Genomic DNA, 109,860 nt, shown 5'->3' with positions numbered 1-109,860 from the left:
ATACGCATACCCTATCGATTCTCATCGGTGAATGGGACGGGCCCCTCCGTGACAGCCGCCGTCTACATCGGCTCATCCAGATCACTGATTCTGTGAAAAGTCTTTACAATTACTTTGAATCGGTATGAGATCCCGCATCGCCCTCGTCGCCCTCCTCCTGGGCAGCACCGTCGCCGCCGCCTCCACACCAGCTCAGGCTGCCCCTGCTCCCGTCACCGCCGGGGCCGCTGCCGCGGCCGCCGGGTACGTCAAGGTCGGCTACTTCGTCCAGTGGGGCATCTACCGCCGCAACTTCCTGGTGAAGAACCTGCACACCTCCGGGATGGCCGCGAAACTGACGCACATCAACTACGCGTTCGCCAACGTCGGCGCCGACGGCCGCTGCCTCGAGGCGAACGAGGCCGGCGTCGGCGACGCCTGGGCCGACTACCAGAAGCGCTTCAAGTCGGGCGAGTCCGTCGACGGCGTCGGCGACGTGGTGAGCCAGCCACTGGCCGGCAACTTCCACCAGCTGCGCAAACTCAAGGCGATGTACCCGCACCTGAAGATCCAGCTGTCACTCGGGGGCTGGACCTGGTCGAAGTACTTCTCCGACGCCGCGCTCACCCCGGCCTCGCGCCAGGCCATGGTCGCCAGCTGCATCGACATGTTCATCAAGGGCAACCTGCCCTTCATCGGCACCTCGCCGCACGGCGGCGCGGGCAGCGCGGCCGGCGTGTTCGACGGCTTCGACCTGGACTGGGAGTGGCCCGCCTCCGAGGGCAACACCGGCAACGTGGTGCGGCCCGAGGACAGGCACAACTACACGTTGCTGGCCGCCGAGTTCCGCAGCCAGCTCGACGCGTACGGCGCGCAGGTCGGCCGGACCTACTCGCTCAGCGCGTTCCTGCCCGCGGACCCCGCGAAGATCAACGCCGGGATCGAGACGGCGTCGCTGTTCTCCCACCTCGACTTCGCCACCGTCCAGGGATACGACCTGGTCGGCGCGTGGGACCCGGTAACCGGGCACCAGGCGAACCTCTACTCCACGCCGTCGTCGCCGTTCAGCGTGGACCTGGCCGTGGACACCTACCGCGCCCAGGGCGCACCGGCGAACAAGATCGTGGTCGGCATCCCGTACTACGGCCGCGGCTGGACCGGTGTCGGCACCGCGAACAACGGCCTCTACCAGCCGGCGAGCGGCCCGGCCCGGGGCGCCTACGAGGACGGCGTCGAGGACTACAAGAAGGTCATCGCCAAGCAGGGCCCCGTCTTCTACGACCCGGTCGCGGGCGCGTCCTGGAAGTACGGCGGCGGCGCCCTCTGGTCCTACGACACCCCGCAGGTCATCGCCCAGAAGACGGCGTACGTCAAGGCCAACGGCCTGGGCGGCACCATGGCCTGGTCCCTCGACGGCGACACCCCCACCGGCGAGCTGACCACCGCCATCCACAACGGTCTGAACTGACCCCCGGGCGGCAACGGTGATCGGCGCTTGTGCTCAGGATCTGCGGCGCAGCCGCGCTTCCTGACCGCAAGCGCCGATCACCACCGGCGCGCGCCCCGCCGAACACCACCGGCCCGCGCGCCGAGGGACGCCGCGCAAGTCAGCGGGGCGTGCCGCTGTGCGGCGTGAACGGGGCGCCGTGGCCCGGGACCACCAGGTCGGCCACCGCCAGCACCCGCTCCCGGCTCGCGCGAAGCTGGTCGCGGTCCGGCGCGACGGGGTCGTCGGCCGGCCCGTCGGCCCGCCACCACAGGTCGCCGGCGAGCGCCACGACGCCCTCCGGCGTACCGGCGAGCAGCGTGATGTCCTCGTGGCTGTGACCCGGCGTGCTGAGCAGCCGTACGGAGTCGGAGAAGGCGTAGCCCTCGGCATCCCGGTCGGTCCAGCCGTGGCCCTCGTAGATCGCCTTGTGGTCGTGCATCCGCGCCCCGGCGAACAGCCCGGCGTTCATGACGTTGTCCGGGTGGTGGTGGCTGAGCACGACGTCGGTGACGTCGTGCGCCGCGAGCCCGAGCGCGGCGAGCGCGTCGAGGATGACCGAGGGGTGCGCGACCATCCCCGGGTCGAACACGATGCGCAGGTCGCCGTCGCGCACCAGCGAGACGGTCGCGGCCACGCCGGGCCCGGTCGAGCTGGTGTATCCGGTGGCCAGAACGTCGAAGGCGGCGGTACGACCGCGGGGTGCGTCACTCATGCCGTTCATCCTGCGGGCGGCCGACGATCATGACGAGTGGCATGGTTGCCACCGATCGCCGAAATCGTGCCATCGTCGCCGGTGCGCTCCCAGCCCGGGAGACGCGCCCCGCCGCCCGCAGACAAGCTGGCGGCGAGGTCAGCTCAACGGACGTCCCAGACGGGCTCGGGGGTCTCCACCACTTCGCCGTCGCTCTGGAACAGCAGGAAGCGGTCGAAACTCCGGGTGAACCAGCGGTCGTGGGTGACCGCCACGACGGTGCCCTCGAAGCCGAGCAGGCCCTGCTCCAAGGCCTCCGCACTGGCCAGGTCCAGGTTGTCGGTGGGCTCGTCGAGCAGGAGCAGGGTGACGCCGCTCAGCTCCAGCAGCAGCACCAGGAACCGGGCCTGCTGCCCGCCGGACAGCGTGCCGAAGCGCTGCTCGCCCTGCTTGGCCAGCTCATACCGGTCGAGCACCTTGTACGCGGCTTCGCGGGCCAGTGACGGCCGGTGCGAATCACCGCGCCACAGGATGTCGATCAGCTCCTTGCCGGCCAGGTCGGGCCGGTCGTGGGTCTGCGAGAAGTGGCCGGGCACGACCCGCGCGCCCAGCCGGGCGACACCCGTGTGCTTCACCTTCGCGTGTGTCGCGCCGTCGGCCGAGCGCCCGGCCTCCTCGCCGCCCCCGTGCGCCAGCAGCCGCAGACTGTGCTCCCCGCTCTGCGCCAGCAGGCGCAGAAAGTGCGACTTGCCGGTGCCGTTCGCGCCGAGCACCGCCAGGCGGTCGCCGTACCAGAGCTCCAGGTCGAACGGGAAAGTGAGGTTCTCCAACTCCAGCTGCTCGCAGATGACCGCGCGCTTGCCGGTGCGCGAGCCCTTGAGCCGCATCTGGATCTGCTGGTCCTTGGGCGGCAGCGGCGGCTGGCCGGCCTCCTCGAACTTGCGCAGCCGGGTCTGCGCGGCCTGGTAGCGCGAGGCGAGGCCGTCGTTGTACGCCGCCTTCTGCTTGTACATCAGCATGAGCGTGCGCAGCTTCTCGTGCTCCTCGTCCCAGCGGCGGCGGCGCTCCTCCATGCTGTCGTGCCGGGCCACCCGCGCCTCGTGCCACGCCGCGAACGAGCCGACGTGCGTCCAGGCGCTGCCGCCCTCGACCGCGACCACCCGGTCGGCGGTCTGGTTGAGCAGCTCCCGATCGTGCGAGACGTACAGCACGGACTTCTTCGACTCGCGCAGCCGCTGCTCCAGCCACCGCTTGGCGGGCACGTCGAGGAAGTTGTCCGGCTCGTCGAGCAGCAGCACCTCGTCCCCACCGCGCAGCAGCAGCTCCAGCGCGAAGCGTTTCTGCTGGCCGCCGGACAGGGTGCGCACCGGCCTGTCCCGGCACTCGTCCCAGGACAGGTCGAGGATCAGCGTGGCGACGGTGTCGAAGAGCACCTCGGCCTCGTAGCCGCCCGCCTCGCCGTACGCCGACAGGGCCTCCGCGTAGCGCAGCTGCGCCTGCTGGGCGCTGCTGGTCAGCTTGCCCCGGGAATCCGCCACCCGCATCGCCTGCTCCGCCTTGACCAGGCGTGCGCCGGCGGCCTGCAGGCGCGGCTCGACAAGTCCCAGTGCCATCTCGGCCAGCGTCATCTCCGCGCCACCGGGCGCGCCGGTCGCCGCCGAGGAGCCGAGCATGCCGATGAACTGGCGCATGACCCCCAGGCCGCCCGAGCGCGCGATGCCGCCGACGGTCACCGGCAGGTCGCCGGAGACCATCCGCAGCAGCGTCGTCTTGCCCGCGCCGTTCGGGCCGACCAGGGCCACCTTGGCCCCTTCGCCGACGCGGAACGACACGTCGGAGAAGAGTTCACGCCCGTCCGGCAGCGTGTACGCCACGCCGGCCACATCCACATATCCCACGCCGGAATAGTGCCTGATCAGGCAGCTTGAGGGCGAGTCACTTTCAGCACCCGGAAGCCCGACCCGCTGGCGTGCCGGTCAGCCTGCCAGCCCTGGGCGGCCAGCCACTGCTGCAGCGAGTCCGCACCCTTGTGCTTGGCGACGACCAGCCAGGCCGTGCCGCCGGGGGCAAGGCGCGGCAGCCAGCGCAGCAGCAGCTGGTGCAGCTCCTCCTTGCCGACCCGGATCGGCGGGTTGGACCAGATCTGCGCGAACTCGACCTCGGCCGGCACCCCGTCGGGCTCGGCGACGCGCACCCGGTCGGCCACGTTCAGCCGCTGCGCGTTCTCCTCGGTCAGCTCGCGGGCACGCGAGTTGACGTCGATCGCCCAGATGGCGGCCTGCGGAGCCCGGGTGGCCAGGACCATGGTGATCGGGCCGTACCCGCAGCCGAGGTCCAGAAAATTTCCGGTGACCGCCGCGCCCGGCAGCTCACCCTTCTTCAGCAGCACGGTCGTGCCGGGGTCGAGCCGGGTCGCCGAGAAGACCCCACCCGCTGCCACCAGGTCATACTCCTGACCCTCGATGTTGAAAACGACCTCGCGCGGGCGCGCCGACGCGCCCGGCTCCGCAGTGAAGTAATGCTCGCCCACCCGCACATTCTCCCCCGAACGGACGGACTCGACGGCCGCAGGGTTATTGGCGACTGTGTCGTCCATTACGCTGTGCGACATGGCTCACGGCTACGGCACCGGTTCGGGGGACTGGACGCCACCTTCCCGTCGTGATCCGCGTGACAGAGAGACGCCCGATCCCCGCTTACCCGGGGACACGGGCGCCGGTCGGCGCGGGTCACTACGCGACAGCGCCCATGACTCTGAGTCACCAAGCCGGACGGGAGCCGGCGGCGGAACAGGCCGGCGGCGCGCACCAGACCCGCCGCAGAACCCCGACCGGTTCGACGGCTTCGTGGAGCGCAAACCCCCGCACGAGCACCCCGGCGTCACGCCGGGCCGGGCCGGCGGACGTCCCGTGCCGCCGGCGCAGCCGCCCCGCGGCCAAGGCCCCGGCCTCGCCCCGGGGGCCCGCACCCCGGCGGCGCCGCACGGATACGAGCCGCCGCGCCGCGGCGAGCCGCGGGTAGGCGAACCACCCCGGCGCAACGTGCCGGGCGAGCCGCCCGGTGCCCGTAACGGGGCGCTGGCGCGTCCACGGGGCGTCGAGGACCCTCCACCCACCATGCGCCGCGGATTCGCGCCAGGCGGCCCCCCGGCGGCCCCGCCCCGCCGCAACGTCACCGAGCCTCGGCAGCGTTCCGCGCCGCCGGCGACTCCGGTGTCCCCTGCCGTCGGCGCGCCCGGCCGTCCCGGCATGCCGCCGCGCACCGCGCCGAACCCGGCCATGCCGGTGCGTGTCGTGCCGCCGCCGCCCACCCGACCCACTGTCGCTCCGCCGCCCCCACCGCCTCCGCCGCGGCGCACCGGGCCGCGCCCGGCCGCCGCGGGCGAGCCCGGCGTGGCCGCCGGCTGGCAGCGGCTCGCACCGCACCCGAACATGTCCAGCCGCTGGAAGAAGGCGCTGAGCGTGCTCGGCGTGCTGGCCGTGCTGACCGTGTGCGGCGTCGGCTCGTTCCTCATGGTGCTGGACGAGAAGAAGGGCACCGGCGCGCAGGCCAACAGCTCGCCGCCGCCGACCGCCACCCCCATCGACATCACCACGCGCGAGGTCGACCCGAAGCCGCTCACCGCGAACGAGGTCTTCCCCGGCAAGCAGATCGTCATCGACCCGAAGAAGCCGACCGAGGTCTACACGGTCATCAAGCCGCAGGTGCTGACCGACTGCCGAGCGGCCGCCAGCGGCCAGATCAGCAAACTGATCACGGACCTGGGCTGCTCCCAGGTGGTGCGCGGCACCATGCGCTCCCCCAACGGGGCCTACCTGGTGACCGGCGGCATCGTGAACCTGGACACGGTCGCCAACGCGGAGAAGGCGTACGAGGCGATCAAGCCGATCGTGGACGAGGGCAAGGGGCGCTTCCTCGGGTACGCCCCCGACCGCCAGGCCAAGAAGAGCATCACCAAGCCGCTGGCCCTGGCCTCGACCCACGCCGGCTGGAACATCCGCGGCCACTACCTCGTCTACTGCGTGATCGCCCGGTCCGACGGCGGTGAGATCCCGATCGGCGACCCGTTCGCCAAGCAGATCCTCTTCGACGTGATCGAGTTCTACCTCCGCGGCAAGGTCCTCGAAGACCGCGCCAGCGACCCCATCTCCCCCGACGCCACCCCCGCCCCCGCCCCCTCAGCCACCAACTGACGAGAACAAAGGAAGGGCACCTTCTTAACGCTATGCGTTGTAGAAGGTGCCCTTGTTAACGTCTACCCGTCGGTGAGCTGCGGAGATGCGGCGTCGGCCGTACGCAGGCCGGCGGGCACGCCGCGCAGGTTCCGGGTCTGCTGGGCGCGGGCCGCGAACTCCGCCTCGTCCGGGTAGCCCACGGCGATCAGGTTCAGCCCGTGCGCCGGGGCGACCAGCACATCGCTGACCCGCTCGGTACGGGTCAGCAGGGAGGCCGGCCAGTCCGGCTCGCGGCGGCCGTCGCCGACCGTCAACATCGCCCCGACCAGGCTGCGCACCATCGCCTGGCAGAACGCGTCGGCCTGCACCGTCGCCACCAGCACCCCGTCCGGCTCGCGCCGCCACGACATCCTGGTGATGTGCCGGATGGTGGTCGCGTGCTCCTTGCGCTTGCAGAACGCCGCGAAATCATGCTCCCCGCACAGCCCCGCCGCGGCCGCGTTGAGCCGGTCGGAGTCCAGCGGACGCAGCCAGAACAGGGTGTCGCGGCGGCGCAGCGGGCTCGGACCCGCCTCGGTGTCGGTCACCCGGTACTCGTAGCGCCGCCACAGGGCCGAGAACCGCGCGTCGAAGGCCGCCGGGACCTCGCGCGCGGACCACACCCGCACGTCCCCGGGCAGCAGCCCGGCGAGCCGGCGCACCAGCGTCGGGGCGAGCGCCTGCCAGCGTTCGTCAGGCAGCTCGACGTGGCACACCTGACCGGTCGCGTGCACCCCGGCGTCGGTACGGCCGGCCACGGTCAACCCGGTCGGATTGCCCGGCCCGAACACCTTCTCCAACTCGGCCAGCAGCACCCCCGCGACGGTGCGACGGCCCGGCTGCGCCGCCCAACCGGAGAAGTCCGTGCCGTCGTAACCGACGTCCAGCCGTACCCGCGCCATCTCCTGCTCCTCCTCTACCGCCCGGGATCGCCCCGCGACGGCGTCGACGCAGGCGAAACGCCCGCGGATATGGCGAAGCTCCCCTCCCGGCTGCGTGAGCAGCGGAAGAGGAGCTCCGACCAGTGGAACGTCAGGCCTTGTCAGCAGCCTCGTCGGCGGCTTCGTCGGCCTCGCCGGACAGGACGGCGACCTTGTCCTCCTGCGCAGCCTTCTTGGCCTGGGCCTTGGCAGCCTTCGCCGGCGCCGCGGGCGCCGCCACCTCAAGCGCCTCGACCAGCTCGATGATCGCCATAGGAGCGGCGTCACCCTTGCGCGGGCCGGTCTTCACGATCCGGGTGTAGCCACCCGGACGGTTCGCGAAGCGCGGCGCGATCTGCTCGAACAGGGCCACGAAGGTGTCCCGCTCGCCGATCGTCTTACGGACGTCGCGGCGAGCCGCGAGGTCGTCCCGCTTGGCCTTGGTGATGAGACGCTCGGCCAGCGGGCGCAGCCGCTTGGCCTTGGTCTCGGTGGTGGTGATCCGGCCGTGCTTGAACAGCGCCGTGGCCAGGTTGGCCAGGATCAGCTGCTCGTGCGCGGGGCTGCCCCCGAGGCGGGGACCCTTGGTGGGCGTGGGCATTGGTGCTCCTTGATGTCTATCCGAGCTGCCGAGGCAGGTTGGTTACAGCTGCTCGGTCTCGCGGTAGTCGTCAGTGTCGTAATCGGCGTCGCCGTAGGAGTCCACGACGTGAGCCGGGTCGAAGTTCGGAGCCGAGTCCTTCAGCCCCAGACCCATCCCGGCGAGCTTCATCTTCACCTCGTCGATGGACTTCTGCCCGAAATTCCTTATGTCGAGCAGGTCCGCCTCGGTGCGCCCGATGAGCTCACCGACGGAGTTGATGCCCTCGCGCTTGAGGCAGTTGTAGGAGCGGACGGTCAGGTCCAGCTCCTCGATCGGCAGCGCCAGGTCGGCAGCGAGCTGCGCGTCCTGCGGCGACGGGCCGATGTCGATGCCCTCGGCGGTCTCGTCCAGCTCACGGCACAGGCCGAACAGCTCCACCAGGGTGGAACCGGCCGACGCCAGCGCGGTCCGCGGCGAGATGGACGCCTTCGACTCGACGTCGATGATCAGACGGTCGAAGTCGGTGCGCTGCTCGACACGGGTCGCCTCGACGCGGTACGTCACCTTGAGCACCGGCGAGTAGATCGAGTCGACCGGGATGCGGCCGATCTCGGCGCCGGCGTTCTTGTTCTGCGCCGCCGTGACGTAGCCCCGGCCCCGCTCGACGGTCAGCTCCATGTCGAGCCGGCCCTTGCCGTTCAGGGTGGCGAGCTTCAGGTCCGGGTTGTGCACGGAGACACCGGCCGGGGGCTGGATGTCGCCGGCGGTCACGTCGCCAGGGCCCTGCTTGCGCAGGTACATGCTGACCGGCTCGTCGTGCTCCGACGAGACGCACAGGTCCTTGACGTTCATGACCAGCTCGACCACGTCCTCCTTGACACCGGGGATCGTGGTGAACTCGTGCAGCACACCGTCGATCTTGATGCTGGTGACGGCCGCGCCCGGGATGGAGCTGAGCAGCGTACGACGCAGCGAGTTGCCGAGGGTGTAGCCGAACCCGGGCTCGAGCGGCTCGATGGTGAACCGGGAGCGGGTCTCGTTGATCGACTCTTCGGTGAGAGTCGGCCGCTGAGAGATAAGCACTGGTGAACTCCTATACGTTGGGCGCCCACTATTTGACGCCACGCGTAACGGCGGCCGGTGCGGCATGACGCCGCACCGGCCAGAGCACTACTACTTGGAGTAGAGCTCGACGATCAGCTGCTCCTGGACCTGGGTGTCGATCACCTGGCGGGCGGGCAGCGAGTGCACGAGGACCTTGAACTGGCTGGGGATGACCTCCAGCCAGGCCGGAACGCCGCGAGAGCCGGCCTCCGCCTGCGCCACCACGAACGGCGTGAGCTCGCGGGACTTGCCCCGGACCTCGACGATGTCGTGCTCGGTGACGCGGTACGACGGGATGTCGACCTTCTTGCCGTTGACCAGGAAGTGACCGTGCTTCACGACCTGACGGGCGTGGTCACGGGACTTGGCCAGGCCGGCCCGGTAGACCACGTTGTCGAGGCGCGACTCGAGGATCTGCAGCAGAACCTCACCCGTCTTGCCCGACTTGCGGTTGGCCTCTTCGTAGTAGCCGCGGAACTGCTTCTCCAGCACGCCGTAGATACGACGGGCCTTCTGCTTCTCACGAAGCTGCAGCAGGTACTCGGACTCCTTGGTACGACCGCGGCCGTGCTGGCCGGGCGGGAAGGGGCGCGACTCGAACGGGCACTTGGGCCCATCGCACTTGCTGCCCTTGAGGAACAGCTTGACCTTCTCACGACGGCAACGGCGGCAGTCAGCGCCGGTGTAACGAGCCATCTTTCAATCTCCCCTTAGACCCGGCGACGCTTGGGCGGACGGCATCCGTTGTGCGGCTGCGGCGTGACGTCGGAGATCTGCCCGACCTCGAGACCGGCAGCGGTCAGCGAACGGATGGCGGTCTCACGGCCAGAGCCCGGACCCTTGACGAACACGTCGACCTTGCGCATGCCGTGCTCCATCGCGCGACGCGCGGCGGCCTCGGCGGCCAGCTGGGCGGCGAACGGAGTCGACTTACGCGAGCCCTTGAAGCCGACCTGGCCGGCGGAGGCCCACGAGATCACAGCACCGGTCGGGTCCGTGATGGACACGATGGTGTTGTTGAACGTGCTCTTGATGTGCGCCTGCCCGTGGGAGACGTTCTTGCGTTCTTTACGCCGGACCTTCTTTACAGCGGCCCCAGCGCGTGCCTTGGGTGGCATATCTTTATGCGCTCCTTCTAGATGCGATTGCTAGCGGGACAGGCTTACTTCTTGCCGGCCTTCTTCTTGCCGGCCACGGTGCGCTTCGGGCCCTTGCGGGTACGAGCGTTCGTGCGAGTGCGCTGTCCACGGACAGGCAGGCCCTTGCGGTGCCGGATGCCCTCGTAGCAACCGATCTCCACCTTGCGGCGGATGTCAGCGGCGACCTCGCGGCGCAGGTCACCTTCAACCTTGAAGTTCGCTTCGATGTAGTCACGAAGCTGAACGACCTCTTCGTCGGTGAGGTCCTTCGCCCGCTTGTTCGGGTCGATGCCCGTGGCGGAGCAGAGCTGCGCCGAGCGGGTGCGGCCGATGCCGTAAACGTAGGTAAGCGCGATCTCCAGCCGCTTTTCGCGGGGGAGATCAACGCCGACGAGACGTGCCATGGTGGGCTGCTCCTCGTAGCTTGCGGAGGTCTGCGCCCGATCCATCCCCCACCTGCCCAGGTGGGGCCCCGGCCTCCGACCGGGGGTTGATCCGCAGAGCTGTCCGACAAGTCGGAGCGTTCCCGCGGCTGGAACGAGCTATTGCTGGTGATGCTGCAACGACAGGCGTTGCCAGGAGCCGAATCAGCCCTGGCGCTGCTTGTGGCGCGGGTCGTCACAAATGATCATGACCCGGCCGTGCCGGCGAATGACGCGGCACTTGTTGCAGATCTTCTTGACACTCGGCTTGACCTTCACGGCTCGCCTTTGCTGCTATTCCCGGCCCGCACAGCGTCGAGCCAGGGAAAGACGGACACGGACTCACCCCGGTGGAGTCAGTTCGATTACTTGTAGCGGTAGACGATCCGCCCGCGGGTGAGATCGTACGGCGAGAGCTCGACGACGACCCGGTCCTCGGGCAGGATGCGAATGTAGTGCTGACGCATCTTGCCGCTGATGTGGGCCAAGACCTTGTGGCCGTTAGCGAGCTCGACCCGGAACATTGCGTTCGGGAGTGGCTCGATAACTCGGCCCTCGATCTCGATGGCCCCGTCCTTCTTCGGCATATCCTCCGCTACCTGACATAGGGTGAATGGGTCGGCTCACCTGGTCCATCACGACCCGGTAGGACCGGATCGCGCCAGCCGCGGTTCCGCCCGACCCCCGAAGCGCGGGGAGCATGGCGGAGTGGACGCGGTGCGCCGATTGACCAGTCTACGCCCACCTCGGCATCGACACCAAACCACCCCCCGACCCCCGCGGCCGGGAGTGTCGGACCACACACTCGCCACTCCCCGACCGGCCCCGTCTCCGGGCGCAACTCTTAAAGAGTCGCGCCTACAGACGCCCTACGAGCCCGCAACTCTTTAAGAGTTGCGGGGCCGTGCGGGGCGGGCGGGCGGGGCGGGCGGGGCGGGGGCTGGGAGGTCAGGCGGTGGCGGCGGAGGTGAGGAGGTCGCCGAGGCGGGCTCGGCCGCCGTCGACGGCGGTGAGGACCCATACCCCGTCCTCGAACAGGCCGATCGAGTGTTCGACGTGGGCGGCGTGCGAGCCGTCGGTGGTCACCACAGTCCAGCCGTCGTTGAGTTCCGCGGTGCGGGCCGAGCCCATGGTGATCATCGGTTCGATGGCCAGCGCCATGCCGGGGATCAGCTGCGGGCCGCGCCCGGGGCGGCCGTGGTTGTGGATGTGCGGATCCTGGTGCATGGCGGTGCCGATGCCGTGGCCGCCGTACCCCTTGACGATGCCGTACTTGCGGGGCGCCTTGCGCACCGCCGATTCCACTGCCCACGAGATGTCGGTCAGCCGGCCGGTGCCAGAACGCACCCCGCGCGCGGCGGCGGCGATGCCGGCCCACATCGAGTCCTCGGCCACCTCCGCCATACGCAGCAGGTCGGGCCGGGTCTCGCCGACCCCGACGGTGATCGCCGCGTCGCCGTGCCAGCCGTTCAGGATCGCCCCGCAGTCGATCGAGATCAGGTCGCCCTCGGCCAGCACGTGCTTGGGGTTGGGGATGGTGTGCACGATCTGCTCGTTCACCGACGAGCAGATGGTGCCGGGGAAGCCGTGGTAGCCCTTGAACGACGGGACAGCCCCGTGCGACCGGATCACGTCCTCGGCGACGGCGTCCAGCTCAGCGGTGCTGACCCCGGGCTTGACCGCCTCACGGGCCGCCGCCAGCGCCGCGGCCACCACCAGCCCCGCAGCGCGCATCAGGTGCAGCTGCTCCGGCGTCTTGATCTCGATGCCCATGTGCTCGGCCGTTGCCTTTCCCCGCCGGCCCGGTCCGACCGGGCGTTTCCTGCCCGGCGGGGACCGTCCGGCGCTTTCGTCGCCGCACGTCCGCGGGGCGAGCCGTCCGCCGTCCTGTGGACGGCGACAACATGCCGTCGCCCGAGCGCGGGCCCGACCGTCACCGGTCGGCCGCGTCCAGCGAGTGCAGTGGCTGTTCCCGCAGGCGCCGGCCCCACCGCCGAGCGCCAGGCAATGTTACGCGCTGAACGAGCGCAGCTCGTTGATGGCCCGCTCGGTGACGTCCTCCACCGGGCCGGTGGCGTCGATCCCGACCAGGCGGCCCTGTGCGCCGTAGTGGTCGACCAGGGGGGCGGTGTCGCGGGCGTACACCTTGAGCCGCTCCGCGATCGTCTCGGCCTTGTCGTCGTCGCGCTGGTAGAGCTCGCCGCCGCAGCGGTCGCACAGGTTCTCGCGGCTCACCGCGTCGAACTCGATGTGCCAGATCTTGCCGCAGCCATGGCAGGTGCGCCGACCGGACAGGCGCCGGATGACCTCGTCGTTGTCGACGATGAGCTCCAGCACCAGGTCCAGGTTCGCGCCCGTGTCGGCGAGCATCTTGTCCAGCGCCACGGCCTGTGGCACGGTGCGCGGGAACCCGTCGAGCAGGAAGCCGTCGGCGGCGTCGGCCTCGGCCAGCCGGCCGCGCACCATGTTGATGGTGACCTCGTCCGGCACCAGGCCGCCCGAGTCCATGTAGCGCTTGGCCTCCAGGCCCAGCGGGGTGCCCTGCGAGACGTTGGCCCGGAAGATGTCACCCGTCGAGATCTTCGGCACGGACAGGTGCGAGGCGATGAACTCCGCCTGCGTCCCCTTGCCCGCGCCGGGCGGACCCACCAGCACCAGCCTCATCACGACACCTCACTAAAACCGGCGAACCGGCGGCGCGAGAACGCGCCGCCGATCCGCTGCGCCCGCTGGCTCATCGAAGGAATCCCTCGTAGCTGCGCTGCATGAGCTGGCTCTCGATCTGCTTGACGGTCTCCAGACCCACACCCACCATGATCAGCACCGCGGTGCCGCCGAAGGGGAAGTTCTGGTAGGCCTGGGAGTCCAGCCAGATGAAGAACATGTTCGGCAGGATCGCGATGATGCCGAGGTAGAACGCGCCCGGCAGGGTGATCCGGCTCAGGATGAAGTCGAGGTAGTCGGCGGTGGGCTTGCCCGGCCGGATACCCGGCACGAAGCCGCCGTACTTCTTCATGTTGTCCGCGATCTCGGTCGGGTTGAACGTGATCGAGACGTAGAAGTACGTGAAGAAGATGATCATCAGGAAGTAGAGCAGGATGTAGCTCCACTTGCTGGGGTCGGTCAGGTAGTCGCGCAGCCAGATCTGGACCTTGCCCGGGTCGTTCTGGTTCATGAACTGCAGAGCCAGCGTGGGCAGGTAGAGCAGCGACGACGCGAAGATGACCGGGATGACACCCGCCTGGTTGACCTTCAGCGGGATGTAGGTCGACGTTCCGCCGTACATACGGCGGCCGACCATGCGCTTGGCGTACTGCACCGGGATGCGGCGCTGCGCCTGCTCGATGTACACCACCAGCGCGATGACCACGACGACGAGCGCGAGCACGCCGACGAAACCCCACCAGCCCTTGGACTCCTTCAGCTGCCAGCCCTCACTGGGGAGGCGGGCGGCGATGGAGGTGAAGATCAGGACGGACATGCCGTTGCCCACGCCGCGGTCGGTGATGAGCTCACCGAGCCACATCACGACGCCGGTGCCGGCGGTCATGGTGACGACGAGCGCGGTCAGCGTGACCCACTGCGGCATCTGGGTGTTCGGCACGATCGGGAACGCGTCGCACGCGCCCTGGAACAGCTGGCCGGAGCGGGCCAGGGCCACGAAGGCCGAGGACTGCAGGACGGCCAGGCCCAGGGTCAGGTAGCGGGTGTACTGGGTGATCTTCGCCTGGCCGGACTGGCCCTCCTTGCGGAGCTGCTCCAGGCGCGGGATGACCACGGTGAGCAGCTGCAGGATGATCGACGCCGTGATGTACGGCATGATGCCGAGCGCGAAGACCGACAGGGACAGCAGAGCGCCGCCGGAGAAGAGGTTAAGGAGCGTGAAGACGCCGCTCTCGGCACCCGACTCCATGGCGGTGATGCACTTCTGCACGTTCCCGTACGAGACACCGGGGCTGGGCAGCGTGGCACCGAGGCGATAGAGCGCGATGATCCCGAGCGTGAACAGAATCTTCTTGCGCAGGTCAGGCGTCTTGAACGCACTGACAAAAGCGGAGAGCAACTTCTTCCTCCTGCGCGCGGCACCGGGGGCCGGTGGCTGTCGTGTAAGGGGCGGGACAGATGACTTGGTTCGGCTGAGCCGTGACCATTACGGTCGGCCTTCACCGCGCCACGCGCAGTTTACGCGTAGCTGGGATCGGACTCTAACAGTCCCGACCCTCAACGGTCAGGTCTGCGCGGCACATATCTGTGCCAGCCTAGGCCTTGGCAGCGCTCGTGCCCAGTGGCAACGACCTGCATCTTGCCCACAGAACCCGGAAGCCGAGCGTGGCGCCCGACCAAGGTCGGTCGGGCGCCACGTCTGCGACTGTCGCTTACAGCTCCGTCACGGAGCCGCCGGCGGCTGCGATCTTCTCCTTGGCGGAGGCGCTGAAACCGTGCGCCGTCACCTGGAGCTTCACGCCGCCCAGCTCGCCGGTGCCGAGCACCTTGACCGGGTGGCCCTTGCGGACGGCACCGGCCTCGGCCAGCTCCAGCGGGCCGACCTGGCCGCCGTTGGGGAACAGCTCGGCGAGCCGGTCCAGGTTCACGACCTGGAACACGACCTTGAACTTGTTCCGGAAGCCCTTCATCTTCGGAAGCCGCATGTGGATAGGCATCTGCCCACCCTCAAACGACGGCTTCACCTGGTAGCGGGCCTTCGTACCCTTGGTACCGCGACCGGCGGTCTTGCCCTTGGAACCCTCACCACGACCCACGCGGGTCTTGGCGGTCTTCGCACCGGGCGCCGGGCGGAGGTGGTGGATCTTGATCGTCATTACTCAACCTCCTCGACCTTCACGAGGTGGCTGACCGCGAAGATCATGCCCCGAATCTCGGGACGGTCCTCTTTCACCACCACGTCGTTGATCCGCTTGAGACCGAGCGAACGCAGCGACTCGCGCTGGTTGCGCTTGCGCCCGATGTCGGACCGCAACTGGGTGACCTTCAAACGTGCCATGGTTACGCACCCGCTCCCGCACGCGCGGCCAGCAGCGCGGCCGGCGCGACGTCCTCGACCGGCAGCCCACGGCGAGCCGCGATGGCCTCCGGGGACTCCAGCATCTTCAGCGCGGCGACCGTGGCGTGCACGATGTTGATCGGGTTCGAGGAGCCGAGGCTCTTCGAGAGCACGTCGTGGATGCCCACGCACTCCAGCACGGCACGCACCGGGCCGCCGGCGATGACACCGGTACCGGCGCTGGCCGGCTTGAGCAGCACCACACCGGCCGCCGCCTCACCCTGCACGGGGTGCGGGATGGTGGAGCCGATCCGGGGAACCCGGAAGAAGTGCTTCTTGGCCTCCTCGACACCCTTGGCGATCGCCGCGGGCACCTCCTTGGCCTTGCCGTAGCCGACGCCCACGTTGCCCTCGCCGTCGCCGACGATCACGAGCGCGGTGAAGCTGAAGCGCCGACCGCCCTTGACGACCTTGGCAACACGGTTGATCGTGACGACCCGCTCGAGATGCGGGGTCTTCTCGACCGGCGCGTTGCCACGGCCATCGCCGCGGCCACGGCGCTCGCGACCACCGCGGTCGCCGCCCTCACTGCTACCGGAACCCGTGCCCCGGCGTTGTGGTCCTGGCATTATCCCAGCCACCTTTCCTAGAACTCGAGTCCAGCACCGCGTGCGGCGTCCGCCAGAGCCGCGATGCGGCCCGCGTAGCGGTTGCCACCGCGGTCGAAGACGACCTTGGTGATACCGGCGGCCTTCGCCCGGTCGGCGAGCAGAGCGCCCACCTTGCCGGCGATGGCGCTCTTGTCGCCCTCGGCGCCCTTGATCGAGGCGTCCATGCTCGAGGCGGACACCACGGTGTGACCCTTGGTGTCGTCCACGATCTGAACCCAGATGTGGCGCAGCGAGCGGGTGACGACCAGACGGGGGCGCTCAGCGGTGCCGCTGAGGTTCCGGCGGATGCGGAAGTGCCGACGCGCCTTGCCGACGGCCCGCTTGGCGGCGACGCCGTTGCGGCGCTTGAGCAGCGTGGCGGTCACTTCTTACCTGCCTTTCCAGCCTTACCGGCCTTGCGGCGGATGACCTCGCCCTGGTACTTGACGCCCTTGCCCTTGTAGGGCTCCGGCGGGCGGATCTTCCGGATGTTGGCGGCGATCTCACCGACAAGCTGCTTGTCGATGCCGGAGATGTGGAACAGCGTCGGCCGCTCCACCGCGAAGGTGATCCCGGCCGGCGGCGCCACCACGACGGGGTGCGAGAAGCCGAGCGCGAACTCGAGCTCCGAACCCTTGGCGGTGACACGGTAACCGGTGCCGTTGATCTCCAGGCTCTTCTTGTAGCCCTCGGTGACGCCGACGATCATGTTGGCGACCAGGGTACGCGAGAGACCGTGCAGCTCCTTGGCACGACGCTCGTCGTTCGGGCGGGTGACGAGCAGCTCGCCGCTCTCACCGCGCTCGGCGATGATCGGCTCGCTCAGCGTGTGCTGAAGCTCGCCCTTGGGGCCCTTGACCTTGATGGTCTGGCCATCGATGGTGATCTCGACGCCGGAAGGCACCGGGATCGGCTTACGTCCGATTCGCGACATTGCAGACCTTCCTCACCAGACGTAGGCGAGGACTTCCCCGCCCACCCCGCGCTTACGGGCCTGCCGGTCGGTGAGCAGCCCCTGAGACGTCGAAATAATCGCCACACCCAGACCGCCGAGAACACGCGGCAGCTCCGGGGACTTGGCGTAAACCCGCAGGCCGGGCTTGGAGACACGCCGGATGCCGGCCAGGCTCCGCTCCCGGTTCGGGCCGAACTTCAGTTCGACGATCAGGCTCTTGCCGACGGCACCCTCGGCGGGCTCCTCGACAGCCCAGGCGGCGATGTAGCCCTCGGCCTTGAGAACCTCGGCGACGTTCGCCTTGATCTTCGAGTAGGGCATCGCCACCCGGTCGTGGTACGCCTGGTTGGCGTTGCGCAGACGCGTGAGCATGTCTGCAATCGGGTCGGTCATCGTCATTGTTTATCAGCCTTTCTCGCCGCGGTTCCCGGTGTCACACCGGGCCTACGGCGAAGGGGAAGCCTTGGATTTACCAGGAAGCCTTGGACACGCCGGGAAGCTCACCGCGGTGGGCCATCTCCCGAACACAGACCCGGCAGAGCCCGAACTTGCGGTAGACGGCCTTCGGCCGACCGCACTTCTGGCACCGGGTGTACGCGCGCACCGCGAACTTCGGCTTGGCCGCAGCCTTGATGATCAGCGCCTTCTTCGCCATGTGCTCAGTTCTCCTTGAACGGGAAGCCCAGGAGCTTGAGCAGCGCCCGGCCCTCATCGTCGGTCTTGGCAGTGGTCACCAGCGTGATGTCCATGCCGCGGACCGCATCGATCCGGTCCTGGTCGATCTCGTGGAAGACCGACTGCTCGGTCAGACCGAAGGTGTAGTTGCCGTGACCGTCGAGCTTGCGCCCGTCCAGACCGCGGAAGTCGCGGATACGCGGCAGCGCGATGGACAGCAGCCGGTCCAGGAACTCCCACATCCGGTCGCCGCGCAGGGTCACCTTCGCGCCGATCGGCATGCCCTCACGCAGCTTGAACTGCGCGATGGACTTGGTGGCCTTGCGGATCAGCGGCTTCTGGCCGGTGATCGCGGTGAGGTCCTTGACCGCACCGTCGATCTTCTTCGAGTCACGGGCCGCCTCGCCGACGCCCATGTTGACCACGATCTTCACCAGGCCCGGCACCTGCATCGGGTTGCCGAAGCCGAACTGCTCGCGCAGCTGGCCGACAACCTCGGCGCGGTAACGCTCCTTGAGACGCGGCAGCGTCTTGGTCTCGGTCGCCGTCGTCATCACAGCTCCTTGCCGGTGCGACGGGAGACGCGAGTCTTCACGCCGTTCTCGTCGATCTTGTAGCCGACCCGGACGGGCTGGCCGTCCTCGACGACCATCACGTTGGAGACGTGGATCGGCGCCTCCTGGGTGATGATGCCGCCGGTCTTGGCGCCACGCTGGGTGGTACGGATCTTCTCGTGCTTGGTGATCCGGTTAACGCCTTCGACCAGGATCTTCTCGGTCCGGGGGTAGGCCGCGATGACCGTACCCTCCTTGCCCTTGTCCCGGCCGGCGATGACCTTGACCTTGTCGCCCTTCTTGACCTTCATGGTCACAACACCTCCGGGGCAAGGCTGATGATCTTCATGAAGCGCTTGTCCCGCAGCTCACGGCCAACCGGGCCGAAGATGCGGGTACCGCGCGGGTCGCCACCGTCCTTGATGATGACGGCGGCGTTCTCGTCGAAGCGGATGTACGAGCCGTCCGGACGGCGCCGCTCCTTGACGGTGCGAACGATGACCGCCTTGACGACGTCACCCTTCTTCACACCGGCACCGGGGATGGCGTCCTTGACGGTGGCCACGATGACGTCGCCGATGCTCGCGTAGCGCCGACCCGAACCACCGAGAACGCGGATGCACAGAATCTCCCGGGCACCCGTGTTGTCGGCGACTCGCAGTCGCGACTCCTGCTGGATCACGTCAACTCCTGTATGTCTGCCGGTTCTCCGCCCGCCCGGTTGCGGGGGGACCCGTACTGTGCGGGCGGAGCCTGGCGGAACTCGAACCGCCCGGAACGCCCCTCAGGGCGCCCCGGCCGGCTATCTGATCTTCGGCCGCTAGGCGGCCGGCGAACCTGCCGGAGGCAGGGTCACTTGGCCTTCTCGAGGATCTCCACGACCCGCCACCGCTTGGTGGCGGACAGCGGACGGGTCTCCATGAGCAGCACCCGGTCACCGATGCCGCACGCGTTCTGCTCGTCGTGCGCCTTCAGCTTGCTGCTACGGCGCAGAACCTTGCCGTACAGCGAGTGCTTGACCCGGTCCTCGACCGCCACGACGACGGTCTTGTCCATCTTGTCGCTGACGACCAGGCCCTCGCGTACCTTACGCCGGTTCCGGTCGACTGCGTTCTCGTTGGTCTCGCTCATGTTCCCTACGCCACCTCAGTAGGCGCGGCAGAGAGCCCAAGCTCACGCTCGCGCATGATCGTGTAGATCCGGGCGATCTCCCGACGGACGACGTCCAGCCGACGGTTGTTGTCGAGCTGCCCGGTCGCACCCTGGACGCGGAGGTTGAACAGCTCCGCCTTGGCCTCCCGCAGCTTCGCGACCAGTTCCTCAGCGGAACTCTCGCGCAGCTCGGCTGCCTTGGTACCGGCTGCCATCACGCCTCACCCACTTCGCGCTTCACGATTCGGCACTTCATCGGGAGCTTGTGGATCGCGCGGCGCATGGCCTCACGAGCAATCTCCTCGTTCGGGAACGCCATCTCGAAGAGAACGCGTCCCGGCTTGACGTTCGCCACCCACCACTCGGGCGAACCCTTACCGGAACCCATGCGGGTCTCGGCGGGCTTCTTGGTCAGGGCCTGGTCCGGGAAGACCGTGATCCAGACCTTGCCACCACGCTTGATGTGACGGGTCATGGCGATACGCGCCGACTCGATCTGCCGGTTGGTGACGTACGCCGGCTCGAGCGCCTGGATGCCGAACTCGCCGAACACCACCCGGTTGCCGCCCTTGCTCCGACCGGAACGGTCGGGGTGGTGCGGCTTGCGGAAGCCATTCGGAGGCTTACGCGGCATCAGCATTGTTCAGCCCTCCTGCTCAACCGGCGCGGCCGGAGCCACGTCGGCGTTGTCCTTGGTGAGCTCCGCGGCGGCCGCACGGCCGGCCTCGGTGCCTGCACCGGTCGTGCCGGTGGCACCCGAACGGCCACGGCGCGGTCGCTCGGACCGCTCGCCGCCACGGCCTTCACGGCGCTGGCGGCCCGGAGCCTCAGCCGGGGTCTCGCGACCCGGCACGGCGTCACCCTTGTAGATCCAGACCTTCACGCCGATGCGGCCGAAGGTCGTACGGGCCTCGAAGAAGCCGTACTCGATGTTGGCGCGCAGCGTGTGCAGCGGCACGCGACCCTCACGGTAGAACTCCGTGCGGCTCATCTCAGCACCGCCGAGGCGGCCCGAGACCTGGACACGGATGCCCTTGACCATCGGGTTCTTCATGGCCGACTGGATCGCCTTGCGCATCGCCCGGCGGAACGCCACGCGGCCCGAGAGCTGCTCGGCGATGCCCTGCGAGACCAGCTGCGCATCCGACTCGGGGTTCTTGACCTCGAGGATGTTCAGCTGGACCTGCTTCTTGGTGAGCTTCTCGAGCTCACCGCGCAGGCGCTCGGCCTCCGCACCCTTCCGGCCGATGACGATGCCCGGCCGGGCGGTGTGGATGTCGATGCGGACCTTGTCACGGGTGCGCTCGATCTCGACCTTCGAGATACCGGCGCGCTCGAGGCCCTTGGCCATCATGCGGCGGATCGCGACGTCCTCGCCGATGTAGTCCTTGTAGAGCTTGTCGGCGTACCAGCGGGACTTCCAGTCGGTCGAGATGCCGAGCCGGAACCCAATCGGGTGGACTTTCTGACCCATTACTTGGTCTCCTCCTGCTCGGCGGCCTCAACCTCGGGCTTCGCTGCGGCCTTGGTGGCCTTGGCCGGCGTCGCCTTGGCGGCGGCGGTGGCCTTGCGGACCGGAGCCTTCGGCGCGACTGCCTCCACCTCGACGGTGATGTGGCAGGTGCGCTTGCGGATCCGGTAAGCCCGGCCCTGCGCCCGCGGCCGGAACCGCTTCAGCGTCGGGCCCTCGTCCACGTAGGCAGCGCTGACCAGCAGCGCGTCCGGGTCGAGACGCTCGTTGTTCTCAGCGTTGGCGATAGCGCTGGCCAGCACCTTGTAGACCGGCTCGCTAGCCGCCTGCGGAGCGAACTGGAGCACCGTCAGTGCCTCCTTCGCGGGCAGACCGCGGACGAGGTTGACCACACGGCGCGCCTTGCTGGCGGACAGGCGCACGTGGCGGGCGACCGCACGGGCGCCCGGCGCGGCCTGCGCGTCATTCGTAGGCATCGTGTTTCCCCTAAATCCTTATTACGGTCCGCCGTCAGCGACGGCGACTCTTCCGGTCGTCCTTCTCGTGACCCTTGAACGTGCGGGTCAGCGCGAACTCGCCGAGCTTGTGCCCGACCATCGCCTCCGACACGAACACCGGGACGTGCTTGCGCCCGTCGTGCACGGCGATCGTGTGGCCCAGCATGTCCGGGATGATCGTCGAACGCCGCGACCAGGTCTTGATGACGTTCTTGGTGCCCTTTTCGTTCTGCACTTCCACCTTCTTGAGCAGGTGGTCGTCGATGAAGGGGCCCTTCTTCAGGCTGCGAGGCATCTGTCAGCTCTCCCTATTACCCGCGCTTGCGGGTGGCGTAGCGGCGGCGGACGATCAGCTTGTCGCTCGCCTGGCCCTTGCGGCGGGTACGACCCTCGGGCTTACCAGCCGGGTTCACCGGGTGGCGACCACCGGAGGTCTTGCCCTCACCACCACCGTGCGGGTGGTCGACCGGGTTCATGGCGACACCACGGACGGTCGGGCGCTTGCCCTTCCACCGCATACGACCAGCCTTGCCCCAGTTGATGTTCGACTGCTCGGCGTTGCCGATCTCGCCGACCGTCGCGCGGCAGCGGACGTCCACCTTGCGGATCTCGCCAGAAGGCATACGCAGCGTGGCGTAGTCCTCCTCGCGGCCCAGCAGCTGGATGCCGACGCCGGCCGAGCGGGCCAGCTTGGCGCCGCCACCCGGACGCAGCTCCACGCAGTGCACGGTCGTACCGACCGGGATGTTGCGCAGCGGCAGGTTGTTGCCCGGCTTGATGTCGGCCCCGGGGCCCGACTCGACCGCGTCGCCCTGCTTCAGGTCCTTCGGCGCGATGATGTAGCGCTTCTCGCCGTCGACGTAGTGCAGCAGCGCGATGCGCGCGGTGCGGTTGGGGTCGTACTCGATGTGCGCGACCTTGGCCGGCACGCCGTCCTTGCCCACCCGAGTGAAGTCGATCAGCCGGTACTGACGCTTGTGGCCGCCGCCCTGGTGCCGCGTGGTGATGCGGCCGTGAACGTTACGACCGCCCTTCTTCGGCAGCGGAACGACCAGCGACTTCTCCGGCGTCGACCGGGTGACCTCGGTGAAGTCGGCGACGCTGGAGCCACGGCGACCGGGCGTCGTCGGCTTGTACTTACGGATACCCATTGTCTTATACCCCTCAGCTCACCGGTCCGCCGAAGGCTTCGATGCGGTCGCCTTCGGCGAGCTTCACCATCGCGCGCTTCGTCGCCTTGCGCTGACCCCAGCCGGTGCGGGTGCGCTTGCGCTTGCCCTCGCGGTTGAGCGTGTTCACCGTCAGCACCCGAACATTGAAGATCTGCTGAATAGCGATCTTGATTTCGGTCTTGTTCGCGTCCGGGTGCACCAGGAAGGTGTACCAGTTGCGGTTGAGCTCGCCGTAGCTCTTCTCCGAGACCACCGGAGCGACGATGATGTCGCGCGGGTCGGCAATCGTCGTCACTTGGAACCCTCCTCAGCGGGCACGCCCAGGAACTCCTCGAGCGCCTCGGTGGTGAAGACCACCGCGTCGCTGACGAGCACGTCGTACGTGTTGAGCTGCCCGGCCTCGATCAGGTGCACCTGCGGCACGTTGCGCAGGCTCACCCAGTTGACCTCGTCGTTGGCGCCGAGCACGACCAGCACGCGCGGGGCGTCGCCCGCGACCTTCTGGATCGTGGCCAGGGCGGCCTTCGTCGACGGCTTCTCGCCGGTCACGAACGCGTCGACCACGTGCAGCAGGCCGTTGCGGGCCCGGTCCGACAGGGCACCGCGCAGGGCGGCGGCCTTCATCTTCTTCGGGGTCCGCTGGCTGTAGTCACGCGGCTGCGGGCCGTGGACGACGCCACCGCCGGCGAACTGCGGGGCGCGGATCGAGCCCTGACGGGCGCGACCGGTGCCCTTCTGCTTGTACGGCTTCTTGCCGCCACCGGCGACCTCGCCGCGACGCTTCGTCTTGTGCGTGCCCTGGCGCGCGGCGGCCAGCTGGGCCACCACGACCTGGTGCATCAGCGAGATGTTCGCCTGCACATCGAAGATCTCGGCGGGCAGCTCGACGGAGCCGGCCTTGGCGCCCTCAGCACTGATCACGTCAACCGTGGTCACTTCGAGGCACCACCCTTCTTCTTCGTCTTCGCGGCGCTACGAACGAGCACCAGCGCACCCTTGGGGCCCGGGATGGCGCCCTTCACGAGCAGCAGGTTGTTCTCGGTGTCGATGGCGTGCACGGTGAGGCCGGGCGCGGTGTAGCGCACGCCACCCATGCGGCCGGCCATGCGGACGCCCTTGAACACGCGACCCGGCGTGGCGCAAGCGCCGATCGAACCGGGCGAGCGGTGCTTGCGCTCGACGCCGTGGCTGGCCTTGAGGCCGTGGAAGCCGTGGCGCTTCATGACACCGGCGAAACCCTTGCCCTTGGTCTTGCCCGTCACGTCGATGGCCTGACCGGCCGCGAACGTGGAGACGGTGACCTCCTGGCCGAGCTCGTACGAGCCGGCGTCGGTGGTGCGCAGCTCGACGATGTGCCGACGGGGCGCGACGTTCGCCTTGGCGAAGTGGCCCGCCTTGGGCTGGCTCACCTTGCGCGGGTTGATCGCGCCGAAAGCCAGCTGGACGGCCTCGTAGCCGTCCTTCTCAGTGGTACGAACCTGGGTGACGACGCACGGGCCGGCCTGCACCACGGTCACGGGGACGACTTTGTTGTTGTCCCAGACCTGAGTCATGCCGAGCTTGGCGCCCAGGATGCCCTTAACTTGCCTGTCCATCAGTCCGGTCCCTACAGCTTGATCTCGATGTCGACGCCAGCCGGCAGATCGAGTCGCATGAGCGAGTCGACCGTCTTCGGGGTCGGGTCGATGATGTCGATCAGACGCTTGTGCGTGCGCATCTCGAAGTGCTCGCGCGAGTCCTTGTACTTGTGCGGCGAACGGATCACGCAGAAACGGTTGATCTCCGTGGGCAGTGGCACCGGCCCTGCGACCTGAGCACCCGTACGGGTCACCGTCTCGACGATCTTCCGTGCCGAGGAGTCGACGACCTCGTGGTCGTAGGCCTTGAGCCGGATGCGGATCTTCTGTCCCGCCATGGTGGCTTCTGTTTCCTTCTCTCAAGCCGCTACCTGCGGCGGCAGACGGTGGGGCCTGCCCCCTGTCCGACCCCCGCGGTCGGGCGTGTCGCGCGCTGAACCAGACTGATTCCCTATTAAAAGGTCATTTGCCTTGGCTCAGCGGGCATCAAGCCCGATCACAGGAGCTTCACGTCAGAGGCCCGAAGACCCCCACGTCACGCGACACGGCACACCCACTGGGCGCGACTGGTCGCAACGCAACCTGTTCATTATGCCGTATCGGGTACGCCATTGTGAAATCAGGGTGCCTAGGCTCACTAAAACGGGCCCGGCCTGCGTACATGTAAAGGTGCGGGCGCCCCACCCGAAAGCGGGGCGCCCGCGGTGATCACTTGGTGATCTTGGTGACTCGGCCGGCACCGACCGTGCGGCCACCCTCGCGGATCGCGAAACGGAGGGTCTCCTCCATGGCGATCGGCTGGATGAGCTTCACGGACATCTCGACGTTGTCGCCGGGCATGACCATCTCGGTGCCCTCGGGCAGCGTGACGACACCGGTGACGTCGGTGGTGCGGAAGTAGAACTGCGGCCGGTAGTTCTGGAAGAACGGGGTGTGACGGCCACCCTCCTCCTTGGAGAGGATGTAGACCGACGCCTCGAACTCCGTGTGCGGGGTGGTCGTGCCGGGCTTGACCACGACCATGCCGCGCTCGACGTCCTCGCGCTTGATGCCACGCAGCAGCAGACCGACGTTCTCACCCGCGCGGGCCTCGTCGAGCAGCTTGCGGAACATCTCGATGCCGGTGCAGGTGGTCTTCATCGACTTCTCGCGAATACCGACGATCTCGACCTCCTCGTTCGGCTTGAGGATGCCGCGCTCGGCGCGACCGGTGACGACGGTGCCACGACCGGTGATCGTGAAAACGTCCTCGATCGGCATGAGGAACGGCTTGTCGACCTCACGCTCGGGCTGCGGGATCGCGGAGTCGACCGCGTCCATCAGGCCCATGAGCGCCTCGGACCACTTCGGGTCGCCCTCGAGCGCCTTCAGCGCGGAGACCCGGACGACCGGCAGGTCGTCACCCGGGTACTCCTGGTTCGACAGCAGCTCGCGGATCTCGAGCTCGACCAGCTCCAGGAGCTCCTCATCGTCAACCATGTCGCTCTTGTTGAGCGCCACGACGATGTAGGGCACGCCGACCTGACGGGCGAGCAGCACGTGCTCGCGGGTCTGCGGCATCGGGCCGTCGGTAGCGGCGACCACCAGGATCGCGCCGTCCATCTGGGCGGCACCGGTGATCATGTTCTTGATGTAGTCAGCGTGACCCGGGCAGTCAACGTGCGCGTAGTGCCGGCTCTCGGTCTGGTACTCGACGTGCGCGATGGAGATCGTGATACCACGAGCCTTCTCCTCCGGCGCCTTGTCGATCTCATCGAAAGGGGTGTACGGGTTGAGTGCCGGGAACTTGTCGTGCAGGACCTTAGTGATGGCCGCCGTCAGCGTCGTCTTACCGTGGTCGATGTGACCAATGGTGCCGATGTTGACGTGCGGCTTAGTCCGCTCGAACTTCGCCTTCGCCACTGGTGTCCTCCTGTGGACTGGTGATTCGTTCGCCCGACGGCGCCGAGGCGGCGCTTAGGACCTTTGCCCGCCGGGGTCGCCGGCGCTTTCTTGCTGTGCTGAGACCGTGAAGAACTCAGCCGCAGTGAGGCCGGCGCGAAACGCCGGCCTCACCACCGCGGTCACTCTCCGGTGGCCTTAGCGATGATCTCCTTCGCCACGTTCTGCGGAACCTCGGCGTAGGAGTCGAATACCATGCTGTAGCTAGCCCGGCCCTGCGTCTTCGACCGGAGGTCGCCGACGTAGCCGAACATCTCCGACAGCGGCACCAGGGCGCGGACGACGCGGGCGCCGCTACGCTCCTCCATCGCCTGGATGATGCCACGGCGGGAGTTCAGGTCGCCGATGACGTCACCCATGTTGTCCTCGGGGGTGACGACCTCGACTGCCATCATCGGCTCGAGGATCGCCGGGTCGGCCTTGCGGGCCGCTTCCTTCAGCGCCATCGAACCGGCGATCTTGAACGCCATTTCCGACGAGTCGACCTCGTGGTACTTACCGTCGAGCAGCGTCAGCTTGACACCGACCAGCGGGTACCCGGCGAGCACGCCGTACTGCATCGCGTCCTGGGCGCCGGCATCGATCGAAGGGATGTACTCCTTCGGGATGCGGCCACCGGTGACGGCGTTGACGAACTCGTACTGCGCCGGGGCGTCCAGCGGCAGCGGCGCGAGGCCGATGAGCACGCTCGCGTACTGACCCGAGCCACCGGTCTGCTTCTTGTGGGTGTACTCGAGCTTGTCCACCGTGCGGCGGATCGTCTCGCGGTACGCCACCTGCGGCTTGCCGACGTTGGCCTCGACGTTGAACTCGCGCTTCATGCGGTCGACGAGGATCTCCAGGTGGAGCTCGCCCATGCCGGAGATGACCGTCTGACCGGTCTCCTCGTCCAGCTTCACGCGGAAGGTCGGGTCCTCCTCAGCGAGTTTCTGGATGGCGACACCCAGCTTCTCCTGGTCGGCCTTCGTCTTCGGCTCGATGGCCACCGAGATGACCGGGTCCGGGAAGGTCATGGACTCCAGGATCACCGGGTGCGCCGGGTCGGACAGCGTGTCGCCGGTGGTGGTCTGCTTGAGACCCTGCACGGCGATGATGTCGCCCGCGAACGCCTGGGGGCGCTCCTCGCGCTTGTTGGCGTGCATCTGGTAGATCTTCCCGACCCGCTCCTTGCGGTCCTTGGTCGAGTTGATCACCGCGGTGCCCGAGTCGAGCGTGCCCGAGTAGACGCGCACGTAGGTCAGCTTGCCCAGGTGCTTGTCAGTCTGGATCTTGAACGCCAGGCCGGAGAACGGCTCGGTCGAGTCGGCGTGCCGGGCGACCGGGGTCTCCCCGTCCATCAGCGTGCCGTCGATGGCCGGGACGTCCAGCGGCGACGGCAGGAAGTCGATGACCGCGTCCAGCATCGGCTGCACGCCCTTGTTCTTGAAGGCGGAGCCGCAGACGACCGGGTTCAGCTTGTCGGCGATGGTGGCGCGACGGATCGCGGCCTTGAGCTCCTCGACCGAGAACTCGACACCCTCGAGGTAGCCCTCCATGATCGAGTCGTCGGCCTCGGACAGGGTCTCGAGCAGCTTGACGCGCCACTCGTTGGCCTGGTCGACGAGGTTCGCCGGGATCTCCTCGATCGCGTAGTCCTCACCCTTCTGGGTCTCGCCGCGCCAGGTCAGCGCGCGCATGCCCAGCAGGTCCACGACACCGATGTGGTCGCCCTCGAGACCGATCGGGATCTGCAGCACCAGCGGGGTGGCGTTGAGACGGGTGATCATCATGTCGACGCAGCGGAAGAAGTCCGCGCCGGTGCGGTCCAGCTTGTTGACGAAGCACATACGCGGCACGTTGTACTTGTCGGCCTGGCGCCACACGTTCTCGGTCTGCGGCTCCACACCGGCGACACCGTCGTACACGGCGACGGCGCCGTCGAGCACGCGCAGCGAACGCTCCACCTCGACGGTGAAGTCGACGTGGCCGGGCGTGTCGATGATCTGGATCGTGTGGCCCTTCCACTCACACTTGGTAGCAGCGGAGGTGATGGTGATACCACGCTCCTGCTCCTGCTCCATCCAGTCCATGACGGCAGCGCCCTCGTGAACCTCACCGATCTTGTGCGTGATACCGGTGTAGAACAGGATCCGCTCGGTGGTGGTGGTCTTACCGGCGTCGATGTGCGCCATGATGCCGATATTGCGGGTAGTGGCGAGGGCGGCGTCTACGGCGGCCACTTCACGATCCTTTCGGAGTGGGACTCAGTCCCGGAAAGTCAAGGTTGTGGAGCCGGAACCGAAGGATCGGCCCGGCTCCACGTGGTTCACCAGCGGTAGTGCGCGAAGGCCTTGTTGGACTCGGCCATCTTGTGCGTGTCCTCGCGACGCTTGACAGCGGCGCCCAGACCGTTGCTGGCGTCGAGCAGCTCGTTCATGAGCCGCTCGATCATGGTCTTCTCGCGACGGGCGCGGGAGTACGTCACCAGCCAGCGCAGCCCGAGCGTGGTCGCCCGAGCCGGGCGGACCTCGACCGGCACCTGGTAGGTCGCGCCACCGACACGGCGGCTGCGGACCTCGAGGGTCGGCTTGACGTTGTCCATGGCGCGCTTGAGCGTCACCACGGGGTCGGTGCCGGACTTCTCGCGGCAGCCCTCGAGCGCGCCGTACACGACACGCTCGGCCAGCTGGCGCTTGCCGGCCAGCAGGATCTTGTTGACCAGCTGGGTGACCAGCGGCGAGTTGTACACCGGGTCTGCGACCAGCGGTCGACGAGGAGCGGGGCCCTTACGCGGCATTACTTCTTCCCTTCCTTGACCAGCTTCGCGCCGTAGCGGCTACGCGCCTGCTTGCGGTTGCGGACACCCTGGGTGTCGAGCGAACCACGAATGATCTTGTAGCGCACGCCGGGCAGGTCCTTCACACGGCCGCCGCGGACGAGCACGATCGAGTGCTCCTGCAGATTGTGGCCGACACCCGGGATGTACGCGGTGACCTCGATCTGGCTGCTCAGCTTGACGCGAGCGACCTTCCGCAGTGCCGAGTTCGGCTTCTTGGGCGTCGTGGTGTACACACGCGTGCACACACCGCGCCGCTGGGGGCTCCCCTTCAGCGCCGGCGTCTTGGTCTTGCTCGTCTTCGCCTGGCGGCCCTTGCGGACCAGCTGCTGGATTGTGGGCACCGGTGTTCTCCGCTCCCTTTTGCTTTCTCTCCGCGGCTTCCCGCCGCGGAAACTTATGTATGGCCGTGGCCGCGAATGCGGCCCGAACTGCTGCGATCGGCGCTGTCTCGGAGTGATCCGCGACAAGTGCCGACCCCCGCGGTCGGGCGTGTCGTCCGGCGCACGGGCCCGGCGGCTCGATTTCTCGAGCTGTCGGAGTCTGTCGTTGTCGTGGTGCTTGCGGGTTGCCCGACCAGTGGTCGGACTCTCCCGCGTCGGCGCACGCACGAGGGGCCCGGGCAAGCCCGGGCACGAGGGGAAAGAGTACCGAACCGATGGCCCACTGGTCAAAACGGGGTGACCCGACCCCTCGTCGATGCGAGGCAACCAGCCGTTCCGAGCAACCAGTCCGCCGTCAGTGCGAACTCCGACAGCCAGTCTACCTCTTCGATTCCCCGGGCCCGAACGGGATACCGCACCGTGAGGTAGCTCGCATGCCGGGCTCCCCGAAACGTTCCCGCAGACCGCCGTCGCGCCGACGCCGACCGCCGCAGTGGTCGGACCGCCGAGTTGTTCAGCCGTCGCTCAGGCGATCGCGGTGATCAGGCCGCCGGGGCTGTTCAACCAGCACTCAGGGCGATCGCGGTGATCAGGCCGCCGGGGTTGTTCAACCAGCACTCAGGGCGATCGCGGTGATCAGGCCGACCGCGGCCAGCAGCAGGCCGACCGCCCCGCAGACCAGGCCGGCGATGGCGACCCCACGGCCGGTCAGGTTGCCCGCCGCCAGGCGGATCTGGCGCATCCCCAGCCAGCCGAGCAGCACGCCCGCCGCCCCGAGCAGGATCGACAGCACCGCGAACGCTCCGGCGACCAGGCCTCCCCAACCCTGCTGCGCGCCGGCTACACCGAAGCACCACACCACCAGCGAGACGAGGACCGAGCCGACCCCGGCCACCAGCGCACTGGCCGCGACTCCGGAAGCCGTCTTCGGCGCCCCCAGCACCGCGAGCCCGTACGGCGTACCCGGTACGACTTCCAGCCGCACCGGCGGCGGATAGTTCACCGGCCGCGGCCCGGTCACCTGTCCCGGCCCGGTCACCACGGGCGGCCCGGTCACCGGCGCAGGCCCGGACAACACGGGCGGCCCGGTCACCGGCGCGGGCCCGGTCACCACGGGCGGCCCGGTCGGCGACTGGCCTGCCGGAGGCGGCGTGGACGGCCACTGCGGTGCGGGCGGCTGCTGGCCCGAGGGCACGGACGGCCACTGCGGCACCGGGGGCGGCTGATAGGTCACGCCGCCGATCCTGCCACGTCCCGCCTACTCCCGCCCGCAGCCCTCCAGCCCGCGACCATGATCTGTTTTTGTGGACGCTGGACGCCGCTCTGGGGTCGTCCAGCGTCCACAAAAACAGATCATGCAGGGCACCACCGCACCCGCCGCCGAACGATCATGAAGTTGTGCGCGCGACACGCCGCCGACCCGTGCCATAAGTTCATGATCAACGGACCGGGGCGGGGCGGTGGGTCAGTCGATGGTGGGTGGGAAGTCGTGGGTGCCGAAGCGGACGCCGCGTAGGAACAGCCAGACGGTCAGCGCCAGCAGGGCCAGGGCGGCCAGGGCCAGGCCGAGCCAGGCCAGCCGCTCCGCCCACAGCACCCGGCCCGCCCCGGTGCGCCAGCCCTCCCCCGTGTGCAGCTCCTCGCGGGCCTGGCGGGCCAGGGCCAGGGCGATCGTGGCGGGCACGATGCCGCCCACGGCCAGGCCGGTCACCGCGGCCAGCAGGCCGAGCCCGAAGGCGGCGGTGGCCTTGCTGTCGGCGACGGGCTCGGGATCGGCGGGATCCCGGGCGGGTGCGGATACGAAAGCGGCGTCCCCCATGCCGTGTAAACGACAGGGAGGACGCCGCGATCACTTCAAGCGATTACCGGTACGACCCGAAGTCGAAGTCGTCCAGCGGCACCGCGACACCGGACGCCGGGCCGAAGCCGTAGTCGGTCTCGCCGTACGAGGTCATCGAGTAGACCTTGGCCTTCGCCTCCTCGGTCGGCTCCACCCGGACGTTGCGGTACTTGCTGATGCCGGTACCCGCCGGGATGAGCTTGCCGATGATGACGTTCTCCTTGAGACCGATGAGCGAGTCACTGCGCGCGTTGATGGCCGCGTCGGTGAGCACCCGGGTGGTCTCCTGGAAGGAGGCCGCCGAGAGCCACGACTCGGTCGCCAGCGACGCCTTGGTGATACCCATCAGCACCGGACGGCCGGCCGCGGGCTCGCCGCCCTCGGAGACCAGGCGGCGGTTCTCGCCCTCGAACTGCGCACGGTCGACCAGCACACCCGGCAGGAACTCGGTCGCGCCGGAGTCGATGATCGTCACGCGCTTGAGCATCTGGCGAATGATGATCTCGATGTGCTTGTCGTGGATCATCACACCCTGCGAGCGGTAGACCTCCTGGACCTCATTGGTCAGGTGGACCTGGACCGCGCGCGGACCCATGATGCGCAGCAGCTCGTGCGGGTCGATGGTGCCCTCGGTGAGCTTCTCGCCGACCTCCACGTGCGAGCCGTCGTGCACCCGCAGCTTCACCCGGTTCGAGATCTTGTCGTGGACGATCTCCTCGCTGCCGTCGTCCGGCACGATGATGATCTTCTTCGACCGGTCGCCCGCCTCGATCCGGATGCGTCCCGGAGTGTCCGCGATCGGCGCCTTGCCCTTGGGCACACGCGCCTCGAAGATCTCCTGGACACGGGGCAGACCCTGGGTGATGTCCTCACCCGAGGCCGCACCACCGGTGTGGAAGGTACGCATCGTCAGCTGGGTACCCGGCTCACCGATCGACTGGGCCGCGATGATGCCGACGGCCTCGCCGACGTCCACCAGCTTGCCGGTCGGCAGCGAACGGCCGTAGCAGGCCGCGCAGACGCCGAGCTTGGACTCGCAGGTGAGCACGGACCGTACCCGTACGCCCTCGATGCCGGCCTTGACCAGCGCGTCGACGACGATCGAGTTGAGGTCGGTGCCGCGGGCCGCGACGAGGTTGCCGGACGGGTCCGACATGTCCTCGGCCAGGGTGCGGGCGTGCGCGCCGGTCTCGGCGTGCTCGTGCACCGACAGCACACCGTCGTGGCGCGCCCCGATCTGCATCGGGATCGCCCGGTCGGTGCCGCAGTCGTCCTCACGGATGATCACGTCCTGCGACACGTCCACCAGACGACGGGTCAGGTAACCCGAGTCGGCGGTACGCAGCGCGGTGTCGGCCAGACCCTTGCGGGCGCCGTGCGTGGAGATGAAGTACTCCAGCACGCTCAGGCCCTCGCGGTACGAGGACTTGATCGGCCGCGGGATGATCTCACCCTTGGGGTTGGCCACCAGACCACGGATCGCCGCGATCTGACGCAGCTGCAGCATGTTGCCTCGAGCGCCCGAGTGGATCATGCGCCACAGCGGGTTCTCCAGCGGCAGAGCGGTCTCCAGCTCCTTGGCCACCTCGTTGGTCGCCTTGGTCCACAGCTCGATCAGCTCGCCGCGGCGCTCCTCGGCGGTCATCAGACCACGCTGGTACTGCTTGTCGAAGCGCTCGGCCTCCTTCTCGTACCGCTCAAGGATCTGGCCCTTGCGCGGCGGCGAGATGACGTCCTCCATGCCGATGGTGACGCCGGACCAGGTGGCCCAGTGGAAGCCGGCCTCCTTGAGCGCGTCCAGCGTCGCCGCCAGGGCGACCTTCGGGTAGCGCTCGGCCAGGTCGTTCACGATCGCCGACAGCTGGCCCTTGCGGACCTCGTGGTTGACGAAGCGGTAGCCCACCGGGAGGGTCTCGTTGAAGAGCACCCGGCCCAGCGTGGTGTCCAGGATGACCTGCTCGTTGGGCTCCCAGCCCTCGGGCGCCGACCAGACCGGGCCGGCCGGGCCGTTGTCCACCGAGGTGATGCCCTTGAGCCGGATCCGCACCGGCGCCTGCAGGTGCAGCTCGCCGTTGTCGAACGCCATCATGGCCTCGGCCTCGGAGCTGAACACCCGGCCCTCGCCCAGCATGCCGGGACGCGTGTGGGTCAGGTGGTACAGCCCGATGATCATGTCCTGGGTGGGCATGGTCACCGGCTTGCCGTCGGCCGGCTTGAGGATGTTGTTGCTGGACAGCATCAGGATCCGCGCCTCGGCCTGAGCCTCGGCGGACAGCGGCACGTGCACCGCCATCTGGTCACCGTCGAAGTCCGCGTTGAACGCGGTGCAGACGAGCGGGTGGATCTGGATGGCCTTGCCCTCGACCAGCTGCGGCTCGAACGCCTGGATGCCCAGACGGTGCAGGGTGGGTGCACGGTTGAGCAGCACCGGGTGCTCGGTGATGACCTCTTCCAGCACGTCCCACACGACCGGGCGCTGACGCTCGACCATGCGCTTGGCCGACTTGATGTTCTGGGCGTGGTTCAGGTCGACCAGCCGCTTCATCACGAACGGCTTGAACAGCTCCAGCGCCATCTGCTTGGGCAGACCGCACTGGTGCAGCTTCAGCCGCGGGCCGACGACGATGACGGAACGGCCCGAGTAGTCCACGCGCTTGCCGAGCAGGTTCTGACGGAACCGGCCCTGCTTGCCCTTGAGCATGTCGGACAGCGACTTGAGCGGGCGGTTGCCCGGACCCGTCACCGGCCGGCCACGGCGGCCGTTGTCGAACAGTGCGTCGACGGCCTCCTGCAGCATCCGCTTCTCGTTGTTCACGATGATCTCGGGCGCGCCGAGGTCGATCAGACGCTTGAGGCGGTTGTTGCGGTTGATGACGCGGCGGTACAGGTCGTTCAGGTCGGACGTCGCGAAACGGCCACCGTCGAGCTGCACCATCGGGCGCAGGTCCGGCGGGATGACCGGGACGCAGTCCAGCACCATGCCCAGCGGCGAGTTGCCGGTGGCCAGGAACGCGGCCACGACCTTGAGCCGCTTGAGCGCGCGCAGCTTGCGCTGGCCCTTGCCCGAGCGGATGGTCTCGCGCAGGAACTCGGCCTCGGCCTCGAGGTCCATGTTCTGCACGAGGGCCTTGATGGCCTCGGCGCCCATGCCGCCGGTGAAGTACTCACCGAAGCGGTCGCGCAGCTCGCGGTAGAGCAGCTCGTCGGTGACCAGCTGCTTGGAGTCGAGCTTGCGGAACGTGTCCAGCACCTCGTCCAGGCGGTCGATCTCGCGCTGCGCCTTGTCGCGGATCTGGCGCATCTCGCGCTCGCCAGCCTCCTTGACCTTGCGGCGCACGTCGGCCTTGGCGCCCTCGGCCTCCAGCTCGGCCAGGTCGGACTCGAGCTTGACGGCCCGCTTCTCGATCTCGGCGTCGCGGGCGTTCTCGGCCTGCCGCTTCTCGGCGAAGATCTCGTTCTCGATGGTGGTCATGTCGCGGTGACGCGCTTCGGCGTCCACGCTCGTGATCACGTACGAGGCGAAGTAAATGATCTTCTCAAGGTCCTTCGGCGCGAGGTCCAGCAGGTAACCCAGCCGGCTCGGCACACCCTTGAAGTACCAGATGTGGGTGACCGCGGCGGCGAGCTCGATGTGGCCCATCCGCTCACGGCGCACCTTGGAGCGGGTCACCTCGACGCCGCAGCGCTCACAGACGATGCCCTTGAAGCGCACCCGCTTGTACTTGCCGCAGTAGCACTCCCAGTCCCGCTGAGGGCCGAAGATCTTCTCGCAGAAGAGTCCGTCCTTCTCGGGCTTCAGGGTGCGGTAGTTGATCGTTTCGGGCTTCTTGACCTCGCCGTGCGACCAGCGCCGGATGTCTTCAGCGCCCGCCAGGCCGATCCGAAGCTCATCGAAGAAGTTAACGTCGAGCACGTTGTATGTCCCTCTTTGCTCGTGTCTTCATCAGTGTCAGTTGATGGCGGAGGCGTCCTCCACACGCCGGAGCGCGCGGAGGACGCCTTTTACATCAGACTTCCTCGACGCTGCTCGGCTCCCGCCGGGACAGATCGATACCGAGCTCCTCCGCCGCCCGGAACACCTCGTCGTCGGTCTCGCGCATCTCCAGGGCAACACCGTCGCTGGACAGCACCTCGACGTTCAGGCACAGCGACTGCAGTTCCTTGAGCAGCACCTTGAACGACTCGGGGATACCCGGCTCGGGGATGTTCTCGCCCTTGACGATGGCCTCGTAGACCTTCACGCGACCCAGCACGTCGTCGGACTTGATGGTCAGCAGCTCCTGCAGCGCGTAAGCCGCGCCGTAGGCCTGCATCGCCCAGCACTCCATCTCGCCGAACCGCTGGCCACCGAACTGCGCCTTACCACCCAGCGGCTGCTGCGTGATCATCGAGTACGGGCCGGTCGACCGAGCGTGGATCTTGTCGTCGACCAGGTGGTTCAGCTTCAGGATGTACATGTAGCCGACCGAGATCGGGTCCGGCAGCGGCTCACCCGAGCGGCCGTCGAACAGCTTGGCCTTGCCCGACTCGCCGATCAGCTGGGTGCCGTCGCGGTTGGGCAGGGTGCTGCCGAGCAGACCGGCGATCTCGTCGTCGTGCGCGCCGTCGAACACCGGGGTCGCCACATTCGTGTTGGCCTCGGCCTCGTGCGCGCCGATCGAGCGCAGCGCCTTCTTCCACTCGGCGTCGTCGCCCGAGACCTTCCAGCCGGTCTTCGCGACCCAGCCCAGGTGGACCTCGAGAACCTGGCCGATGTTCATTCGGCCGGGCACACCCAGCGGGTTGAGCACGATGTCGACCGGAGTGCCGTCCTCGAGGAACGGCATGTCCTCGACCGGAAGGATCTTGGAGATGACACCCTTGTTGCCGTGGCGGCCGGCGAGCTTGTCACCGTCCTGGATCTTGCGCTTCTGGGCCACGTACACCCGGACCAGCTCGTTGACGCCCGGGGGCAGCTCGTCGCCGTCCTCGCGGGAGAACGTGCGCACACCGATGACCGTGCCGGTCTCGCCGTGCGGCACCTTCAGCGAGGTGTCACGGACCTCGCGCGCCTTCTCACCGAAGATCGCGCGGAGCAGCCGCTCCTCCGGGGTCAGCTCGGTCTCGCCCTTGGGCGTGACCTTGCCGACCAGGATGTCGCCCGGCACGACCTCGGCGCCGATCCGGATGATGCCCCGCTCGTCCAGGTCCGCCAGCATCTCTTCGCTGACGTTCGGGATGTCGCGGGTGATCTCCTCCGGGCCCAGCTTGGTGTCGCGGGCGTCGACCTCGTGCTCCTCGATGTGGATCGAGGTGAGCACGTCCTCCTGCACCAGACGCTGGGACAGGATGATCGCGTCCTCGTAGTTGTGGCCCTCCCACGGCATGAAGGCGACCAGCAGGTTGCGGCCGAGCGCCATCTCACCGTTGTCGGTACACGGGCCGTCGGCGATGACCTGACCGGCCTCGACGCGGGCACCCTCCGGGACCACCGGCTTCTGGTTCACGCACGAGCCCGAGTTGGACCGGCGGAACTTGTGCAGCAGGTAGGTCCGGCGGAAGCCGTCGTCCTGGTGCACGGTGATGTAGTCCGCGCACAGGTCCTCGACCACGCCGCCGACCTCGGCCACGACCACGTCGCCGGCGTCGGTCGCGGCACGGTACTCCATACCCGTGCCGACCAGCGGGGCCTCGGCCTTGACCAGCGGCACCGCCTGACGCTGCATGTTCGCGCCCATCAGGGCCCGGTTGGCGTCGTCGTGCTCGAGGAACGGGATCATCGCGGTCGCGACGGACACCATCTGCCGCGGCGACACGTCCATGTAGTCGACCTGTGCCGGCGGCACGTAGTCGACCTCACCGCCCTTACGGCGGACCAGGACGCGGTCCTCGGCGAAGGAGCCGTCACCCATCAGCACGGCGTTCGCCTGCGCCTTGATGTAACGGTCCTCCTCGTCCGCGGTCAGGTAGTCGATCTGGTCGGTGACCCGGCCCTCGACGACCTTGCGGTACGGCGTCTCGACGAAACCGAACGGGTTGACCCGCGCGAACGTCGACAGCGCGCCGATCAGGCCGATGTTCGGGCCTTCCGGCGTCTCGATCGGGCACATCCGGCCGTAGTGCGACGGGTGCACGTCGCGGACCTCGAAGCCGGCGCGGTCACGCGACAGACCACCCGGGCCGAGCGCCGACAGGCGGCGACGGTGGGTCAGACCCGCGAGCGGGTTGGTCTGGTCCATGAACTGCGACAGCTGCGACGTGCCGAAGAACTCCTTGATCGCAGCCACCACGGGGCGGATGTTGATCAGGGTCTGCGGCGTGATCGCCTCGACGTCCTGCGTGGTCATGCGCTCACGCACGACGCGCTCCATGCGGGAGAGGCCGACCCGAACCTGGTTCTGGATCAGCTCGCCCACGGTGCGCAGACGACGGTTGCCGAAGTGGTCGATGTCGTCGGCCTCGTAGCCGTCCTCGCCCGCGTGCAGGCGGGCCAGGTACTCCACGGTGGCGACGATGTCGTCCTCGGTCAGCGTTCCCGTCGTGATCGGGATCTCGAGCTCGAGCTTCTTGTTGAACTTGTAACGACCGACCTTGGCGACGTCGTACCGCTTCGGGTTGAAGAAGAGGTTGTCGAGCAGGGTCTGGGCGTTCTCGCGCGTCGGCGGCTCGCCAGGGCGCAGCTTGCGGTAGATGTCGAGAAGGGCCTCGTCCTGACCGGCGATGTGGTCCTTCTCGAGGGTCGTCATCAACAGCTCGGACCACGCGAAGCGCTCGCGGATCTGGTCGTTGGTCCAACCGATCGCCTTCAGCAGGACGGTGACGGCCTGCCGGCGCTTGCGGTCGATACGCACACCGACGGTGTCGCGCTTGTCGATGTCGAACTCCAGCCAGGCACCCCGGCTGGGGATGACCTTGACGCTGGAGAGGTCGCGGTCAGAGGTCTTGTCCGGCTCCTTGGAGAAGTACACGCCAGGAGAGCGGACGAGCTGGCTGACGACGATGCGCTCGGTGCCGTTGATGATGAAGGTGCCCTTCGGCGTCATCATCGGGAAGTCACCCATGAACACGGTCTGGCTCTTGATCTCGCCAGTCGAGTTGTTGGTGAACTCCGCGGTCACGAACAGCGGCGCGCAGTAGGTGAGGTCCTTCTCCTTGCACTCCTCGATGGAGGCCTTGACCTCGTCGAAGCGCGGGTCGGAGAAGCTGAGCGACATGGTGCCGGAGAAGTCCTCGATCGGGCTGATCTCTTCGAGGATCTCCGCGAGTCCCGAGCGGGCGTCTGCGAGAGCCGACGAACGGGACTGCCAGGACTCATTGCCGACAAGCCAGTCAAAAGACTCGGTTTGGATAGCGAGCAGATTGGGTACTTCGAGGTGTTCGGTGATCCTGCCGAAGGAGATCCGGCGGGGAGCGAACGCGCTCGACGATCGACTGGTCTTCGCAGGGCGGGAGGCTGCCAAGATACGTCCTTCCGAGGACCGGTGGTGCAACGGCCGTTACGCGAGCAACCCGACAACCCCTGGTCCAGAGCCGACGTCAAAAAACGTCCGGCATTCCGGGCAGGGGGAAAGTCGAAGGGCAGCGCAAACTAGCACTGTAGCAGAAGCACCGACCGCTGTCGAGTCCCCACGGCAGGCTTCCGCAGAACGTGCCCGGGACCACCTTCAGATCGGTGTCCACCACGCTCTGTACCCCGCCCGCTACGCACTCGGAAGGTCGTACTGAAGAAAGACTGCCTGGCGTCGTCGTTCACGTCAAGACCCGGCGGCGTCTTCCAGTGTCCAACACTGCGTCAAGTTCGTATCACTGCGCGTTTGTGCAGCAAGAACAAGGGGCGGGCATCCCGTGGATGCCCGCCCCTCGATGCGGTCACGCTCTTGGCGTAAAGCCCGGCGTGACCTCAGATCACTTCAGGGTGACCTTGGCGCCCTCGGCCTCGAGCTTGGCCTTGGCCTTCTCCGCGGTCTCCTTGTTGGCCTTCTCGAGGATGGCCTTCGGCGCGGCCTCGACCACGTCCTTGGCCTCCTTCAGGCCCAGGCCGGTCAGCTCACGCACGACCTTGATGACCTGGATCTTCTTGCCACCGTCGGACTCGAGGACGACGTCGAACTCGTCCTTCTCCTCGACCTCGACCGGAGCGGCCGCGGTCGGGCCGGCGCCGATCGCGACGGGCGCGGCGGCCTTCACGTCGAAGGTGTCCTCGAACTGCTTCACGAACTCGGAGAGCTCGATCAGGGTCATCTCCTTGAACGCGTCGAGGAGTTCGGTGCTGCTCAGCTTCGCCATGTCAGGCGTCCTTTCGTTTCGGGTCTACATGCCGCGGCAGGCAGCCGCGAGCTGGTTGGATCGGATGACGTCGACGCCGGTCAGGCGTCGGCGCCCTCCTTCTCGCGCTTGTCCTGCAGGGCGGCGACCGTACGGACGGCCTGCGCCAGCGGGGCCTGGAAGAGCGCCGCGGCGTTGCCCATGCTTGCCTTCATCGCGCCGGCCAGCTTGGCCAGCAGGACCTCACGGGACTCGAGGTCGGCGAGCTTCGCGACCTCAGCCGCGCTGATCGCCTTGCCCTCGAAGACGCCGCCCTTGATGACGAGCAGCGGGTTCGCCTTCGCGAACTCCTTCAGGCCCTTCGCAGCCTCGACGACATCGCCGGAGACGAAGGCGAGCGCGGTAGGACCGGTGAACAGAGCGTCGAGACCGGTCAGACCGGCGTCGGTCGCGGCGCGCTTGGCAAGCGTGTTCTTGGCAACGGTGTACTCGGCACCGCCCAGCGAACGACGCAGCTCGGTCAGCTGCTTCACGGTCAGGCCGCGGTACTCGGTGAGCACCGTGGCGTTCGACTCGCGGAAGCGCTCGGTGAGCTCCGCAACACTGCCGGCCTTGTCGGCACGGATCTTGTCCGCCATGTCCCCTCCTCTCTCGTACTCCAGGCTGGTCTCGCGGGACCCGGCGTTCGACAGGAGCGGACAAACAAAACGCCCCGGCGCAGGGCGCACGGGGCTTCGCACGGCACGAGGCCGTCAGGCTCACCGTTCTTCCCTGCGCGGGCCGCCCGTGGGTCCGCTCGTTGCCGAGCGACGGGGCCTTCGATCATGCTCCGGAGTGATCCGGATCAGATGACCAGCGGTCTTTGGGTGGAACTGTTGACGGCAACGATACGTGACCTGGTCGCCGCCCTCCAAATCGGGGGTGGTGTGAGCTGGCTTGTATCAATCGTTTGACACAAGACGCAGTGATGACGTTCACTTGTATCAGTTGCTTGATACAACAGGGAGGTCAACATGAACGGAGCCGCCTACGTGCGGTCGGCCGGTGTCGTCCTGGGCGGGGCGCTGAGCTTCACTGTCGCCAACAGCACCCTGATCCCGCTCGCCGTGCCCCTGTTCGCGGTGTTCGTGCTGGCCGGAGTCGCGGTCAGCGAACTGATGTCGCCCCGGCCGTCCCCATCCGGGCAGCCGACGGCGCAACTCACCGCGCGCGACGTCGACGCGTACCTGCCACCTGGGTCCCGGGCGCAACTGCGCTGGCTGGGCCTGGCACTGGTGGTGGCACTGCCCCCGCTCGCCGTGCAGATCGGCGTCAACCCCATGGCCACAGCCGGGGAGTTCCACACCACCGGCGCCATGGTGCGCCTGGCGCCCACCGCCGTGGTCCTTGCCTGCTGGGGCCTGCTCGCCCGGCATCTGCTGCGCCGCATCGCCGAGGCCGGCCACGCCGGGCTGGACCCGCAGCACCTCGCCGCGGACGAGGCATGGCGGCGGCGGGCGTCCCGGCTGGTCCTCGGCACGACCGGGGTCCTGCTCTCCGGCACCCTCAGCGGCGCGATGTTCTACTACAGCCAGCGCGCCTGGCTGATCTTCGTCGGCGGCTGGGGCTGGTGGATGTTCGGCCTGCTCACCCTTGGCCTCACCACGTTCCTGGTGTTCGCGCACTACCTGCACCTGCTGATCCACCCGGGTCCGTCGGGCGTGGTGAGCGCCGTCGCGCAGCAGCAGGAGCCGGCCGAGGCCGCGGCGTGATCCCCACGATCACCATCCGGCACGGCCCGGTGCCGCCCTACGAACAGATCCGGGCCCAGGTCGAGGCGCTGATCAACGGCGGGCTGCTGGCGGCGGGCCACCGCCTGCCGCCGATCCGGCAACTCGCCGCGGACCTGGGCCTGGCCACCGGCACGGTGGCTCGGGCGTACCAGGAACTGGAGGCGGCCGGGCTGGTGACCACCCGGCGCGCGGCAGGCACGGTGGTGGCCGCACGAACCCCCGACCCGCCGACGGACCGACGGGGGCCGTTGGCACAGGCGGCGCATACCTACACCACCACCGCCCTGACCCTCGGCGCGGACCTCGACGAGGCCCTCGCCGCGATCCGCACCGCCTGGCCCCACCCCTGACCCCAGCCCAGCCCAGTCCTCGACCAGCCCCCGACCACGTCCTGGCCTCGGTTCGACCCTGGTCCCGGCCCGCCGCAGCCCGGCTCGTCGGCTCGGCTCAGCTCGGCTCGGCTCAGCTCGGATCGGCCGGCTCGGATCGGCCGGCTCGGCTCGGCCACCCCGGCTTCGGCCCTTGATCGCTGTTTGTGGTCAGAAAGTGCGGTCGGACCACACTTTCTGACCACAAACAGCGATCAACGCCAGTGGCGACGTCAAGAAGGGCACCTTCCTCTACGCATAGCGATGTGAAGGTGCCCTTCCTTCTCCCCGAGCCCGAGTCCCGAGTCCCGAGCCCGAGTCCCGAGGGGAAAGCGGAAGGCCCCGCCTCGCGGGTGCGAGGCGGGGCCTTCCGGGTGGAGTGTGGCGAGGCGGATCAGGACTCGGGGTTCTCCTGGATGTTGCGGGTCACGTTGGGGTCGACCGGGATGCCGGGGCCCATCGTGGTGGTGACGAAGACCTTCTTCAGGTACTTGCCCTTGGACGCCGACGGCTTGGACCGCAGCACCTCCTCCAGCACCGCGGCGTAGTTGTCGACCAGCTGCTCCGCAGTGAACGACGCCTTGCCGATGATCAGGTGCAGGTTCGAGTGCTTGTCCACGCGGAAGGTGATCTTTCCGCCCTTGATGTCGGAGACCGCCTTGGCGATGTCCATGGTGACCGTGCCGGTCTTCGGGTTCGGCATGAGGCCGCGCGGGCCCAGGATCCGCGCGATCCGACCGATCTTGGCCATCTGGTCCGGCGTCGCGATCGCGGCGTCGAAGTCCAGCCAGCCCTCCTGAATGCGGGCCACCAGCTCGTCGGTCCCGACGGCGTCGGCGCCGGCGGCGGTCGCCTCGGCGGCCTTCTCGCCGGAGGCGAAGACGATCACGCGGGCGGTCTTACCGGTGCCGTGGGGCAGGTTGACCACGCCGCGGACCATCTGGTCCGCCTTACGGGGGTCGACGCCGAGGCGCATCGCGACCTCGACCGTGGCGTCGAACTTGACCTTGGTGGTGCCCTTCGCGAGCTTGATCGCCTCGACCGGGGTGTACAGCTTGTCCCGGTCGACCTGCTCAGCGGACGCGTTGTAGCTCTTGCCGTGCTTCATTCTCGAATCTCCTGTGGTTGTGTCGAGCCCTGCCGGGCCCTCCCACGAAACTTCTGACCGTCAGGCGGCGGACGCCGCGGGCGGCGTTCAGTCCTTGACGGTGATGCCCATCGACCGGGCGGTGCCGGCGATGATCCGCTCGGCCATGTCCAGGTCGTTGGCGTTCAGGTCGGACATCTTCTTCTCGGCGATCTCGCGCACCTGGGCGCGGGTCACCGAACCGACCTTGGTGGTGTGCGGCACGCCGGAGCCCTTGGCGACACCGGCGGCCTTGATCAGGAGACGGGCGGCCGGCGGCGTCTTCAGCACGAACGTGAACGAGCGGTCCTCGTAAACGCTGATCTGTGCCGGGACGATGTCACCGCGCTGCGACTCGGTCTGGGCGTTGTACGCCTTGCAGAACTCCATGATGTTCACGCCGTGCTGACCCAGCGCGGGACCCACCGGCGGAGCCGGGGTGGCCTGGCCGGCCTTCAGCTGCAGGGTGAACGTCTTGACGAGTTTCTTCTTCGGAGGCATGTCTACTTCCTGGGACTTGTCGACCCGCCGTCTCGGCGGATCAGGGTGGTTTACACCGGACCGGCCGGTGCGTTCGCGCGCACGGTCAGCGCGCGGCACAGGCCGGACGTTCTAGATTAGCGCATACTCGCGGGCGCCTATCCGGCGAGGTGGGACCTTCGCACCGGATGTGAGCTGCGACGCGCCGAAACGCCGCGCGGCGGGGGCCCGAAGGCCGCCCGCCGCGCGATCGCGTTCTTCAGGAGGCCGCAGAGCGGGCCTCCGCATCAAGCTGTCAGATCTTGGCGACCTGGTTGAAGTTCAGCTCGACCGGGGTCTCCCGACCGAAGATCGACACCAGCACCTTGAGCTTCTGCTGGTCGGCGTTGATCTCGGAGATCGTGGCCGGCAGCGAGGCGAACGCGCCGTCGGTGACGGTGACCGAGTCGCCGACCTCGAAGTCCAGCACGCGGATCTCGGCCTTGGCCTTCTTCTGGCCGGCGCCGGGCGCCTCGACCGCGGGCAGCAGCCACTTCAGCACCTCGTCGAGGCTCAGCGGAGCCGGGCGGTCGGCCCGGTCCGTCGCGCCCACGAAGCCGGTCACACCCGGGGTGTTGCGCACACACGAGTAGGACTCGGGCGTGAGATCCATCCGGACCAGCAGGTAGCCGGGGAAGACCTTGCTCTGCACCTGGGTGCGCTTGCCGTTCTTGACCTCGACCTCTTCACGGGTCGGCACCTCGACCTGGAAGATGAACTCCTCCATGTCGAGGCTCGTGATCCGGGTCTCGAGGTTGGTCTTGACCTTGTTCTCGTAGCCGGCGTAGGAGTGCACGACATACCAGTCGCCGGGCGCGAACCGCAGCTTCTGACGCAGCTCCGTGGCCGGGTCGAACTCGTCCTCAGCGGGTGCCGTCGCAAGCTCCGGCTCGTCGGACACCGCGACCGCTGAGGTCGCCTCGGTGTCGTCCGTCTGGGCCGTCTCGTCGTACTCAGGCACGTAGCTGCTCACTTCCGTAGTTTGTGTTACTTCGCGTCGCCGAAGACGAACAGCACACCCTGGGCGTAGGCGAGATCCAGCAACGTCACGATGGCCATCATGAAGGTCACGAAGATCAGGACGACCGCGGTGTACGTCAGCAGTTCGTTGCGCGTCGGCCAGATGACCTTACGCAGCTCGGCGACGATCTCACGGACAAAACGTCCGATCCGGCCGAAGAAGCCGACCTTCTCGGCCTTCTCCGTGCTCTTGACCGCGCGGGAGCCCTTGCCGTCCGTCACCTTGCGGGACTTGGTCGCGGTGCCACCACCGGAGACGCCGGACTCGTCGTCGTCCTGAGCGTCATCGTCGACAGCGTCGTCGAACACGTCGTCAACGTGCTCGGCCGCGGCGTCCTCGCCACGTCGGTTGCTCTCGGCCACTTCGCCCTACTTCCATCTCGCGGGGTGGTGTCGGAACCGTGCAGGGACACGATCCCGTGTGCCCGACGCAGTCGCACGAGGAGCACCTGTTCCATCTGGCCCGCCCCCAGTGGGGGCCGATACGGGCCATACGACCATGGTCCACCAGCCGAGGACGTCACGGAAGACATCCGGTGGGCCGATTCCCATGATCGCCCACCGCGGGCCGGTAGGCCAAAGCCGCAGGGGCGACAGGACTCGAACCTGCAACCTGCGGTTTTGGAGACCGCTGCGCTGCCAATTGCGCCACACCCCTGTGCGGGAAGAGCACCCTGCCGATGGCCGAAAACCACCGGCGGAGTTCACTAACCCCACGGCCGACCAGTGTACGGGTAGACAGGCGAGTGGGCCAACTGGCACTCCCTATTTTCTCTCGCCACCGGCCGGCCGGCCAACGAACGAGCCCCTCAGATCTGCTTGACCACGACCCTGGCCTGCGCCAACACCTTCTCGCCGGCACAGATCGCGGTGAGGTCGAAGGTGACCAGACCGTCCTCGGAAACGTTCTTGATCACCGCGGTGAACTCCACCTCGGTGCCCTCGTCGGTGTCCGGCACCGGCACCGGGCGGGTGAACCTGACCCCGATGTCGAGCACCGCGTCCGCGGCGCCCACCCAGCCGGTGACGGCCCGGCCGGCCAGCGCCATGGTGTACATGCCGTGCGCGATCACGCCGGGCAGTCCGACGCCGACGGCGGTGCGCTCGCTCCAGTGGATCGGGTTGAAGTCGCCCGACGCGCCCGCGTAGCGGACCAGGTCGGCCCGGGTCACCCGGAACGTCTGCAAGGGCAGCTGCTGCCCCTTCTCGTACGCCATCTCACTCACCATGCCCTCGGACGACGAGCTTGCACACCACGGTCACCACGGGCTCGCCGGCCGGCGTGGCCAGCTCGGCCCGAGTGGTCAGGAAGTCGTGGCCGCCGCGGTGCGTGATGTCGTCGATGCTGCTGACGACCACCAGCTCGTCCCCGGCGACGATCGGGCGGCGGTACGAGAATCGCTGGTCGCCGTGGACCACGCGGGTGTAGTCCATGCCCAGTTCCGGGTCGGTGACGATCTGCTCCATGGCGGCGAAGCTCAGGATGATCGGGAAGGTGGGCGGGGCCACGACGTCGCGGTAGCCGGCCTTCTGCGCGGCCTCCACGTCGTGGTACAGGGCGTCGTCGGCACCGATCGCGGTGGCGAACTCCCTGATCTTCTCGCGGCCCACCTGGTAGGGCTCGGTCGGCGGATAGGTCCGACCGGTGAATGACTGGTCCAACGGCATGCCTGTGAACCTATGCCAGCAGGGGACGGCCCGATGGGCCGCCCCCTGCTGGGAACGTCTGCTGGACCGGAAAGGTCAGCGGGTCTCGCGGTGCGCGGTGTGCTTGCCGCAGCGCGGGCAGAACTTCTTCAGCTCAATCCGATCCGGGTCGTTACGCCGGTTCTTCTTGGTGATGTAGTTCCGCTCCTTGCAGTCCACGCACGCCATGGTGATCTTTGGACGTACGTCAGTCGCCTTGGCCACGGGAGTGCCTTTCTAGAACAAGCTGCTTAGTTACCGGCATACCAAGATAGACGACGTCCATCCAGACATGCAAAAAGGGCCGCCATGGCGATCCTTACACCGCGACCAGGGAATACCCCACCGGTCTGCGATCTAGCGTTGACTGGCGACACGCGCCAGCGATTCAACACAACGTAGCGGTGGCCGGAATTGAACCGGCGACACAGCGATTATGAGCCGCTTGCTCTGCCATCTGAGCTACACCGCCGTGGCGGGCACTCCCGGTGGATGCACCGGGAGTCCGGTCGAGCCCCCTTACGGAATCGAACCGTAGACCTTCTCCTTACCATGGAGACGCTCTGCCGACTGAGCTAAGGGGGCGTGCTCGTGGCCTGGTGGTTTCCCACCTCGCCGCGCGCCTTGGTAAGAGTACACAACAACAAGCCGCCGTGGAAATCGGGATACCCCCGGCGCGGCGCGGTGTGGTTCAGCCCACCGCGCGCAGTCGCCGGACCTCGCCCAGCGGGGTCGGTTCGGCGTCGGTCTGGGCGCCCAGCCAGGCTTCCAGCCGCTCGTACGGCAGCGGACGGCTGAACAGGAAGCCCTGCCCGATGTCGCAGCCGATCTCCTCGAGCAGCTCCAGCGTCAGCTCGCTCTCCACGCCCTCGGCGACCACGCTCAGCCCGAAGTGGCGCGAGATGTCCACCACGGCCCGCACGATGGCCAGGTCGCCCGGGTCGGTCGCCATGCCCTGCACGAAGGAGCGGTCCACCTTCACCTCGTGCACCGGCAGCCGGCGCAGATAGGACAGCGACGAATAGCCGGTGCCGAAGTCGTCCACGCTCAGGTGCACGCCCAGGTCGTAGAGCCGGCGCAGGGTCGGCAGCAGCCGGTCGACGCCGTCCACCACCCCGTCCTCGGTGATCTCCAGGGTCAGCCGGTCGGGTGACACGCCGTACTCCTGGAGCAGCTCGTCCACCCGGTCCGGGAAGGCCGGGTCGACCAGCGTGCGCGGCGAGAGGTTCACCGCGACCGAAAGCGGCCGGCCGGCGTCCACCCACTGCCGTGCCCGGCGCAGGCCCTCGCGCATCACCACCTCGGTGAGCCGGGACAGCTGCCCGGTGTGCTCGGCCACCGCGACGAAGTCCTCCGGCTGCACCGCGCCGTGGGTCGGGTGCTCCCAGCGGGCCAGGCACTCCACCCCGACCAGGCGGCGGTCCCGCAGGTTGACCTTGGGCTGGAAGTAGACCTCCAGCTCGTCGTTGTCCAGGGCGCGGCGCAGGTCCCCGGCCAGGCCGAGCCGGCGCACCGAGCGCGACTCCAGGGCCAGGTCGAACAGCTGCACCCCGCCCGCCAGCGCCTTCGCCGAGTGGGTCGCCACGTCGGCGCGCTGCAGCAGCGTCGCCGGATCGGAGCCGTGCTCCGGGTGCAGGCTGATGCCGACCGCGGTGTCGACGTCCAGGGTCAGCGAGCCGAACGTCATCGGGTTCTGCATCTGGCTGCGCAGCTCCGCGGCCAGCTGCAGCGCGGCCTCGGCGTTGGGCAGGCGCAGCGTCACCACGAACTCGTCGCCGCCGACCCGGCCCACCAGCGCCGCGGGTGACGACAGCGTGCGCAGCCGGGTGGCCACCTCGGCCAGCAACTGGTCGCCCGCGGACTGCCCCAGCGAGTCGTTCACGTCCCGCAGGCCGTCCACATCGAACATCAGCACCGCGACCACCTCACCGGGGGCGCGTACGCGAACCGCCTCCTCCAGCGCCTGGCTGATGCGGCGGCGGTTGGGCAGCGCGGTCAGGGCGTCGTGGTACGCGTCGAAACGCAGCCGGTCGACCAGGCGGTTGTTCTCGACCGCGACCGCCGCGTGTGCCGCGACCGCCTCCAGCAGCCGCACATCACCGGACCTGAAGTGCAGGTTGTCGCCGAGCCGGCCCGCCACCTCGAGCGTGCCGATCACCGCCGAGCTGGCCCGCAGCGGCACGACGATCGCATCCTTCGCGCCGAACTCGCGCAGCTGCGCCCGGATCGAATCGTCGCCGAGCTTGGCGCCGCCGGCCACCGTCTGGCCGGATTCGACGGCCTGCTTGCGCAGTGATTCCGGGGACCCCGCCACGTCGAGCAGGCCCTTGTCGTCGGCGCGCGCGCTGAGCAGCACCTCGGGGTGCCGGCCCTGTGCGGGCATCCACAGCGTCGCGTACTCGGCCTGCAGCAGCCTGCGCACCCGGCCGAGCAGCACGTCGGGCAGCGTGCCGTCGTGCGGGGTGTCGGAGATGGCACCGGTCAGGTCGTAGATCTCGGTGAGGGTGCGGTGCTGGTTCATCGCCCCGGCATAGGAGCGGTACGCGAGATAGAAGAAGGCGACCAGCACCGCGAGCAGCGCGTACGCGGCCGCACCCTGTTGCAGGATCAGCAGCACGGCGAGCCCGATGGCGGTGTTGAGGCCGGCCACCAGGATGCTCGGCAGCACGGAGACCGCCATCTCCTGCGGGGCGAAGCGGCCCTGGACCAGCGAGATCACGCCCACCACACCGGCGGCCGCCACGAGCACGCTGGTCAGCACGGCCACCACCAGCACGAACCAGCTGCGCGGATCGTCGGCCACGATCGGCCCCTGCTCGACCACGACGAGATTGGCGAACGCGGTGCTGGCACCCAGCAGGGCTATGTTGAAGGCGGCTTTCACCGGCGCGGTGCCGCGCCGCCACTGCGCCAGCGAATACACGGCGAGGCGGACGATCAGCAGCGTGACGGGCGGTAGATACGCCAGCGCGAGCAGGAACGGCACATCGGCCAGCGTGAGGATCATGCTGTGCCGACGGACCTCGAACTGCAGGCCGGTCATCTCGGCTACGAAGAACAGGCCGAAGAAGACGAGCCCCAGCCACCACTCGCCGAGTGGCTCATCGGAACGGGCGAACGCCAAGGCGGTGAGCCCGATGGTCATCAACACCAGCGGGCCGGTGATCAGCCAAGCCAGTTCGGGCGATCGTTGGACGCGCCGCTCAGGTCGTGCCAATGCCGTTCGCCCATTTCCTTCGGATTCATCCGCCTACGCGGCGAATCAAGCCCATTCGATGGTCTTTTCCTCCAGCCCGGTGCGATCCGGCTTGACGTCCGGATCGCGCGTCGGGATCGAGGCCCATTCGATAGTGGACGCGGTTCCCCACTCGATGGTCGTGTCGGTCTGGTACATCACGGTGGTCTCGTCCGCGGCAAAAGCCGGACCCGCGGCACCCACGGCGGCAATGCCCACGGCGGCGAGGATCGCGCCTCGGCTTACCAGGCGGGCAAGTCTGCTCGTACGCATCGTCGACTCCACAGCACAGCGGTCAGTAGGGGCTGACATGGATCGTGCCACAGCCGCTGGCACCGGAGGAAGCCCACAGAGCGTGCCACGCCGCCGACACGCGGATTTCTAGCCGTTCGGTGGTGATTCGCGTGACCGCCAGAACCACCCCTCCTGACGGCCGGAGCATGAAGCAACACTGTACGTCCCCGGCTCGCCCCCGGATAGTCTTCTGCGCCCGTTCGAACATGTGTACGATACGCGCCATGATGCGACTGGTAGAGCACCGATGGAACGGCACCACCGCCAGCTACCGACGGCAGGACGTGTTCCTGCGCGCCAACCCGGCCGGTCCGTGGGAGGTCGAACACCGCCAGCACGGCCGGTCGGTGATGCGCGAGTACGCCACCGAACGGGAGGCGCGGCGCGTCGCCGACGGCCTGTGTGCGCAGGGCGAATGGCGCAACCTGGAGCACCTGCACCGCTGACCGTGCCCGGGTCGCCGCCGCGAGGCGCCCCTCCCGCCGGTCGCCGGGGCGGCGGCACACGACGGTCGGCCGAGCCGTCCGCGTACGCCGCTCCCCACCGCCTCGGCACGACCGCGGATGCTCCCCCACCCCGCCCGGCGCCGCGCTGCCGGTGCCCGGCCAGTCGCCCACGATCACCCGGCCGGGTGACGGCCGCTGCCCCCGGATCAGCGCGCCAGCTGCGCGACGAAGTCGTCGACGAGTCTGATCTGCCGCTGCGGCGGGAACCGCGCCGGATCGAAGAGGGCCTGCACCACCAGGCCGTGCCCGAACCCCGCCGCAGTGGCCACGACGTCATCGGGGTCGGTGCCGGCCGGCAACTGTCCCGAGCGGACGGCCGCGTCGACGTGCGGGCGCAGCATGCCCCGCCATCGCTCGTAACGCCGCAGCTCGACCGCGGCCAGTTCGTCGTCGCCGAGCGCGGCGTCCCAGAAGCTGACCCACACCCTGTTCATCGCGGCGGTCTCCGGCGTGAGCGGCATCACGTCGAGCAGGGCGACCCGCAGGCCGGGCAGACCCTCACCCTCGGCCGCGCGGCGCTCGCGCCCCTGCGTGTGCTCCTGCGCGATCTCCAGCGCGTGCCGCACCAGCGCCTTCTTACTGGGGAAGTAGTGCGTGAGCAGCCCGGTCGAGGCGCCCATGTGCGCGGCGACGGCGCGCAGGGTCAGCCCGCCGAAGCCCTTCGCCGCGAGCACCTCCCATACCGCCTGGGACACGTCGCGACGCCTGGCGTCGTGGTCACCTTTCGCGGGCACCGCCACTCCCTCCGCCGGACAGCCTGTGCCAAGATACATAACAAACGTTTGGTACGCGAACAGGAGCATCCGTGCTGGCCTACTCCCTCACCGACACCGCCGAGATGCGCGTCCTGGAGCCCGCCTACGCCGCGCAATTCGCGGACTTCATCGAACGGCACCGCGCCCACCTCGCGCCCTGGCTGCCCTGGGCCACCGCCCTCACCGACGAGCCCCAGACCCGCGCCTGGCTTCAGCGGTACGCCGACGACACCGCCCGCGACGGCGGCCGCATCTACGGCATCTGGCAGCACCGCGAGCTGGTCGGCGGCACCCTGTTCCGCACCTTCGACACCCGCTTCCGCACCGCCGAGATCGGCGTCTGGCTGGCCCCGGACGCCCAGGGACAGGGCCTGATCACGCGGGCCGCCACCCGCATGATCGCCTGGGCGGTGGACGAGCGCGGCATCAACCGCGTCGAGTGGCGCACCGTGCCCGGCAACGCCGCCAGCATCGCCTGCGCGAAACGCCTGGGCATGACCCTGGACGGCGTCCTGCGCGAAGCGTTCCCGCACCAGGGCGAGAACCACGACGTCCAGGTGTACTCGCTGCTCGCCGCCGAGTGGCGGGCGATGGGCCGCCGGTAGGCTCCGGCCGGTGACGACAGCCTTCGACGACTACGAGCGCCGCCTGTGGCAGGGACGCGCGTCGGCGTACCAGCGAAGTTTCGCCGCCCTCTGCGGGCACACCGGCCCTGCGCTGCTCGACGCGGCCGGGGTCGGTGACCGGACGCGGCTGCTCGACGTCGGCGCCGGAACCGGCACCGTCGCGGCTCTCGCCCTGGCCCGCGGTGCTGCGGTCACCGCGGTGGACGCCGAGCAGAGCATGGTCGACGCCGCCCGGCGCGCCGTCCCGGGCGCCGACGTACGCCACGGCGTGCTGCCGGAGCTGCCGCTCGACGACGGCGGCTTCGACGCCACCGTGGGCAACTTCGTCGTCAACCACGTCGGCGACCCGGCCGCGGCGACGTCGGAGCTGCGCCGGGTCACCCGTTCCGGCGGCCGCGTCGCAGTGAGCGTCTGGCCCGCGCCCGCGCCGCCGCTGCAGCAGCTCTGGGGCACCGTCTCGGCGGCCTGCGGCCTGCGCCGCCCGGACTCCGCACCACTGGTCGCCGAGGAGCTGAACTTCACCCGCGACCCGGACGGGCTCGCGGACCTGCTGCGCGGCGCAGGGCTGACGGACGTGTCGGCGCACACCGTCACCTGGACCCACCGGGCCGACCCCGAGGACTGGTGGGCCGGACCGGCGAACGGGATCGGCGTGCTCGGCGCGATGCTGTCGGTCCTGGACGCGGCCGAGGTAGCCGTGGTCAAGGCACATTACGACCGCGCCGTCGCGGCTCACCTGGACGGGGACGGTCGGCTCGCGCTGCCCACCGCCGCGGTGATCGCCACAGGTCAGGTGCCCTGAACCCGGGCCGTCGCCGCCGGAAGGCACCGCGGGCGTGGGCCGGTGTGAGCGGTCCGCTCCCGGGGCGGGGCACACGTTTCGGCAGCCTGCGCCTATCCTCTCGGCGTGCTCAACAACATCAACATCCCCGACATCCTGGTCTGCTTCTCCGTCGCGGCCATGGTGGTCTTCGCTCTCGGCTACTTCGGCGGACGGGCCTTCGCGCGCCGACGCCCACCGGCCGGTCTCGATCAGACGGCGAGCGTGCTGGCCGGACGCCAGCGCACCGGCGAGATCACACGCGACGCCGCGATCGCGGATCTGGCCAGGTGCTACCCCGCGCTTTCGGCAACGCAGATCAGCGAAGCGCTCGACCGGAACCTGCCGACCGCCTAGGTACCGGCCGGCGCCGGCAACCGCGCCTGACCGGGGACCATTCGGTGATCGGGCTGTGACACGCCGACCCTAGGCTGCCGAGTGATCAACTCGGCAGCCTGGATACAGGCGCCCATCGTCGAACCGAAGGAACCCAGTCATGCGCCGCGTCATCGCGACCCTCTCCCTCAGCCTGGCCGTTTTCGGCACCGCCGCCTGCACGGACACGCCCACGACCGAGGCGGGACCGGGCTCCTCCGCGGCTCCGTCGGCCACGGCCGCCGCCGCGCCGGCCGGCACCGCCGACAAGAAGACCACCTGCGCGGCGTACGAGAAGGCCGAGCTCGCCGCCAAGATGGCCCTGGTCAACACGCTCGGCGAGGCCATGAAGGCCATGGACGACAAGACCAGGCAGCAGCAGCTCGTCGTCGACCTGAAGAAGACCATGACCGACTTCGGCGCCGCCCTCAGCACAGCCGCCGCCGACAGCGCCGACGCCGAGGTCAAGGCCGCTCTCGACGCGACCGTCGCCGCCCTGACCACGGCCACCAAGGCCATCGAGTCCGCCGGCGGCGACTTCGACAAGGCCAGCAGCGCGATGGACGCCCCGGAGTTCGAGGCGGCCGGCAAGAAGCTCGAGGAGCTCTGCGCGGCCTGAGCCCGGCGGCCGACCGCACGAAAGAGCCCCTCACCAGATTTCACTTGGTGAGGGGCTCTTTGCGCTGTTGGTGGCGGGTAGAGGATTCGAACCTCTGTAGCTTTCGCGACGGATTTACAGTCCGCTCCCATTGGCCGCTCGGGCAACCCGCCTGGTACAGCGTCGCCAGCACCGCAGGCGATGTTGGCTCGATAAGGATAGCGGTATGCCGGCAGCCGCGTGCAACCGGGTTGGACCATGAGCACGGCGCGCCGCCGGATCTGCTAAAACGGTACGCATGGCAGCTAACCCGTCGTTCGACATCGTCAGCAAGGTTGATCGGCAGGAGGTGGACAACGCTCTGCACCAGGCCGAGAAGGAGCTGGGCACGCGGTTCGACTTCCGTGACACGGGAGCATCCATCACCTGGGCCGGCGAGGAGGGCGTGACGATCCAGGCCAACACCGAGGACCGGGCGATCGCCGCCCTGGACGTCTTCAAGGAGAAGCTGATCAAGCGCAACATCTCCCTGAAGTCGCTGGACGCCGGCGATCCGAAGTCCTCCGGCAAGATCTACAAGATCGATTGCAAGATCATCCAGGGCATCGACCAGGAGAAGGCGAAGGCCATCTCCAAGAAGATCCGCGACGAGGGCCCCAGGGGCGTCCAGGCGCAGATCCAGGGCGACCAGCTCCGGGTGACCGGCAAGAAGAAGGACGATCTGCAGGAAGTCATCGCCCTGCTCAAGGGAGGCGACTTCGACGTCGCCCTCCAGTTCACCAACTACCGCTGACACCGCCCGCAACAGCACTTGGCCCCGCACGGTCGCCCTCGGGCGACGTACGGGGCCAAATTCGCCCCGGGCCATGGCTCCGCGGCGGACCAACTTTGACGGCAGTTCAGCCACCCTAGGCTGGTCCCGCGCTGCCGTTCGCAGCACGGAGCAGGGCATTGAGTTCGTCGGCGACGTCGTCGGCCTTGCTCCGCCGACCCGCCAACCGGGCCAGATTCGCCGCCTGCACGGCCCATACGGCGATCCGACCGCCCCGCTCCGGCAGCAGGAAGACGGTCAGCAGATCGAAAGCCTGGAAGCGCTCGATGTCGGACCACGGGACGACATGGGTCGTCAGGACGTTCACGATGGTGACGCCCTCGACGTCGGCCACGATGCGGGGGCGGACGTAGCCACGCCAGCAGACCAGGACGGCGAGGATGCTGAGCGGTACGAAGATGAACCCGTCGTCGACGTTCCCGCGAACTGCCCACGCGCCGGACAGACAGCACAGCGCCACGAGCATCGAGGTCCAGCCGAGCACCGGGTACGCGCCGTTACGGAAGGTTCGCGGCAGTCGCGACATGCCCGACCCGGCTCCGGCAGGCACGTGATCGGGACTCACACTCGCGGATTATGCCAGTTCAGAAGGCAGAGCCGACCGAAACACCGCCCGGCTTCGCCGCTGGAGACCGAAGCACCGCAAACACGAGTAATCGAGTCGGCTCACGCTCAGAGAGCATTTCGGCGAGCCTGGATCGGATGAACGGACATGAAAAGGGCCCCACCGGGCGGTGGGGCCCTTCCGCGGAGCGTCAGCGCATGTACTGGATCGGGCCGGAGCTGGCGGCCATGGCTTCCAGGCGCCGGACCCGCTCCTCCATCGGCGGGTGCGTGGAGAACAGCGACGCGATGCCGCCGCCCTTCAGCGGGTTGTCGATCATCAGGTGGGCCGAGCTGGCGAGCTGTCCCTCGGCGGGCAGCGGCATCTGCTGCACCCCCATGTGGATCTTCTTTAGGGCGCTGGCCAGGGCCAGCGGGTCGTTCGTGAGCTGCGCGCCGGAGGCGTCGGCCTGGAACTCCCGGCTGCGGCTGATGGCGAGCTGGATGATCGTCGCGGCCAGCGGGCCGAGGATCAGCATCATCATCAGCGCGAGCGGGTTGGGGCCGTCCTCGTCGTCGCCGCCCAGCGGGATGAACCAGGCGAGGTTGGCCAGCATGGTGATGATGCCGGCCAGCGCCCCGGCGACGCTGGAGATGAGGATGTCGCGGTTGTAGACGTGCGACAGCTCGTGGCCGATGACGGCGCGCAGCTCGCGGTAGTCGAGGATGCGGGTGATGCCCTCGGTCACCGCCACCGCCGCGTGCTGCGGGTTGCGGCCGGTGGCGAAGGCGTTGGGCTGCATGGTGGGGCTGACGTACAGGCGGGGCATGGGCTGTCCGGCCTGCTGCGAGAGTTCCCGCACCATCTGGTGGAGCTGGGGGAAATCGGCCTCGCTGACCGGTTGGGCGCGCATCGAGCGCAGCGCGAGCTTGTCCGAGAAGAAGTAGCTCACACCGTTCATGAGCAGCGCCACGATGACGGCGATGAACAGCCCGGCGCTGCCGCCGAACCAATAGCCGATGCCCAGGATGATCGCTGTCAGCAGGCCCAGCAGGGCCGCCGTCTTCAAGCCGTTGTGGCTGTGCATGCCTTCCCTCCACGAGTGGCGCGGTCGGTGAACCGCGCATCTGTGTCAACCAGTGCTCCTGGTCTCCACGTTCCCGCCGAGGGCTGTGAACATGCTGAAAACTCGCGTTTTGCCCGGCCGTCGCACCGCGGTGATCGCTGTTTCGTGTCAGAACCTGCGGTGGGACCGCAGATCATGGCACGAAACAGCGATCTTGCACCTGACCCGCTGGGTCGGGTCAGCGCCAGGCGGTTACTGCGGCGTAGAGGAGTTGGGGGTCGATGGTGAGGAGGAGGCCGGCGGCGGTGGCCAGGCCGAGCGCCGCGGCGGGGGCCCACGGCACGCGGGCAGCCTCGGCAGCCCCGTCGGCGGCGCGGTAGAGGGCGGCGACGGGACGCCAGTACACGGCGAGGCCGATGACCGAGACCAGGGCCACCAGTACGGCGAGCCGGTAGGAGTCGACGCGCAGCAGCGCCTGGATCACGGTGATCTTGGCGAACAGCCCGGCCAGCATCGGCGGCAGGCCGGCCAGCCCGACCAGGGCGAAGGTCAGCGCCGCGGCGCGCCACGGCGCGGTCCGGCCCAGGCCGCGCAGGTCGGCCAGGGTGCCGCCGTCGGGTGCGTCCGGGCGCAGCGCCACCACCGCGCTGAACGCGGCCAGCTCCAGCACCAGGAAGAACACGGTGTACGCGAGCGCGGCGTCGAGCAGCCCGTCGGCCTGGCCGGCCAGCGCCAGCCCGGTGAGCCCGCCCAGCGGCGCGAGGATGAACCCGGCCTGCGCGATCGACGACCAGGCCAGCAGGCGCACGGTGCGGCGCTGGCGCAGGGCGACCAGCGTGCCGATCAGCATCGACAGCGCGGCGAGCACGGCCAGGGTGATGCCCGCGGTGATGAACATGCTGCGGTCGTCGCCCGCGGCCCCGGTGGCCAGCACGCCGTCGACCACGATCAGGATCGCCACCACGCCGCCCAGCTTGGAGGCGGTGGACAGGAACGCGGCCACGGGCACGGGCGCGCCCTCGTACGTGGCCGGGGCCCAGGCGTGCAGCGGCGCGGCGGCGACCTTGAAGCCGAGGCCGACCAGGATCAGCGCCAGGCCGGTGAGCGCCACGGGCCGCCACTGCCCGGTGGCGAACAGCGGGGCCGAGACCAGCCCGCGCAGCTGCACGGTGCCCGAGGCGAGGTAGAGCAGCGCCGCGCCGAGCAGGGTGACCGCGGTCGCGGCGACGCTGTTGGCGAAGAACGTCACCGCGGCGGCAGCGGCCTCACCGGCCCGCCGGCGGTGCAGCGCCACCAGGGCGTACAGCGGGATGGTCAGGGTCTCCAGGGCCACGATCAGGGTGATCAGGTCGCCGGCGGCGGCCAGCGCGACACCGCCGGTCATCGCGCAAGCGAACAGGAAGACCGTCTCGCCCGCGGGGGCGTCGCCACGGCGCAGCGCCGGGACGTAGAGCAGCAGCGCACCGACGGTCAGCGCCGCCACCAGCACGGATACCAGGCGGGCCCGGGAGTCGAAGACCAGCGCGCAGTCCACCGGCATGATCGCGTCGCTGCCGGGTGCGGCGAGCCCGGCGCAGAAGGTGCCGATCTGGCGCGGCTGCGTGAACGCCGCGGTCATCGCGGTCGCCACCGCGCCGAGCAGGCCGGCGCCGAGCGGCCAGCGCCAGCGCGGTTGCGTGATCAGGTCCACGACCAGCACCGCGAGCGCGGTCCCGGCGGCGACCAGCAGGGGCAGCATCAGCTGGAGGTTCATGGTGCCACCGCTCCCGTCGTCGACGTGGCCGCCAGGTCGGCGGACAGTCCCGGCTTCGGCTTCACGGCGTCACCGCTGCCGTCAGCGCGGCCACCGCGTCGGCCGACATGCCCAGCACCAGCATCGGCATCACGCCGAGCAGCAGTGCCAGGGCCACCAGCGGCGACCAGGCGACCAGTTCGGGGACCCGGGCCTCGGGTGCGCCCGCGAGCGTCGCGGCCTGCGGGCCGTGGCTGACCCGCCGCAGCAGCCGCAGCAGGTATGCCGCGGTCAGCGCGCCGCCGATCGCGGCCAGCACCGCCAGCACGGTCCACAGGGTGCCGCCGCGCTGCACGGACGCCACCACGGCGAACGCCTCGCCCCAGAACCCGGCGAGGCCGGGCAGGCCGAGGCTGCCCAGCGCGGCGAAGCCGAGCACGCCGGCCAGCCAGGGCTGGCGCTCGCGCAGACCGCCGAGGTCGGCGAGCAGGCCGGTGTGCGCCCGGTCCTTGATCGCGCCGGCCAGGAAGAACAGCAGTCCGGTGAGCAGGCCGTGCGCGATGTTGCCGATCAGCGCGGCCTGCAGGCCGATCTCGTTGAGGGTGGCGATGCCGAGCAGCACGAACCCCATGTGCCCGACGGAGGAGTACGCGATCAGGCGTTTGACCTCGACCTGTGACAGGCAGACCAGGGACCCGATGAGGATCGCGGCGACCGCGAGCACACCGAGCGCGGGCGCGAACGCCGCGGCACCTTCGGGCGTCACCCCGACCCCGACCCGGATCAGGCCGTACGTGCCCATCTTCAGCAGCACCCCGGCCAGGATCACGCTGCCGACAGTCGGCGCTTCGGTGTGCGCGTCGGGCAGCCAGGTGTGCAGCGGCCACAGCGGGCTCTTCACGGCGAACGCGATCGCGAACAGTCCGAAGATCCACAGTTGGGCGTCGTGCGACAGCAGGCCGGGCTCGGCGGTCAGGCGTGCGATGTCGGCGGTGCCGGTCTGCACGACGACCGCGACCACACCGATCAGCAGCAGCACCGATCCGGCCAGGGTGTAGAGCGCGAACTTCAGCGCCGCCGCGCGCCGGGCCGGGCCGCCCCACCCGGCGATGACCGCCGCCATCGGCAGCAGCACCACCTCGAACGCCAGGAAGAACAGCACCAGGTTGAAGGCGAGGAAGGTGCCGAGGATGCCTACCTCGATCACCAGCAGCAGCGCGGCGAGCTGGTTGGCCCGTTCCGGCCGCTGCCACATCAGGTAGCCGCAGCACAGCAGGGTCAGCAGCGCCGTCAGCACGACCAGGGGGTACGAGATGCCGTCCACGCCGAGGTTCAGCCGCAACTCCAGCGCGGGCACCCAGGTCCAGTCGACCTCGTGCCACAGCGCGGCCCCCCGGCCGGACGACTCGACCACGCCGCGGGCCATGAACATCGGAGCCGCCAGCAGCAGGCTCAGCGCCGCGGCGACGGTGGCCGTGATCGTGCCGGCCCGCCCGCGCAGCAGCAGCGCGGCGACGGCCCCCAGCAGCGGCGCCAACAGCACGCCCACCAGGAGGAACTCAGAGGTCGTCATGCGAACACCACCGCCGTCACCGTCACCAGCACCGCGCCGACCAGTATCCCGGCCAGTGCCCGGGGCAGCGCGGCGCGGTGCCACGCGGCCAGTCCCGCGCCCGCGCCGGTGGTCGCCCGGCCGAGGCCGTTGACCGCGCCGTCCACGCCGGACACGTCGACCGCGGTGACCGCCCGGGAGAGCGCCCGCACGGGTTGTACGACCAGGCGGTCCTGGACGGTGTCCAGACCGAGCCCGCCCGCCAGGAACGGCCCGGCCCGGCCGAGCACCGCGGCCGGGTCACCGGCGTCGGCGCGGCGCCAGCCCCACCAGGCGGCGGCGACGCCGAGCACGGCCAGCACCAGCGGCAGCACCAGTTCGAGACCCAGGTGGGCCAGTTCGTAGTCGGCGACGAGCGCGCCGACGCCCAGGCCGGCCGCGGGCACGGCGAGCAGCAGCAGCGGGGCCCGCATGGCCCAGCCGGGCTCGTGCGCGTGCACCGTGGCGTCGCGGGCCGGGCCGAAGAAGGTCAGCAGCCACAGGCGGGTGGAGTACCAGGCGGTCAGCGCGACGCCGAGCAGCGCGGCCAGCCACAGCGCGGGCTGCGCGTGCAGCGCCCCGACGACGGCTTCCTTGCTGAAGAAGCCGACGAACGGCGGCAGCCCGATCAGCGCGCCGAGGCCGATCGTCATGGTCCAGAAGGTGAGCGGCATGTCCTTGCGCAGCCCGCCCATGCGCGACATCAGGTTGCTGCCCACCGCGTGGATCACCGATCCGGCGCAGAGGAACAGCAGCGCCTTGAACGCGGCGTGGGCCAGCAGGTGGAACATCGCCGCGTCGACGGCCTTGGCGGACAGCGCGGCCATCATGTAGCCGAGCTGCGAGACGGTCGACCAGGCCAGCACCCGCTTGATGTCGTCGGCGGCGGTCGCGGCCAGCGCGCCGAGCAGCAGGGTCACCCCCGCCATCGCGGCCATCACGGCCAGCGCCGTCGGGGAGGCCGCGAAAACCGGGAAGAGCCGGGCCACCACGTACACACCGGCGGCGACCATGGTGGCGGCGTGGATGAGCGCCGAGATCGGCGTCGGGCCGGCCATCGCGTCGGGCAACCAGGTGTGCAGCGGGAACTGGGCGCTCTTGCCGGCGACCCCGGCCAGCAGCAGCAGCGCCGCCGCGGTCACCGTCGGGCCGGACATCGCCGGGACGGCGGCCAGCACCTCGGTGATGCGGAAGCTGCCCGCGGTGACGCCGAGCAGCACGATGCCGAGCAGGAAGCCGATGTCGCCGACGCGGGTGACCAGGAACGCCTTCACCGCGGCGGCCGGGGCCTCGGGCAGCGTGCGGTCGTGCGCGATGAGCAGGTACGAGCAGGCGCCCATCACCTCCCAGCCGATCAGCAGGGAGATCAGGTCGCCGGAGAACACCACGGTCAGCATCGCGCCGGTGAAGATCGAGATCTGGGCGGCGTACGGCCCGTAGCGCCCGTCCCCGGCCAGGTAGCCGACCGAGTACACCTGCACGCACAGCGCGACCACCGCGACCGCCAGCGACATCAGCAGCGCGCGCGTGTCGACCAGCGCGGTCAGCGTCACGCCGAGGTCGCCGAAGCTGGCCCACGTCGTCGAGAACTCCCCGCGCGTGCCGTCGGCCAGCAGCAGCACCGTCAGCACCAGGCTGACCGCGGCACCGGCGATGCCCAGCGCCGCGCCGACCGGCCGGTTGCGCATCGGCAGCAGCAGCCCGACCAGCCCGCACACCAGTGGGGCCAGCACCAGCGTCGCGATCATGCTTGCTCCCCGTCGAGCGTGGGCGCGCCGGTCGGACCGGCGAGCACGGGCTCGGCGGACGGCGCGGCGGCACGCGGCTCGTCGTCGAGCGCCACCTGGTCGATGTCGATGTCCTGGCGCAGCCGGAACAGCCGCAGCACCAGCGCCAGGCCGACGCCCACCTCGGCCGCCGCGATCACGATGACGAACAGGGCGAAGATCTGGCCGGTCACCCGCTCGCGCATGGTGTCGCCGGTGACCAGGATCAGGTTCACCGCGTTGAGCATCAGCTCGACCGACATCAGCACCAGCACCGCGTTGCGCCGCCGCAGCACGCCGTACGCGCCCAGCCCGAACAGCAGCGCCGCGGTCACCAGCGGGATCACCGGACGGATCATCGGCTGCTCCCCTGTGCAACGGCAGTCGTCTCCTGCGGCGCGGACGGGCGCGACAGCACGATCGCGCCGACCAGCGCGGCCAGCAGCAGGATCGACAGCACCTCGAACGGCAGCACCCAGTCGCCGAAGACGGCGTCGCCGATGCGCTCGGCGGTGCCGACCGCCGGGGCCGGGACCTGGAACTGCGCGAACACACCGACGAACAGCGCGGCCAAACCGAGCCCGGAAGCCGCGCCGACCAGCGCCGCGGGCAGGGCCGGGCGGTCCAGATCAGAGCTGCGGCCGATCGGCGCGCGGGTCAGCATCACCGCGAACAGCAGCAGCACCACCACCGCGCCGACGTAGATGAGCACCTGCACCCAGGCCGCGAACTCCGCGCCGAGCAGCAGGAACTCCACCGCGACCGCGCCCAGCGCGACGACCAGCCACAGGCCCGCCCGGACCAGCTGCTTGGTGGTCACCACGGCGACGCCGCCCGCGACCGCGACCAGGCCGGCCACCGCGAGCAGCACGTCCTGCAACGTCACGAGGCGCTCGCGCGCTTGGCCACGGCGGTCTCCTCCTTCGACGGCTCACCGAGCGGGTCGTGCGGGGGCGGCGGCGGCACGGTGGCCATCCACTCGCCGAGCCGGTCCTTGTCGTGCATGAGGTCGCGGATGTCGTACTCGGCGTACTCGAACTCCGGCGACCAGTAGAGGGCGTCGAACGGGCACACCTCGATGCAGATGCCGCAGTACATGCACAGCGAGAAGTCGATGTCGAACCGGTCGAGGACGTTGCGCTGCCGGGGGCGGGCCGCGCCCGGCACCACGACCTCCTCCTTGTGCGAGTCGATGTAGATGCACCAGTCGGGGCACTCACGCGAGCACAGCATGCAGACCGTGCAGTTCTCCTCGCGCAGGGCGATCACGCCCCGGGAGCGCGGCGGCAGCTCGGGCGCCACATCCGGATACTGCTGCGTCGTCGAGGGAGTCACCAGGGTCTTCAGCGTGACCGCCAGGCCCTTGCCCAATCCCGCGCCCGGAATGCTCATGAGCTCCATCCTGCCGTGTCGCCGGTCGGCGCGCGAGTACCGGTACGCACGGATGATCCGGTAGCCCCCATGATCCGTTACGGTGAGCGCGTTTCGAAACGGGGAGGCTCCATCCATGCGCAAACGCGCGCCGGCCGTCATCGCCCTTCTGGCGGCGGCACTAATCGTCCCATCGTCGTCCCAGGCGGTGCCGCCGAACGTCTCAGTCCAAGGCACCTTGTCCCAGGTCGCAGCCGTCCAGACCGCGTCGCACACCGCAGCCGTCCAGGCCGCATCGGCGACCGCCGCCCGGCGGCAGGCCGCACCGGCGGCGGCACCCGCATCCGCGCCCGCATCGGCGCCGTCCGCCACGGCGGTCACCAAGGCCACGAGCCAGATCAGCGGAAAGGTCACCGACAAGGCCTCCGGCAACCCGATCGCCGGGGCCTGCGTGACCGCGTACAACAACAACCGGCAGACCCTGGGGCGCACCTGCACCGGCGCCGACGGCCGGTACACCCTCGCCAACGCCTACGCGTACACGATCTTCCTTAAGGCCACGATCGACGACCACAACTGGTGGTGGCCGGGGTCGCTGGACCAGAACTACGCGGTCGCCGTGGGCGCCTACCCGGGCCAGGCCCCGGTCGCCGACTTCGTGATCGAACGGCGCAAGGGCACCTTCCGCGGCTCGCTGACCCGCCAGGACGGCACTCCGGCGATCTTCGCCACCGCCGTCCTGTACCCGGTCGGCGCCGAGAAGCCGATCGCCTACACCGCCGACTTCGGCAGCGGTTTCGAGCGCACCGGCCTGCCCGTCGGGAGCTACCACGTGGCGTTCAACGGCAGCGGCTACGCCACCCAGTGGTATCCGGCCAAGGCCACCCGGGCCGAGGGGGCGACCGTGGAGATCACCGAGGGCGGCACCGCCACGGCCGTCGAGCAGTTCCGGGCCGTCGACCCGATCCCCACCGCGCCCCAGCTCATCACCGTGCAGGGCACCGTCATGCAACCGGACGACACGCCGGTGCCGAACGCGCAGGTCAGCCTGTATGGCAACGGCCTGGTCCCCGTCACCACGGTGCAGACCGACGGCGAGGGCCGGTTCGCGGCGCCGAACATCCGGTTCGGGATCCCTGTGTACACGAAAGTGAGCGCGGCCGGGTTCGCCACCACCTGGGACGCCAACGATCCCGAGCCATACCGCGGCAGGACGGCGTCAAGCACGCCCATCGCCATCAGGATGGGCGCGGGCTCGGGTCGGCTGAAGGTCAACCTCAAGGACTACGACGGGACGTTGCCCCCGCCGGGTGTCAACGCCACGCTGTCGACGGCGAACGGCGCCTGGACCTACACGCTGCCGGTCCGCTTCGACGGCACCATCGACCTGGCCGAGGTGCCCGCCGGCCGGTACCAGCTGAAGCTCACCCACGCAGCCCCTTCGGGCCCGTCGCGGCCGGCGCAGTGGTATCCCGCCAAGCCGGACAGCACCGCCGCGCAGGACATCACCATCGTCGACGGCCAGACCACCGAGATCACCGAGTCGATGCTCCGCCCGGCCACGATCGAGGCCACGCTGCTCGACGCCGTCACCGGCGCCCCGATCTCCGGCGCGTGCGTCCACATGTGGCAGGAGGTCTGCACCGACGTCGACGGCGTCTACCGCGGGGAACTGGACTGGCAGACAGGCCCGTACACCGTCACCGCGACGCACGAGCCCTACCACTTCCGGGCGCAGACCTCGGTCACCGCCAGGCCGGGCGAGGTCACGAAGGTGACGCTGAAGATGGCGCCGGGCGCGGTCATCGCGACGACCTACCGGGACCAGACCGCCTACCCGGCTGAGGGATCCCCGGTCTGCGTCCACACGGTGCGCGGACGCTGGGGGCTGGAGGACGACGGCCAAGGCGCACCGGTATGCGCCATGCCCGCCGGCGACGGAACGCTGCTGCTCGGTCCTTTCCAGCCGGGATTCGTGCAGCTGTTCGTCAGGTCCCGGGGTATGGCCGGGGCGCAGTGGCTCGGCTACCAGGGCGGGACCGGCGACCGCCGCAGCGCGGCGACGGTGCGCCTGCAAACGGGCGCGGTCACGACGGCGCCGACGATCATCGCGGCCGAATCGGGCGGGGTCTTCGGCAACATGCGGGAGGCGGCCACCAACAAGCCGGTGCGGGACACCTGCGCGCAGGCAGGGCCTGGGATGACGAGCTGCGGCGACGGCGGCTTCTACCACTTCGCTGACCTGGGCCCGTACCAGTGGGCGATCGCCTATTCAGGCCCCGGCATGGTCACCGTCAGGCCGGGCGAGGCCGGCGCGCCCGCGTCACTGATGATCATTTCACGGACGGAGATCGTGGCCGACGCCTTCCTGCGGCCGGGCACCATGGTGCAGTCCTTCGCGTTCGGCGGGACGGCTCCGGTGTTGTGGTATGTGACTGCTTACGACGCGTCGACCCGCGAGATGGTCAACGCCTCGGGCAGCGGCTTCGGCATGATCCTCCCGCCCGCCCGGTCCGTGGTGCTGCGGCTCGACTACGACGGCCAGCACTGCTGGGCGTACTTCGGCTCCGGCAGCGGACGGACACCGTACTACCGGGTCGGCGCGAGCACGATCAGCAGGATCACGCTGACACCGGGGCAGAACTGCCTGGATGCCGAACCGACGCCGGTCCCGGAGCGGATGCCCCCGGCGTCCGGCCACAGACCGCGCCCGCGGCGCTGAGCGGCGGTGGCCGCCGGTGTGCGGGTGGTGCTAGCTCAGCGCCACCCGCACGCCGGCGGTCAGCACCAGCTGCGCCAGCGCCAGCGGCACCAGCACCAGCCAGCACAGGCGCTGCAGCTGGTCCTCGCGCAGCCGGGGCCAGGAGACCCGCAGCCAGATCACGACGAACGCCACCGCGCCGGTCTTGAGCAGCATCCACAGCCAGCCCACCGAGTCGGCCCACGGGCCGTGCCAGCCGCCGAGGAACAGCGCCGCGGTCAGCGCCGAGATGACCACGATGCCGACGTACTCGGCGAGCAGGAAGAACGCGAAGCGCAGGCCGGTGTACTCGGTCATGTAGCCGAAGACCAGCTCGGAGTCGGCGATCGGCATGTCGAACGGGGGGCGGCGGATCTCGGCCAGCCCCGACACGAAGAAGACGATCGTCGCGGGCAGCTGCCACAGCAGCCACCACGGCTGCCAGGCGGCCACGATGCCGGGCAGGCTGAGCGTGCCCGCGGCCATCGCCACGCTTGCCGCGGACAGCACGAACGGCAGCTCGTACCCGAGCAGCTGGGCCGCCGCGCGCAGGCCGCCGAGCAGCGAGTACTTGTTCGCCGAGGCCCACGCCGCCATCAGCACCGCGATCACGCCCACGCCGACGACGGCCAGCACGAAGAACAGGCCGACGTCGAGCTGCTGCCCGACCAGGTCACCGGGGCCGAGCGGGATGACCAGCAGCACCAGCAGGTACGGCAGCAGCGCGACCGCGGGCGCGAGCCGGAACACCGGGCCGTCCGCGGCGCGCGGGGTCACGTCCTCCTTCTGCGCGAACTTCACGCCGTCGGCGATCAGCTGAGCCCAGCCGTGGAACGCACCGGCGTACATCGGGCCCAGCCGGGCCTGCATGTGCGCCATCACCTTGTGCTCGGTCTGGCCGACGATCAGCGGCAGGGTCAGGAACGCCACCGCGACCAGCGCGACCCGCAAGATCACTTCCCAGGTCATGCCGTCGCTCCGCTCCGCTGCGCGCCTGGACGGCCCGGAAGACTCATGATTCGGTCACTGCGTTCGCTCATGCCGCCGGCCCCCACTCCCCCGGCGCGGGCACGCCCGGCGGGCGGATCGCCTGGCGTTTGGAGCCGGTCTCCGACTCGCCGGGCTCCTTGGCCCCGGGCCACGGCTTGGCGACCCGGCTGGCCAGCACGAAACTCTTGCGCAGCGGGTGGCCCTCGAACTCGGGCGGCAGCAGCAGCGGTTCCAGCGGGCCGGGGAAACCGATGCCGAACATCTCGTACGTCTCCCGCTCGTGCCACGCCGCGCCGGGATACACGTCGACGGCGGACTCCAGTGACCCGTCCACTGGCACCCGGGTGCGCAGCAGCACCCCGTGCCGCCGACCCGTCGACCACAGGTGCGCGACCACGTCGAAGCCCGCGTCCAGCTCGTCCACGGCCGACAGCCAGTCGAAGAAGTCGCAACCCAGCTCGTCGCGCGCGGTGGTCAGCGCGGACAGCCAGGACGCGGCGGGCACGTCGACGACCGCACGCGCGTACGGACCGCCGCCCGACACGCCCGCCTGCGCGCCCGTGACGGACTCCGCCAGGCGCGCTCCGATCTCCTCCGGCGTCATGACCGGCATCCTATGCCCGCCGCCGCCCGGCGCGCCCCACCTCACCGGCGGCGGCCACCCGAGCGGCCCTCCGACGCCGTTGATCGGACCCGCTATGCTGCGGCGGATTTCTGACACCCCTGGAGCTGCCCGTGACCGAACACCGCGAATTCGCGGAGTTCTACAGCGCGTCGTTCCAGAAGCTGGCCGCCGCGCTGTACGTGTACACCGGAGACCTCGCCGAAGCCCAGGACGTGGTGCAGGAAGCCATGATCCGGGCGCTGGCGCGGTGGTCGACCGTGTCCACGTACGACGAGCCGGCCGCCTGGGTGCGCCGGGTCGCCTGGAACCTCGCCACCAGCCGCTGGCGGCGCGTGCGGCGCGGCCTCGAACTGGCCTCGCGCGGGCACCGCGAGGAACTCTCGCCCGGCCCGGAACCTGACCGGGTGGCCATCGTCGCCGCACTGTCCGACCTGCCCACCCGCCAACGTCAGGCGGTGATCCTGCACTATCTGGAGGATCTGCCGATCGCGGAGATCGCTGCGATGATCGGGGTAGCTGAGGGAACGGTCAAGTCCTGGCTGCACCGGGCCCGGGCCACCCTCGCCGACCGACTGTCCGAGCTGGCTCCGGAGGAGGTCGACCGTGTCTGACGACCTCCGCCGGATGCTCGCCGAAGCGAGCCGCGCCGCGCAGCCGCACCTGCGGCCGCCCGGCCCCGACGCTGCCCGGAACACCCTGCGGCGCCGCCGGGTCATGCGGGTGTCCGGGCTGGCCATGGTGCTGGTGCTGGCGCTCGTCCTCGCCACGAACCTCCTCCCCCGACCCACCTCGCCGATGCCGCCGCTGGTGCCCACCCCGTCGATCGGCCCCACGGTCGACCCGTCGGCCTCGCCGTCCGGGCCGGTCTCGGCGACGCCGACGGTCGTGCCCTCGCTGTCACCCTCGGCGACACCGGCGCCGGGCTCCTCGCCGTCGCCCGGCGCGACACCGAGCGGCAGGCCGGGTTCGTCCGGGCAGCCGGTCGCGAACCCGAGCCCGAGCCCGTCCCCGTCGCCCTCACCGCCGCCGCCGGCCTGCGTCGACATCGTGGAACCGCAGATCACCAACGCGACCACGCCCGCGCCCGCCACGATGACCTTCAGCATCGCCCCGGCGGACCTGGAGCGGCTCTGCGACGGGTGGCAGATCCGCATCACCTGGGCGGCGTACTACGTCTACCAGGACTCCTCCCAGATGATGGCCAGCGCCAACGACTTCGTGCTCAGCGCCGCGACGCCGACTCGGACCGGCCGTCTGTACAGCGAGTACAACTGCCCGGCGGACCGCTACTTCTACTTCGGCGCCCACACGTTCCCCGAGACGATCCCCGCCGGCGAGCACCTCGACCTGCCGGCCTGGTCACCGGGCCGCAGCACGGGCCTCTTCCGGCAGCACTTCCTGAACGTCAACTGCTGACCGGGTCACACGCCCGGGATCGCGCCGTTGCGGAACAGGTCGACGAAGAGCTGGTGGTCGCCGCGGGCCTGGGCGCCGTACGCGTGCGCGAACTCGACCAGGCCGCGCACGAAGCCGGCCTCGTCGCGGTCTAGTTCGGCCACGATCGCCTCCTCGGTGGAGAAGTCGACGAGGTCGTGGCTGGACTCGTCGTCGGCGACCGAGTGCATGCGGGCCACCGCCCGGCCCAGCTCGCGTACCACGCTGACCAGCTCGTCGGGTTCGTTGACGTCGGACCAGTCCAGGTCGGCGGCGTACGGCGACACCTCGGCGACGAGCTGCCCGACCCCGCCCAGCTCGGTGTAGCCCAGCCAGGCGTCGGCGGCGGCCTGCAGCGCCCGCTGCGACTCGGCGGTGCGGTGGCCCTGGTGCAGGAAGTAGCCGCGTACCCGGGCGTCGTCGATGTGCCGGGCCACCGCCGGGGTCTGCGCCTGCTTCATGTAGACGACGACGTCGTTCTCCAGCGCCTGGGTGTGCCCCTCGAGCAGCAGGCTGTACGACGGCAGCCCGGCCGAGCCGATGCCCACGCCCTTGCGCAGCACGACGTCCTTGATGGTGCGCTCGACGCCGGAGTGGCCGTTGTGCGCGTGGTACGGGTTCAGCGTGCCGAGGTAACCCCGGAAGGCCTCCTCGACGGCGGCCCGGGTCGGCGCGTCGATCTGGTAGACCCCGTCGCGGTCGGCGAAGCGGCGCTCGTACCGGTCGATCACGGTCATGCCCTGCAGCAGGTCCACCCGGGTGTTCAGGCGGGCCTGCTGGAGCACCCGGTGCAGCGGCCCGGTGGTGGTGGACAGGGTCAGCGAGCCGATGGCGTCGTCGCCGCCGAGCGCGATGGCGCGCAGCTCGGCCAGGTACGATCCGGCGAAGTCCTTGATCAGGTAGCCGATGGTCTCGTCGGACAGCGCCTTGGCGTAGCCGAGCAACGCGATGCTGGCGCACAGCCGCCGCAGGTCCCACAGGAACGGGCCGACGTACGCCTCGTCGAAGTCGTTGACGTTGAACACCAGCACGCCTTCGGCGTTCATGTAGGTGCCGAAGTTCTCCGCGTGCAGGTCACCGTGGATCCACACCCGGCTGGTCTGCGGGGTCAGAAAGGTGTCGTCGGCGTACTGCCCGTTCATGTCGGCGTAGAACAGGGCCGCACTGCCGCGGTAGAACGCGAACGCGCTGGACGCCATCTTGCGGAACTTGCGCCGGAACGCCGCGGGCTCCGCCGTCATCAGCGGCCCGAACTCGGTGACCAGCACGTCCAGGATCTGCTCGGAACGCGTCATGGCTTGGACGCTAACGCGTGATCGCAACCAGGCGCTGCGGAAACAGGACAGGTCAGCGCGGTGGTGACACGATCGGGGCGGTCAGCGCGGCCGGGTCGGGGCGGTGCACGCCGCCGAAGCCGGACTGCTCCGCGGCGATCTTCTCCTGCAGGCGCAGGATGCCGTGCAGCAGCGCCTCGGGCCGCGGCGGGCAGCCGGGCACGTACACGTCCACCGGGATGATCTGGTCCACGCCCTTGGTCACCGAGTACGAGTCCCAGTACGGACCGCCGCAGTTGCTGCACGCGCCGAAGGAGATGACGTACTTGGGTTCGGGCATCTGGTCGTACAGCCGCTTGATGGCCGGGGCCATCTTGTCGGTGACCGTGCCCGACACGACCATCAGGTCGGCCTGGCGGGGGCCGTGCGCGAACGGGATCACGCCCAGTCGCATGAAGTCGTGCCGGCCCATGCTGCTGGCGATGAACTCGATCGCGCAGCAGGCCAGGCCGAAGTTGAACACCCACAGCGAGTAGCGCCGACCCCAGTTCAGCACGAACTTGATCGGATCTCCGAGCACCGAGGGCAGGGCCATACGGGTCAGCCTAGACCGCGGAGGTGGGCGGGACGTAGCCCAACCACGCCTCGACCTCCTCCTGCGTCAGGATGCGGTCGACGCGCACCTGGGCGGTGATCGGGAAGCGCCGCCCCGGCCGCCAGTGCCGGCTGTAGCGGGCGTCGTCCAGCACCAGGATGCGCGAGCCGCTGACCACGGCGATGTCGGCCGGACCGGCCTCGTTGCGCATGGTCGCGCCGGTCGCGTCGGTGAGGTGGAAGCTGTCGTCCACATGCTCCAGCACGGTGCCGTCCGGCCCGTGCTGGAACGCGCTGATCCAGCGCGCGTCGGGCCGCTTGCCCTGCACCAGGCCCGCCCCGATCAGCGCGTCGGCGAGCAGCGTCTGCAGCTGGAAGTTGTCGGCCACGCCGCTGACGAACACCATCGCCCCGCGCCGGGTCGGCCGGTGCAGCACCAGCAGGTGCTCGTCGATGATGCGCAGCGCCAGGATGAGCCGCATGAACGCGGGGGCGGCCGAGTGCAGCGGGTCGACCTGCGCGGTCCAGGCGGCCCGGTCGCCGAGCTGGGCCCGCGCCTCGGCGTGGTGCAGGCAGGCCACGGCAGCGAGCGCCCAGTGCGGGGCGTCGCGCCACGCGGCCACCAGCGGCATCGCCCGGTCCGGGCCGAGCTGGGAGGCCAGTAGGCCGGTCGCCACCGTGATGTCCAGCTGCGTACGCTCCGGCAGCGGCCGGCCGCCGGCGTACGCCATCCACGCGTCGATGAACGCGTGCGTGCCGGTCAGGGCACTGTTCAGGCGCTCCAGCACGATCCGGGTGAGCGGGCCGGGCGAGCCGCCCAGCTCGACGAGCGCGCCCGCGGCGGTGGCCGCGGTGGCCGCGACGAACGGGATCGGCGCCGCCCCGATGGCCGGGGCCAGGTGGGTCACCGCCGGGGTCAGCTCGTGCGCCGGCGCCAGCCGGGCAGCCTGCACCAGCGGAGCCACCGCGGCCAGCGCGGAGTTCACATCCTGGCCGAGGATGAGCTGGTGGAACCGCTGAACATGCTGCACGAACATGTGGCGTGCACCCTCCCCTGAGGTCCTGTACGCAAGACGTGGAGCTACCTGGCCGGAGCTGCCTCGGGCAGCGGTTCGCCGCTCGTGACGGCCGGGTCGCCACCGAGGTCGTACCCGCGCAGCAGCACCAGCGCGATGCCCACGATAAGACCCGGCACCACAGTGAACCCGAGCAGTACTCCCGTCTTCGCCAGATCGCTCTGCGCGACCGTCTCACCTGCGGTGGTGGAGATGTAGCCGAAGAGCTGGAGCACCACGCCGAAGATGAACGGCCCGAGCGCCAGACCCAGGGTCTCCCCCGCGGTCCACACCCCGGTGAACACGCCGGCCTGCCGCTTGCCGGTGCGGGCGGTGTCGTACGCGATGCAGTCGGGCAGCATGGACAGGCCGAACAGCTGCTGGCCGGCATAGCCGAAGCCCATCAGCGCGATGATCGAGTAGATCGTCCAGTGCGGCAGCAGCGGGGCCGCCGACAGCGCGAGCGTCGCCACGGTGAGCGTGATCGAGGCGACCACGTAGCCCTTGAGCTTGCCGAGGCGCTCGCCGACGCGGCGCCACACCGGCATCACGAACAGCGCCGGGCTGACCACGACCACGAACAGGGCGGTGGTGGTGCCCGCGTCGCCGAGCACGTGCTTGGCGAAGTACTCGACACCGCCGAGCATGCAGGCCACCCCGGTCGACTGCGCCACGAAGCAGGCCACCAGCACCCGGAACGGCCGGTTCGCGGCGACCACCTTGAGCTGGGCGCGCAGCGACGGCTCGCTGGCGGTGATGGTGCCGGTCGGGGCGGAGCGGGTGCTCACGAACACGATCAGCGTGCCGCCCACCATGATCGTGGCGACGAACAGCGCCATCCAGCGGTAGCCGGGCAGGCCGCCGCCCATCGCGTCGCGGATGATCGGGGCCATCGCGCCGGAGACCAGGATCGAGGTGGCCAGCAGCGCCACCCGCCAGGTCATCAGCCGGGTGCGCTCGGAGTAGGAGCCGGTCATCTCGGCGGGCATGGCCACGTAGGGCACCTGGAAGAAGGCGAACGCGGTGGCCGTGAGCAGGAACATCACCGCGACGTACAGGCCCGCCTGGCCGCCGTCGCCGAATGGGGCGGCGAACAGCAGCGCGAACAGCACGGCCATGGCCAGGCCGGCGAAGAGCAGGTAGGGGCGGCGGGCGCCCCAGCGGGTCTGGGTGCGGTCCGAGATGCGGCCGACCACCGGGTTGAGCATGACGTCCCAGGCTTTGGGTAGCAGCACCAGCAGGCCCGCCAGGCCCGCGGCGACACCCAGGGTGTCGGTCAGGTACGGCAGCAGCAACAGGCCAGGGACGGTGCCGAAAGCACCGGTCACCAGGGAGCCGAGCGAATATCCCACTCGCACTCGAGTGGGAAGCGCTTCGTCCGGAGCCTCCATCACCTCCACACTGGATGTCATGAGCGCGGATCGTACGGGAGGCGAGTGAATGCTGGTACCTGCCGGTGTGGCAGCGGGCCATCCGGCCACCGCTGATGTAGGCCTTCGGGTACTGCGGATGGGCGGAACGGCGGCCGACGCGGCGGTCGCCGCGACGCTGGCCGCCTGCGTCGCTGAGACGATCTTCACGGGACTGGGCGGCGGCGGGTACGCCACTTACTACGAATCTTCGTCTGGCCAGGTCACCTGCCTTGACTTCTTCGTTGCGATGCCCGGCCTGGACGGTGATCGCAAGGCGGAGCCGATGACGCCGATCGCCGTGCGGTTCGGCGAGGTGCCGCTGCCGTACGAGATCGGCGGGGCCTCCGTCGCGGTCCCCGGCCTGCCCGCGGGGTGTGGCGAGATTCACTCGCGTTGGGGCGCCCTGCCCTGGGCCGACGTCGTCGCGCCCGCCGCCGGGCTCGCCCGCGCCGGCGTCGCCATGCCCTTCGCGCACGCGGTCACCCTGCCCTCGCTCATCGAGGCCATGCTGCCCGGCCAGGGCGGCCCGGCGTACGCGCCCGGCGGCCGGCTGCTGCAGGGCGGCGACCGGCTGTTCCACGCCGGGCTCGCCGACGCGCTGGACATCCTCGCCGACGACGGCCCCGCCACCTGCTACACCGGCAAGCTCGGCGCGGCCGTCGTCGAGTCGGTGCGCGCCGACGGCGGGGCGCTCGGGCCGCTCGACCTGTCCGCATACCAGGTGCTCGAACGGGCGGTGACCACCGCCGAGCTGGCCGGGAGTCTCGTGCACGGCCGCGCCGACCTCAACCGCACCGTGCAGACGCTGCGCGCGCTGCCCCCGGACCTGGCCGCCATGCCCCACCCGGAACGCGCCGTGGTGCTGGCCGACGCGCTCGACGTACGCGGCCCCGACGACCGGCTCGGCGACACCACCAACGTCACGGCCGTCGACAGCGCCGGCAACGCCTGCGTCATCACCACCACGCTCGGCCTCGGCTCCGGCGTCTGGCTACCCGGCCTGGGCGTGCACCTCAACTCGATGCTCGGCGAGGGCGAGCTGTACTCCGGCGAACTCGCCCCCGGCGAGCGCCTGGCCTCGATGATGTGCCCGCTCGTGGTGCTCGACGCCGACGGCGCGCTCCGCCTGGCCATCGGCTCCGCCGGAGCGTCCCGGATCCGCTCCGCCCTGCTGCGCACGCTGGTCGGCGTCCTGATCGACGGTGAGGACACCACCGCCGCCGTAGCCGCCCCGCGCCTGCATCCCGTCGACGACGTGGTCCACGTGGAACCGCACTTCCCCGTCCCCGAGGAGATGGCCCTGGCCGAATCCGGCTACACCGTCAACCGCTGGCCAGACCGCAACCACTACTTCGGCGGCGTCTCCGCCATCGGCACCGCCGGCGCCTCCGGCGACCCCCGCCGCGGCGGCGCCGCCCGCCTCCTCCTGTAGGCGGGTTGATCATGAACTTATGGCACGGCTCGACGGCGTGTCGTGGCCACAACTTCATGATCATGATCGCGGCCCGGCGGGCGGCGGTGTTGATCCTTCGACTTGCCAGGCAATCGCGGGTAAGCGGGGTCAAGATACGCACAGGCGCCTGGCAAGTCGGGCGATCTTGAGGCGCATGTGCGATCGGCCGCCGCCGGTGCGGGCGGCCCGGTCAGCGCGTGCGGCCTGGTCAGCGGGGGCGGCCCGGTCGGCGGGGGTGCCCCGGTCGGCAGGGTGGGGCGAGACGGCCGCTAGTTGATGGCGGTGGGGGCGACGCGGTCGCCGCGGAAGGGGACGCCTTCGGCGGTGAGGCGACGGCGGGCCTCGTTCTCGTGACCGGGAGGAAGGCGGCCACCGGCGCCGACCACGCGGTGCCAGGGCACCCCGCCGCCGTGTTTCGCCATGATCGTGCCGACGCGGCGGGCCGAGTTGCGGCCCGACTCGTCCGCGAGCGCGTCGGCGATCGCGCCGTAGGTCATCACCCGGCCGGGCGGGATCGCCTCGACCATCCGCAGCACCGCTTCGGCGTACTCCTCGGGGGTCATGGCCGAAGGCTAATTGATCAGGAAGTTGTGCACACGACACGCCGCCGACCCGTGCCATAAGTTCATGATCAACGCGGGAGGGTGCCGGGGGACGCGCCAGCAGGTGGGATCGGTGCGGGGTGGGGGGAGGTGGGGGCGGCAGAATGGGCGGATGCGTGCAGTAGTCACCCGGGCTCGGCGGGTGGTGGTGAAGGTGGGGTCGTCGTCGTTGACGACTGCCGCCGGTGGGTTGGATCCGGGGCGCTTGGCGGCCCTGGTCGGGGCGCTGTGCAGCGTGGACGACCAGGCGCGGCGGCGGGAGGTCGTGCTGGTGTCGTCGGGGGCGATCGCGGCGGGGCTGGCTCCGCTCGGGTTGTCGCGGCGACCGCGGGATCTGGCCACGCAGCAGGCGGCGGCCAGTGTGGGCCAGGGGCGGCTGATGCACGCGTACACCGAGGAGTTCGGGCGGCACGGGCGGACCGTCGGGCAGGTGCTGCTGACCGTCGATGACGTGACCCGGCGTGCGCACTACCGCAACGCCCACCGCACGCTGCGCAAACTGCTCGACATGCAGGCCGTGCCGATCATCAACGAGAACGACACCGTGGCCACCGAGGAGATCCGCTTCGGCGACAACGACCGGCTGGCCGCGCTGGTGGCCGCCCTCGTCCAGGCCGACCTGCTGGTGCTGCTGTCGGACGTCGACGCGCTCTACACCGGCCACCCGTCGCAGCCCGGCTCCCGGAAGGTCGACGAGGTCACCGACTTCGCACAGCTCGCCGAGGTGTCGGTGGGCGGCGTCGGCAGCGCCGGGGTGGGCACCGGCGGCATGGTCACCAAGGTCGAGGCGGCCCGCATCGCGACCGACGCGGGCATCCCGGTGGTGCTGACCGCGGCGCCCCTGGCCGCCGCGGCCCTGTCCGGCGAGGCGGTGGGCACGCTCTTCCACGCCGCGGGGGTACGCGCGACCGCCCGCCTGCACTGGCTCGCCCACGCCACCACGGCCCGCGGCCGCCTGCACCTGGACCCGGGCGCGGTCACCGCCGTCGTCGACCGCCGCGCCTCCCTGCTCCCGGCCGGCATCACCCGCGTCGACGGCGCTTTCACGGCCGGCGACCCCGTCGACCTGATCGACGTCACCGGCCACGCGGTGGCCCGCGGCCTGGTCAACTACGACGCCCTCGAACTGCCCGGCCTACTCGGCCGCTCCACCGGCGAACTGGCCGCCACTTTCGGCCCCGCCTACGAACGCGAAGTAATCCACCGCGACGACCTCGTCCTGCTGTAGGGAAGGCGCCTTCGTCGGCTCGCGTCAGCGAGGCGAGCAGAATTGCAGCACGCTATGCGTGGCGGAGGGGCACCTTCTTAACGCAGCTCGCAGGGTGAGCTGCGGCGATGTGGCGACGAGCCCGAGCACCAAGGAAGGCTGGAAACGACATGAGCGTCATCGAGCAGGCGGCGCGAGCCCGCGAGGCGGCACAGGTGCTGGCCACGGCCTCGCGCAGGGCCAAGGACGCCGGGCTGGCGGCGATGGCCGACGCGCTCGCCGCGCGTACCCCCGAGATCTTGGAAGCCAACGGTCTGGACGTGGCCGCGGCGCGCGAGCAGGGCACGCCGGAGTCGACCGTGGACCGGCTCGCGCTCAACGAGTCGCGGCTGGCCGGGATGGCCGACGGCCTGCGCCAGATCGCGGGCCTGCCGGACCCGGTCGGCGAGGTGGTACGCGGCGGCACCCTGCCCAACGGCCTGCAGGTGCGCCAGCTGCGGGTGCCGTTCGGCGTGGTCGGCATCATCTACGAGGCCCGCCCGAACGTCACCGCCGACGCGGCGGGCCTGACCCTGAAGTCGGGCAACGCGGTGCTGCTGCGCGGCTCCGGCTCGGCGGCCCGCTCCAACGCGGCGATCGTCGACGTGCTGCGCGACGCGCTCGTCGCGGCCGGGCTGCCCGCCGACGCGGTCCAGCTGGTCGACTCGACCACCCGGGACACCGTCAAGGAGCTGATGCGGGCGCGCGGCCTGGTCGACGTGCTGATCCCGCGCGGCGGCGCGTCACTGATCCGCACCGTGGTCGAGGAGTCCTCGGTCCCCGTGATCGAGACCGGCGTCGGCAACTGCCACATCTACGTCGACGAGTCCGCCGACCTGGACATGGCGCTGACCATCCTGCTCAACGCGAAGGTGCAGCGGCCGTCGGTGTGCAACTCGGCCGAGTCGCTGCTGGTGCACGCGGCCGTCGCGGACGCGTTCCTGCCCGCCGCCCTGGCCGCGCTGCGCGAACACCGCGTGACCGTGCACGGCTCGCCGGAGATCGCCGCGTACTCCGCTGACGTCGTGGCGGCGACCGAGGACGACTGGGGCACCGAGTACCTGGCCCTGGAGCTGTCCGCGCGGGTGGTGCCGTCGCTGGACGAGGCGGTCGCGCACATCCGGCGCTACGGCTCCGGCCACTCCGAGGCGATCATCACGTCCTCGCTGCCGGCCGCGAACCGGTTCACGGCGCAGGTCGACGCGGCGGCGGTGCTGGTGAACGCGTCGACCCGGTTCGTCGACGGCGGCGAGCTCGGCTTCGGCGCGGAGATCGGCATCTCCACCCAGAAGCTGCACGCCCGCGGCCCGATGGGCCTGCCGGAACTGACCAGCACCAAGTACGTCATCACCGGCGACGGCCAGATCCGCACCTGACCCCAGCCCACCCGACCCGCGCCACCTCCCGCCCCACCTCCCGCCCCCGACCCGACCCGACCCGACCCGGCCCGGCACGCGACGCCTGCGGTGCCACGCGGCACAACTCTTAAAAACTTGCGGCCTCAGAACGCTTCTGAGGCCGCAAGTTTTTAAGAGTTGTCGCAAGTGGGTGGCAGGCCGCAGGCCGGCGGGCGGGCGGGCGGCAAGGCCCCGGGGGTGGGTGGGTCAGAGGAGGCTGGACTGGCCGGGTGGGGTGACCTCGTACAGCGCCCGGATGACGTTGAGGGTCAGGTGGACGTCGAAGGTCTCGCCGTCCTCGGACTCCCAGCCGCCGTCGGTGCGCTGGGTCTCCGCCAGGCGGCGCTTCGCGGCGATCATCGTCCAGTCGTCGGCCGACACGCCGACCCGGCGCATCGTGGCCGCCATCGCGGCGGCGTCGGCCGGGGCCATCGCGGGCAGGCGCTCGCCCAGCACCGCCTGCATACGCGCGGCCTCGTAGAACATGTCCTGCCGGTACATCACCGCCGCGCCCAGCCAGCCGGTGACCAGGTACGACGGCCAGGTGCCGTCCGAGTTGAGGCTGTTCTTGATGAACTCCGCGCCGCGCAGGGCCGCATCTGCGTACGGGATCGGCGTCGGGTCGCCGTACGGCAGCGACGAGCGCACGTCGAGCCCCATCACGGTGAGCCAGAACGTGGCGTTCGCGGTCAGGTAGAGCGTCGCCTCGGGGTCGCCGGGCTGCGCCCACTCGGGGGCGTCGACGGCCAGCTCCTTGGCCTCCTGCCAGCTGCCGTCGGCGGCCTGGCGACCGGCCAGCCAGTCGAACGCCCGCTTGACGCCGGGACGTCCGAGCGCGCCGAGGTCGTCGAGCTGGGCGAGCCGGAAGCAGGTCACGTCGACGGAAGGGATCTTGCCCCGCTGGGTGGCGAACCAGCCGCCGCCGTCCGCCTGTCCTGCCTCGGCCGCCGCGAGGATCTCCTCGGCCGGCGTAACGCCGGTACGCAGGTACGACAGGCGTGCCCGGTCGACCGGGTCGCCCTTCTTCACCACGAAACCGATAGCCGCGTCGAGATCCACCACGGTCATCGAGGGTACGTGCCCGGTGACCCTCCGGCCTCATCAGGTCGGCCAAGGTCAACAGCACTGGCGGGTGAAATAAATTCGGAAACAGCCGTTTCAGGCCTCCGTGACGGCCTACAAAACCGCCGTACGGCGGCGTTTTCCGCATCCGGGCGCGGACCGCGAGACGAACCTCACGCATGGACGGTGATCGAAGTCACAGCCGGAAACCCGACAGCCACACCGCCCGGGTCCGGAGACGGCGGAGGCCGGCGACAGATGCTGTCGCCGGCCTCCGCCGTGCGGACCGGGTGGTCCGGGGTGAACTCAGTAGCGGGGTGAACCTCAGTAGCGGGGTGAACCTCAGTAGCGGGGTGAACCTCAGTAGCTGGGCAGGGACGGATCGACGGTCTTGACCCAGGCGAGCACGCCGCCCTGGACGTGGACCGCGTCCTTGAACCCCGCCGCCTTCAGCGCGGCGAGCGCCTCGGCGGACCGTACGCCCGACTTGCAGTGCAGCACGATCTGCTTGTCCTGCGGCAGCTTGGCCAGCGCCTCGCCGGACAGGATCTCGCCCTTGGGGATCAGCACGCTGCCCGGGATGCGGACGATCTCGAACTCGGCCGGCTCGCGCACGTCGACGAGCAGGAAGTCCTTGTCGGCGTCCTGCATCTCCTTGAGCTCGCGGGCGGTGATGGTCGAGTCGACGACCGCCTCCTGCGCCTCGACGGAGACCGCGCCGCAGAAGGCCTCGTAGTCCTCGACCAGCTCGGTGATGCTCGGGTTCTCGCCGCACAGCACGCAGGACGGGTCCTTGCGCACGCGGATCTTGCGGTACGACATCTCCAGCGCGTCGTACACCATCAGCGACCCGACCAGCGGCTCGCCGATGCCCGCCAGCAGCTTGATCGCCTCGGTCACCTGGATCGAGCCGATGCTGGCGCACAGCACGCCCAGCACGCCGCCCTCGGCGCACGACGGGACCATGCCGGGCGGCGGCGGCTCCGGGTAGAGGCAGCGGTAGCAGGGGCCGTGCTCGGCCCAGAACACGCTGGCCTGCCCGTCGAAGCGGTAGATCGAGCCCCAGACGTACGGCTTGCCGAGCAGCACCGCAGCGTCGTTCACCAGGTAACGGGTGGCGAAGTTGTCGGTGCCGTCGACGATCAGGTCGTACTGCCCGAAGATCTCGAAGACGTTGTCGCGGTCGATCGCGGTGTTGTGGATGACCACGTTGACGTACGGGTTGATCTCCCGAACGCTGTTGGCGGCGGACTCCGCCTTGGGCCGGCCGATGTCCGACTGGCCGTGAATGATCTGGCGCTGCAGGTTCGACTCGTCGACGGTGTCGAACTCGACGATGCCCAGCGTGCCGACGCCGGCCGCAGCCAGGTACATCAGCGCGGGCGAACCGAGCCCTCCGGCGCCGACGCACAGCACCTTGGCGTTCTTGAGCCGCTTCTGACCCTCGACCCCGACGTCGGGGATGATCAGGTGGCGGCTGTAGCGGCGGATCTCGTCCACCGAGAGCGACTCGGCAGGCTCCACAAGTGGCGGCAACGACATAGGCACATTCTCGCGCGCCGCGGTAGGGAATGCCATGATCTCCAACCCGCTGGGATGCGAGTTGCATCACGCCCTGATCAGCCTTCTTTTGATCATGAACTTATTCCCGCGACACGCCGCCGAACCGTGCCATAAGTTCATGATCAACGGCTCGGGCCGGAGGCCCGACGCCCGGTCAGGGGATGGCCGGGCCGCGGTAGAGGGCGGGGTCGGTGGGGGCGGCGGGGTGGGGCCAGGGGTTGGGGGTGCAGGTTTTGAGGCCGGTGGACTGTTGCTGCATGACGGGGGCGGGTTGGCCGGGGGCGGGGCAGGCCTCGTGGCCGTAGCCGAGCTGGTGGCCGAGTTCGTGGTTGAGCGCGAAGGCCTGGTAGTCGGGCAGCGGTGCGCCGTAGCCGGGGACCGCGTTCAGCCAGCGATCGAGGTTGAGGATGAGCTGTCCGGGCAGCCGGCAGGAGGTGAAGCCCTCGGTGTGCAGGCCGCCCGCGGCGCAGAGCTTCTGCGTGGTGCCGGCCGAGGCCAGGTACACGGTGAACTCGTTGGCGGCCTTCTCCGCCACCCGCTGGAAGCGGTGCTTGCCGCCGCCGGTCCAGCCGCGCGGGTCGGCGAGGATCCGCTCGACGTCGGTCGCGAACGCCTTGACGTCGGTGTCGGCGCCCTTCTCCACGGCCACCCGGAACTTGCGTACGGTGCCCGCGGTCCCCAGCACCTTGCCGGTGCCCGTCGCGTAGCCGAACGTACCGCTGCCGGACGGCACCGGCGTGCTCTCCTCGCGGGGCTGCCCCGACGCGGCGGGCTCCGCGGACGGGCTGCCCGAACCCGCGGGATCGGGTGATCCGGCGACCGGTGCGGCGGACCCGCCGAACAGCAGGCCGTCGTCGCCGCGGGCGAGATCGATCCCGGTCAGCACCACGATGAGGCCGAGCACACCGGCGAGGATGAAGCCGTTCCGGCGGCGCCGGGCCTGGATCACGGCGCGGCGGCGGGCCCGGAATCCGGTCGCCTCGTCCGCCGGCCGGCGCGGGTCCGCCGCCGGCTGCTCGAAGAGCTCAAGTTCGTCGTTCATCAGGCCACCGGAGGCCCGGTGTAGCGCTTGCCGTCGATGTACGGCCAGGCGTTGGCGGTGCAGCCCTTGAGGCCGTACGTCTGCTGCTGCATCACCGGGGCGGGCTTGCCCTTGCCCGGGCAGCCCTCGTGGAAGCGGCCGAGTTCGTGGCCTACCTCGTGGTTGATCACGTACTGCCGGTAGGAGTACAGGTCGATCTTGCCGTTGACGTAGTCGGGCACCGACAACCGCCAGCGGTTGAGGTTGATGACGACCCGCCCGGGCAGGCGGCACGAGGTGTACGACACGCCGTCGAGCCGGGTGTCCATGCCGCCCGCGCCGCACAGCTTGCGGGTCGTCTCCCCGGTCGCCAGATAGATCGTGAACTGGTACGACGAACCGGTCGGCACTCGCTGCAGCCGGTACTGCTTACCCGCGATCCAGCTGCGCGCATCGCCCAGCGTCTCGTCCACCAGGTCGGTGAACACGTCGATCTCGGTGTCGGCGACGTTCTTCTCCACCGCGACCCGGAACCGTTTGATGCTGCCCGCGGTGCCCAGCACCTTGCCCTGGCTCTTCGCGTACGTCCAGGTCCCCGGGCCGGACGGGGGGAACTCGCCGTCCATCTGGTAGACCGTCTCGGGCTGCGCGCTCGGCGAGGGCTGCGCGGCCGACGGCGACGGCTCGGCGGTCGGCTCAGGGTTCTCGGTCACGGCGGGCGTCGACGCCACCTGCCGGGTGGGCCCGGGATCGGGCGCGCCGCGCAGCAGGTCCACGCCCACCAGCAGGGCCGCGCCGAGCAGCACGCACACCGCCGTCGCGCGGCGGCGGCGCTGCCGGGCACGGGCCCTGGCGAGCCTCCCGGACTCCACTCGCGAGGACCGGGAAGGAGCTTCCCGTTCGGTCCTCGGGGGCGGTGCAAGGGCGGTGCGCATCGACACAGCCTGCCACATCCCTACGGCAACAGCGCCGCTAGCCGCCTGTTCACCGCGCTGAGCGTGGCTCGGACCACCGCCCGGCGGGGGTCCCCGGAGACCAGCGCCGACCCGGCGAGCTGCTCGACCCAACCACCGCAGACCAGCAGCACCACCACCACGGCGACCTCACAGCTGCCCATCGGGACGATGGTCGCCTGCTCCACGAAACACCGGCCGGACTCCCCGGTCGTGGTGCCCTCGCGCAGCAGGTCGTCGATGGCCACCGCGGTCGCGGCGGCGCACAGGCGCAGCACGTACGCGTCGACGGCCGGCCCGCTGGCCACCCCGACGGCCTGCCGGTCGCCGGTGTTCAGGCGCACCTCCACCGTCGCGTCCAGGCCGAACGTGCTGGTCTGCACGTGCTCGATGATCGCGCGGGGGCCCTGGTCGCGGTCGTTCGGCAGTGGCGGCGGCGAGGCCGTGGCGGGCAGCTCCGGCTCGCTGTTCACCGGCCCCGAACGCAGCGCGGCGACCCGGTCGCGCAACTCGCCGGGCGCCCGGCGGGGCACGCTCACCGGATGGCGGCGGCGCGGCTCGCGCGGCGACTGGTCCGACAGCGGATCCGGGTGCAGCCCGGTCAGCCCCGGCGGCGGGGCCGCCCCCGCACCCGAGCGGGGTGCGGGCAGCGTGGCCGTCGGCGGCGCGGCGTCTGAGGCGGGCGCGGGCTTGGGGACCAGCGGACCGGCCGGTGCGGCGTCGATGCCCATCTGCTCCTGCAGCATGCGGGCGACCATCCGGCTGATCGCCGCGGGGTCGGCCCCCTCGGCGAGGTCGAGCCGCAGGTGGTGGGCACCGGTGGCGGTGGTCCGCAGGGCCGCGTCGCGTACCCCGGCGACGCCGCGCACGGCGCGCAGCACCGCGTCGACGTCGAACCCGTCGGGCCGCTCGTCGGTGCCCACGTCGTCACTGCGACGCAGGTGGGAGGCTATGCGGTCGAGCTGCGGCGTCGCCGCGACGACCGGCTCCGCCTCGACGACCGGGTGGATGGCGGGCGGCACGTCGGGCACCGCGGGAACCCGCTGCGGCAGGTGCTCCGCGCCGCCCGGATCCCCTGCCGGTTCGGGCTCGGCGCGGCGGGCGTCGGGCACGGTCGGCTGCTGGGACGGAGGCAGCTGGGCCGCCGCGGCGGCAGGCTGCGCGGCCGGCGGCTGGTGCGGCGGCGAAACCGCGCCCGCGGGCTGCGGGATGTGCGGCTGCGGTGAGGGCGGCAGGTAGGGCCGCGGCTGCGAGACGAAGGACGGCTGGCCCGGAGGGCCGGCGGCCGGCGGGGCGTTGTCGTCGCGTTCCCGTTCTCCGGGGCGGCCATGATCCTGGCCCGGGGCGCCCGCGGCCTGCGGCACACCGCCTCGCTCGCCCCGGCTGGTGCCGGCGCCCACAGCACGAGCATTGCCGGCGCCGTGGATGTCGGCGTGGTCGCGGCCCGCGCCGGCATCGTCGCGCGGAGCGCCTGCGTCGCGGATCGCCGCGGCGTCGCGCAGCGCCGAGGAGCCCGGTCCGGTCGCGGCCAGCGCGCCGATGTGGTCCTCGCGGGACGTGCCGAGCTGCGCGGCGCGGGCTGCCTGGCGGGCCATGCCGAGCTGGGCGGCGGCGTAGCCCTCGCGGGCCGCGTCGAGCCGTGCGGCGGCCGCGGCGGCCGGATCCGGCAGCACCGGGAACTCGCCCGTCCGGCTCCGTTCGGCGGCGTCGCCGGAGCGCGCCACGTTCTGCCCCGGTTTCCACCGGTCCGCGGGACCGGTCTCCGCAGCATCGGCGCGGCCAGGTTCCTGCGACGGCACGCCGGGCCGGCCGTTGGCAGCCGATCGTCCCGGCGGCGGCGACTCGGGGAAGGCCATGCCGAAGCGCGCGCCGAGCGACATCCGCTCCGCCTCGTCCTGCCTCGCCTCGTCGTCGATGTCGTCGAGGTCCTCGATGCCGTCGTCGAGGGCGTCCGCGCCGGGCGAGCGCCGCTCGGGGGCAGCGGGCGCGCCGGGCGGCACGGCACGGGTGGCGGCCTCGGCCATCGCGGCCAGGGGGGCGTCCGCGGGCGGCGCGGCGGGCACCGGACCCGAGAGCTCGGCGGGCAGCGAGGGCCGCAGGCCCGGCGGCGGCACCGGATAACCGCCGGTGGGCATGGTCAGCGCGGGATTGGCCCCGGCGGGCAGCGGCGGCATGACCGGGATCGGGATCACCTCCGGTGGCGCGACCGCGGCCACGGGGCCGGGGTGGTACGGCGTGAACACGGGGATGCGGCCGGTGTCGTCGTTGCCGAGCACCGGCGAGCCGTTGACCGGGGTGGGCTCGTCGAACGCGGCGTGGCGGGCGAACTCGGCCGAGGTCTGGGCGAACTCGTCGGCATACGGGTCCTCGCCGGGGGAGGAGAGTTCCGGCAGGGGACGCTCGAAGGGGCGGTGGTGGCCGTTGCGCGTGGACGGGGCGGTGTCCGACGTGCGTACCAGCGTGGTGGTGACCGGGTCGGCGCCCGTGAGCGCGTCTATCCCCCGGCGGTCGGCTACCGTGGCGTGCCACGGCGTCAACGGTTCGAATCCGGGCTCCAACGCTGCGCCCGCACTCGACCATGCATCCGAACGGTCGGAATCCGCCCAGCTCGCGGGCTTATGCCCGTTAGCCGTCGGGTGTCCGACTCCGCCGGCTGACCCGTTGGCGGGGTCGTCAGCTCCCGCTGTGTTTCCGGTCTGCCCTGTTACGTCCACCGTGCGCTCCTCCGTCGCCCACGCTGAGGCTACCGTGAACGGCGAATGACGATAAGTTGCAACGACGGGCCAGTTTGCAAGATCCGTCAAAGGATACGTCTGCAGGGTGAGGGAGATTCGATGACCGCGGCCACCAGTGGCGCCAACCCGACCGGCTTGCCAGCCACGGGCCGGCCGACCCGGCTGCCCCGGTCGGCACGACGCAAGCAGCTGCTCGCCGCTGCTCAGGACGTCTTCGTCGCCCAGGGTTACCACTCCGCAGCGATGGATGACATCGCCGAACGGGCGGGCGTGTCGAAGCCGGTGCTCTACCAGCACTTCCCCGGCAAACTCGAGCTCTACCTGGCACTTCTCGACACGCACTGCGACGCGTTCGCCGAGCGCATCCGCTCCGCCATGGCGGCGACCCCGGACAACAAGGAGCGGGTCCGCGGCGCGATGCGGGCCTACTTCGACTTCGTCTCGCACGAGAGCGAGGCCTACCGACTGGTGTTCGAGTCCGACCTGCGCAACGACCCGGCGGTCGCGGAGCGGGTGGACCGGATGGAGCGCCTGTCCGTCGAGGCCATCACCGAGACCATCATGTCCGACACCGGCGTCAGCCGGGCCCGCGCCGAGGTGCTGGCGGCCGGCCTGTGCGGCGCGGCGCAGGTCTCGGCCCGCTGGTGGCTGGCCGGCGGCCGGGTCATCGCACAGGACGAGGCCGAACAGCTCATCACCACTCTCTCCTGGCGCGGCATCAGCAGCTTCCCGCTCAGCGGAACTGATCACTGACACGGTTGCGCGCTTGCGCGCCGTCCGGACGCGACAGCGGGGTAATCTCGCTGACGAGCCGAGGAGGTTGTGTGGAGGTCAAGATCGGTGTGCAGTTCGCCCCCCGCGAGTTGGTGGTGGACAGCACGCAGACGCCCGCTGAGGTCGAGCAGATGGTCGCCGACGCGCTTGCGTCGAAGGCCCAGCTGCTGACGCTGGTAGACGAGAAGGGCCGGCGGGTCATCGTCCCGCTGGACAAGCTGGCATATGTGGAGATCGCCGAGGCGTCGACGCGGAGTGTCGGCTTCTCGGCCCGCTGACGCGGCCGCAGCACATAACTGCAGGTGAACGGCACGGCGCAACCTGCGCCGTGCCGTTCCGCCGTTTCCGGCGGATGCCGAGGGTGTGTCGGGCCGGTAGTCTGCGGGCGTGTCCGCTGACGCCGGAGTGATCGATCTACTGGGCATGCTCGCCTACGGCGAGCTGCTGGCCTTCGACCGCATGGCAGCCGATTCCCGGCTCGCCCCGGACCTCGGCCGGCAGGCCCGGCTGGCCGAGATGGCGGCGTGGGAGATGGCCAACTACCGGCGGCTGGCCAACCGGCTCACCGCGCTGGGCGCGGACCCCGAGCAGGCGATGCTGCCGTTCGTGACGGCGCTGCGCGCGTACCACGACAACACCGAGCCGGGCGACTGGCTGGAGGCGCTGACCAAGGCCTACGTCGGCGAGGGCATCTCCGACGACTTCTTCCGCGAGGTGGCGCAGGTGCTGCCCGCGGGCGTGCTGGCCGACACCGACCGGGCGCTGGTGCTGGACGTGCTGCACGACGACAGTTACGCGGACTTCGCGGCCGGCGAGATCCGCGCGGCGATCGCGGCCGACCCGAAGGTCGCCAACCGGCTGTCGATGTGGGCGCGGCGGCTCACCGGCGAGGCCCTGTCACAGGCGCAACTGGTGGCACAGGAGCGCACCCCGCTGGCGGCGCTGGTGCTGGCGGGCGTGGGCGACGGCGGGTCCGTCGATGTGCTGTTCCGGCGGCTGACGACCGCACACACCGCCCGGATGACGGCGGTCGGCCTCAACAATTGACCGTTTTGCGTGGGAAATCCCACTAAGAACCGGGAATTCGACACACACCAGGTGACCAGACGGCCACCGGGCCGTACGATGGCTGAGTTGACATGGGCCCGATGCCCATGTCGTCGCGTGTGCGGCGCCGCGGTCCCCAACGATCGCGCCGCGCGATGGGATCCACATCCTTCATCGCCGCGCCCCGCGCTCGAGACTACATATACGCCCTTCGATGAACCGGGCGTACCGACATCCGCTGGGCAGCCCGCAGGGTCCGCCGTACGCGGATCACTGAGAGGGCACCCCAGAACCTGATGACCGAAAACATCGAAAGCACCACCGAGGCCACTCCCAAGATCGTCACCCTCGCGCCGAAGTTCTCCGAGCTCGGCGTGCGCCCGGAGACCGTGGCCGCACTCGCCGCGATGGGCATCGAGCGCGCCTTCGCCATCCAGGAGTACGCGCTGCCGATCGCGCTGCGCGGCGGCGACATGATCGGCCAGGCGCCCACCGGCACCGGCAAGACCTTCGGCTTCGGTATCCCGCTGATCGACCACGCGATCGCCCCGGGCGAGGGCGAGTCCAGCGGCCAGCCGCAGTCCCTCGTCGTCGTGCCGACCCGTGAGCTGGGCCTGCAGGTGGCCAAGGACCTCGCCGGGGCCGGCAAGTCCCGCGGCGTGCGGGTCCTGGCGCTGTACGGCGGCGTCGCGTACGAGCCGCAGGTGGAGGCGCTCAAGGCCGGTGTCGAGATCGTGGTCAGCACGCCCGGCCGCCTGCTCGACCTGTGCAAGCAGAAGCACCTCAAGCTCGACCAGGTCAAGGCGCTCGTGCTCGACGAGGCCGACCGCATGCTCGACCTGGGCTTCCTCGACGACGTCGAGAAGATCCTCAAGATGCTGCCGACCGACCGGCAGACCATGCTGTTCTCGGCGACCATGCCGGACCCCATCGTCACCCTGTCGCGCAAGTTCCTGCGCACGCCGGTGACGGTGCACGCCGGGCACACCACCGAGCCGGGTGTCAGCCCGCAGACCAAGCAGGTCGTGTACCGCACGCACCAGCTGAATAAGCTGGAGCTGCTGGCCCGCATCCTGCAGGCGCAGGGCCGCGGCCTCACCATGATCTTCACCCGGACCAAGCGCAACGCCGACCGGGTCAGCGAGGACCTCGACTTCCGCGGTTTCGCGGCGGCCGCGGTCCACGGCGACCTGGGCCAGGGCGCCCGTGAGCGGGCCCTGCGCGCGTTCCGGGCCGGCAAGGTCGACGTGCTCGTCGCCACCGACGTGGCCGCCCGCGGCCTCGACGTCTCCGGCGTCACGCACGTCATCAACTACGACTGCCCGGACGACGCGGAGACCTACGTGCACCGCATCGGCCGCACCGGCCGCGCCGGGGCCACCGGTGTCGCGGTGACCTTCGTCGACTGGGAGGACATGCCCCGCTGGCGGATCGTCGACAAGACGCTCGGCCTGGAGCTGACCGGCCCGGACGGCCCGCCGGAGACGTACCACACCTCGCCCTGGGTCTACACCGACCTGGACATCCCCACCGACATCAGCGGCACGCTGCCCAGCGCCCAGCGCTCTCGGGCCGGCCTGTCCGCCGAGGTCGAGGAGGATCTGGGCGGCCGTTCCCGCGGCAGCCGCGACCGCGGCGAACGCGGCAAGCGCGGCCCGGCGGCCGAGCAGGCCGCCCCGCCGCGCGAGCGCGCGCCGCGCCGCCGCCGTCGTCTGGACGGCGACGACGAGGCCGCGCCTGTGGCCGAGGCCGGCCCGCAGGACACGCCCGCCGGCACCGACACCGATGCCGAGGGCGAGGCCGCCCGTGGCCGCCGCCGTCGCCGCGGCAGGGGTGCCGGGACCGGGACCGCCGTCGCCGCGTCGGTGACGCACGAGGGCGGGCTTGCACCGCTGTTCGCCGCTCCCCCGGACGGCCCGGACGGCCCGGCGGAGCCCGCCGCGGGCGAGGCAGGCGCTTCGCGCTCGCGTTCGCGCCGCCGCCGTCGCCGCTCCGGCTCGGGCGGACCGGCCGAAGGCGCGCTGGAGACCTCGGTCGAGAGCTGACGTTCACGTCAAAAGGGACGCCCCCACGCTGTAGAAACAGCGTAGGGGCGTCCCTTTTTCGCAGGCCGGAATCTTTTCGCAGGCCAGGATCAAACGAAAGTTTGAGGTTAGGGTGTCCTTACTCGCGTACGGTGCTGCGCATGAGTGAGCCCTTCTCCACCCGCCTGCGCGCCGCCACCTGGTCCGACCACAGCTCGGCCGAGCAGACGACGTTCCTGGACGACCTGACCCGGGGGCGGCTCACCGTCGCCGCCCACGCTGCGCTGACCGCGCAGCACTACCTCGTCTACCAGGTGCTGGAGGAGGCCGCCGCGCACTGGAGCGGGGAACCGGTCGCGGCCGGCTTCCACGCCGACGCGCTCACCCGCCTGCCCGCGCTCGCCGAGGACCTCGCCTTCCTGCTCGGGGCCGACTGGCGCGACGCGCTCATCCCCGTCGCGACCACCGCCGAGTACACCGCCCGCCTGCGCGAAGTCGCCTTCACCTGGCCCGGCGGCTACGTCGCCCACCACTACAACCGCTACCTGGGCGACCTGTCCGGCGGGCAGTACGTGGCCCGTGCCCTGGCCCGCTCCTACGGGCTCACCCTGGGCGGCGACGGGCTGCGTTTCTACGCCTTCGACGGCATCACCGACCTCACCGCGTTCAAGGAGGCCTACCGCGCCCGGCTCGACGCCGCGCCGTGGGGCGCCGCCGAACAGGACCGCATCATCGACGAGGTGAAGCTCGCGTACCGGCTGAACACCGACCTGCTGGCCGACCTGGGCCGGGTGCACCCGAACCCGTTCCCGCCGGAGGTGATCGCCCAGATCATGCGGCACATGAACGAGGACCACCCGGCCGACTCGCTGCTGATCTGCCAGGCCGCGCTCCCCGAGCCGGCCCGCCCGGACGCCACCGCGGCGCTGATGTCGGGCATGGACAACCGCGGCATCGAGTTCAACGCCGTGATCAACGGTGTCGAGACGCCGATCCGGGTGCCCTTCGCCGAGCAGCTGACCGAGCGCGCCCAGGTGCGCGTCGAGGTGACCCGGCTCTACCGTGAGGCGTGCGCCCTGCTCGGGGTGCCTGCCCGGTGAGCGCGGGCGTGGAACACTGGCCGGTGTGGAGACGGCACACGACGTTCTCATCGCGCTGACCAGGCGGTACGCCTTCGCGGAGGTGGCCGCTCTGGTCGCCCCGGACTCCGGTGTGCTGCCGCGCGCCGGCGGCGGGGCGCTGTCCACCGAGTCGGTCGCCCACGTGCAGCAGCTGTGCGCGTTCGGGCAGCGGCTGCTCGACCTCGACGCCGAGGACTTCGGTGAGCTGAACGCCGCCGCGGAGGCCAACACCGAGCATGCCGTCGCCGACCAGGTGCACGGCGACCACATACCCGAGCACCTGCGGGAACGGGCACTCGCATGCCGGATGCCGCAGGCGCCCAAGGAGGTGCACCGCGGCGCGCTGGGCAGCATGCGGCCCACGTTCCGGCTGCTGCTGGAGGTCATCGACGCGCGCTACCGGCGCGGCGAGACCACGGCGGTGGTCGCCGCGGTGCACATCGCCAGCGAGTACGGGCCGCTGCTGGTCTGGGAGCGGGTGCTCGGGCACGCCGCCGACCCGGTGCGCATGCCCGCGGCGGTGGGCGGCGACGGCAGCGCCTGGGGCGACTTCGAGGACCGGGACTGCCCGCACACCAAACCGGAGAAGTCGGCCGCGCGGCGCACCCTGACCGTGGCGCACGAGAACAACGCCGGCTGGCGGACCTACCTGGACCGCCAGCACTCGAACACCTCGCACGCGCTCTGCGTCTGCGCGACCACCTGCCACCGGCGGTGCAGCGTCTACCGCCGGCTCGACGCGCGGCAGGCGGAGCTCGTCACGCACGGCTGTCTGCTGGCCGGGACGCTCAACGAGTCGGCGGTGGTGAAGCTGCGCCACAGCGCGCCGGTCGGTCACGGCTTCGGCGTGCCGTCGCAGCGCGAACTGCTCGACGCCTGGGGCCGCACCCGCGCCTCGCTGGCCAAGCACGATCCGGCGATCGCCGACGAGGACGGCTACCCGCTGCCCGGGTTCGCCACCTTCGTCGCCGCGCTGGCCGGCGCGCCCATGCCGCCGGACACGCTGCTCGCCGACACCGCCATCGAACTCGCCAAAGCCCTCACCCCCTGACCCGCGGGGTTGACCGTCCGACTTGCCTGGCACCTGTGCGTATCTTGAACCCGCTCACACCCATCTGCCTGGCAAATCGAACGATCTTGACCATGGGCCCGGACCACCGGGGCGCGGACCCGCGGAGTCGGGCGACGGGGTCGGGTCAGGCGGGCGGGACGTCGGCCAGCAGGCTCGCGAGGTGGGGCTGGACCTGCCACTCGGCAAGCAGGGCCGCCAGTTCCGCGGCCGCCTGGGGCGACGGCGGGCGGCCGGTGCGGTGGGCGCGGATCATCGCGTTGCGCGGGGTGTGCGCCGAGTCGATGAACTCGACCACCTCCACCGCGTACCCCTGCCGGCGCAGCAGTGCCGCGCGCACCGTGTCGGTGAGCACGTCCGCGAACCGCTCGCGCAGGATGCCGTGCTCGGTGAGCAGCGCCGCAGCCCCCTCCGGCGGCCGCCGCCGCAGCTGCCGGGACAGGTCCTTGTGGCAGCAGGGCGCGGCCAGGATCCAGCGCGCGTCCCAGGACAGCGCGCGGGCCAGCGCGTCGTCGGTGGCCGTGTCGCAGGCGTGCAGCGCCAGCACCACGTCGGCCTGCCGCACCGGCGCGTCGGCGATGGTGCCCGCGACGAAGCTGACGTGATCCTCCCAGCCCAGCTTGCGGGCGATCGCGGTGTTGCGCTCGCGCTGGTCGTCGCGCACGTCCACGCCGACCAGCCGCACGTCCACGCCGAGCCCGGACAGGTGGCGGTACGCGGCGAAGGTCAGATACGCGTTGCCGCAGCCCAGGTCGACCACGTGCAGCGGGCTCGGCAGCTGCGCCGGGTCCGGCAGGGTCGCGTCCAGCGCCCGCAGGAACGCGTCGACCTGCCGGCGCTTGGCCGCGTCGCCCCCGATCACGGCGTACAGCGGATCGCCGGGGTCGATCAGGTGCTCCCGCGACCGGTCGTGCGCGGTGACGGCGGGCGCGGCCGCCGGAGCCGCGGAGCGGTGCAGCACCGCCCCCTTCTTCGTGGTCTGCAGGCGCAGCGTGCCGTGCCCGGTCTCCACGGTCCAGCTGCCGAACGGCTCGGCCAGCAGCTCGTCCACCCGGCCCGCCAGCTCCGCGCCGGGGGCGAGGTTCACCGTGGTCGGACGCTGCCCGTCCTCGGTGACCAACTGCACCCGGTCGCCCGATTTCAGGGTCACCGGGCGCAGCGTGGCCCGCTGCACGGACGGTGTCCCGTCCCGCCGCTGCCCGCCCGCGGTGGCCCGGATCAGGTCCGGCGCCAGCAGGAGTTCGCGTACCTCGGCCAGGGCTTCAGGGAGTGCTGCCATACGTCAAGGATGCGCGATGGGCCGCGGAGCCGGTCAGAAGGCCCCCGGCGGCTCGTAGTGCCCGGCCGGGCTGTCCGGCAGGAAGACGATCAGCGCCACGAATCCGGCGATGACGAGGACCGCCAGCGCGGTGGCGATCCAGCCGACGATGATGCCGGTCAGGGCCATGCCGTCGCCGTCCTCGCCGCTCTCGCGGATCTTGCGCCGGGCGACGTGCCCGAGGATCGCGCCGAGCGGGCCGAGGATGAGCGCGGGCACGCCGTAGAAGCACAGCAGGAGCACACCGGCCAGCGCGGTCACCATCGCGCCGATGGCCATGCCGTTGGTGCGCCGCTGCACGTGGCCGTAGCCGTACGGGCCGTACGGGCCGTAGCCCGGCGGCGGGTAGGCGCCGTAAGGACCCGGCTGACCGGGCGGGCCTGCGGGCGGCGCCGGCTGTCCGGCAGCCTGCGGCCAGCCGCCGGTCGGGTGACCGCTCGCGGGGTGGGGACCGGCCGCCTGGTACGGATTGGGCCAGTGCCCCGGCACCGCGGCGGGGCTCGCGGCCGGGCTGCCCGACGCGGCCGGATCCGTGGCAGGGCTGCCGAAAACGGGTGCCGGAGCAGCCGGAACGGGGTCGGCCGAGCCGAAGGTCAGCGGCACCGGCTCCGGGAACGCCGGCTGCGGCTTGCCGAGATCGGGGCTCGCAGGCGGCGGCGCGGTGGGGTCGGTCATCGGCCTGGCTCCATCCGGTGAAGGGGTCCCGACAGAGTAAGCGGTGCCTCCTACTGGCGTCAGCTCGGACAAACCGGCAGGATCAAGCCATGAACGAGCGGATGGATCTCTTCCGGCTGGACGGCCGGGTCGCACTCGTCACCGGTGCCGGCAGCCCGCACGGCATCGGCTTCGCCACCGCTCGCCAGCTGGCCGCACTCGGCGCGAAGGTCGCCGTCGTCTCCACCACCCGGCGCATCCACGAGCGCGCCGGCGAACTGGGCGTGCTCGGCTTCGTCGCCGACCTGACCCTGGAGGCGGAGGTCGGCGCGCTCGCCGACGCGGTCACCGAGCAGCTGGGCGACGTCGACATCCTGGTCAACAACGCCGGCCTGACCAGCCGGGCCAGCCCGGAGGTGATCCGGCCGGTGGCGCAGCTCAGCTTCGAGGAGTGGAAAGCCGAGATCGACCGGAACCTGACCACGGCGTTCCTGTCCAGCCGGGCGTTCCTGAGCGGTATGTCCGAGCGTGGCTGGGGCCGCATCGTCAACCTCGCCGCCACCGCCGGACCGGTGAACGCGCTGCCCGCCGAGGCGGGTTACGCAGCCGCCAAGGCCGGCGTGCTGGGCCTGACCCGCGCGCTGGCGATGGAGCTGGTCGCCGACGGGATCACCGTCAACGCGGTCGCCCCCGGCACCATCCACACCTCGGCGTCCACCCTGGCCGAGCTCAAGCTCGGCTACGACACGCCGATGGGCCGCCCCGGCACCCCCGACGAGGTCGCCGCCACCATCGCCTTCCTCTGCTCCCCCGCCGCCGGCTACATAACCGGCCAGATGCTCGTAATCGACGGCGGCCAATCCGTACGCCAGGGCTGACCAGCCCGAAGGAAGGGCACCTTCTTAACGCTATGCGTTGCAGAAGGTGCCCTTCTTAACGCCCGACCTGCGCCCACCTGCGGTGGGGCAGGTCGGGCTTGCTTTGTGGTGGGCGAGCCTCGTGGTGGGCGGGCGCGGGGGGTGGGCGGGCGGGCGCGGGGGGTGGGCGGGCGCGGGGGTGGGCGGGCTCGGGGGTGGGCGGGCGCGGGGGTGGGCGGGCTCGGGGGTGGGCGGGGTCGGGGGTGGGCGGGGTCGGGGGTGGGGTCATACCCCCACGGGCTGGGGGGTCATTGCGAGTGCGGCTGCGTCGGGCAGGGTGCGCGCGGACTCGCCGGTGAAAGCGTCGTCGGAGGCGAACTGCAGGTGGTCGGCGAGGTCCGGGGCGGCCAGCCGGATGGCGCGGATGCCGAGCGCCTGCGCGCCGGTCAGCTCGCGGGAACCGCCGTCGCCGACGAAGACGCACTCCTCGGGCGAGACGTTCAGCCGCTCGCAGGCGGCGAGGTAGATCCGCGGGTCCGGCTTGGTGCAGCCGGCCTGCACCGAGAAGATCTTCGCGTCGAGCAGGTGGTAGACCGGCAACGAGCGCATGATCTCGGGCAGCTCCCAGGCGCAGTCGCTGACCACGGCCAGGCGTACCCCCGCGCGGCGCAGCCGCCACAGCGTGGGCACCGCCTCGGGCCGCAGGTGCGTGTCGGCGCGTACGGCCGTCAGCCGGGCCGCCTGGGCGGCGCGCAGCCGCGCGGGGGTGACGCGTACGCCCAGCTCGGCGGCGACCCAGCGCATGGTGTCCAGGGCGTCGCCGTACGCGCCGCGGCAGCGGGGGTAGAAGGAGGTGTTGAGCACCGCGAAGTACTCGGCGGGCTCGCAGCCGAGCAGCCGGGGGGCCAGTTCGTGGGCCGGTCCGCGGGTGCACGCCGAGGTCAGCGTGCCGTAGAAGTCGAACAGGATCGCGCGCGGCATTACGCCGGATAACGAAGGTTCTGAATCCATTCGTGCGACAGTAATCAGCCGCTCACATGAAGTACATAGGATGATCGCGCACAGTGTGCGGATGAACGCATTTAGTATTTGTCAGCGCGCCGACAGGCCGCTCACCTGCGCCTGGCAGGATCGGGCTTCATGCGATCACGGCTCGACCCGCTCACCATCGCCGCGATCACGGTCGCGATCGTCGCCGTGTCGTCGTCCGGGCCGCTCATCGCGTACGCCGCCGCGCCCGCGCTGGCCATCGCCTTCTGGCGCAACGCCCTCGCGGTCGGCGTGCTCGCCCCGGTCACCCTCACCCGCCGCCGGGCCGAGCTGCGCGGGCTGCGCGAGGGCCACGCCTGGCGGTGGAGCGTGCTGGCCGGGCTCGCGCTGGCCGGGCACTTCGCCACCTGGGTGCCCAGCGTCAAGATGACCACCGTCGCCACCGCCACCGCGCTGGTCGCCACGCAGCCGGTCTGGGCCGGGCTGATCGCGCTCTGGCAGGGGCGGCGGCTGGGCCGGTGGACCTGGATCGGCATCGGCAGCGCCGTGGTGGGCGCGGCGATCGCGACCGGCGCCGACTTCACCCGCGGGGGTACGGCGGTCGTCGGCGACCTGCTGGCCGTCGCCGGCGGCCTGCTCGCGGCGATCTACACGTCCTTCGGCGAGAAGGCGCGCAGCCGGACCTCGACCACGACGTACACGACGCTCTGCTACTCCGTCTGCGCCGTGCTGCTGCTGGGCGTGTGCCTGCTCTTCGGCGTGGAGATGACCGGCTTCGACGACCGGACCTGGTTGGCCATCATCGCGCTGACCGCCGGGGCGCAGCTGCTCGGGCACTCGATGTTCAACTACGCCCTGCACAAGGTCTCCGCCACCACGATCAGCGTGCTGATCCTGCTGGAGGTGCCCGGTGCCGCCGTGCTCGGCTGGGTATGGCTGGGCCAGGCCCCGCCCGCCGCCGCCTGGCCCGGCATCGCCCTGCTCATGGCCGGTGTCGCCGCCGTCATCCTCGGTGCCCGCCGCCCCGCCGCCCTACCCACCCCCGACCCGGTGGACGTCGACCTGCCCGCCACCGGCCGCTGACCCGCCACACACCCCGTGCAGTTTCGGGGAAAGTGCCGCCATCGGCGGAATCCGGAGCGCAGTTTCCCCGAAACTGCACGACCGAAGCCCCACTTGGTGGGGTGTCGGCTCGGCTCCTGTCGCGGTGGCCCGGAAGTGGGCAGGTCACCGTGGGTGCGGCGTTAAGAAGGTGCCCTTGCTCTACGTATAGCGATGTGAAGGTGCCCTTCCTTTGGGTGGGAGGATGGGCGGTATGACGCATCCGTTGGTGGAGGAGGCCGCTAAGAAGGCGGCTGTGGCGTGGGTGTCGGTGGGGGGCGGGCCCGCGTACGCGGTGTGGTGCCTGCCGCAGGACGGGCGGCTGCACGTGGTGGTCGGGCCGGGCGAGCAGGCGCTGCCGGGGCTGGCCGAGGCCGCCGAGGCGACGGTGACGCTGCGCGGGGATCACGGCGGAGCGGTGGTGACCTATCCGGCGCAGGTGCAGCGGATTGAGCCTGGTGGCGAGCAGTGGACCGCGGTCGCGGTGACGCTGGCCGGCAAGCGGCTCAACTCGCCCGGCACTGCCGAGGCGCTCGCCGAGCGCTGGGGGCGGGAGTGTGTCCTGGTGGCGCTCGTTCCGGCCGGCGACCCGGCGTCCGCGGGCGAGGACTCGGGGCGGGCCGAGCCCCGGCCGACCCCGGCGGCGAACGCCACCCGCAAGCCGTTCCGCCTGCACCGGGTCCGACGCCGATAACTCCCAATCATGTGAGAAATACGCATACCATGCGAATATGGCCACGCTGACCAGGGTCTTCGTCGCCCGGCTCGCAGGCCTGCCCGTCTACGACCCGAACGGCGACCAGGTGGGCCGGGTGCGTGACGCCGTCGCCCGGCTGCGCTCCGACGGGTCCCCGTCGGTCGTCGGCCTGGTCGCGGAGATGCCGCTGCGACGGCAGATCTTCCTGCCGATCGCCCGGGTCACCTCCATCGACGCCGACAGCGTGGTGCTCGGCTCGGGCACCATCAACCTGCGCCGCTTCCAGAAGGGCCCGGCCGAGCTGATGGTGCTCGCGGACCTGCTGGACCGGCGCATCACCACCCCGAACGGCACCCCCGCCACCGTGGTCGACGTCGCCATGGAGTCCGACCGGGCCGGGCAGTGGAACCTCGGCCGCGTCGCCGTACGCGACATCACCAGTCGGCTGAGCCGGCGCGGCCAGCTGCACCAGTTCGAGTGGCACGAGCTGACCGGCCTCGTCGACGCCGGTGCGCTGCAGGGCACCGCCTCGCTGCTGTCGGTGCTGGAGAAGATGCGCCCGGCCGACCTCGCCAACGCGCTGCAGGACCTGCCCGACCAGCGCCGCCACGCGGTCGCCGCGGCGCTGGACGACGAGCGGCTGGCCGACGTGCTGGAGGAGCTGCCCGAACACGCCCAGGTCGACATCCTGGCCCGGCTGGACCGCGAGCGGGCCGCCGACGTGCTGGAGGAGATGGACGCCGACGACGCCGCCGACCTGCTGGCCGAGCTGCCGCCCACCGAGCGGGCGCTGCTGCTGGACCTGATGGAGCCGGAGGAGTCGGCCCCGGTGCGGGCCCTGATGCAGTACCGGCCGAACACCGCCGGCGCGCTGATGACCAGCGAGCCGGTGATCCTGACCCCGGACGCCACCGTCGCCGACGCGCTGGCCCGCATCCGCGAGAAGAACCTGTCCCCGGCGCTGGCCGCGCAGGTGTTCGTGTGCCGCGCCCCGATCGACACGCCGACCGGCCGGTACCTGGGCGTGGTGCACTTCCAGCGGCTGCTGCGCGAGCCGCCCGGCGACCTGCTCGGCGGAGTGCTGGAGCGCGACATCACCCCGCTGTCGCCGAGCCTGCCGCTGGCCGACATCACCCGGCGGATGGCGACCTACAACCTGGTCGCGATCGCGGTGGTGGACTCCAACGACCGGCTGGTCGGCGCGGTGACCGTGGACGACGTGCTCGACCACCTGCTGCCGCGGGACTGGCGGGAGCAGGAGCGCGCCACGGACCGCACCCCATGACCGCGCCCGGCCCGGAGGAGGTCCGATGAGCGACCGCCTCGACCAGCCCCGGGAACCGCACGCCATCCGGCTGCCCCGGTGGGACCCCGACGCGTTCGGCAACTTCGCGGAGAAGTTCGCCCGCTTCATGGGCACCGCGCGGTTCCTCGTCTACATGACGGTCTTCGTGATCGTCTGGATTCTGATCAACCTGATCGGCGTCTTCGGGCTGCAGTGGGATCCGTACCCGTTCATCCTGCTCAACCTGTTCTTCAGCACCCAGGCGTCGTACGCCGCCCCGCTGATTCTGCTCGCCCAGAACCGCCAGGCCGACCGCGACCGGCTGACCATCGACGAGGACCGCCGCCGCGCCCAGGCCCAGAAGGCCGACACGGAGTACCTGGCCCGGGAGATCGCGTCGCTGCGGATGGCGCTCAACGAGGTGGCCACCCGTGACTACATCCGCTCCGAGCTGGCCAAACTGGCCGAGGAGCTGGACGACGCAGCGGCCCGGCGGCACCACCAGGAGAAGGCCGACCGCAAGGAAAAGAAGAGCCGCGCGTCGCAAGGGGCATGACGCGCGGCAAGCTCCTTCGATGGTCCCACGATCGGGCGAACGCGGGCAACGGGTTGCGAGAATGTTGCGCGTGCCACCCGGCCCACGCGTCGGCCGGTCATGATCGATGCCGCGGGTAGCATGGGCGCATGTCCACCGCTGTGCACGCCGACGACCAGGCAGTCCTGGCCGCACTCGCCTCCGTGAACGACCCGGAGATCAAGCGTCCCATCACGGAACTCGGCATGGTCGAGTCGGTGAAGGTCGACGCGGGTGTGGCGTACGTCCGCATCCTGCTCACCGTCGCCGGTTGCCCGCTCAAGGACACCCTGCGCACCGACATCACGGCCGCCGCCGTCACGGTCGAGGGCGTCACCTCGGTCGAGATCGACTTCGGCGTGATGAGCCCGGACCAGCGCCAGGACCTGCAGAAGCGGCTGCGCGGAAACGCCGCGGCCGAGCCGGTCATCCCGTTCGCGCAGCCCGGCAGCCGCACCCGCGTCTACGCCGTCGCCTCCGGCAAGGGCGGCGTCGGCAAGTCCAGCGTCACCGTCAACCTGGCCGCGGCGCTGGCCGCCCGGGGCCTGTCGGTCGGCGTGGTCGACGCGGACATCTACGGCCACTCGGTGCCCCGGATGCTCGGCGTCGAAGGCCGCCCCACCCAGGTCGAAGACATGATCATGCCGCCGCAGGCACACGGCGTGAAGGTCATCTCCATCGGCATGTTCACCAGCGGCAACGCCGCCGTCGTCTGGCGCGGGCCGATGCTGCACCGGGCCCTGCAGCAGTTCCTCGCCGACGTGTACTGGGGCGACCTGGACGTGCTGCTGCTCGACCTGCCCCCGGGCACCGGCGACATCGCGATCTCGCTGGCCCAACTGCTGCCGACCGCCGAGATCCTGGTCGTCACCACCCCGCAGGCCGCGGCCGCCGAGGTGGCCGAGCGCGCGGGCGCGATCTCCATGCAGACCCACCAGCGCCTGGTCGGCGTCATCGAGAACATGTCCTGGCTGGAGCTGCCCGACGGCACCCGCATGGAGGTCTTCGGGGCGGGCGGCGGGCAGACCGTGGCCGACTCGCTGACCCGCCTCACGGGCGCGTCGGTCCCGCTGCTGGGCCAGATCCCGCTGGACACCGGCGTACGGGAAGCCGGCGACAACGGCACCCCGGCGGTGCTGGCCACGCCGGGCTCGCCCGCCGGAACCGCCCTCAACGCCATCGCCGACCGCCTCGCCCAGCGCCGCGAGTCCCTCGTCGGCAAATCCCTGGGCCTCTCCCCCGCCAAGCGCTGACCCGGACGGCCTCCGCCCCGACGGGCCGGCCAGGGGCGACCACCCCACCCTGCTGCGACAGCTCTTAAAGACTTGCGGCCTCAGATGCACTCTGAGGCCGCAAGTCTTTAAGAGTTGTGCACGCGGGACGTGGGGGGCGCGCGGCGCGGCGGGCAGGGGCGCGGGGCCGGCGCGGGCCGGGTGGGTCAGGTGGCGTCGTCGAAGCGGGCCGGGGCCGGGGCGGCGGGAGTCGAGGACGACGACGAGGGGGTGGCGGTGGCCATGGCGTTGACGTTCGCCTTGGTCTCGGCGGCCAGCTTGCCGGCGTTGTTCAGCTCGCCCCGGAGGTCGTCGTAGATGCCGGTCAGCGGCTTGCGGAGGGCGGCTTCGTCCTCCTCGCTGAGCAGGTGCTTGCGTACGAACGCCTTGGGGTTGAGGTCTTCGAGCTTGATGTCGGTGCCCAGCTCCTTGCTCAGGTCACCGGTGGCGTTGGTGGCCATGGCGCGCAGGCCGCGCAGCATGCGCATGCCGTCGCCGATCACCTTGGGCAGCCGCTCGCCGAAGATCAACAGTGCGATCAGCAGGAGCCCGATGAACTCCCAGCTGTTCAGGTTGTCCAACACCGCTGCCTCCTGAGTGTGTCCGCCGTCGCAAGGGTACGTGCGCGAAGGCCGGACAGGCCACCCCTCAGTCAGCGTCAGCGACGAGTGTCACGGCAGCGTTGTGGCTGGTAGAACCCCGTTTGTAGGTCACTTCGACCACCTCACCCGGTGCAGTTTTCCGCACAAGTGCGATGAGGTCCGTAGGCTCGCTGAGCGGCCGGCGGTCGAAGCTGGTCACCACGTCACCGGTGCGCATGCCGGCCTCGGCGGCCGGACCGGTGGCCACGACCTCGCCCAGGCGTACCCCGCCGGCCGGTCCACGGAACGACTCCTCGACCTCGGCCCCGATCACCGTACGGTGTGCCCGGCCCGCGGTGATGATCTCCTCGGCGACCCGGCGGGCGTGGTTGATCGGGATGGCGAAGGCCAGGCCGATGTTGCCGGACGACTCTTCGCTGCTCGCCATCGACTTGATCACGGCGTTGATCCCGACCACCTGGCCCGCGGCGTCGACCAGCGGGCCGCCCGAGTTGCCGTGGTTGACCGCGGCGTCGGTCTGGATCGCGGCGTAATACCTGGTCGTGCCGTTGTCGGAGTCCGTGGCGATGGGCCGGTCCAGCGCGCTGACGATGCCCGCGGTCACGGTGCCGCGCAGCGCCAGCGGTGAGCCGATCGCCACCACCGAGTCGCCGACGGCGACCGCGTCGGAGTCGCCCAGCATCGCCGGGTGCAGCTCGCCACGCTTGACCTGGAGCACCGCGACGTCCGACTCGGGATCGCTGCCGATCACCTTCGCCGGGGAGCTGGTGCCGTCGTCGAATATGACGCTCACCACTCCGGTGCTGCCGGAGACCACGTGGTCGTTGGTGATGATGTGGCCGTCGGCGCTGGCCACGAAGCCCGAGCCGAGCGAGACGCTGCCGTCCACCGGCACCCGGACGGTGACCACGCTGGGCAGCAGCAGGCTGGCCACGGCGGCCAGCGTCTCAGGGGCGCGATAAGGCGGGGTGGCGGTCGGGCCGAGCAGCGAGCGCGCCGTCTGGCGGTCGTCGCTGAACCGCACGCCCATCGCGCCGCCCAGCACCCCGGCCAGTACGCCCGCCAGGACGGCCGCTCCGGCGACTGTCCACAACGTACGCCGTCGGGTATGGTCAGGCTCGGCCAACGGCTCCGGCTCGGGTGCGTGCGCGCGCTCGGCGGGTGGCACGAGCGCCACCGGCGAGTGCGGATCGCGCCACGGATCGTTGAGCGCATCAGACCACCAAAACGACGCCGGCGGTGCGACGGCCGGCGGCGTCTGCTGCGTTGCCGTCCAGTCGTCGTCATCCGGCCGGCGATAACCCCAGCCGTCGGTCACTGACCAGCCCTCCGTCCCGTTCCCGGTTTCAGGATGGCATGGTTTCAACGTGAAAAATCACTGTTCACGGAAGGTGCCCCATGACGACGCTGCATCGCCAGCCAGGTAGCGCAGGCGACTTCATCGCGTCGTTCGTCCCCGAGGACGTGATCGCGCAGACGGCTCGCGGGCTGGCTGTCGAAGTGGGCCTGCAGCCGGTGGCGCCGGCCGTCGGGGCCGCACTGCGCATGCTGGCCGGGGCCTGCGCCGCCAAGGCGGTCGTCGAGATCGGCACCGGCACCGGGGTCAGCGGCCTGTGGCTGCTGCGCGGCATGCGGGCCGACGGCGTGCTGACCACGATCGACCGGGAGTCCGAGCACCAGCGCATGGCGCGACGGCTGTTCACGGAGGCCGGCTTTTCCGCCTCGCGGGCCCGGGTCATCACCGGCCGCGCCCTGGAGGTGCTGCCCCGGCTCGCCGACGGCGCCTACGACCTGATCTTCGTCGACGCCGACCCGACCGAGTACGCCGCGTTCATGGACGCCGCGGCGCGGCTGCTGCGGCCGGGCGGCGTGGCCGTCCTGCACGGCGTGCTGACCAGCGGCCGCGACGTCTTCACGGTGCGCGAGCTGGCATACGGCGTCCGCGACAGCGACCTCTGGCAGCCCGCCCTGCTCCCCCTCGGCGAAGGCCTCCTCGCCGCCGTCAAAGCCTGACCCTCCTCACAACTCTTAAAGACTTGCGGCCTCCGAAGCACTCGGAGGCCGCAAGTCTTTAAGAGTTGTCGCGGGAAGGTCAGGAGACCGTCGAGAGCCAGCGGACCAGGGTGCGTACGCCCCAGCCGGTCGCGCCCTTGGTCAGCTCGCCGTCGGGGGCGGCGGACCAGGACGGCGAGGACATGTCGATGTGCACCCACCGGTCGCGCAGCGGACCCGCGAACTCGCGCAGGTAGAGCGCGGCGGTGATGGTGCCGGGGTTGCCCGCGGCGTTGTCCAGGTCGGCGATGTCGGAGGCGACGTCCCCGGCGTACTCCTCGGCCAGCGGCAGCCGCCACACCGGCTCCCCGGCCGCGGCGCCCGCGGCGGTGAAGCCGCCGATCAGCTCCTCGTTGGCGCTGAACAGGGCCGCGGTCTTCTTGCCCAGCGCGATGCGCGACGCGCCGGTCAGCGTGGCGAGGTCGATCAGCAGGTCGGGCGCGAGGTTGCGCACCGCGTACGCCATGGCGTCGCCGACCACGACCCGGCCCTCGGCGTCGGTGCTGCGCACCTCCGAGGTGAGCCCGCCGTAGTGGGTGACCACGTCGCCGGAGCGCCAGGCGCTGCCGGAGACCATGTTCTCGGCCAGCGGGGCGAGCGCGGTGACCCGCACCGGCAGCCCCAGGTCGGCGACGGCGAGCAGCGCGCCGACGACCGCGGCCGCGCCGCCCATGTCCTTGCGCATCAGCTGCATGGCGTCGTTGGGCTTGATGTCGATGCCGCCGGTGTCGTACGTGATGCCCTTGCCGACCAGCACCACGTGCTTCGTGGCCCCCTCGGGGGACCAGCTCAGCTCCAGCAGGCGGGGCTCGTGCACGGAGCCGCCGCCGACGGCGAGGATGCCGCCGAAGCCCTCGGCCTCCAGTTGCTCGCGCTCGCGCACGGTGACGGTCACGCCGTCCCCGGCCCGCTCGCGCACCTGGCGCACGAACCACTCGGGCGTCTTGGTCAGCGACGGGGTGTTGGTGAGGTCCCGGGCGAAGCGGGTGTGCCCGGCCACGGTGCGGGTCGCCGCGAGCGCCGCCTCCCGCTCGGGGCTGCCCGCCACGGCGATGACGACCTCGGCCAGCTTCGGCGTGGCCTCGGGCTTCTCCTCGGCCACGCGGAACCGGTACGACGCCAGCCACAGGCCCTCGGCCAGGCCCCGCAACGCGGCGTCGGTCAGGTCGGCGGGAGCGAGCACGGTGAGCGCGGCCTCCTTGGCGGCGGCACGCGCCAGCGCGGCGCCGGCCGCCCGCCAGCCCGCCTCGTCACCGGAGCCGACCCCGACCAGCAGCACCTTCGACGGCTCGCGCAGCGGTCGCGGCAGCGTCTGGACGACACCCGCCGAGCCCTTGTGCTCGGTGGCGACGAGGAACGCGTCCGCCTCGGCGGCGACGTCTGCGGGCAGCACGGCGAGCGGTGTGCCCGCCGTGGACTCGCCCTCGGCGGTGCCCACCGGGCACGCGACGGTTCCGGCGGGATCCGCCGCGCCGTCCAGTCGAATCGAGATCATCCCTGCCCCTTCACTGGCTGTGCCGCCGACGCCCCACCGGCCGCCGACCGCCTGACCATATCGCGCTGCCTCCGGCGCCGGCCGCGACGGAGTGCTGGTGCGCGCGCGCCCGGCGACGGTGTGCCGTCCGCGCGGCATACCGGATCCAGGGCACGTTCCCGCTGGTCAGGAGGGGGTGGGTGCAATGGGGGTGAAGGCGGCTCCGCGCCGCGCGGTCAGCGCGCCACGTGAGCCGGTGAGGGGTGGGTTGGACGGCCGGGATGGGGCCCGGCCGGTCCCGATGTCAGCCGACGGCCAGTTTGAGGGCCTCGCCGAGAGCGGTGGCCTCGTCTGGTGTCATCTCCACCACAAGCCGCCCGCCGCCTTCCAGCGGCACGCGCATGACGATTCCCCGGCCCTCTTTGGTGACCTCCAGCGGACCGTCGCCCGTCCGCGGCTTCATCGCCGCCATGTGTGTCTCCCCTCAGACTTGCCAGACCTGCACTCGGGTTGAATGCAAGACTTGGCGGGTCTCCCCGCCTGCTCCGCCGACGAAACCTCGCGACGGCTGCCGATGCAGCCTCGCCGCGACGCGCCGTCCCGTACGCCGTCCGGCACCGGCGTGTGGTTGGGTGGGGCCACACGAACGGGTGCCGACCAATGATTTTCCCTGATGGACTCCGCTAAGCCCAAACCGGGCCGGTCACGGTGTGACATCATCTCGCCAGCACAGTTCACATCTGTCACAATCACCCCTCATGCAGGCCCGTTCCGCACTCTTCGACCTCTACGGCGATCACCTGCGGCAACGTGGTGGCAGAGCCACCATCGCGGCCCTCATCCGGCTGCTCGCGCCGCTGGGTGTCGCCGCACCGGCGGTACGTACCGCGGTGTCCCGCATGGTGCGACAAGGCTGGCTCGCGCCGGTACGACTGCCCGCCGGACCCGGCTACCACCTGACCCCGCGGGCCGTTCGCCGCCTCGACGAGGCCGCCGCCCGCATCTACCGGACCGGCCGCAGCTCCTGGGACGGACATTTCGACCTTCTGGTGATCTCCGCACCGGATGTTCGCACCGAGCGCGACCGGCTCGCCGCCGAGCTGACCTTCCTCGGCTACGGGCGGCTGGAGACCGGTGTCTGGCTCGCCGCCCGGCCCGCAGGCGAGGTCGACGGGCTGCTGGCCGACGCCGGGGTGCGCTTCGAGCGCTTCTCCGCGGCCCACACCGGCGGGGATACCGGCGCCCGAGAACTGATCATGAGAGCGTGGAACGTGCCGGCCGTGGGCGCCTCGTACGCCGGGTTCGTGGCGCAGCTCACGCCGGTGGTCGGCGCGATCACCCGGCTGACCGACGACCGCACCGCGTACGCGGCCCGGTGCGCCCTGGTGCACGCCTGGCGCGCGTTCCTGTTCCGCGACCCGCAGCTGCCCGCCTCGCTGCTGCCGCCGGACTGGCCCGGCACCGCCGCGGCCGCCTTCTTCGACCGGCAGGCCGCCCGGCTGCGGCCCGCCGCCGACCGTTTCGTCGACCACTGCCTCAGGGAGAGCTGATGTCCGCACCGCTGCTCGTCGACCGCGCCGAGGGCGTCGTCACCGTCACCATGAACCGCCCCGACTCCCTTAACTCGCTCGACGTCGCGCTCAAGGTCGCGCTGCGGGAGACGTTCGAGGAGCTGGCCGCCGACCCGGCGTGCCGCGCGGTGGTGCTCGCGGGGGCGGGCCGGGCTTTCTGCGTCGGGCAGGACCTGCGCGAGCACATGGCCACCATGGGCGACAAGGCCCCGCTGGACACCGTCGAGGAGCACTACAACCCGATGGCGCTGGCGCTGGCCGAGCTGCCCAAGCCGGTGGTCGCGGCGGTGCGCGGCCCGGCCGCGGGCGCAGGGGCGGGCCTGGCCTTCCTGTGCGATCTGCGCATCGGCGGCCCGTCGACGTCGTACCTGATGGCCTTCGCGCGGGTGGGCCTGGCCGCCGACACCGCCGTGTCCTGGACCCTGCCCCGCATGATCGGCGCGGCCAAGGCCGCCGAGCTGCTACTGCTGGCCGAGCCCGTGAAGGCGGACGAGGCGCACCGGCTGGGGCTGCTGACCAGGCTGACCGACGACGACGACCAGGTGCTGCCGGTGGCGCAGGAGCTGGCGGCCCGGCTGGCGGCCGGCCCGACGGTGGCGTACGGCCAGATCAAGCGCGAGCTGCTGCACGGCGCGACCGGCACGCTGGCCGACGCGCTGCTGGTCGAGCTGGCCGCGCAGCGGCTGTCCGGCGGCACCGCCGACCACCGCGAGTCCACCGACGCCTTCGTGAACAAGCGCAAGCCGGTGTTCGGGGGGCGCTAGTCCTCTTCGGGATCGAGGGGGGCGACGCCGTCGGTGACGTACGCCGTCATCTGCAGCTCGTCCCCCGCCGGCGACACGTAGGCGGGCAGCTCGTCCGGGCCCAGTTCGCTGACGTAGCGCCAGTACTCCCGGACCGCCTCCTCCGCCGACTCCGCCTCGATCGGCAACGCCACACTGACCAGCCACTTCCTACTCACCCGCTCATCCCATCACAGCGGCCGGACGGCAACGTGGCAGCCTGCCAGGTGATCGTCGACCATGCCGGTGGCCTGCATGAGCGCGTACGCGGTGGTGGGTCCGACGAAACGCAGCCCGCGCTTCTTGAGCGCCTTGGCCATCGCGACGGACGCCTCCGAGGTGGCGGGCACGTCGGCACGGGAGGCGGGACGACGGCGGCCGGGCGGCGGGGCGTACGACCACAGCAGCGCGCTCAGCCCGCCCGGCAGCTCCAGGGCGACCCGGGCGTTGTGCAGCGTGGCCTCGATCTTGGACCGGTTGCGCACGATTCCGGCGTCGGCCAGCAGCCGCTCGACGTCGGCGGGCCCGAAGGCGGCCACGGTCTCCAGGTGGAACCCGGCGAACGCCGCCCGGAACCCGGGCCGCTTGCGCAGGATCGTGATCCAGGACAGTCCGGACTGGAACGCCTCCAGGCTCACCCGCTCGAACAACGCGTCGTCGCCGCGCAGCGGCGTGCCCCACTCCTCGTCGTGGTAGGCGCGGTACTCCGGCGCACCGGCCGACCACGCGCAGCGGGCCAGCCCGTCGTCACCGACGATGAGGTCGCTCACCCTATTGCCCCCTTGTTAGAACGCGAATAGCCTTCGGAACTCATGGAGCTCCCGGCCTTCCCACCAGTGGTGCTGTACTCGGTGCCGCTGTTCATTCTGCTCATGGTCCTCGAACGGGTGTCCTACTGGTTCCATCCTGACGAGGACGAGGTGGGCTACGGCGGCAAGGACACCGCGACGAACATCAGCATGGGCCTGGGCAGCCTCGGCTGGGACGTGCTCTGGGGCCTCGGCACGGCTGTCGCGACCAGCGCGATCTACCTGGCGACGCCGCTGCGGATCGACTTCCACTGGTGGGCCCTGCCGCTGTTCCTCATCGCGCAGGACCTCTGCTACTACTGGTCGCACCGCGGCCACCACGTGATCCGCCTGCTGTGGGCCTCGCACGTGGTGCACCACTCGTCGCGGACGTTCAACCTGTCGACCGCGCTGCGCCAGTCGTGGACCGGCTTCACCGGGTTCCTGTTCTACCTGCCGCTGGCCGCGGTCGGGGTCAACCCGGCCGTCACCGCCTTCTGCGGCGGCATCAACCTGCTCTACCAGTTCTGGATCCACACCGAGCGCATCGACAAGATGTGGCGGCCCTACGAGTTCGTCTTCAACACCCCGTCGCACCACCGGGTGCACCACGCCTCGCAGGGCGGCTACCTCGACCGCAACTTCGGCGGCATCCTGATCATCTGGGACCGGATGTTCGGCTCGTTCGCCCCCGAGACCGAACGCCCGATCTACGGCCTCACCAAGAACATCACGACCTACAACCCGCTCCGGGTGGCCTACCACGAGTACGCCGCGATCTTCCGCGACCTACGTGCCCGCCCGGTCTGGCACTGGCTGCCGACGCTGGTCCGCGGGCCCGGCTGGTCCCCCGGCGCGGCACCCGCCCCGAGACCGGTCCCCGCAGCGGCGGCTGCCGCCGCACCGCCCGCCTCGCGGGCCGTCCGGGTCGAATGACGCCGGATCAGGACGTGCCGACGGACGGCCTGCGGTAGCGCGCCGTCCGCGCGGCCAGCGCCGGCAGGTCGATCTCCACCGGCCAGGGCTGCTCCGTGCGGAACACCCCGGACGTGTAATGCGTCGCGTAGCGGTATTTGCCGCCCTCCAGCACCAGTTCCGCGAGTGCGATGGCATCGGCGTCGGGATCCGGCACGACCACCCAGTAGAACGGGACCCCGGCTCGCGCGTACAACACGCGCTTGACCTCGGTGTCCCGTAGCGCCGACGTCGGCGACACGACCTCCACCACCAACTGCACCCCGTCGACCGGGAACGGCGAATCGTCGATGTGGGCTGCGGGCAGCACCACGATGTCCGGGCGGGGCTCGTTGTGATCATCGATGGCGACGGACTGGTCGGTGCTCACCACGTAGCCGTCGCCGGGGTCGGCATCCTCGATCAGTTGCGCGATCCAGCGCGCGATCATGTTGTGGGCGCTGGTGGCGGAGGGGGACATGACGATGCTCCCGTCGAGCAGCTCGTACCGCGGGCCGACTTCCGGGAGGGTGTGCAGATCGGCGACGGTGTAACCGCGCACGCCTGGGCGCAGCTGCGCGAGCTTGGCGACGGCAGCACTCATCGCGTCCCCTTCGGAAGTCGTGGGAGCCACGGTTGAAGGCTACCGTGACGGCTCACGATAGAAGGTTTCGCTGATAGAAGGTTTCCCTGCTTACCGTTCACTCACGGCAGGCGGCCGGCTTCGACCAGCTTCGCGAAGCGCTTCAGGGCCTGTTTGAGGCTGACCTTGGACCCGGGCCAGAGCAGGGGCCAGGCCAGCCGTCCCGCGACGCCGCCGGGCAGGTGGAACCACTCGTGCCAGACCACCTGAGTACGGTCGCCGCCCATCGGGGTGCACCGCATGACACCCGGGCCCCGCAGCACCTTGCCCTGGTGGACGACTCGCACCTCGTAGGGCGGGTCCACTTTGACCACCCGCATCTCGTCGCGCAGCACGGCCGGACCGGCCACGGTGATCGCCTCGATCACGGTGCCCTCGCCGCCGTCGCCCTCGAGCACCCGCACCTTGGTCAGCGGGATCCAGTCGCTCTGCCGCTCCCACGCCATGAACGCGGCGAACACCCGCTCGGCCGGCGCGGCCACGATGATCGTCGCGGTGACCTCTCCGGCGCCGGGGGTGGTGGGATCGTCTGCCGTCACCGCCGGACCGGCTCGCCGGCCGACGCCTCGTCCACCTCGGCGGGCACCGGGTCGGTCTCGTGGTCGGCCTCGTCGACCGGCTGCTCGCCGGCCTCGGCGTCGATCACGGCCGGGTCGGCCGCTTCGGCGTCCTCGGCGGGGGTCTCGTCGGCGGCGTCCACCGGCTCGTCGGCCGCGGCACCGGAGGTGATCACGCCCAGCGCGCTGGCACGGGCGCGGGCGAGGGTGTCGGCGTCCTCGACGCGACCCTCGCGCAGCGCGGTGACCTCGGCTTCGAGCACCTGGATCAGCTCGCTCTTGTAACCGATGTCGTACGCCAGCCGGCGCAGCGTCTGATCGACCTGCGCCATCCGGTATCCGCGCCAGGTCGGGTCGAACGTCACCCGGGACACGTCGCCCTCGACGAGCGGGCGGTCGGCGGGCAACGGAGTGGCTCGCTCGTCCGGCTCGGCCGGCGCGAGGCCCGGGTCACCCCCGGTGACCAGCGTCATCACCCCGAACACCACGGCGCCCACGGTGAGCGCGACGACGATCAGCAGCAGCAGGTTGCCCATGCCCACGATCGTGGCACGAGTGGCGCTCCAGCGCGACCCTGCCACCCGAGCTGTCCGGCCCGTGGCACGGGAACCGTCCGGCTCATTACCACGCGGTAACTCGGCGTTCAGCCGACCGGGCGCGGGGTGCGCGACGCGGTCACAGCCAGCGCAACGCGTTCTTCCGCCACGCGTAGAGCAGGCCCAATGCCAGCACGGCGACGAAAACGGCCATCTCCAGGACCACCGCCATGCCCGATCGGGCATAGACGACCGCCCACGGGAACAGGAAGACCGCCTCGACCGCGAACAGCACATACAGGTACGCGTAGACGTAGTAACGAATCTGCATCTGCGCCCAGCCGCCCTCGACCGGGTCGAGACCGCACTCGTACGTGTCGAGTTTGCCCTCGGCCGCGTTGGGTCGCGACGGGCGCAGCAGCCGGTTGGCCGCGTACGCCCCTCCGATGATCAGCACACCGACCAGCAGCAGCAACGCCACCGTCGCGTACGCGTCGAGGTAACCGTTCACGACCGCAGCCTAACGGCTGGCGATGAACGCCGGGGATTTCGTGCAACCGCACGGCGGGCCATCGTGTGTGACCCTGCATGACGATGTCCGTCCCGCCCCCGCCACGACCGGCGGCGCTGTCGGCCCCCGCGTCGCGCGCCGCGGCCCGGCGTGCCCTCGACGCCACCGACTTCGACGCGTTCTACCAGGCGAACTACGCAGGCACCGTAGCGGTGGCGTTCGGTCTGACCGGTGACCGGGAGCAGGCGCAGGATCTGGCCCAGGAGGCGTACTGCCGGGCCTGGCAGCGCTGGGCTGAGATCTCCCGCTACGACAACCCGCCCGCGTGGGTGTACCGGGTGACCGTCAACCTGGCCCGGTCCCGCTGGCGCAATCTGAGGG

General features: G+C 70.4%; 121 protein-coding genes, 4 tRNA genes and 1 pseudogene (2 of these 126 running past the window's edge). 33 read left to right on the top strand and 93 right to left on the bottom strand.

Going from position 1 to position 109,860, the window contains the following annotated elements; genetic code table 11:
* A protein-coding gene (gene thiE / locus F6W97_RS31000) for a thiamine phosphate synthase (protein ID WP_230687120.1) crosses the window boundary here: on the bottom strand, positions 1-2 show a 2-nt sliver of it. Its footprint begins 625 nt before the window's first position; only 2 of the gene's 627 nt are visible here; its start codon straddles the left edge of the window (only 2 of its three bases are visible, at positions 1-2); its stop codon lies beyond the left edge, outside the window.
* A gap of 122 nt (positions 3-124) precedes the next feature.
* On the opposite strand from thiE, the gene F6W97_RS30995 reads away from it, so the two are divergent.
* Positions 125-1,447 carry a glycoside hydrolase family 18 protein gene (locus F6W97_RS30995; RefSeq protein ID WP_155374098.1) on the top strand — a complete coding sequence of 441 codons (1,323 nt, stop codon included), beginning with the start codon at positions 125-127 and terminating at the stop codon, positions 1,445-1,447.
* Between the two features lie 139 nt (positions 1,448-1,586).
* Here F6W97_RS30995 and F6W97_RS30990 read toward each other — a convergent pair whose 3' ends face one another.
* The 3 genes from F6W97_RS30990 to F6W97_RS30980 all read right to left on the bottom strand — a co-directional run bounded on the left by F6W97_RS30990 (position 1,587) and on the right by F6W97_RS30980 (position 4,689).
* Positions 1,587-2,180 carry an MBL fold metallo-hydrolase gene (locus tag F6W97_RS30990; protein ID WP_155374097.1) on the bottom strand — a complete coding sequence of 198 codons (594 nt, stop codon included), beginning with the start codon at positions 2,178-2,180 and terminating at the stop codon, positions 1,587-1,589.
* A 143-nt stretch (positions 2,181-2,323) separates the two neighbouring features.
* On the bottom strand, positions 2,324-4,057 hold the full coding sequence (locus F6W97_RS30985) for an ATP-binding cassette domain-containing protein (protein ID WP_155374096.1): 1,734 nt from the start codon (positions 4,055-4,057) through the stop codon (positions 2,324-2,326).
* A gap of 17 nt (positions 4,058-4,074) precedes the next feature.
* A complete protein-coding gene (locus tag F6W97_RS30980) occupies positions 4,075-4,689 on the bottom strand; it encodes a class I SAM-dependent methyltransferase (protein WP_230687119.1) in 615 nt (204 codons plus the stop codon).
* A 682-nt stretch (positions 4,690-5,371) separates the two neighbouring features.
* Here F6W97_RS30980 and F6W97_RS30975 point away from each other — a divergent pair.
* Positions 5,372-6,352: a hypothetical protein gene (locus F6W97_RS30975; protein WP_155374095.1), complete on the top strand. Its 981-nt coding sequence runs from the start codon at positions 5,372-5,374 to the stop codon at positions 6,350-6,352.
* Between the two features lie 62 nt (positions 6,353-6,414).
* Here the strand turns inward: F6W97_RS30975 and truA are convergent, their stop codons facing one another.
* The 42 genes from truA to rplJ form a co-directional block, all read right to left on the bottom strand.
* On the bottom strand, positions 6,415-7,275 hold the full coding sequence (gene truA / locus F6W97_RS30970; protein ID WP_155374094.1) for a tRNA pseudouridine(38-40) synthase TruA: 861 nt from the start codon (positions 7,273-7,275) through the stop codon (positions 6,415-6,417).
* 130 nt (positions 7,276-7,405) lie between these two features.
* A complete protein-coding gene (gene rplQ / locus F6W97_RS30965) occupies positions 7,406-7,894 on the bottom strand; it encodes a 50S ribosomal protein L17 (RefSeq protein ID WP_155374093.1) in 489 nt (162 codons plus the stop codon).
* A 42-nt stretch (positions 7,895-7,936) separates the two neighbouring features.
* The gene (locus F6W97_RS30960; RefSeq protein WP_120317120.1) at positions 7,937-8,959 is read right to left on the bottom strand and encodes a DNA-directed RNA polymerase subunit alpha; all 1,023 of its coding nucleotides are present in this window, start codon (positions 8,957-8,959) and stop codon (positions 7,937-7,939) included.
* Positions 8,960-9,049: 90 nt separating this feature from the next.
* The gene (rpsD, locus tag F6W97_RS30955; RefSeq protein WP_120317121.1) at positions 9,050-9,676 is read right to left on the bottom strand and encodes a 30S ribosomal protein S4; all 627 of its coding nucleotides are present in this window, start codon (positions 9,674-9,676) and stop codon (positions 9,050-9,052) included.
* Positions 9,677-9,690: 14 nt separating this feature from the next.
* Positions 9,691-10,098: a 30S ribosomal protein S11 gene (gene rpsK, locus F6W97_RS30950; protein ID WP_120317122.1), complete on the bottom strand. Its 408-nt coding sequence runs from the start codon at positions 10,096-10,098 to the stop codon at positions 9,691-9,693.
* A gap of 44 nt (positions 10,099-10,142) precedes the next feature.
* On the bottom strand, positions 10,143-10,523 hold the full coding sequence (gene rpsM, locus F6W97_RS30945; protein ID WP_144121762.1) for a 30S ribosomal protein S13: 381 nt from the start codon (positions 10,521-10,523) through the stop codon (positions 10,143-10,145).
* 183 nt (positions 10,524-10,706) lie between these two features.
* Entirely contained in the window at positions 10,707-10,820 is a 114-nt protein-coding gene (gene rpmJ, locus F6W97_RS30940) for a 50S ribosomal protein L36 (protein ID WP_020520458.1), read from the bottom strand.
* A gap of 86 nt (positions 10,821-10,906) precedes the next feature.
* Positions 10,907-11,128: a translation initiation factor IF-1 gene (gene infA / locus F6W97_RS30935; RefSeq protein WP_007073013.1), complete on the bottom strand. Its 222-nt coding sequence runs from the start codon at positions 11,126-11,128 to the stop codon at positions 10,907-10,909.
* A 361-nt stretch (positions 11,129-11,489) separates the two neighbouring features.
* On the bottom strand, positions 11,490-12,314 hold the full coding sequence (gene map / locus F6W97_RS30930; protein ID WP_155374092.1) for a type I methionyl aminopeptidase: 825 nt from the start codon (positions 12,312-12,314) through the stop codon (positions 11,490-11,492).
* A gap of 237 nt (positions 12,315-12,551) precedes the next feature.
* Positions 12,552-13,205: an adenylate kinase gene (locus F6W97_RS30925; RefSeq protein WP_155374091.1), complete on the bottom strand. Its 654-nt coding sequence runs from the start codon at positions 13,203-13,205 to the stop codon at positions 12,552-12,554.
* A 70-nt stretch (positions 13,206-13,275) separates the two neighbouring features.
* Positions 13,276-14,604, bottom strand: a complete 1,329-nt coding sequence (gene secY / locus F6W97_RS30920) for a preprotein translocase subunit SecY (RefSeq protein ID WP_155374090.1) — start codon at positions 14,602-14,604, stop codon at positions 13,276-13,278.
* A 313-nt stretch (positions 14,605-14,917) separates the two neighbouring features.
* Positions 14,918-15,361 carry a 50S ribosomal protein L15 gene (gene rplO / locus F6W97_RS30915; protein WP_155374089.1) on the bottom strand — a complete coding sequence of 148 codons (444 nt, stop codon included), beginning with the start codon at positions 15,359-15,361 and terminating at the stop codon, positions 14,918-14,920.
* The gene (rpmD, locus tag F6W97_RS30910; RefSeq protein WP_120317127.1) at positions 15,361-15,543 is read right to left on the bottom strand and encodes a 50S ribosomal protein L30; all 183 of its coding nucleotides are present in this window, start codon (positions 15,541-15,543) and stop codon (positions 15,361-15,363) included. The genes rplO and rpmD overlap by 1 nt, the downstream gene beginning before the upstream one ends.
* Positions 15,544-15,545: 2 nt before the next feature.
* A complete protein-coding gene (gene rpsE, locus F6W97_RS30905; protein WP_120317128.1) occupies positions 15,546-16,172 on the bottom strand; it encodes a 30S ribosomal protein S5 in 627 nt (208 codons plus the stop codon).
* A 17-nt stretch (positions 16,173-16,189) separates the two neighbouring features.
* Positions 16,190-16,579, bottom strand: coding sequence for a 50S ribosomal protein L18 (rplR, locus tag F6W97_RS30900; protein ID WP_155374088.1), 390 nt, complete (start codon positions 16,577-16,579; stop codon positions 16,190-16,192).
* Positions 16,576-17,127, bottom strand: coding sequence for a 50S ribosomal protein L6 (gene rplF / locus F6W97_RS30895; RefSeq protein WP_120317130.1), 552 nt, complete (start codon positions 17,125-17,127; stop codon positions 16,576-16,578). The genes rplR and rplF overlap by 4 nt, the downstream gene beginning before the upstream one ends.
* 12 nt (positions 17,128-17,139) lie before the next feature.
* Entirely contained in the window at positions 17,140-17,547 is a 408-nt protein-coding gene (gene rpsH, locus F6W97_RS30890; protein WP_120317131.1) for a 30S ribosomal protein S8, read from the bottom strand.
* A 70-nt stretch (positions 17,548-17,617) separates the two neighbouring features.
* Positions 17,618-17,803, bottom strand: a complete 186-nt coding sequence (locus tag F6W97_RS30885) for a type Z 30S ribosomal protein S14 (protein ID WP_155374087.1) — start codon at positions 17,801-17,803, stop codon at positions 17,618-17,620.
* 4 nt (positions 17,804-17,807) lie between these two features.
* Positions 17,808-18,377, bottom strand: a complete 570-nt coding sequence (gene rplE / locus F6W97_RS30880) for a 50S ribosomal protein L5 (RefSeq protein ID WP_155374086.1) — start codon at positions 18,375-18,377, stop codon at positions 17,808-17,810.
* A complete protein-coding gene (gene rplX, locus F6W97_RS30875; RefSeq protein WP_155374085.1) occupies positions 18,377-18,694 on the bottom strand; it encodes a 50S ribosomal protein L24 in 318 nt (105 codons plus the stop codon). The genes rplE and rplX overlap by 1 nt, the downstream gene beginning before the upstream one ends.
* Complete coding sequence (gene rplN / locus F6W97_RS30870) at positions 18,691-19,059, bottom strand: 50S ribosomal protein L14 (protein WP_117226249.1); 369 nt, start codon at positions 19,057-19,059, stop codon at positions 18,691-18,693. Before rplN ends, rplX begins: the two co-directional genes overlap by 4 nt.
* A 170-nt stretch (positions 19,060-19,229) precedes the next feature.
* The gene (rpsQ, locus tag F6W97_RS30865; RefSeq protein WP_120317135.1) at positions 19,230-19,508 is read right to left on the bottom strand and encodes a 30S ribosomal protein S17; all 279 of its coding nucleotides are present in this window, start codon (positions 19,506-19,508) and stop codon (positions 19,230-19,232) included.
* Between the two features lie 5 nt (positions 19,509-19,513).
* On the bottom strand, positions 19,514-19,744 hold the full coding sequence (gene rpmC / locus F6W97_RS30860; RefSeq protein WP_155374084.1) for a 50S ribosomal protein L29: 231 nt from the start codon (positions 19,742-19,744) through the stop codon (positions 19,514-19,516).
* Positions 19,744-20,169 (bottom strand): 50S ribosomal protein L16, encoded by a 426-nt coding sequence (gene rplP / locus F6W97_RS30855; RefSeq protein WP_120317136.1) that lies wholly within the window; start codon positions 20,167-20,169, stop codon positions 19,744-19,746. The genes rpmC and rplP overlap by 1 nt, the downstream gene beginning before the upstream one ends.
* Positions 20,170-20,172: 3 nt before the next feature.
* Complete coding sequence (rpsC, locus tag F6W97_RS30850) at positions 20,173-21,003, bottom strand: 30S ribosomal protein S3 (protein ID WP_155374083.1); 831 nt, start codon at positions 21,001-21,003, stop codon at positions 20,173-20,175.
* A complete protein-coding gene (gene rplV / locus F6W97_RS30845) occupies positions 21,003-21,476 on the bottom strand; it encodes a 50S ribosomal protein L22 (protein ID WP_120317138.1) in 474 nt (157 codons plus the stop codon). The genes rpsC and rplV overlap by 1 nt, the downstream gene beginning before the upstream one ends.
* Before the next feature lie 34 nt (positions 21,477-21,510).
* Entirely contained in the window at positions 21,511-21,792 is a 282-nt protein-coding gene (gene rpsS / locus F6W97_RS30840) for a 30S ribosomal protein S19 (RefSeq protein ID WP_120317139.1), read from the bottom strand.
* Between the two features lie 16 nt (positions 21,793-21,808).
* Positions 21,809-22,648 (bottom strand): 50S ribosomal protein L2, encoded by an 840-nt coding sequence (rplB, locus tag F6W97_RS30835; protein WP_155374082.1) that lies wholly within the window; start codon positions 22,646-22,648, stop codon positions 21,809-21,811.
* Positions 22,649-22,661: 13 nt separating this feature from the next.
* On the bottom strand, positions 22,662-22,964 hold the full coding sequence (gene rplW, locus F6W97_RS30830) for a 50S ribosomal protein L23 (protein ID WP_120317141.1): 303 nt from the start codon (positions 22,962-22,964) through the stop codon (positions 22,662-22,664).
* A complete protein-coding gene (gene rplD, locus F6W97_RS30825) occupies positions 22,961-23,605 on the bottom strand; it encodes a 50S ribosomal protein L4 (RefSeq protein ID WP_155374081.1) in 645 nt (214 codons plus the stop codon). Before rplD ends, rplW begins: the two co-directional genes overlap by 4 nt.
* On the bottom strand, positions 23,602-24,264 hold the full coding sequence (rplC, locus tag F6W97_RS30820; RefSeq protein ID WP_155374080.1) for a 50S ribosomal protein L3: 663 nt from the start codon (positions 24,262-24,264) through the stop codon (positions 23,602-23,604). The genes rplD and rplC overlap by 4 nt, the downstream gene beginning before the upstream one ends.
* Before the next feature lie 11 nt (positions 24,265-24,275).
* On the bottom strand, positions 24,276-24,584 hold the full coding sequence (rpsJ, locus tag F6W97_RS30815) for a 30S ribosomal protein S10 (RefSeq protein WP_007073037.1): 309 nt from the start codon (positions 24,582-24,584) through the stop codon (positions 24,276-24,278).
* A 370-nt stretch (positions 24,585-24,954) separates the two neighbouring features.
* Positions 24,955-26,148 carry an elongation factor Tu gene (gene tuf, locus F6W97_RS30810; protein WP_144121751.1) on the bottom strand — a complete coding sequence of 398 codons (1,194 nt, stop codon included), beginning with the start codon at positions 26,146-26,148 and terminating at the stop codon, positions 24,955-24,957.
* A 161-nt stretch (positions 26,149-26,309) separates the two neighbouring features.
* Entirely contained in the window at positions 26,310-28,406 is a 2,097-nt protein-coding gene (fusA, locus tag F6W97_RS30805; RefSeq protein WP_155374079.1) for an elongation factor G, read from the bottom strand.
* A gap of 86 nt (positions 28,407-28,492) precedes the next feature.
* Positions 28,493-28,963 (bottom strand): 30S ribosomal protein S7, encoded by a 471-nt coding sequence (gene rpsG, locus F6W97_RS30800; RefSeq protein ID WP_155374078.1) that lies wholly within the window; start codon positions 28,961-28,963, stop codon positions 28,493-28,495.
* The gene (gene rpsL / locus F6W97_RS30795) at positions 28,963-29,346 is read right to left on the bottom strand and encodes a 30S ribosomal protein S12 (RefSeq protein WP_120317147.1); all 384 of its coding nucleotides are present in this window, start codon (positions 29,344-29,346) and stop codon (positions 28,963-28,965) included. Before rpsL ends, rpsG begins: the two co-directional genes overlap by 1 nt.
* Positions 29,347-29,992: 646 nt before the next feature.
* Positions 29,993-30,619: a DUF4190 domain-containing protein gene (locus F6W97_RS41045; RefSeq protein WP_230687118.1), complete on the bottom strand. Its 627-nt coding sequence runs from the start codon at positions 30,617-30,619 to the stop codon at positions 29,993-29,995.
* Positions 30,620-30,850: 231 nt separating this feature from the next.
* Positions 30,851-31,204, bottom strand: a complete 354-nt coding sequence (locus tag F6W97_RS30785; protein ID WP_155374077.1) for a hypothetical protein — start codon at positions 31,202-31,204, stop codon at positions 30,851-30,853.
* A 43-nt stretch (positions 31,205-31,247) separates the two neighbouring features.
* Positions 31,248-35,138, bottom strand: coding sequence for a DNA-directed RNA polymerase subunit beta' (locus F6W97_RS30780; protein ID WP_155374076.1), 3,891 nt, complete (start codon positions 35,136-35,138; stop codon positions 31,248-31,250).
* Positions 35,139-35,232: 94 nt separating this feature from the next.
* Entirely contained in the window at positions 35,233-38,664 is a 3,432-nt protein-coding gene (rpoB, locus tag F6W97_RS30775) for a DNA-directed RNA polymerase subunit beta (RefSeq protein WP_155374075.1), read from the bottom strand.
* 445 nt (positions 38,665-39,109) lie between these two features.
* Positions 39,110-39,490 carry a 50S ribosomal protein L7/L12 gene (gene rplL, locus F6W97_RS30770; protein ID WP_155374074.1) on the bottom strand — a complete coding sequence of 127 codons (381 nt, stop codon included), beginning with the start codon at positions 39,488-39,490 and terminating at the stop codon, positions 39,110-39,112.
* Positions 39,491-39,570: 80 nt separating this feature from the next.
* Positions 39,571-40,107, bottom strand: a complete 537-nt coding sequence (gene rplJ, locus F6W97_RS30765) for a 50S ribosomal protein L10 (protein ID WP_155374073.1) — start codon at positions 40,105-40,107, stop codon at positions 39,571-39,573.
* Between the two features lie 375 nt (positions 40,108-40,482).
* Here rplJ and F6W97_RS41040 point away from each other — a divergent pair, with 375 nt between their 5' ends.
* A complete protein-coding gene (locus F6W97_RS41040; protein WP_230687117.1) occupies positions 40,483-41,220 on the top strand; it encodes a hypothetical protein in 738 nt (245 codons plus the stop codon).
* Positions 41,217-41,591, top strand: a complete 375-nt coding sequence (locus tag F6W97_RS41035; protein WP_230687116.1) for a GntR family transcriptional regulator — start codon at positions 41,217-41,219, stop codon at positions 41,589-41,591. Before F6W97_RS41040 ends, F6W97_RS41035 begins: the two co-directional genes overlap by 4 nt.
* A 412-nt stretch (positions 41,592-42,003) precedes the next feature.
* On the opposite strand, the gene rplA is transcribed toward F6W97_RS41035, so the two are convergent.
* The 12 genes from rplA to F6W97_RS30700 form a co-directional block, all read right to left on the bottom strand.
* Complete coding sequence (rplA, locus tag F6W97_RS30755) at positions 42,004-42,717, bottom strand: 50S ribosomal protein L1 (protein WP_155374071.1); 714 nt, start codon at positions 42,715-42,717, stop codon at positions 42,004-42,006.
* Positions 42,718-42,804: 87 nt separating this feature from the next.
* Positions 42,805-43,236: a 50S ribosomal protein L11 gene (gene rplK / locus F6W97_RS30750; protein WP_120317156.1), complete on the bottom strand. Its 432-nt coding sequence runs from the start codon at positions 43,234-43,236 to the stop codon at positions 42,805-42,807.
* A 274-nt stretch (positions 43,237-43,510) separates the two neighbouring features.
* A complete protein-coding gene (gene nusG, locus F6W97_RS30745; protein ID WP_155374258.1) occupies positions 43,511-44,215 on the bottom strand; it encodes a transcription termination/antitermination protein NusG in 705 nt (234 codons plus the stop codon).
* A gap of 26 nt (positions 44,216-44,241) precedes the next feature.
* Positions 44,242-44,637: a preprotein translocase subunit SecE gene (secE, locus tag F6W97_RS30740; RefSeq protein WP_155374070.1), complete on the bottom strand. Its 396-nt coding sequence runs from the start codon at positions 44,635-44,637 to the stop codon at positions 44,242-44,244.
* 222 nt (positions 44,638-44,859) lie between these two features.
* A tRNA-Trp gene (locus tag F6W97_RS30735) sits at positions 44,860-44,932 on the bottom strand.
* 151 nt (positions 44,933-45,083) lie between these two features.
* On the bottom strand, positions 45,084-45,491 hold the full coding sequence (locus tag F6W97_RS30730) for a MaoC family dehydratase (RefSeq protein ID WP_155374069.1): 408 nt from the start codon (positions 45,489-45,491) through the stop codon (positions 45,084-45,086).
* Between the two features lies 1 nt (position 45,492).
* On the bottom strand, positions 45,493-45,942 hold the full coding sequence (locus F6W97_RS30725; protein WP_155374068.1) for a MaoC family dehydratase N-terminal domain-containing protein: 450 nt from the start codon (positions 45,940-45,942) through the stop codon (positions 45,493-45,495).
* Positions 45,943-46,017: 75 nt separating this feature from the next.
* Complete coding sequence (rpmG, locus tag F6W97_RS30720) at positions 46,018-46,185, bottom strand: 50S ribosomal protein L33 (RefSeq protein WP_018347744.1); 168 nt, start codon at positions 46,183-46,185, stop codon at positions 46,018-46,020.
* Between the two features lie 174 nt (positions 46,186-46,359).
* A tRNA-Met gene (locus tag F6W97_RS30715) sits at positions 46,360-46,432 on the bottom strand.
* A gap of 40 nt (positions 46,433-46,472) precedes the next feature.
* Positions 46,473-46,545, bottom strand: a tRNA-Thr gene (locus F6W97_RS30710).
* Positions 46,546-46,651: 106 nt separating this feature from the next.
* Entirely contained in the window at positions 46,652-49,105 is a 2,454-nt protein-coding gene (locus F6W97_RS30705; RefSeq protein WP_155374067.1) for a putative bifunctional diguanylate cyclase/phosphodiesterase, read from the bottom strand.
* A 117-nt stretch (positions 49,106-49,222) separates the two neighbouring features.
* The gene (locus tag F6W97_RS30700; RefSeq protein ID WP_155374066.1) at positions 49,223-49,468 is read right to left on the bottom strand and encodes a hypothetical protein; all 246 of its coding nucleotides are present in this window, start codon (positions 49,466-49,468) and stop codon (positions 49,223-49,225) included.
* A 245-nt stretch (positions 49,469-49,713) separates the two neighbouring features.
* Between F6W97_RS30700 and F6W97_RS30695 the strand changes: the two genes are divergently transcribed.
* Positions 49,714-49,935 carry a hypothetical protein gene (locus F6W97_RS30695; RefSeq protein WP_155374065.1) on the top strand — a complete coding sequence of 74 codons (222 nt, stop codon included), beginning with the start codon at positions 49,714-49,716 and terminating at the stop codon, positions 49,933-49,935.
* A gap of 206 nt (positions 49,936-50,141) precedes the next feature.
* Here the strand turns inward: F6W97_RS30695 and F6W97_RS30690 are convergent, their stop codons facing one another.
* Positions 50,142-50,729 carry a TetR/AcrR family transcriptional regulator gene (locus F6W97_RS30690; protein WP_230687115.1) on the bottom strand — a complete coding sequence of 196 codons (588 nt, stop codon included), beginning with the start codon at positions 50,727-50,729 and terminating at the stop codon, positions 50,142-50,144.
* Between the two features lie 71 nt (positions 50,730-50,800).
* Between F6W97_RS30690 and F6W97_RS30685 the strand changes: the two genes are divergently transcribed.
* From F6W97_RS30685 to F6W97_RS30670, 4 genes are all read left to right on the top strand, one after another.
* Positions 50,801-51,355 carry a GNAT family N-acetyltransferase gene (locus tag F6W97_RS30685; protein ID WP_155374063.1) on the top strand — a complete coding sequence of 185 codons (555 nt, stop codon included), beginning with the start codon at positions 50,801-50,803 and terminating at the stop codon, positions 51,353-51,355.
* Between the two features lie 10 nt (positions 51,356-51,365).
* Positions 51,366-52,178: a class I SAM-dependent methyltransferase gene (locus F6W97_RS30680; RefSeq protein WP_155374062.1), complete on the top strand. Its 813-nt coding sequence runs from the start codon at positions 51,366-51,368 to the stop codon at positions 52,176-52,178.
* Positions 52,179-52,283: 105 nt separating this feature from the next.
* A complete protein-coding gene (locus F6W97_RS30675) occupies positions 52,284-52,553 on the top strand; it encodes a hypothetical protein (RefSeq protein ID WP_155374061.1) in 270 nt (89 codons plus the stop codon).
* 139 nt (positions 52,554-52,692) lie between these two features.
* Positions 52,693-53,190 carry a hypothetical protein gene (locus F6W97_RS30670; protein ID WP_155374060.1) on the top strand — a complete coding sequence of 166 codons (498 nt, stop codon included), beginning with the start codon at positions 52,693-52,695 and terminating at the stop codon, positions 53,188-53,190.
* Positions 53,191-53,258: 68 nt separating this feature from the next.
* On the opposite strand, the gene F6W97_RS30665 is transcribed toward F6W97_RS30670, so the two are convergent.
* A tRNA-Tyr gene (locus F6W97_RS30665) sits at positions 53,259-53,342 on the bottom strand.
* A gap of 125 nt (positions 53,343-53,467) precedes the next feature.
* Between F6W97_RS30665 and F6W97_RS30660 the strand changes: the two genes are divergently transcribed.
* Positions 53,468-53,962, top strand: coding sequence for a YajQ family cyclic di-GMP-binding protein (locus tag F6W97_RS30660; protein ID WP_155374059.1), 495 nt, complete (start codon positions 53,468-53,470; stop codon positions 53,960-53,962).
* A 115-nt stretch (positions 53,963-54,077) separates the two neighbouring features.
* Here the strand turns inward: F6W97_RS30660 and F6W97_RS30655 are convergent, their stop codons facing one another.
* The 8 genes from F6W97_RS30655 to F6W97_RS30620 form a co-directional block, all read right to left on the bottom strand.
* Positions 54,078-54,566, bottom strand: coding sequence for a PH domain-containing protein (locus tag F6W97_RS30655; protein WP_155374058.1), 489 nt, complete (start codon positions 54,564-54,566; stop codon positions 54,078-54,080).
* A gap of 190 nt (positions 54,567-54,756) precedes the next feature.
* Positions 54,757-55,632 carry a zinc metalloprotease HtpX gene (gene htpX / locus F6W97_RS30650; protein ID WP_155374057.1) on the bottom strand — a complete coding sequence of 292 codons (876 nt, stop codon included), beginning with the start codon at positions 55,630-55,632 and terminating at the stop codon, positions 54,757-54,759.
* Between the two features lie 217 nt (positions 55,633-55,849).
* Positions 55,850-57,364, bottom strand: coding sequence for an NADH-quinone oxidoreductase subunit N (locus tag F6W97_RS30645; protein ID WP_155374056.1), 1,515 nt, complete (start codon positions 57,362-57,364; stop codon positions 55,850-55,852).
* A 61-nt stretch (positions 57,365-57,425) separates the two neighbouring features.
* Positions 57,426-58,916 (bottom strand): complex I subunit 4 family protein, encoded by a 1,491-nt coding sequence (locus F6W97_RS30640; protein ID WP_155374055.1) that lies wholly within the window; start codon positions 58,914-58,916, stop codon positions 57,426-57,428.
* Positions 58,913-60,682, bottom strand: coding sequence for an NADH-quinone oxidoreductase subunit 5 family protein (locus tag F6W97_RS30635; RefSeq protein WP_155374054.1), 1,770 nt, complete (start codon positions 60,680-60,682; stop codon positions 58,913-58,915). The genes F6W97_RS30640 and F6W97_RS30635 overlap by 4 nt, the downstream gene beginning before the upstream one ends.
* A complete protein-coding gene (gene nuoK / locus F6W97_RS30630; protein ID WP_155374257.1) occupies positions 60,679-61,056 on the bottom strand; it encodes an NADH-quinone oxidoreductase subunit NuoK in 378 nt (125 codons plus the stop codon). The genes F6W97_RS30635 and nuoK overlap by 4 nt, the downstream gene beginning before the upstream one ends.
* The gene (locus F6W97_RS30625) at positions 61,056-61,586 is read right to left on the bottom strand and encodes an NADH-quinone oxidoreductase subunit J family protein (protein ID WP_155374053.1); all 531 of its coding nucleotides are present in this window, start codon (positions 61,584-61,586) and stop codon (positions 61,056-61,058) included. The genes nuoK and F6W97_RS30625 overlap by 1 nt, the downstream gene beginning before the upstream one ends.
* Entirely contained in the window at positions 61,583-62,101 is a 519-nt protein-coding gene (locus F6W97_RS30620) for a NuoI/complex I 23 kDa subunit family protein (protein WP_155374052.1), read from the bottom strand. Before F6W97_RS30620 ends, F6W97_RS30625 begins: the two co-directional genes overlap by 4 nt.
* Positions 62,102-62,309: 208 nt before the next feature.
* Here F6W97_RS30620 and F6W97_RS30615 point away from each other — a divergent pair, with 208 nt between their 5' ends.
* Positions 62,310-64,793: a carboxypeptidase-like regulatory domain-containing protein gene (locus F6W97_RS30615; RefSeq protein ID WP_155374051.1), complete on the top strand. Its 2,484-nt coding sequence runs from the start codon at positions 62,310-62,312 to the stop codon at positions 64,791-64,793.
* 30 nt (positions 64,794-64,823) lie between these two features.
* Here the strand turns inward: F6W97_RS30615 and F6W97_RS30610 are convergent, their stop codons facing one another.
* A complete protein-coding gene (locus F6W97_RS30610; protein WP_155374050.1) occupies positions 64,824-65,780 on the bottom strand; it encodes a complex I subunit 1/NuoH family protein in 957 nt (318 codons plus the stop codon).
* Positions 65,781-65,847: 67 nt separating this feature from the next.
* Positions 65,848-66,405 carry an NADH-quinone oxidoreductase subunit C gene (locus tag F6W97_RS30605; RefSeq protein WP_155374049.1) on the bottom strand — a complete coding sequence of 186 codons (558 nt, stop codon included), beginning with the start codon at positions 66,403-66,405 and terminating at the stop codon, positions 65,848-65,850.
* A gap of 131 nt (positions 66,406-66,536) precedes the next feature.
* On the opposite strand from F6W97_RS30605, the gene F6W97_RS30600 reads away from it, so the two are divergent.
* Together F6W97_RS30600 and F6W97_RS30595 are read left to right on the top strand one after the other, a co-directional pair.
* On the top strand, positions 66,537-67,037 hold the full coding sequence (locus tag F6W97_RS30600; RefSeq protein ID WP_230687114.1) for a SigE family RNA polymerase sigma factor: 501 nt from the start codon (positions 66,537-66,539) through the stop codon (positions 67,035-67,037).
* Positions 67,030-67,842, top strand: a complete 813-nt coding sequence (locus tag F6W97_RS30595) for a hypothetical protein (RefSeq protein ID WP_155374047.1) — start codon at positions 67,030-67,032, stop codon at positions 67,840-67,842. Before F6W97_RS30600 ends, F6W97_RS30595 begins: the two co-directional genes overlap by 8 nt.
* A 5-nt stretch (positions 67,843-67,847) precedes the next feature.
* Here the strand turns inward: F6W97_RS30595 and F6W97_RS30590 are convergent, their stop codons facing one another.
* The 4 genes from F6W97_RS30590 to F6W97_RS30575 are packed head-to-tail and all read right to left on the bottom strand — an operon-like array spanning position 67,848 to position 72,195.
* Entirely contained in the window at positions 67,848-69,155 is a 1,308-nt protein-coding gene (locus tag F6W97_RS30590; RefSeq protein ID WP_155374046.1) for a DUF2252 domain-containing protein, read from the bottom strand.
* A 52-nt stretch (positions 69,156-69,207) separates the two neighbouring features.
* Positions 69,208-69,729 (bottom strand): NADH-quinone oxidoreductase subunit B, encoded by a 522-nt coding sequence (locus F6W97_RS30585; RefSeq protein ID WP_120317207.1) that lies wholly within the window; start codon positions 69,727-69,729, stop codon positions 69,208-69,210.
* 10 nt (positions 69,730-69,739) lie between these two features.
* Complete coding sequence (locus F6W97_RS30580) at positions 69,740-70,765, bottom strand: hypothetical protein (RefSeq protein WP_155374045.1); 1,026 nt, start codon at positions 70,763-70,765, stop codon at positions 69,740-69,742.
* A gap of 44 nt (positions 70,766-70,809) precedes the next feature.
* Positions 70,810-72,195 carry an MFS transporter gene (locus F6W97_RS30575; protein ID WP_155374044.1) on the bottom strand — a complete coding sequence of 462 codons (1,386 nt, stop codon included), beginning with the start codon at positions 72,193-72,195 and terminating at the stop codon, positions 70,810-70,812.
* Positions 72,196-72,292: 97 nt separating this feature from the next.
* Here F6W97_RS30575 and F6W97_RS30570 point away from each other — a divergent pair, with 97 nt between their 5' ends.
* Positions 72,293-73,627, top strand: a complete 1,335-nt coding sequence (locus tag F6W97_RS30570) for a gamma-glutamyltransferase (RefSeq protein WP_330164995.1) — start codon at positions 72,293-72,295, stop codon at positions 73,625-73,627.
* A gap of 290 nt (positions 73,628-73,917) precedes the next feature.
* Here the strand turns inward: F6W97_RS30570 and F6W97_RS30565 are convergent, their stop codons facing one another.
* Entirely contained in the window at positions 73,918-74,211 is a 294-nt protein-coding gene (locus F6W97_RS30565) for an MGMT family protein (RefSeq protein WP_155374042.1), read from the bottom strand.
* 151 nt (positions 74,212-74,362) lie between these two features.
* Between F6W97_RS30565 and proB the strand changes: the two genes are divergently transcribed.
* The gene (proB, locus tag F6W97_RS30560) at positions 74,363-75,478 is read left to right on the top strand and encodes a glutamate 5-kinase (protein ID WP_155374041.1); all 1,116 of its coding nucleotides are present in this window, start codon (positions 74,363-74,365) and stop codon (positions 75,476-75,478) included.
* A gap of 149 nt (positions 75,479-75,627) precedes the next feature.
* Positions 75,628-76,872, top strand: a complete 1,245-nt coding sequence (locus F6W97_RS30555) for a glutamate-5-semialdehyde dehydrogenase (RefSeq protein WP_155374040.1) — start codon at positions 75,628-75,630, stop codon at positions 76,870-76,872.
* A gap of 228 nt (positions 76,873-77,100) precedes the next feature.
* Here F6W97_RS30555 and F6W97_RS30550 read toward each other — a convergent pair whose 3' ends face one another.
* From F6W97_RS30550 to F6W97_RS30530, 5 genes are all read right to left on the bottom strand, one after another.
* Positions 77,101-77,961 carry a prenyltransferase/squalene oxidase repeat-containing protein gene (locus F6W97_RS30550; protein ID WP_155374039.1) on the bottom strand — a complete coding sequence of 287 codons (861 nt, stop codon included), beginning with the start codon at positions 77,959-77,961 and terminating at the stop codon, positions 77,101-77,103.
* 354 nt (positions 77,962-78,315) lie between these two features.
* Positions 78,316-79,497 (bottom strand): adenylyltransferase/sulfurtransferase MoeZ, encoded by a 1,182-nt coding sequence (gene moeZ, locus F6W97_RS30545; protein ID WP_155374038.1) that lies wholly within the window; start codon positions 79,495-79,497, stop codon positions 78,316-78,318.
* Positions 79,498-79,672: 175 nt separating this feature from the next.
* Positions 79,673-80,560 (bottom strand): DUF3152 domain-containing protein, encoded by an 888-nt coding sequence (locus tag F6W97_RS30540; protein ID WP_155374037.1) that lies wholly within the window; start codon positions 80,558-80,560, stop codon positions 79,673-79,675.
* Positions 80,560-81,411 (bottom strand): DUF3152 domain-containing protein, encoded by an 852-nt coding sequence (locus tag F6W97_RS30535; RefSeq protein WP_230687113.1) that lies wholly within the window; start codon positions 81,409-81,411, stop codon positions 80,560-80,562. The genes F6W97_RS30540 and F6W97_RS30535 overlap by 1 nt, the downstream gene beginning before the upstream one ends.
* An 83-nt stretch (positions 81,412-81,494) precedes the next feature.
* Positions 81,495-84,029 carry a hypothetical protein gene (locus F6W97_RS30530; RefSeq protein ID WP_155374036.1) on the bottom strand — a complete coding sequence of 845 codons (2,535 nt, stop codon included), beginning with the start codon at positions 84,027-84,029 and terminating at the stop codon, positions 81,495-81,497.
* Positions 84,030-84,326: 297 nt separating this feature from the next.
* On the opposite strand from F6W97_RS30530, the gene F6W97_RS30525 reads away from it, so the two are divergent.
* The 6 genes from F6W97_RS30525 (at position 84,327) to F6W97_RS30500 (ending at position 90,244) form a co-directional block, all read left to right on the top strand.
* Positions 84,327-84,980: a TetR/AcrR family transcriptional regulator gene (locus F6W97_RS30525; protein WP_155374035.1), complete on the top strand. Its 654-nt coding sequence runs from the start codon at positions 84,327-84,329 to the stop codon at positions 84,978-84,980.
* Between the two features lie 71 nt (positions 84,981-85,051).
* The gene (locus F6W97_RS30520) at positions 85,052-85,279 is read left to right on the top strand and encodes a DUF3107 domain-containing protein (protein WP_120317219.1); all 228 of its coding nucleotides are present in this window, start codon (positions 85,052-85,054) and stop codon (positions 85,277-85,279) included.
* A gap of 109 nt (positions 85,280-85,388) precedes the next feature.
* Positions 85,389-86,048 (top strand): ferritin-like fold-containing protein, encoded by a 660-nt coding sequence (locus F6W97_RS30515; protein WP_230687112.1) that lies wholly within the window; start codon positions 85,389-85,391, stop codon positions 86,046-86,048.
* A gap of 296 nt (positions 86,049-86,344) precedes the next feature.
* Entirely contained in the window at positions 86,345-88,093 is a 1,749-nt protein-coding gene (locus tag F6W97_RS30510; protein ID WP_155374034.1) for a DEAD/DEAH box helicase, read from the top strand.
* A 140-nt stretch (positions 88,094-88,233) separates the two neighbouring features.
* Entirely contained in the window at positions 88,234-89,172 is a 939-nt protein-coding gene (locus tag F6W97_RS30505; protein ID WP_155374033.1) for a biliverdin-producing heme oxygenase, read from the top strand.
* Positions 89,173-89,197: 25 nt separating this feature from the next.
* Complete coding sequence (locus F6W97_RS30500) at positions 89,198-90,244, top strand: hypothetical protein (RefSeq protein WP_155374032.1); 1,047 nt, start codon at positions 89,198-89,200, stop codon at positions 90,242-90,244.
* A gap of 145 nt (positions 90,245-90,389) precedes the next feature.
* Here F6W97_RS30500 and F6W97_RS30495 read toward each other — a convergent pair whose 3' ends face one another.
* Positions 90,390-91,541, bottom strand: coding sequence for a class I SAM-dependent methyltransferase (locus F6W97_RS30495; protein ID WP_155374031.1), 1,152 nt, complete (start codon positions 91,539-91,541; stop codon positions 90,390-90,392).
* 33 nt (positions 91,542-91,574) lie between these two features.
* A complete protein-coding gene (locus tag F6W97_RS30490; RefSeq protein ID WP_155374030.1) occupies positions 91,575-92,255 on the bottom strand; it encodes a DUF4190 domain-containing protein in 681 nt (226 codons plus the stop codon).
* 89 nt (positions 92,256-92,344) lie between these two features.
* Between F6W97_RS30490 and F6W97_RS30485 the strand changes: the two genes are divergently transcribed.
* A complete protein-coding gene (locus F6W97_RS30485; RefSeq protein ID WP_155374029.1) occupies positions 92,345-93,112 on the top strand; it encodes an SDR family NAD(P)-dependent oxidoreductase in 768 nt (255 codons plus the stop codon).
* 264 nt (positions 93,113-93,376) lie between these two features.
* Here F6W97_RS30485 and F6W97_RS30480 read toward each other — a convergent pair whose 3' ends face one another.
* On the bottom strand, positions 93,377-94,072 hold the full coding sequence (locus tag F6W97_RS30480; RefSeq protein WP_155374028.1) for an HAD family hydrolase: 696 nt from the start codon (positions 94,070-94,072) through the stop codon (positions 93,377-93,379).
* 159 nt (positions 94,073-94,231) lie between these two features.
* Between F6W97_RS30480 and F6W97_RS30475 the strand changes: the two genes are divergently transcribed.
* From F6W97_RS30475 to F6W97_RS30455, 5 genes are all read left to right on the top strand, one after another.
* Positions 94,232-95,164, top strand: a complete 933-nt coding sequence (locus F6W97_RS30475; protein WP_155374027.1) for a DMT family transporter — start codon at positions 94,232-94,234, stop codon at positions 95,162-95,164.
* Between the two features lie 232 nt (positions 95,165-95,396).
* Positions 95,397-95,876 (top strand): hypothetical protein, encoded by a 480-nt coding sequence (locus F6W97_RS30470; protein ID WP_407924622.1) that lies wholly within the window; start codon positions 95,397-95,399, stop codon positions 95,874-95,876.
* Positions 95,877-95,913: 37 nt separating this feature from the next.
* A complete protein-coding gene (locus F6W97_RS30465) occupies positions 95,914-97,164 on the top strand; it encodes a magnesium transporter MgtE N-terminal domain-containing protein (RefSeq protein WP_155374025.1) in 1,251 nt (416 codons plus the stop codon).
* A gap of 25 nt (positions 97,165-97,189) precedes the next feature.
* Positions 97,190-97,720: a DUF1003 domain-containing protein gene (locus tag F6W97_RS30460; protein WP_155374024.1), complete on the top strand. Its 531-nt coding sequence runs from the start codon at positions 97,190-97,192 to the stop codon at positions 97,718-97,720.
* Between the two features lie 128 nt (positions 97,721-97,848).
* On the top strand, positions 97,849-98,991 hold the full coding sequence (locus F6W97_RS30455; protein ID WP_155374023.1) for an Mrp/NBP35 family ATP-binding protein: 1,143 nt from the start codon (positions 97,849-97,851) through the stop codon (positions 98,989-98,991).
* Between the two features lie 185 nt (positions 98,992-99,176).
* Here the strand turns inward: F6W97_RS30455 and F6W97_RS30450 are convergent, their stop codons facing one another.
* Together F6W97_RS30450 and F6W97_RS30445 are read right to left on the bottom strand one after the other, a co-directional pair.
* Entirely contained in the window at positions 99,177-99,593 is a 417-nt protein-coding gene (locus F6W97_RS30450; RefSeq protein WP_155374022.1) for a Sec-independent protein translocase family protein, read from the bottom strand.
* A 64-nt stretch (positions 99,594-99,657) separates the two neighbouring features.
* Positions 99,658-100,929, bottom strand: a complete 1,272-nt coding sequence (locus F6W97_RS30445) for a S1C family serine protease (RefSeq protein WP_155374021.1) — start codon at positions 100,927-100,929, stop codon at positions 99,658-99,660.
* Between the two features lie 80 nt (positions 100,930-101,009).
* Between F6W97_RS30445 and F6W97_RS30440 the strand changes: the two genes are divergently transcribed.
* A complete protein-coding gene (locus tag F6W97_RS30440) occupies positions 101,010-101,624 on the top strand; it encodes an O-methyltransferase (RefSeq protein WP_155374020.1) in 615 nt (204 codons plus the stop codon).
* Between the two features lie 79 nt (positions 101,625-101,703).
* Here the strand turns inward: F6W97_RS30440 and F6W97_RS30435 are convergent, their stop codons facing one another.
* Together F6W97_RS30435 and F6W97_RS30430 are read right to left on the bottom strand one after the other, a co-directional pair.
* Complete coding sequence (locus F6W97_RS30435; protein ID WP_155374019.1) at positions 101,704-103,158, bottom strand: leucyl aminopeptidase family protein; 1,455 nt, start codon at positions 103,156-103,158, stop codon at positions 101,704-101,706.
* Positions 103,159-103,441: 283 nt separating this feature from the next.
* Positions 103,442-103,609 carry a DUF3117 domain-containing protein gene (locus F6W97_RS30430; protein ID WP_120317235.1) on the bottom strand — a complete coding sequence of 56 codons (168 nt, stop codon included), beginning with the start codon at positions 103,607-103,609 and terminating at the stop codon, positions 103,442-103,444.
* Between the two features lie 286 nt (positions 103,610-103,895).
* Between F6W97_RS30430 and F6W97_RS30425 the strand changes: the two genes are divergently transcribed.
* Both F6W97_RS30425 and F6W97_RS30420 read left to right on the top strand, forming a co-directional pair.
* Positions 103,896-104,687, top strand: coding sequence for a PaaX family transcriptional regulator (locus tag F6W97_RS30425; protein ID WP_155374018.1), 792 nt, complete (start codon positions 103,896-103,898; stop codon positions 104,685-104,687).
* Positions 104,687-105,472, top strand: a complete 786-nt coding sequence (locus F6W97_RS30420; protein WP_155374017.1) for an enoyl-CoA hydratase-related protein — start codon at positions 104,687-104,689, stop codon at positions 105,470-105,472. The genes F6W97_RS30425 and F6W97_RS30420 overlap by 1 nt, the downstream gene beginning before the upstream one ends.
* Here the strand turns inward: F6W97_RS30420 and F6W97_RS30415 are convergent.
* Both F6W97_RS30415 and F6W97_RS30410 read right to left on the bottom strand, forming a co-directional pair.
* Positions 105,469-105,657: pseudogene (locus F6W97_RS30415) on the bottom strand (hypothetical protein); the annotation flags it as partial. The gene F6W97_RS30420 and the pseudogene F6W97_RS30415 overlap by 4 nt on opposite strands.
* A 24-nt stretch (positions 105,658-105,681) precedes the next feature.
* Positions 105,682-106,260, bottom strand: a complete 579-nt coding sequence (locus F6W97_RS30410) for a DNA-3-methyladenine glycosylase I (RefSeq protein ID WP_155374015.1) — start codon at positions 106,258-106,260, stop codon at positions 105,682-105,684.
* Between the two features lie 42 nt (positions 106,261-106,302).
* On the opposite strand from F6W97_RS30410, the gene F6W97_RS30405 reads away from it, so the two are divergent.
* Complete coding sequence (locus F6W97_RS30405) at positions 106,303-107,214, top strand: sterol desaturase family protein (protein ID WP_155374014.1); 912 nt, start codon at positions 106,303-106,305, stop codon at positions 107,212-107,214.
* Positions 107,215-107,221: 7 nt separating this feature from the next.
* Here the strand turns inward: F6W97_RS30405 and F6W97_RS30400 are convergent, their stop codons facing one another.
* The 4 genes from F6W97_RS30400 to F6W97_RS30385 form a co-directional block, all read right to left on the bottom strand.
* A complete protein-coding gene (locus F6W97_RS30400) occupies positions 107,222-107,836 on the bottom strand; it encodes a Uma2 family endonuclease (RefSeq protein WP_155374013.1) in 615 nt (204 codons plus the stop codon).
* Between the two features lie 101 nt (positions 107,837-107,937).
* Entirely contained in the window at positions 107,938-108,414 is a 477-nt protein-coding gene (locus F6W97_RS30395; RefSeq protein WP_155374012.1) for an SRPBCC family protein, read from the bottom strand.
* The gene (locus tag F6W97_RS30390; protein ID WP_155374011.1) at positions 108,411-108,968 is read right to left on the bottom strand and encodes a DivIVA domain-containing protein; all 558 of its coding nucleotides are present in this window, start codon (positions 108,966-108,968) and stop codon (positions 108,411-108,413) included. Before F6W97_RS30390 ends, F6W97_RS30395 begins: the two co-directional genes overlap by 4 nt.
* 139 nt (positions 108,969-109,107) lie before the next feature.
* The gene (locus F6W97_RS30385; RefSeq protein ID WP_155374010.1) at positions 109,108-109,479 is read right to left on the bottom strand and encodes an NADH-quinone oxidoreductase subunit A; all 372 of its coding nucleotides are present in this window, start codon (positions 109,477-109,479) and stop codon (positions 109,108-109,110) included.
* A gap of 83 nt (positions 109,480-109,562) precedes the next feature.
* On the opposite strand from F6W97_RS30385, the gene F6W97_RS30380 reads away from it, so the two are divergent.
* Positions 109,563-109,860: the beginning of a SigE family RNA polymerase sigma factor gene (locus F6W97_RS30380; protein WP_155374009.1), read on the top strand. It continues 1,448 nt past the right edge of the window; the window shows 298 of its 1,746 coding nt (coding positions 1-298); its start codon is at positions 109,563-109,565; its stop codon lies off the right edge, out of view.

Source organism: Catellatospora vulcania, from assembly GCF_009720385.1.
Taxonomy (GTDB): domain Bacteria; phylum Actinomycetota; class Actinomycetes; order Mycobacteriales; family Micromonosporaceae; genus Catellatospora; species Catellatospora vulcania.
This window is presented reverse-complemented; position numbering and strand designations above follow the sequence as displayed.

Excerpts from the sequence above, each read along its gene's own strand:
- infA (WP_007073013.1), bottom strand. The coding sequence starts at position 11,128 with ATGCCGAAGAAGGACGGGGCCATCGAGATCGAGGGCCGAGTTATCGAG.
- rpsD (WP_120317121.1), bottom strand. The coding sequence starts at position 9,676 with ATGGCTCGTTACACCGGCGCTGACTGCCGCCGTTGCCGTCGTGAGAAG.
- rpsM (WP_144121762.1), bottom strand. The coding sequence starts at position 10,523 with ATGGCACGTCTCGTCGGCGTTGATCTCCCCCGCGAAAAGCGGCTGGAG.
- rplF (WP_120317130.1), bottom strand. The coding sequence starts at position 17,127 with ATGTCGCGAATCGGACGTAAGCCGATCCCGGTGCCTTCCGGCGTCGAG.
- rplA (WP_155374071.1), bottom strand. The coding sequence starts at position 42,717 with ATGAAGCACGGCAAGAGCTACAACGCGTCCGCTGAGCAGGTCGACCGG.
- F6W97_RS30490 (WP_155374030.1), bottom strand. The coding sequence starts at position 92,255 with ATGACCGACCCCACCGCGCCGCCGCCTGCGAGCCCCGATCTCGGCAAG.
- F6W97_RS30885 (WP_155374087.1), bottom strand. The coding sequence starts at position 17,803 with ATGGCGAAGAAGGCGCTGATCATCAAGGCTGCGGCCAAGCCGAAGTTC.
- F6W97_RS30550 (WP_155374039.1), bottom strand. The coding sequence starts at position 77,961 with ATGACCGTGGTGGATCTCGACGCGGCTATCGGTTTCGTGGTGAAGAAG.
- F6W97_RS30555 (WP_155374040.1), top strand. The coding sequence starts at position 75,628 with ATGAGCGTCATCGAGCAGGCGGCGCGAGCCCGCGAGGCGGCACAGGTG.
- F6W97_RS30705 (WP_155374067.1), bottom strand. The coding sequence starts at position 49,105 with ATGACCATCGGGCTCACCGCCTTGGCGTTCGCCCGTTCCGATGAGCCA.
- F6W97_RS30390 (WP_155374011.1), bottom strand. The coding sequence starts at position 108,968 with ATGGGCAACCTGCTGCTGCTGATCGTCGTCGCGCTCACCGTGGGCGCC.
- F6W97_RS30990 (WP_155374097.1), bottom strand. The coding sequence starts at position 2,180 with ATGAGTGACGCACCCCGCGGTCGTACCGCCGCCTTCGACGTTCTGGCC.
- rpsH (WP_120317131.1), bottom strand. The coding sequence starts at position 17,547 with ATGACGATGACCGACCCGATTGCAGACATGCTCACGCGTCTGCGCAAC.
- rplJ (WP_155374073.1), bottom strand. The coding sequence starts at position 40,107 with ATGGCGGACAAGATCCGTGCCGACAAGGCCGGCAGTGTTGCGGAGCTC.
- rplQ (WP_155374093.1), bottom strand. The coding sequence starts at position 7,894 with ATGCCCACGCCCACCAAGGGTCCCCGCCTCGGGGGCAGCCCCGCGCAC.
- F6W97_RS30730 (WP_155374069.1), bottom strand. The coding sequence starts at position 45,491 with ATGGCGTACGAGAAGGGGCAGCAGCTGCCCTTGCAGACGTTCCGGGTG.
- F6W97_RS30505 (WP_155374033.1), top strand. The coding sequence starts at position 88,234 with ATGAGTGAGCCCTTCTCCACCCGCCTGCGCGCCGCCACCTGGTCCGAC.
- rplC (WP_155374080.1), bottom strand. The coding sequence starts at position 24,264 with ATGGACAGGCAAGTTAAGGGCATCCTGGGCGCCAAGCTCGGCATGACT.
- F6W97_RS30695 (WP_155374065.1), top strand. The coding sequence starts at position 49,714 with ATGATGCGACTGGTAGAGCACCGATGGAACGGCACCACCGCCAGCTAC.
- F6W97_RS30565 (WP_155374042.1), bottom strand. The coding sequence starts at position 74,211 with ATGACCCCCGAGGAGTACGCCGAAGCGGTGCTGCGGATGGTCGAGGCG.
- rpsJ (WP_007073037.1), bottom strand. The coding sequence starts at position 24,584 with ATGGCGGGACAGAAGATCCGCATCCGGCTCAAGGCCTACGACCACGAG.
- F6W97_RS30995 (WP_155374098.1), top strand. The coding sequence starts at position 125 with ATGAGATCCCGCATCGCCCTCGTCGCCCTCCTCCTGGGCAGCACCGTC.
- F6W97_RS30495 (WP_155374031.1), bottom strand. The coding sequence starts at position 91,541 with ATGGCAGCACTCCCTGAAGCCCTGGCCGAGGTACGCGAACTCCTGCTG.
- truA (WP_155374094.1), bottom strand. The coding sequence starts at position 7,275 with ATGGCGCGGGTACGGCTGGACGTCGGTTACGACGGCACGGACTTCTCC.
- F6W97_RS30455 (WP_155374023.1), top strand. The coding sequence starts at position 97,849 with ATGTCCACCGCTGTGCACGCCGACGACCAGGCAGTCCTGGCCGCACTC.
- rplE (WP_155374086.1), bottom strand. The coding sequence starts at position 18,377 with ATGACGACGGCGACCGAGACCAAGACGCTGCCGCGTCTCAAGGAGCGT.
- F6W97_RS30660 (WP_155374059.1), top strand. The coding sequence starts at position 53,468 with ATGGCAGCTAACCCGTCGTTCGACATCGTCAGCAAGGTTGATCGGCAG.
- F6W97_RS30480 (WP_155374028.1), bottom strand. The coding sequence starts at position 94,072 with ATGCCGCGCGCGATCCTGTTCGACTTCTACGGCACGCTGACCTCGGCG.
- F6W97_RS30610 (WP_155374050.1), bottom strand. The coding sequence starts at position 65,780 with ATGACCTGGGAAGTGATCTTGCGGGTCGCGCTGGTCGCGGTGGCGTTC.
- rpsC (WP_155374083.1), bottom strand. The coding sequence starts at position 21,003 with ATGGGTCAGAAAGTCCACCCGATTGGGTTCCGGCTCGGCATCTCGACC.
- rpmC (WP_155374084.1), bottom strand. The coding sequence starts at position 19,744 with ATGGCAGCCGGTACCAAGGCAGCCGAGCTGCGCGAGAGTTCCGCTGAG.
- F6W97_RS30475 (WP_155374027.1), top strand. The coding sequence starts at position 94,232 with ATGCGATCACGGCTCGACCCGCTCACCATCGCCGCGATCACGGTCGCG.
- F6W97_RS30785 (WP_155374077.1), bottom strand. The coding sequence starts at position 31,204 with ATGGGGGACGCCGCTTTCGTATCCGCACCCGCCCGGGATCCCGCCGAT.
- moeZ (WP_155374038.1), bottom strand. The coding sequence starts at position 79,497 with ATGTCGTTGCCGCCACTTGTGGAGCCTGCCGAGTCGCTCTCGGTGGAC.
- rpsQ (WP_120317135.1), bottom strand. The coding sequence starts at position 19,508 with ATGAGCGAGACCAACGAGAACGCAGTCGACCGGAACCGGCGTAAGGTA.
- F6W97_RS30440 (WP_155374020.1), top strand. The coding sequence starts at position 101,010 with ATGACGACGCTGCATCGCCAGCCAGGTAGCGCAGGCGACTTCATCGCG.
- F6W97_RS30640 (WP_155374055.1), bottom strand. The coding sequence starts at position 58,916 with ATGACGACCTCTGAGTTCCTCCTGGTGGGCGTGCTGTTGGCGCCGCTG.
- F6W97_RS30635 (WP_155374054.1), bottom strand. The coding sequence starts at position 60,682 with ATGATCGCGACGCTGGTGCTGGCCCCACTGGTGTGCGGGCTGGTCGGG.
- F6W97_RS30430 (WP_120317235.1), bottom strand. The coding sequence starts at position 103,609 with ATGGCGGCGATGAAGCCGCGGACGGGCGACGGTCCGCTGGAGGTCACC.
- F6W97_RS30670 (WP_155374060.1), top strand. The coding sequence starts at position 52,693 with ATGCGCCGCGTCATCGCGACCCTCTCCCTCAGCCTGGCCGTTTTCGGC.
- F6W97_RS30575 (WP_155374044.1), bottom strand. The coding sequence starts at position 72,195 with ATGACATCCAGTGTGGAGGTGATGGAGGCTCCGGACGAAGCGCTTCCC.
- rpsE (WP_120317128.1), bottom strand. The coding sequence starts at position 16,172 with ATGCCAGGACCACAACGCCGGGGCACGGGTTCCGGTAGCAGTGAGGGC.
- map (WP_155374092.1), bottom strand. The coding sequence starts at position 12,314 with ATGGGCATCGAGATCAAGACGCCGGAGCAGCTGCACCTGATGCGCGCT.
- rpsG (WP_155374078.1), bottom strand. The coding sequence starts at position 28,963 with ATGCCGCGTAAGGGCCCCGCTCCTCGTCGACCGCTGGTCGCAGACCCG.
- rpmD (WP_120317127.1), bottom strand. The coding sequence starts at position 15,543 with ATGGCACGTTTGAAGGTCACCCAGTTGCGGTCCGACATCGGGCGCAAG.
- F6W97_RS30470 (WP_407924622.1), top strand. The coding sequence starts at position 95,397 with ATGACGCATCCGTTGGTGGAGGAGGCCGCTAAGAAGGCGGCTGTGGCG.
- F6W97_RS30425 (WP_155374018.1), top strand. The coding sequence starts at position 103,896 with ATGCAGGCCCGTTCCGCACTCTTCGACCTCTACGGCGATCACCTGCGG.
- F6W97_RS30645 (WP_155374056.1), bottom strand. The coding sequence starts at position 57,364 with ATGAACCTCCAGCTGATGCTGCCCCTGCTGGTCGCCGCCGGGACCGCG.
- F6W97_RS30605 (WP_155374049.1), bottom strand. The coding sequence starts at position 66,405 with ATGACGCCGGAGGAGATCGGAGCGCGCCTGGCGGAGTCCGTCACGGGC.
- F6W97_RS30700 (WP_155374066.1), bottom strand. The coding sequence starts at position 49,468 with ATGCGTACGAGCAGACTTGCCCGCCTGGTAAGCCGAGGCGCGATCCTC.
- F6W97_RS30540 (WP_155374037.1), bottom strand. The coding sequence starts at position 80,560 with ATGAACGACGAACTTGAGCTCTTCGAGCAGCCGGCGGCGGACCCGCGC.
- F6W97_RS30525 (WP_155374035.1), top strand. The coding sequence starts at position 84,327 with ATGACCGCGGCCACCAGTGGCGCCAACCCGACCGGCTTGCCAGCCACG.
- F6W97_RS30400 (WP_155374013.1), bottom strand. The coding sequence starts at position 107,836 with ATGAGTGCTGCCGTCGCCAAGCTCGCGCAGCTGCGCCCAGGCGTGCGC.
- F6W97_RS30465 (WP_155374025.1), top strand. The coding sequence starts at position 95,914 with ATGGCCACGCTGACCAGGGTCTTCGTCGCCCGGCTCGCAGGCCTGCCC.
- F6W97_RS30435 (WP_155374019.1), bottom strand. The coding sequence starts at position 103,158 with ATGATCTCGATTCGACTGGACGGCGCGGCGGATCCCGCCGGAACCGTC.
- F6W97_RS30725 (WP_155374068.1), bottom strand. The coding sequence starts at position 45,942 with ATGCCGTTGGACCAGTCATTCACCGGTCGGACCTATCCGCCGACCGAG.
- rplP (WP_120317136.1), bottom strand. The coding sequence starts at position 20,169 with ATGCTGATGCCGCGTAAGCCTCCGAATGGCTTCCGCAAGCCGCACCAC.
- F6W97_RS30580 (WP_155374045.1), bottom strand. The coding sequence starts at position 70,765 with ATGTTCGTGCAGCATGTTCAGCGGTTCCACCAGCTCATCCTCGGCCAG.
- rplK (WP_120317156.1), bottom strand. The coding sequence starts at position 43,236 with ATGCCTCCGAAGAAGAAACTCGTCAAGACGTTCACCCTGCAGCTGAAG.
- F6W97_RS30570 (WP_330164995.1), top strand. The coding sequence starts at position 72,293 with ATGGGCGGAACGGCGGCCGACGCGGCGGTCGCCGCGACGCTGGCCGCC.
- rplB (WP_155374082.1), bottom strand. The coding sequence starts at position 22,648 with ATGGGTATCCGTAAGTACAAGCCGACGACGCCCGGTCGCCGTGGCTCC.
- F6W97_RS30460 (WP_155374024.1), top strand. The coding sequence starts at position 97,190 with ATGAGCGACCGCCTCGACCAGCCCCGGGAACCGCACGCCATCCGGCTG.
- F6W97_RS30590 (WP_155374046.1), bottom strand. The coding sequence starts at position 69,155 with ATGACGCGTTCCGAGCAGATCCTGGACGTGCTGGTCACCGAGTTCGGG.
- F6W97_RS30925 (WP_155374091.1), bottom strand. The coding sequence starts at position 13,205 with ATGAGGCTGGTGCTGGTGGGTCCGCCCGGCGCGGGCAAGGGGACGCAG.
- rplL (WP_155374074.1), bottom strand. The coding sequence starts at position 39,490 with ATGGCGAAGCTGAGCAGCACCGAACTCCTCGACGCGTTCAAGGAGATG.
- F6W97_RS30420 (WP_155374017.1), top strand. The coding sequence starts at position 104,687 with ATGTCCGCACCGCTGCTCGTCGACCGCGCCGAGGGCGTCGTCACCGTC.
- F6W97_RS30510 (WP_155374034.1), top strand. The coding sequence starts at position 86,345 with ATGACCGAAAACATCGAAAGCACCACCGAGGCCACTCCCAAGATCGTC.
- F6W97_RS30485 (WP_155374029.1), top strand. The coding sequence starts at position 92,345 with ATGAACGAGCGGATGGATCTCTTCCGGCTGGACGGCCGGGTCGCACTC.
- F6W97_RS41040 (WP_230687117.1), top strand. The coding sequence starts at position 40,483 with ATGAACGGAGCCGCCTACGTGCGGTCGGCCGGTGTCGTCCTGGGCGGG.
- rpsS (WP_120317139.1), bottom strand. The coding sequence starts at position 21,792 with ATGCCTCGCAGCCTGAAGAAGGGCCCCTTCATCGACGACCACCTGCTC.
- F6W97_RS30405 (WP_155374014.1), top strand. The coding sequence starts at position 106,303 with ATGGAGCTCCCGGCCTTCCCACCAGTGGTGCTGTACTCGGTGCCGCTG.
- proB (WP_155374041.1), top strand. The coding sequence starts at position 74,363 with ATGCGTGCAGTAGTCACCCGGGCTCGGCGGGTGGTGGTGAAGGTGGGG.
- rpsK (WP_120317122.1), bottom strand. The coding sequence starts at position 10,098 with ATGCCACCCAAGGCACGCGCTGGGGCCGCTGTAAAGAAGGTCCGGCGT.
- rplO (WP_155374089.1), bottom strand. The coding sequence starts at position 15,361 with ATGACGATCAAGATCCACCACCTCCGCCCGGCGCCCGGTGCGAAGACC.
- rplV (WP_120317138.1), bottom strand. The coding sequence starts at position 21,476 with ATGCCTACGAATGACGCGCAGGCCGCGCCGGGCGCCCGTGCGGTCGCC.
- htpX (WP_155374057.1), bottom strand. The coding sequence starts at position 55,632 with ATGCACAGCCACAACGGCTTGAAGACGGCGGCCCTGCTGGGCCTGCTG.
- F6W97_RS30585 (WP_120317207.1), bottom strand. The coding sequence starts at position 69,729 with ATGGCCCTGCCCTCGGTGCTCGGAGATCCGATCAAGTTCGTGCTGAAC.
- F6W97_RS30620 (WP_155374052.1), bottom strand. The coding sequence starts at position 62,101 with ATGGAGCTCATGAGCATTCCGGGCGCGGGATTGGGCAAGGGCCTGGCG.